Annotated in this window: 93 protein-coding genes and 2 riboswitches (1 of these 95 running past the window's edge); of the genes, 48 read left to right on the top strand and 45 right to left on the bottom strand. The window is 45.0% G+C overall.

Translation table 11 applies throughout. From position 1 onward, the window contains the following. Window positions 1-276 carry the 3' portion of a peptide chain release factor N(5)-glutamine methyltransferase gene (prmC, locus tag JMX92_RS03425; protein ID WP_201543907.1) on the top strand. It extends 660 nt beyond the left edge of the window, so the window shows 276 of its 936 coding nt (coding positions 661-936); its start codon lies off the left edge, out of view; the stop codon is at window positions 274-276. A gap of 120 nt (window positions 277-396) precedes the next feature. Here the strand turns inward: prmC and rlmKL are convergent, their stop codons facing one another. From rlmKL to trmB, 9 genes are all read right to left on the bottom strand, one after another. Further along, window positions 397-2,820 carry a bifunctional 23S rRNA (guanine(2069)-N(7))-methyltransferase RlmK/23S rRNA (guanine(2445)-N(2))-methyltransferase RlmL gene (gene rlmKL, locus JMX92_RS03420; protein ID WP_201543906.1) on the bottom strand — a complete coding sequence of 808 codons (2,424 nt, stop codon included), beginning with the start codon at window positions 2,818-2,820 and terminating at the stop codon, window positions 397-399. Between the two features lie 246 nt (window positions 2,821-3,066). Beyond that, complete coding sequence (locus tag JMX92_RS03415; RefSeq protein WP_201543904.1) at window positions 3,067-4,287, bottom strand: mechanosensitive ion channel family protein; 1,221 nt, start codon at window positions 4,285-4,287, stop codon at window positions 3,067-3,069. A gap of 210 nt (window positions 4,288-4,497) precedes the next feature. Then, entirely contained in the window at window positions 4,498-6,045 is a 1,548-nt protein-coding gene (locus JMX92_RS03410; RefSeq protein WP_201543902.1) for a dihydrolipoyl dehydrogenase, read from the bottom strand. A gap of 116 nt (window positions 6,046-6,161) precedes the next feature. Then, entirely contained in the window at window positions 6,162-6,656 is a 495-nt protein-coding gene (locus JMX92_RS03405; protein WP_011960985.1) for a peroxiredoxin, read from the bottom strand. A 264-nt stretch (window positions 6,657-6,920) separates the two neighbouring features. Continuing rightward, window positions 6,921-7,268 carry a hypothetical protein gene (locus JMX92_RS03400; protein WP_011960984.1) on the bottom strand — a complete coding sequence of 116 codons (348 nt, stop codon included), beginning with the start codon at window positions 7,266-7,268 and terminating at the stop codon, window positions 6,921-6,923. 270 nt (window positions 7,269-7,538) lie between these two features. After that, window positions 7,539-8,309, bottom strand: a complete 771-nt coding sequence (queC, locus tag JMX92_RS03395; RefSeq protein WP_011960983.1) for a 7-cyano-7-deazaguanine synthase QueC — start codon at window positions 8,307-8,309, stop codon at window positions 7,539-7,541. A 120-nt stretch (window positions 8,310-8,429) separates the two neighbouring features. Next, on the bottom strand, window positions 8,430-9,311 hold the full coding sequence (locus JMX92_RS03390; RefSeq protein WP_227675249.1) for a DODA-type extradiol aromatic ring-opening family dioxygenase: 882 nt from the start codon (window positions 9,309-9,311) through the stop codon (window positions 8,430-8,432). 84 nt (window positions 9,312-9,395) lie between these two features. Then, window positions 9,396-9,884, bottom strand: a complete 489-nt coding sequence (gene rlmH, locus JMX92_RS03385; protein ID WP_011960981.1) for a 23S rRNA (pseudouridine(1915)-N(3))-methyltransferase RlmH — start codon at window positions 9,882-9,884, stop codon at window positions 9,396-9,398. Between the two features lie 712 nt (window positions 9,885-10,596). Beyond that, on the bottom strand, window positions 10,597-11,397 hold the full coding sequence (gene trmB / locus JMX92_RS03380) for a tRNA (guanosine(46)-N7)-methyltransferase TrmB (protein WP_155587082.1): 801 nt from the start codon (window positions 11,395-11,397) through the stop codon (window positions 10,597-10,599). A gap of 176 nt (window positions 11,398-11,573) precedes the next feature. Here trmB and JMX92_RS03375 point away from each other — a divergent pair, with 176 nt between their 5' ends. Beyond that, window positions 11,574-12,539, top strand: coding sequence for a DUF2628 domain-containing protein (locus JMX92_RS03375; RefSeq protein WP_227675248.1), 966 nt, complete (start codon window positions 11,574-11,576; stop codon window positions 12,537-12,539). A 34-nt stretch (window positions 12,540-12,573) separates the two neighbouring features. Here JMX92_RS03375 and JMX92_RS03370 read toward each other — a convergent pair whose 3' ends face one another. Both JMX92_RS03370 and JMX92_RS03365 read right to left on the bottom strand, forming a co-directional pair. Continuing rightward, window positions 12,574-14,424 carry a monovalent cation:proton antiporter-2 (CPA2) family protein gene (locus JMX92_RS03370; RefSeq protein WP_011960978.1) on the bottom strand — a complete coding sequence of 617 codons (1,851 nt, stop codon included), beginning with the start codon at window positions 14,422-14,424 and terminating at the stop codon, window positions 12,574-12,576. A 160-nt stretch (window positions 14,425-14,584) separates the two neighbouring features. Beyond that, a complete protein-coding gene (locus JMX92_RS03365) occupies window positions 14,585-15,292 on the bottom strand; it encodes a hypothetical protein (RefSeq protein ID WP_011960977.1) in 708 nt (235 codons plus the stop codon). Window positions 15,293-15,762: 470 nt separating this feature from the next. Here JMX92_RS03365 and der point away from each other — a divergent pair, with 470 nt between their 5' ends. Next, window positions 15,763-17,184: a ribosome biogenesis GTPase Der gene (der, locus tag JMX92_RS03360; protein ID WP_011960976.1), complete on the top strand. Its 1,422-nt coding sequence runs from the start codon at window positions 15,763-15,765 to the stop codon at window positions 17,182-17,184. Window positions 17,185-17,261: 77 nt separating this feature from the next. Here der and JMX92_RS03355 read toward each other — a convergent pair whose 3' ends face one another. Both JMX92_RS03355 and JMX92_RS03350 read right to left on the bottom strand, forming a co-directional pair. After that, on the bottom strand, window positions 17,262-18,383 hold the full coding sequence (locus JMX92_RS03355) for a D-alanyl-D-alanine carboxypeptidase family protein (RefSeq protein WP_041773756.1): 1,122 nt from the start codon (window positions 18,381-18,383) through the stop codon (window positions 17,262-17,264). Between the two features lie 645 nt (window positions 18,384-19,028). Further along, window positions 19,029-19,448, bottom strand: coding sequence for an MCR_0457 family protein (locus JMX92_RS03350; protein ID WP_227675247.1), 420 nt, complete (start codon window positions 19,446-19,448; stop codon window positions 19,029-19,031). 778 nt (window positions 19,449-20,226) lie between these two features. Here JMX92_RS03350 and JMX92_RS03345 point away from each other — a divergent pair. Beyond that, complete coding sequence (locus JMX92_RS03345; protein ID WP_155587081.1) at window positions 20,227-21,045, top strand: M23 family metallopeptidase; 819 nt, start codon at window positions 20,227-20,229, stop codon at window positions 21,043-21,045. A gap of 175 nt (window positions 21,046-21,220) precedes the next feature. Here JMX92_RS03345 and JMX92_RS03340 read toward each other — a convergent pair whose 3' ends face one another. The 3 genes from JMX92_RS03340 to JMX92_RS03330 form a co-directional block, all read right to left on the bottom strand. Continuing rightward, window positions 21,221-22,705 carry a peptidylprolyl isomerase gene (locus tag JMX92_RS03340; protein ID WP_150097901.1) on the bottom strand — a complete coding sequence of 495 codons (1,485 nt, stop codon included), beginning with the start codon at window positions 22,703-22,705 and terminating at the stop codon, window positions 21,221-21,223. A 125-nt stretch (window positions 22,706-22,830) separates the two neighbouring features. After that, a complete protein-coding gene (locus tag JMX92_RS03335; protein ID WP_201543900.1) occupies window positions 22,831-26,229 on the bottom strand; it encodes an LPS-assembly protein LptD in 3,399 nt (1,132 codons plus the stop codon). Window positions 26,230-26,331: 102 nt separating this feature from the next. Then, on the bottom strand, window positions 26,332-26,475 hold the full coding sequence (locus JMX92_RS03330) for a hypothetical protein (protein WP_201543898.1): 144 nt from the start codon (window positions 26,473-26,475) through the stop codon (window positions 26,332-26,334). 142 nt (window positions 26,476-26,617) lie between these two features. Between JMX92_RS03330 and JMX92_RS03325 the strand changes: the two genes are divergently transcribed. Together JMX92_RS03325 and murU are read left to right on the top strand one after the other, a co-directional pair. Beyond that, window positions 26,618-27,772, top strand: a complete 1,155-nt coding sequence (locus tag JMX92_RS03325; RefSeq protein WP_201543896.1) for an aminoglycoside phosphotransferase family protein — start codon at window positions 26,618-26,620, stop codon at window positions 27,770-27,772. A gap of 74 nt (window positions 27,773-27,846) precedes the next feature. Then, the gene (murU, locus tag JMX92_RS03320; RefSeq protein ID WP_227675246.1) at window positions 27,847-28,587 is read left to right on the top strand and encodes an N-acetylmuramate alpha-1-phosphate uridylyltransferase MurU; all 741 of its coding nucleotides are present in this window, start codon (window positions 27,847-27,849) and stop codon (window positions 28,585-28,587) included. Here murU and JMX92_RS03315 read toward each other — a convergent pair. Further along, entirely contained in the window at window positions 28,562-29,353 is a 792-nt protein-coding gene (locus tag JMX92_RS03315; protein WP_201543892.1) for a hypothetical protein, read from the bottom strand. The genes murU and JMX92_RS03315 overlap by 26 nt on opposite strands. 368 nt (window positions 29,354-29,721) lie before the next feature. Here JMX92_RS03315 and ttcA point away from each other — a divergent pair, with 368 nt between their 5' ends. Next, entirely contained in the window at window positions 29,722-30,747 is a 1,026-nt protein-coding gene (gene ttcA / locus JMX92_RS03310) for a tRNA 2-thiocytidine(32) synthetase TtcA (protein ID WP_413786855.1), read from the top strand. A 115-nt stretch (window positions 30,748-30,862) separates the two neighbouring features. Here the strand turns inward: ttcA and JMX92_RS03305 are convergent, their stop codons facing one another. The 6 genes from JMX92_RS03305 to ccoN form a co-directional block, all read right to left on the bottom strand. Continuing rightward, window positions 30,863-31,450, bottom strand: a complete 588-nt coding sequence (locus tag JMX92_RS03305; protein ID WP_201543890.1) for a FixH family protein — start codon at window positions 31,448-31,450, stop codon at window positions 30,863-30,865. Between the two features lie 140 nt (window positions 31,451-31,590). Then, entirely contained in the window at window positions 31,591-32,997 is a 1,407-nt protein-coding gene (gene ccoG / locus JMX92_RS03300; protein ID WP_201543888.1) for a cytochrome c oxidase accessory protein CcoG, read from the bottom strand. A gap of 387 nt (window positions 32,998-33,384) precedes the next feature. Next, window positions 33,385-34,503: a cytochrome-c oxidase, cbb3-type subunit III gene (gene ccoP, locus JMX92_RS03295; protein WP_011960964.1), complete on the bottom strand. Its 1,119-nt coding sequence runs from the start codon at window positions 34,501-34,503 to the stop codon at window positions 33,385-33,387. Further along, entirely contained in the window at window positions 34,500-34,682 is a 183-nt protein-coding gene (locus tag JMX92_RS03290; protein ID WP_011960963.1) for a cbb3-type cytochrome oxidase subunit 3, read from the bottom strand. The genes ccoP and JMX92_RS03290 overlap by 4 nt, the downstream gene beginning before the upstream one ends. Continuing rightward, complete coding sequence (ccoO, locus tag JMX92_RS03285) at window positions 34,682-35,320, bottom strand: cytochrome-c oxidase, cbb3-type subunit II (RefSeq protein ID WP_011960962.1); 639 nt, start codon at window positions 35,318-35,320, stop codon at window positions 34,682-34,684. Before ccoO ends, JMX92_RS03290 begins: the two co-directional genes overlap by 1 nt. Window positions 35,321-35,345: 25 nt before the next feature. Continuing rightward, window positions 35,346-36,836: a cytochrome-c oxidase, cbb3-type subunit I gene (ccoN, locus tag JMX92_RS03280; protein WP_011960961.1), complete on the bottom strand. Its 1,491-nt coding sequence runs from the start codon at window positions 36,834-36,836 to the stop codon at window positions 35,346-35,348. A gap of 669 nt (window positions 36,837-37,505) precedes the next feature. Between ccoN and JMX92_RS03275 the strand changes: the two genes are divergently transcribed. Next, window positions 37,506-37,895 carry an SCP2 sterol-binding domain-containing protein gene (locus JMX92_RS03275; protein ID WP_011960960.1) on the top strand — a complete coding sequence of 130 codons (390 nt, stop codon included), beginning with the start codon at window positions 37,506-37,508 and terminating at the stop codon, window positions 37,893-37,895. A gap of 144 nt (window positions 37,896-38,039) precedes the next feature. Here JMX92_RS03275 and JMX92_RS03270 read toward each other — a convergent pair whose 3' ends face one another. Together JMX92_RS03270 and JMX92_RS03265 are read right to left on the bottom strand one after the other, a co-directional pair. Next, window positions 38,040-38,612: a hypothetical protein gene (locus JMX92_RS03270; RefSeq protein ID WP_201543886.1), complete on the bottom strand. Its 573-nt coding sequence runs from the start codon at window positions 38,610-38,612 to the stop codon at window positions 38,040-38,042. A 269-nt stretch (window positions 38,613-38,881) separates the two neighbouring features. Beyond that, on the bottom strand, window positions 38,882-39,850 hold the full coding sequence (locus tag JMX92_RS03265) for a hypothetical protein (protein WP_201543884.1): 969 nt from the start codon (window positions 39,848-39,850) through the stop codon (window positions 38,882-38,884). Window positions 39,851-40,258: 408 nt separating this feature from the next. Here JMX92_RS03265 and JMX92_RS03260 point away from each other — a divergent pair, with 408 nt between their 5' ends. The 7 genes from JMX92_RS03260 (at window position 40,259) to JMX92_RS03230 (ending at window position 48,560) form a co-directional block, all read left to right on the top strand. Next, the gene (locus tag JMX92_RS03260; RefSeq protein WP_011960957.1) at window positions 40,259-41,494 is read left to right on the top strand and encodes a lipoprotein-releasing ABC transporter permease subunit; all 1,236 of its coding nucleotides are present in this window, start codon (window positions 40,259-40,261) and stop codon (window positions 41,492-41,494) included. Window positions 41,495-41,567: 73 nt separating this feature from the next. Next, window positions 41,568-42,254, top strand: a complete 687-nt coding sequence (gene lolD, locus JMX92_RS03255; RefSeq protein ID WP_011960956.1) for a lipoprotein-releasing ABC transporter ATP-binding protein LolD — start codon at window positions 41,568-41,570, stop codon at window positions 42,252-42,254. Between the two features lie 78 nt (window positions 42,255-42,332). After that, window positions 42,333-43,382, top strand: coding sequence for a hypothetical protein (locus tag JMX92_RS03250; protein WP_201543882.1), 1,050 nt, complete (start codon window positions 42,333-42,335; stop codon window positions 43,380-43,382). Beyond that, window positions 43,363-45,471, top strand: coding sequence for a ComEC/Rec2 family competence protein (locus JMX92_RS03245; protein ID WP_201543880.1), 2,109 nt, complete (start codon window positions 43,363-43,365; stop codon window positions 45,469-45,471). The genes JMX92_RS03250 and JMX92_RS03245 overlap by 20 nt, the downstream gene beginning before the upstream one ends. Before the next feature lie 314 nt (window positions 45,472-45,785). Beyond that, window positions 45,786-46,850, top strand: a complete 1,065-nt coding sequence (sppA, locus tag JMX92_RS03240; protein ID WP_201543878.1) for a signal peptide peptidase SppA — start codon at window positions 45,786-45,788, stop codon at window positions 46,848-46,850. Then, the gene (locus JMX92_RS03235) at window positions 46,851-47,732 is read left to right on the top strand and encodes an alpha/beta fold hydrolase (protein WP_201543876.1); all 882 of its coding nucleotides are present in this window, start codon (window positions 46,851-46,853) and stop codon (window positions 47,730-47,732) included. 9 nt (window positions 47,733-47,741) lie between these two features. Then, window positions 47,742-48,560 carry a CPBP family intramembrane glutamic endopeptidase gene (locus JMX92_RS03230; protein WP_201543874.1) on the top strand — a complete coding sequence of 273 codons (819 nt, stop codon included), beginning with the start codon at window positions 47,742-47,744 and terminating at the stop codon, window positions 48,558-48,560. A 102-nt stretch (window positions 48,561-48,662) separates the two neighbouring features. On the opposite strand, the gene dusA is transcribed toward JMX92_RS03230, so the two are convergent. From dusA to JMX92_RS03210, 4 genes are all read right to left on the bottom strand, one after another. Then, complete coding sequence (gene dusA / locus JMX92_RS03225) at window positions 48,663-49,709, bottom strand: tRNA dihydrouridine(20/20a) synthase DusA (RefSeq protein WP_201543872.1); 1,047 nt, start codon at window positions 49,707-49,709, stop codon at window positions 48,663-48,665. 136 nt (window positions 49,710-49,845) lie between these two features. Beyond that, window positions 49,846-51,099 carry an MFS transporter gene (locus JMX92_RS03220; protein ID WP_227675250.1) on the bottom strand — a complete coding sequence of 418 codons (1,254 nt, stop codon included), beginning with the start codon at window positions 51,097-51,099 and terminating at the stop codon, window positions 49,846-49,848. A 143-nt stretch (window positions 51,100-51,242) separates the two neighbouring features. After that, window positions 51,243-52,874 (bottom strand): phospholipase D family protein, encoded by a 1,632-nt coding sequence (locus JMX92_RS03215; RefSeq protein WP_201543916.1) that lies wholly within the window; start codon window positions 52,872-52,874, stop codon window positions 51,243-51,245. 398 nt (window positions 52,875-53,272) lie between these two features. Beyond that, window positions 53,273-54,202, bottom strand: coding sequence for an NAD(P)-dependent oxidoreductase (locus tag JMX92_RS03210; RefSeq protein ID WP_201543870.1), 930 nt, complete (start codon window positions 54,200-54,202; stop codon window positions 53,273-53,275). 175 nt (window positions 54,203-54,377) lie between these two features. Here JMX92_RS03210 and JMX92_RS03205 point away from each other — a divergent pair, with 175 nt between their 5' ends. The 4 genes from JMX92_RS03205 to JMX92_RS03190 all read left to right on the top strand — a co-directional run bounded on the left by JMX92_RS03205 (window position 54,378) and on the right by JMX92_RS03190 (window position 58,362). Then, window positions 54,378-55,682 (top strand): O-succinylhomoserine sulfhydrylase, encoded by a 1,305-nt coding sequence (locus tag JMX92_RS03205; RefSeq protein ID WP_265089764.1) that lies wholly within the window; start codon window positions 54,378-54,380, stop codon window positions 55,680-55,682. 211 nt (window positions 55,683-55,893) lie between these two features. Next, window positions 55,894-56,226 (top strand): YbaB/EbfC family nucleoid-associated protein, encoded by a 333-nt coding sequence (locus JMX92_RS03200; RefSeq protein WP_011960946.1) that lies wholly within the window; start codon window positions 55,894-55,896, stop codon window positions 56,224-56,226. A gap of 193 nt (window positions 56,227-56,419) precedes the next feature. Then, complete coding sequence (gene recR / locus JMX92_RS03195; RefSeq protein ID WP_011960945.1) at window positions 56,420-57,007, top strand: recombination mediator RecR; 588 nt, start codon at window positions 56,420-56,422, stop codon at window positions 57,005-57,007. A gap of 59 nt (window positions 57,008-57,066) precedes the next feature. Next, the gene (locus JMX92_RS03190; protein ID WP_201543869.1) at window positions 57,067-58,362 is read left to right on the top strand and encodes a ribonuclease D; all 1,296 of its coding nucleotides are present in this window, start codon (window positions 57,067-57,069) and stop codon (window positions 58,360-58,362) included. On the opposite strand, the gene JMX92_RS03185 is transcribed toward JMX92_RS03190, so the two are convergent. From JMX92_RS03185 to gcvT, 5 genes are all read right to left on the bottom strand, one after another. After that, window positions 58,359-59,108, bottom strand: a complete 750-nt coding sequence (locus JMX92_RS03185; protein WP_227675245.1) for an alpha/beta hydrolase — start codon at window positions 59,106-59,108, stop codon at window positions 58,359-58,361. The genes JMX92_RS03190 and JMX92_RS03185 overlap by 4 nt on opposite strands. 186 nt (window positions 59,109-59,294) lie before the next feature. Beyond that, a complete protein-coding gene (gene gcvP, locus JMX92_RS03180) occupies window positions 59,295-62,198 on the bottom strand; it encodes an aminomethyl-transferring glycine dehydrogenase (protein ID WP_155587065.1) in 2,904 nt (967 codons plus the stop codon). A gap of 108 nt (window positions 62,199-62,306) precedes the next feature. Continuing rightward, window positions 62,307-63,104: a nitroreductase family protein gene (locus JMX92_RS03175; protein ID WP_110816807.1), complete on the bottom strand. Its 798-nt coding sequence runs from the start codon at window positions 63,102-63,104 to the stop codon at window positions 62,307-62,309. A gap of 189 nt (window positions 63,105-63,293) precedes the next feature. Continuing rightward, window positions 63,294-63,674 carry a glycine cleavage system protein GcvH gene (gene gcvH / locus JMX92_RS03170; protein ID WP_011960940.1) on the bottom strand — a complete coding sequence of 127 codons (381 nt, stop codon included), beginning with the start codon at window positions 63,672-63,674 and terminating at the stop codon, window positions 63,294-63,296. A 230-nt stretch (window positions 63,675-63,904) separates the two neighbouring features. Continuing rightward, window positions 63,905-65,050 (bottom strand): glycine cleavage system aminomethyltransferase GcvT, encoded by a 1,146-nt coding sequence (gcvT, locus tag JMX92_RS03165; protein ID WP_011960939.1) that lies wholly within the window; start codon window positions 65,048-65,050, stop codon window positions 63,905-63,907. Between the two features lie 226 nt (window positions 65,051-65,276). Continuing rightward, window positions 65,277-65,387: riboswitch (glycine riboswitch) on the bottom strand. A 123-nt stretch (window positions 65,388-65,510) separates the two neighbouring features. Then, a riboswitch (glycine riboswitch) is annotated at window positions 65,511-65,648 on the bottom strand. Window positions 65,649-66,039: 391 nt separating this feature from the next. Here gcvT and JMX92_RS03160 point away from each other — a divergent pair. The 7 genes from JMX92_RS03160 (at window position 66,040) to JMX92_RS03130 (ending at window position 73,364) form a co-directional block, all read left to right on the top strand. Further along, a complete protein-coding gene (locus tag JMX92_RS03160; protein WP_011960938.1) occupies window positions 66,040-66,360 on the top strand; it encodes a YcgL domain-containing protein in 321 nt (106 codons plus the stop codon). A gap of 262 nt (window positions 66,361-66,622) precedes the next feature. Then, entirely contained in the window at window positions 66,623-67,213 is a 591-nt protein-coding gene (locus JMX92_RS03155) for a hypothetical protein (RefSeq protein WP_201543866.1), read from the top strand. 448 nt (window positions 67,214-67,661) lie between these two features. After that, entirely contained in the window at window positions 67,662-68,534 is an 873-nt protein-coding gene (locus JMX92_RS03150; RefSeq protein ID WP_011960936.1) for an AAA family ATPase, read from the top strand. Between the two features lie 72 nt (window positions 68,535-68,606). Beyond that, window positions 68,607-69,851: a vWA domain-containing protein gene (locus JMX92_RS03145; RefSeq protein WP_110816803.1), complete on the top strand. Its 1,245-nt coding sequence runs from the start codon at window positions 68,607-68,609 to the stop codon at window positions 69,849-69,851. 132 nt (window positions 69,852-69,983) lie between these two features. Next, window positions 69,984-70,499 carry a septum formation family protein gene (locus tag JMX92_RS03140; protein WP_227675244.1) on the top strand — a complete coding sequence of 172 codons (516 nt, stop codon included), beginning with the start codon at window positions 69,984-69,986 and terminating at the stop codon, window positions 70,497-70,499. A 120-nt stretch (window positions 70,500-70,619) separates the two neighbouring features. Then, window positions 70,620-71,759 carry a carboxynorspermidine decarboxylase gene (nspC, locus tag JMX92_RS03135; protein ID WP_201543862.1) on the top strand — a complete coding sequence of 380 codons (1,140 nt, stop codon included), beginning with the start codon at window positions 70,620-70,622 and terminating at the stop codon, window positions 71,757-71,759. A 336-nt stretch (window positions 71,760-72,095) separates the two neighbouring features. Further along, window positions 72,096-73,364, top strand: coding sequence for a saccharopine dehydrogenase family protein (locus JMX92_RS03130; RefSeq protein WP_011960932.1), 1,269 nt, complete (start codon window positions 72,096-72,098; stop codon window positions 73,362-73,364). Window positions 73,365-73,469: 105 nt separating this feature from the next. On the opposite strand, the gene JMX92_RS03125 is transcribed toward JMX92_RS03130, so the two are convergent. The 5 genes from JMX92_RS03125 to metG all read right to left on the bottom strand — a co-directional run bounded on the left by JMX92_RS03125 (window position 73,470) and on the right by metG (window position 80,079). Continuing rightward, entirely contained in the window at window positions 73,470-74,264 is a 795-nt protein-coding gene (locus JMX92_RS03125; RefSeq protein WP_201543860.1) for an ABC transporter ATP-binding protein, read from the bottom strand. Window positions 74,265-74,316: 52 nt separating this feature from the next. Continuing rightward, window positions 74,317-75,216, bottom strand: coding sequence for an ABC transporter permease (locus tag JMX92_RS03120; protein WP_011960930.1), 900 nt, complete (start codon window positions 75,214-75,216; stop codon window positions 74,317-74,319). 351 nt (window positions 75,217-75,567) lie between these two features. Next, window positions 75,568-76,599 carry an ABC transporter substrate-binding protein gene (locus tag JMX92_RS03115; protein WP_011960929.1) on the bottom strand — a complete coding sequence of 344 codons (1,032 nt, stop codon included), beginning with the start codon at window positions 76,597-76,599 and terminating at the stop codon, window positions 75,568-75,570. A gap of 110 nt (window positions 76,600-76,709) precedes the next feature. Beyond that, a complete protein-coding gene (locus tag JMX92_RS03110; RefSeq protein ID WP_413786854.1) occupies window positions 76,710-77,717 on the bottom strand; it encodes an ABC transporter substrate-binding protein in 1,008 nt (335 codons plus the stop codon). A gap of 268 nt (window positions 77,718-77,985) precedes the next feature. Then, entirely contained in the window at window positions 77,986-80,079 is a 2,094-nt protein-coding gene (metG, locus tag JMX92_RS03105; protein ID WP_201543857.1) for a methionine--tRNA ligase, read from the bottom strand. 315 nt (window positions 80,080-80,394) lie between these two features. Between metG and JMX92_RS03100 the strand changes: the two genes are divergently transcribed. Then, the gene (locus tag JMX92_RS03100; RefSeq protein WP_201543852.1) at window positions 80,395-81,735 is read left to right on the top strand and encodes a short-chain fatty acid transporter; all 1,341 of its coding nucleotides are present in this window, start codon (window positions 80,395-80,397) and stop codon (window positions 81,733-81,735) included. 113 nt (window positions 81,736-81,848) lie between these two features. On the opposite strand, the gene JMX92_RS03095 is transcribed toward JMX92_RS03100, so the two are convergent. Beyond that, complete coding sequence (locus tag JMX92_RS03095; protein WP_011960924.1) at window positions 81,849-83,258, bottom strand: GntP family permease; 1,410 nt, start codon at window positions 83,256-83,258, stop codon at window positions 81,849-81,851. A gap of 457 nt (window positions 83,259-83,715) precedes the next feature. Here JMX92_RS03095 and JMX92_RS03090 point away from each other — a divergent pair, with 457 nt between their 5' ends. The 21 genes from JMX92_RS03090 to JMX92_RS02990 all read left to right on the top strand — a co-directional run bounded on the left by JMX92_RS03090 (window position 83,716) and on the right by JMX92_RS02990 (window position 109,120). After that, window positions 83,716-84,417, top strand: coding sequence for a CoA transferase subunit A (locus JMX92_RS03090; protein WP_011960923.1), 702 nt, complete (start codon window positions 83,716-83,718; stop codon window positions 84,415-84,417). A 36-nt stretch (window positions 84,418-84,453) separates the two neighbouring features. Next, on the top strand, window positions 84,454-85,083 hold the full coding sequence (locus JMX92_RS03085) for a CoA transferase subunit B (RefSeq protein ID WP_011960922.1): 630 nt from the start codon (window positions 84,454-84,456) through the stop codon (window positions 85,081-85,083). A gap of 71 nt (window positions 85,084-85,154) precedes the next feature. Further along, window positions 85,155-85,952, top strand: coding sequence for a 3-hydroxybutyrate dehydrogenase (locus JMX92_RS03080; protein ID WP_201543850.1), 798 nt, complete (start codon window positions 85,155-85,157; stop codon window positions 85,950-85,952). Between the two features lie 329 nt (window positions 85,953-86,281). Continuing rightward, window positions 86,282-87,619, top strand: a complete 1,338-nt coding sequence (gene mgtE, locus JMX92_RS03075; protein WP_201543848.1) for a magnesium transporter — start codon at window positions 86,282-86,284, stop codon at window positions 87,617-87,619. Between the two features lie 187 nt (window positions 87,620-87,806). Further along, a complete protein-coding gene (gene apbC, locus JMX92_RS03070) occupies window positions 87,807-89,093 on the top strand; it encodes an iron-sulfur cluster carrier protein ApbC (protein ID WP_155587060.1) in 1,287 nt (428 codons plus the stop codon). 6 nt (window positions 89,094-89,099) lie between these two features. Beyond that, window positions 89,100-90,386 carry a DUF2804 family protein gene (locus tag JMX92_RS03065; RefSeq protein ID WP_227675243.1) on the top strand — a complete coding sequence of 429 codons (1,287 nt, stop codon included), beginning with the start codon at window positions 89,100-89,102 and terminating at the stop codon, window positions 90,384-90,386. 314 nt (window positions 90,387-90,700) lie between these two features. Further along, window positions 90,701-91,276, top strand: a complete 576-nt coding sequence (dcd, locus tag JMX92_RS03060; protein ID WP_011960917.1) for a dCTP deaminase — start codon at window positions 90,701-90,703, stop codon at window positions 91,274-91,276. 379 nt (window positions 91,277-91,655) lie between these two features. Continuing rightward, window positions 91,656-92,291, top strand: coding sequence for an NADH-quinone oxidoreductase subunit A (gene ndhC, locus JMX92_RS03055; RefSeq protein ID WP_011960916.1), 636 nt, complete (start codon window positions 91,656-91,658; stop codon window positions 92,289-92,291). 10 nt (window positions 92,292-92,301) lie between these two features. Then, window positions 92,302-92,970 (top strand): NuoB/complex I 20 kDa subunit family protein, encoded by a 669-nt coding sequence (locus JMX92_RS03050; RefSeq protein ID WP_011960915.1) that lies wholly within the window; start codon window positions 92,302-92,304, stop codon window positions 92,968-92,970. A gap of 121 nt (window positions 92,971-93,091) precedes the next feature. Continuing rightward, complete coding sequence (gene nuoC, locus JMX92_RS03045; protein ID WP_201543846.1) at window positions 93,092-94,879, top strand: NADH-quinone oxidoreductase subunit C/D; 1,788 nt, start codon at window positions 93,092-93,094, stop codon at window positions 94,877-94,879. Window positions 94,880-94,971: 92 nt separating this feature from the next. Next, window positions 94,972-95,481: an NADH-quinone oxidoreductase subunit NuoE gene (gene nuoE / locus JMX92_RS03040; RefSeq protein ID WP_041773743.1), complete on the top strand. Its 510-nt coding sequence runs from the start codon at window positions 94,972-94,974 to the stop codon at window positions 95,479-95,481. Then, window positions 95,478-97,091 carry an NADH-quinone oxidoreductase subunit NuoF gene (gene nuoF, locus JMX92_RS03035; RefSeq protein ID WP_201543845.1) on the top strand — a complete coding sequence of 538 codons (1,614 nt, stop codon included), beginning with the start codon at window positions 95,478-95,480 and terminating at the stop codon, window positions 97,089-97,091. Before nuoE ends, nuoF begins: the two co-directional genes overlap by 4 nt. A gap of 16 nt (window positions 97,092-97,107) precedes the next feature. After that, a complete protein-coding gene (nuoG, locus tag JMX92_RS03030; protein WP_201543843.1) occupies window positions 97,108-100,140 on the top strand; it encodes an NADH-quinone oxidoreductase subunit NuoG in 3,033 nt (1,010 codons plus the stop codon). Between the two features lies 1 nt (window position 100,141). After that, window positions 100,142-101,188, top strand: a complete 1,047-nt coding sequence (gene nuoH / locus JMX92_RS03025) for an NADH-quinone oxidoreductase subunit NuoH (protein ID WP_011960910.1) — start codon at window positions 100,142-100,144, stop codon at window positions 101,186-101,188. A gap of 162 nt (window positions 101,189-101,350) precedes the next feature. Further along, on the top strand, window positions 101,351-101,899 hold the full coding sequence (gene nuoI / locus JMX92_RS03020; RefSeq protein WP_011960909.1) for an NADH-quinone oxidoreductase subunit NuoI: 549 nt from the start codon (window positions 101,351-101,353) through the stop codon (window positions 101,897-101,899). Next, a complete protein-coding gene (gene nuoJ, locus JMX92_RS03015) occupies window positions 101,896-102,600 on the top strand; it encodes an NADH-quinone oxidoreductase subunit J (protein WP_011960908.1) in 705 nt (234 codons plus the stop codon). The genes nuoI and nuoJ overlap by 4 nt, the downstream gene beginning before the upstream one ends. A gap of 149 nt (window positions 102,601-102,749) precedes the next feature. Further along, window positions 102,750-103,058 (top strand): NADH-quinone oxidoreductase subunit NuoK, encoded by a 309-nt coding sequence (gene nuoK, locus JMX92_RS03010; protein ID WP_041773740.1) that lies wholly within the window; start codon window positions 102,750-102,752, stop codon window positions 103,056-103,058. A 4-nt stretch (window positions 103,059-103,062) separates the two neighbouring features. Next, entirely contained in the window at window positions 103,063-104,937 is a 1,875-nt protein-coding gene (nuoL, locus tag JMX92_RS03005) for an NADH-quinone oxidoreductase subunit L (protein ID WP_201543842.1), read from the top strand. A 1-nt stretch (window position 104,938) separates the two neighbouring features. After that, window positions 104,939-106,672: an NADH-quinone oxidoreductase subunit M gene (nuoM, locus tag JMX92_RS03000; RefSeq protein WP_201543841.1), complete on the top strand. Its 1,734-nt coding sequence runs from the start codon at window positions 104,939-104,941 to the stop codon at window positions 106,670-106,672. Then, entirely contained in the window at window positions 106,672-108,147 is a 1,476-nt protein-coding gene (locus JMX92_RS02995) for an NADH-quinone oxidoreductase subunit N (RefSeq protein WP_201543839.1), read from the top strand. Before nuoM ends, JMX92_RS02995 begins: the two co-directional genes overlap by 1 nt. A 148-nt stretch (window positions 108,148-108,295) precedes the next feature. After that, a complete protein-coding gene (locus JMX92_RS02990; protein WP_011960903.1) occupies window positions 108,296-109,120 on the top strand; it encodes a ferredoxin--NADP reductase in 825 nt (274 codons plus the stop codon). 112 nt (window positions 109,121-109,232) lie between these two features. On the opposite strand, the gene JMX92_RS02985 is transcribed toward JMX92_RS02990, so the two are convergent. The 5 genes from JMX92_RS02985 to JMX92_RS02965 form a co-directional block, all read right to left on the bottom strand. Then, window positions 109,233-110,012: a hypothetical protein gene (locus tag JMX92_RS02985; RefSeq protein WP_041773340.1), complete on the bottom strand. Its 780-nt coding sequence runs from the start codon at window positions 110,010-110,012 to the stop codon at window positions 109,233-109,235. 81 nt (window positions 110,013-110,093) lie between these two features. Continuing rightward, complete coding sequence (locus tag JMX92_RS02980) at window positions 110,094-110,885, bottom strand: MipA/OmpV family protein (protein ID WP_201543837.1); 792 nt, start codon at window positions 110,883-110,885, stop codon at window positions 110,094-110,096. An 84-nt stretch (window positions 110,886-110,969) separates the two neighbouring features. Beyond that, the gene (locus JMX92_RS02975) at window positions 110,970-111,716 is read right to left on the bottom strand and encodes a rhomboid family intramembrane serine protease (RefSeq protein ID WP_011960900.1); all 747 of its coding nucleotides are present in this window, start codon (window positions 111,714-111,716) and stop codon (window positions 110,970-110,972) included. Window positions 111,717-111,908: 192 nt separating this feature from the next. Continuing rightward, window positions 111,909-113,120, bottom strand: coding sequence for an alpha-hydroxy acid oxidase (locus JMX92_RS02970; RefSeq protein WP_201543836.1), 1,212 nt, complete (start codon window positions 113,118-113,120; stop codon window positions 111,909-111,911). A gap of 71 nt (window positions 113,121-113,191) precedes the next feature. Continuing rightward, window positions 113,192-114,949 carry an L-lactate permease gene (locus tag JMX92_RS02965; protein ID WP_201543835.1) on the bottom strand — a complete coding sequence of 586 codons (1,758 nt, stop codon included), beginning with the start codon at window positions 114,947-114,949 and terminating at the stop codon, window positions 113,192-113,194. Between the last annotated feature and the right edge of the window lie 394 nt (window positions 114,950-115,343).

The following is a 115,343-nucleotide window of genomic DNA, read 5'->3' as shown; positions in this document are numbered from 1 at the left end:
TATATCGTTGATGATGATGAGCACCTAGACAAGCTTAAAGCTGAGCCGTTATCGGCTTTGGTTGCGCCAGACAATGGACTGGGAGATATCAAGCAGATAGCAGGGCAGGCTAGAGGCTATTTGGTAAGTGGCGGTCTGTTAGCGGTTGAGCATGGTTATGATCAAGGCGCGGCAGTTCGTCAAATTTTTACTGATTTTGGCTATACACAGGTTAAGACCATACAGGATTATGGAGGCAATGATAGAGTGACGATGGGGGTGTGGGCGAGTGCTTAACCAATTGGAGAAAGAAGCGCGCAAACCTACGTATACCTAATAAATAAAGACAATCCAAAACAAAGCCCCGCTAGTTAACTAACGGGGCTTTATTTATATGTAAAGTACTATCGCTAACTTTTAAAGCTTATGACGAATCTCAAAACTGTGGTGAATTGGCTTTTTGGGATTAAAATCAAAACCAATGGTTTCACTGGTAATCTCAGTCACTTCATAACGCTCATACAGCGTTTCATCTAACTCAAACTTAGTAAAGTTATTAGAGAAGTAAATCACACCACCATTAGCCAAACGGTTCATGGCACGGTTAATCAGTGCTGTGTGGTCACGCTGCACGTCAAACGTCCCTTGGAACTTCTTTGAGTTTGAAAAGGTCGGTGGATCGATAAATATCACATCAAACTGATCGGTATTGTCTTTAATCCAGTCAAAGATATCAGAGGCAATAAACTGATAACGGCTGGTGGTCACATCTAGACCATTTAGCGCAAAGTTTTGTTTGCCCCAGTCCAGATAGTTTTGCGATAAATCGACACTGGTCACTGATTTTGCCCCGCCAAGTGCGGCGTGAACACTGGCAGTACAGGTATAAGCGAATAGGTTTAATACATCCGCACCGCGGCTGGCAGAGCGAATCATACTACGCATATTGCGGTGATCAATAAACAGGCCGGTATCTAGGTAGTCAGTAAAGTTAACATAAAAGTAAGCGCCGTCTTCTTGTACCACGTGCATTTTACGTTTCTTTTGTGCCAGACGCTGAGCTTCTTGGCGCTTGGCCTCTTCACGGGCTTGCTGAAACTTATTGCCTTTATAGCGATTGCGGTTGTCCTTTTTAGGCTCTGGGGCATTTTTTGACTCTTTAGATTGAGCGCTGGCTTCAGGGTTGCCATATTGAGTGTTACCCACTTGTCGAGCACGGGTCTTGATAAAGATTTGCTCTCGGTTGATGCCAAACACTTCACGGATACCCATGAGCGCAAGATTAAAGCGTTTGCGAGCAGTTTCTGGTGGAATACTCTTCGGCGGAGCCCACTCTTGCACATGGACATAGTCGCCATAAACATCAATGGCCACTTTATAGTCGGGCAAATCTGCATCATAAACACGCAAGTTGGTCACATCTTCTTTGGCAGCCAGTTTTTTTAGATGGTTCACATTCTTTTGCAGACGGTTGACGAAATCTTGCGCTTCATCCACTTTAATTTCGGTTTTCTCAAAGCGGGTGATTAGGCTTTCGCCCTCTTTGCGGATCAGCTGACCATGACGGAAATACACGGTAATGGCACCATTATGACAGCGCAAAGTTTGCGGGTCTTCAATAGGCAGCACGTCAGCTTGCTCGACATGAGCGGCAAGCAGACCTAGCATGGGCTGGTATTTTTGTTTGGCGAAAATCTCTTGCAAGGTCAAACCTAGGCCTTGATACAAGGGCTTAATAAAGTCACTTTCGCCCAAACGCTCGCCATAAGGCGGGTTTGTAATAACCAAAGGACGTTTTAGCTTACGGTCTAATAGCGGTTTGGCCAAAGCTATCTTTAGCTGTGACAGCGGACGCTGCTCTAGCGTTAAATGCGGAATCAGTTCAATTAAACCTGCGGCGATTAAGTTTTTATGTACCGCTTTTATGGCGCCAGCATCAGCATCGAAGCCTAAAATAGTCGGTAATTTACCGGCTGCAGCTTTTTGTAGTCCATTATGGAAGCGCTCTTGGGCCTGTACCACACATTGCTGCCATAACTCGCTGTCATGCTCTTGCCAGTTATAAAAACCAAATTGAGATTCGGCTTTATCAATGCCCACCGGATAATCACAGTGCATTAATAGCGCTTCAATGATAAACGTACCGGAGCCACACATGGGGTCAATAAGCGCACTATAGCTGTTTTTGGTTTTGTGCCAGCCTACGGTATATAACAAGCCGGCCGCTAAGTTTTCTTTAAGCGGGGCATCGGTCATGGCCACACGGTAACCGCGGCGGTGTAGGCTGGTTCCGGATAAATCTAAGAAAATCTCGGCCTGTTTTTCATTGACGGTAGCATAGATAGGGAAGTCAGGATTATTGCTATCGACATCAGGGCGGGCATCGAGCTTTTCGCTAAAAGTATCAGCGATGGCATCTTTAATACGCAGCATGGCAAACTGCTGGCTAACTTGAACCCTTTTATCGACACTCATTCGGATAGCAAAGGTATTGTCTAATTCAAACCACTCAGTCCAGTCCACTGTACGCGCCAGACCATTTAGCTGTTCGGCGACGTCATACTCTTTATTGATATTGCGCTTTTTGATCGGCAATAACACGCGCGAGGCGACGCGTGACCACAAGCAGATTTTATAGATTTGCTCTAAGGTGGCATTGACCGCAATACGGCCGGTACTTTTTAGCTCATGGCTAATATCCATGTGGCTAAGCTCAGTCTGTAGCGGTGCCTCTAGGCCATCAGCGCAGGTTACGACAATATCATAGCGCTTGGCAGCGGAAGCCGTTGGTATGGTGTCTGATGTGTTAGGTGTTACAAGGGTGTTTTCGGGGGTGGACATAATTTGCCTTTACGTTGGTATGTTACTTATTCAATCATCACAGGTTTTAGACTGTTTTAGCGGTGGCAAGCAGATCGCTTGCCATAGTACGCGGTAAAAACAATATAATGTGTGACTTTAAGCTTAAGAAGGTCTAATAAGAGGGGGTGAGGATAAACCAGTTATCAATAGCGGTGATTTTAACACACTAACCTTGGACGGTAGGATATTTCACTGAGTTAAATACGTTTTGGCCCATTTAATGACTTACGCTTTCGGCGATTGGTTATCGCTTTTGACCTTCGGGGTAAAATTAGCTGCGCTTGCTTGGGTGTGCGGCGCCTCAATATGACGGGCAAGCTCAGCGTCTGTGCTGATGTCTTTGGCAATTAAGACGCGCATGTGCGGGTAGGGGATGCTAATCTGGGCTTGTTGCAAGCTGTTTGTTATCGCCTCATGCAGCGCCTCTTTCATTCTGGGCATACGTGCCACAGCGGCGGGCGTCACCCAAAAGCGCACGATAAAGACGATGCCAAAGTCACTGATATGATCGACAGTGGCTGAAGGCTCAGGGCGTTTTAAAATATTATCTGTGTCCTCAAGAACCTTTAAAATCACTTGACGGGCCTGCTCGGTATCGGACTCTAATGCCACCCGCACTTGAATATCAAAGCGAATAAAGTTCTTTGAAGTTAAGTTGGTGACCTCTGATGAGGCCACAGTGGCATTGGGAATAATAACGGTGATATTGTCTCGAGTTAAGATGTGGGTGGTGCGCAGTGAAATCAAAATAACCCGGCCCTCATTATTGCCAATGCTAATCCAGTCTCCAACTTTAAAAGACTGCTCAAGTAAAATGGTGATGCCGGAGATGAAGTTAGCTATGGTTGACTGCGCAGCAAAGCCCACTGCCAAACCCAAAATACCCAGACCGGCGACCAAGGACACAATATCAAAGCCAAATTGCGCCATGACACTGGCCAGACCGAAGACGATAATCAGTACTGAAAATACGTTTTTTAGCAGCTGTTCGATCGAGGCATTAAGCCCATAATGCTTCAGCACTCGGCTAATCACCTGCTCAGAGGTGGCCCAGAGTACATAATAGATACCTGCCCAGATACTGGCTTTGGCGGTGGCACTGACTGTGGAGGGATCTACGCTGACTTGGCTCATAATGGCAATGACGCAGCTGACTACCCAGATATAGCGCATCACCGAGCGGATAATGCTTAAACGCCGTTCGGAGATTTTAAAGCGGTCTTTATAACGGTTGGTTAAGTAAGTAAAAAACCAGTACAAGGCCCACAGTATCAGCAGCAATATGATGATCTTTATGGTAGTGCTGGCAAGCTCTACGCCGCGTGAGGCCCAGTCACGACTCTCTTCTTCTAAGTTACCACCAATGGCAAGATACAAGCTTGAGTATAAATCGTGCAGGATGTCTTGAAAAAAGGCACCTATCTTCGAGCCGGTCTCTTTTGCCATTGCACTTCCTATAAATCATGAGTATTTGGAGCAGTTAGGATTCTTGGTTTTAAAGTAGTAATATACAACAAAATGAGATAAGTTGAGACCATCTTGCGATGCGCTTATGCACTATCTATAAAAACATCCTGCTATACAAAATACCCTGCTATAAAAAAACACCCTATAGTTAGAGTGTCTTTATGAATAGCATAATACGTGTTTATTATACTAGGCTTGGTAGGCTCTTAGCTTAGCGGCGACATCACGCAGTGCAGTGCGTAGGCCTTCAAGTATCGTGGGGTGGTAGAAGGGGCTGTCTAGTAAGCCATCAATATCTACTTTATTAGTAATGGCGGTCGCCAAAATATGGGCAAGATATTCAGCATCAGGCCCTACCATACTTGCGCCTAATACAAGACCGGTGTTGGCAGCGCTATAAATACGTAATAATCCGCAGTTCACGCCCATCACACGGCTACGACCTTGATTGTCAAAGCTTACCTCACCCACCACATAAGCTTCGCCAGATTTTTCAATCTCATCTATAGTCTGTCCAACCGACATAATTTGAGGCGAGGTAAATATAACCGACATGGGGGTGGTGACAGTTTGTGATTTATCAGGGGCAATATCATTTAAAAGAGTGCTGTTTTTTGAACTGTCAGGGTCGTGTTCAATGGCATCACTCATACTAACTTTATCTGATAGCCCTGAGATCTTTAGCGCTACCTCTTTGCCGGATAAATAACCTTCATTACTTGAGACATGCAATAAGGGCATATAAGCATTGGCATCGCCAACGATATAAACATTGGTATCTTTGATCCTGCCGGTGATGGTGTCCATGTCTTGCGGACGATTTTTATCATCCAAACGCACCCCTAAGTGCTCGACGCCGAAAGTATCTAACGTATTGTGGCGGCCAGTAGCTACCAGAACTTTTTCACCTTGCCAAGTTTGGCTATTACCTTGGGCATCGGTGTAGTTAATGATGGCCTGAGCACTATTGGCGCTGTCATCACGCGATACGTTTTGGATGTTGGTGGCCAGACGCAAATCCAGCTGTTTTGAAAAGCAGTCTATTGCTTTTTGATTGACAATCTCATCTTTGATACCGCCGACATTTTCGCTGCGATTAAAAATAGCCACCTCAACGCCTAATCGGCTCATGGCTTGTGCCAACTCTAGGCCGATAGCACCGGCACCCACGACCGCCATCGACTTTGGCAAATCGGGTAGCTCAAAAATTGTATCTGAGGTGATAAGGGCATCGCCCAAAGTTAGCTTCCAACCTTCTGGTACAAAAGGTTTGGAGCCAGTGGCAATAATAATATGCTCCGCCTTTATGTATAGCGTCTCGCCGGTTGAGGTATGTGCTTCGATCAGGCCATCTTCTAAGAACACAGCTCGGCCATAGATTTTATTATTCTCATCCCAACTCTCGACATTTTTAAGCGCAAAGCTTGAGAAGCGATCTCTTTCTGACTGCACCCGTTTCATGACTTGTTTGCCATTGATGATGGCTTGGCCTTCAATACCAAATTCTTCTGAATGGTTGGCGTGATGCGCTCTATCTGCAGCTGCAATTAACAGCTTGCTGGGCATACAGCCCATGGTGGTACAAGTTGTTGACCAGATACCTTCGTTAATGATGACCACATTGTCTGTTACCTTGCTAATCTGACGATAAGCATTATGGCCTGCCGTACCTGCACCAATCACAGCAGCATCAACATAACGAATGGATTTTTGAGAGTCTATTGCAGGTTTTGTCATGATAATCCTTGTATTAGGTTATAAATAATTTATGGAGACTATGCCGCAAACACAGGTAATACCTTAGATTTTTATAAAGACTGCATTGTGCTTAAACAAGGTATTTAAGATAACCATTACGATAAGGTGTCAAGAAGTCTATCGGCATAGTCCTTGGCACGCAAATTACGCTGAGCGTGGGTCAGTGTGCCATTTTTATCAAACACAAAAGCAGAGCGCACTAGGCCGAGAGTTTTTTTGCCATACATATTTTTTTCTTTAATCACATCGAAGTGCTGGCAAAGCTTTTCATCTGTATCACTGATGAGCGCAATTTGAAGATGGTGTTTTTCGATAAATTTCTTATGCGATTCAATACTGTCTCTAGACACCCCGATAACCTCGTAGCCAAGCGCATCAAATTCACTAAGCTTGGCGGTAAAGTCAGTCGCCTGAGTGGTACATCCGGGCGTATTATCACGTGGATAGAAGTAAATAATTAAGCCTTTGTCCATATTCTCAACAAACTGATCAAGTACTATTTCGCTCTCTACCATGTCATCATCTATGCTTTGTACCATAGGCATTGGGAAGTTAGGTAGGGTAATCATTTCGTCAGTGGGTTTGGCCATTTTGTTTTCCTTATTTACTTAAATGAATTTATTCATCTACATTTATTAATCTAAAAGGCAGTTATTGTTTTTAGAGTAGTTTACCTAAGATTGAGTAATGACTCAAAGCGTCGCGTGTAAGCGTTAAGTAAACCTTTAAGGTATAAAAAAAGGCTGACATAGGTCAGCCTAATTAAAACAGGTCAATATTCAAAAAATGATCCACAGCTTAGCTGCGCATTAAAGCCCTAAAGGCTATGCCCATAAAGACTTAGCCTTTAAAGACTAGGCTTTTGGTTTTTGAGGGGGATTAAGCTTTAAGCCTTTGGTGCACTGTTGTAATTCATTTTGCATGTTTTTGGCATAAGACAACTTTGAGGGGTCTTTACCACTTTGTGCGTAGCTCTCAATTTCCCACATTTGACCCAAAGTCATTTTACTGCGCACATTGACGGTGCAGCTGCATAATTTTTTGGCTGTGGCATTGTCCGCTACTTTATAACTTACTGTGCCTTTGACGCACTGATCAATTTGATCTTGCTTGATATCTAAGGCTTGAGCTGGCGTGATAAACATAGCCGCAGAAGCGCCAAGCGCGAACAGAGGCAATACTTTTTTTGTGATAAACATCATAAACGAAAATCCTTTGAGGGCAACAGGTAGTATTAAAAGAAAGCGCAGTTTTAAGAAAGATTAGCCAGTACAACACCCTCTTTGCTTAAATTTTTATAACATAACTGCAGCATAAAGACCGCAATCCGCTTGGTCTTATGCCTAGCTAATCTAACAGCATACCTTACCAAGCTCATAGTGAGATTGATAATGAATTTTGCTATTCAGTTGCAAATAAATGTTACTAGGCCGTTACATAACGGCCAACGCCAATGCGATAAAGCCATTTTATTAGCCGGCATAACGGGTAGGGTCGGCCAATCCGGCATCACTAAAGCCTCTTTTGCGCAGAGTGCAGCTGTCACAGATACCGCAAGCTCGGCCTTCGCTGTCAGCTTTGTAACACGAAATGGTTTGCGAGTAGTCTACACCCAATGAGTTGCCGAGCTGAATGGTCTGTGCTTTGCTAAGCTTTTGTAGTGGTGTCTGGATGTGTAGTTTGTGGCCGGTCACTCCCGCTTTGGTGGCTAAGTTTGCCATCACTTCAAAGGCTTCGATATATTCAGGGCGACAATCTGGATAGCCTGAATAGTCGACTGAGCTTACGCCAATGACGATGTGGTTAGCATCGGTAACCTCTGCGACAGCTAGCGCGTAAGATAAAAATATGGTGTTGCGCGCAGGGACATAGGTATTCGGGATGGCTTGGTTGTCGATGTCATCGGTATGCGTTGGGAATTTGTCCGCATCGCCATCTGGAACGGTCATATCATGGTCAGTTAATGAAGAGCCGCCTAACTGCGCAATATCGATATCGATGATTTTATGATTGACGCCAGCTTGGCCAGCGATGCTTTTGGCTGCGACTAATTCACTGTTATGACGTTGACCATAGTTAAAACTCACAGCCGTGACTTTGGCATAGCGCGCTTTTGCCCAGTATAAGCAAGTGACAGAGTCTAGCCCACCTGAGAGAAGTACCACCGCGTTTTGCTGAGAAGTATCTTGGCTTGCGCCACTGTTAGAGGGTGAGGTTAAAGCATCTGCTGAGGCATCAGTCATAAGGGTGTCCTAAAAGGCTTAAAAAATTAAAAATGGCAGTTATTAAAATAACAATGGGGCAATAAAAACCGTCTATTTTAACAAAAATGACGCCACTGGGGGTGTCTTGTCCGGCAGGGTTTAATCAAAACGGTACATATCCATGCCTAAGCTATGATGTGACATGCTTTCATGAATGACCGAGACCCGTTGGCCGCAGCCCAGCGCAAAAAATAGGGGCAGTAAATGCTCAGCACTGGGGTGAACCTGCTCCACTTGAGCGAACTGCTGCCAATCTAAAGCCGCTGGAATGTCCGTCTTTAACTGGTGCAGTAGCCAGACTTTAAAGGCTTTGGCACTGGCATCTTCACTAGAAGCGTTCCAACTTAAGGCCGCCAGATTATGGGTGATACTGCCAGAACCAATCACTAAGATTTGCTCATGGCGAAGCTGCTCAAACAAGCTGCCCAATTGATAACAGGCATAAGCGTCGAAGTGCTTGGGTAATGACAGCTGCACAATGGGCACATCAGCTTCTGGATATAGATGAAGAAGTGGTACCCATACCCCGTGATCTAAAGGTCGCAGTGGATTAAGACTGTTGATGACGCCCATTTTATTAAGCTGATTTGATAGTGACTCGGCCAGCTCAGGATGGCCTAAAGCAGGGTATTCAATGCGATTAAGCTCATGACTAAACCCTGAGAAATCATGCCAGGTCTGCGGTGTAGGGTTACTGGCAATCTCAAGGGTTTGAGTGACCCAGTGTGCTGACATAATCACAATAGCTTTGGGTTTGGGTAGGTTTTGCCCAGTACGCGCCAGCGCATTGGTGGTGGCGCTTTTTTCAAGCGCAAAGGTAGGCGCCCCATGCGAAATAAATAGCGCCGGCAATGTGGCCAGCGCTTGCATAGAACGCACTTTTGGCTTGTGACTGTTAGTGACTGGCTCAAAGCTTGTGAGCCTTGTGATGGCAGTCACTGGGCTAAAGGTTGAGCTGTGGGTACGATTTGAATGTGTCATAAGCTAATTATGGGGGCGGGCAGCATTTTTTAAAGTTGAGGTGATGTTTGCCATACATTACCTTGATCGTGCGCTCTTTGAGTGCTAATTACCGCGGTGATAAGGGTGATTGTTATTGATACTCATTGCTCGATAAAGCTGCTCCATCAATACCACACGTACCAAGGGATGGGGCAGGGTTAATGGTGATAATGACCACTTAAAGTCCGCTGCGGCCAGTACCTCAGGTGATACCCCATCAGCGCCGCCAATCACCAATGCCACATCGTCACCAACTTGCATCGCTTCACTGAGCTTATCGGCTAACTGCTCGGTCGATAGCATCTTACCCTTAACGTCGAGCACCCAAAGCTTCTCACGTGAGTTACTTTGATGGGTGGCCAAAATGGCTTTTCCCTCCTGCTCACGATACTGTGCTAGATTGGCTTCTGAGGGGTTTTTGGCGCGTTTTGCAGCGGCCAAATCGACCATTTCGGTAGTCAACATCGGCTGAATACGTTTGTGATACTCATTAAACCCAGTATCAATCCATTTAGGCATTTTACTGCCGACACTTAGAATTCGTAATTTCATAAAAAAGCCTTAATTAAGCCTTGTGCTAACACTCAAGCTAACCGCGAGTACTAAACCCCAATGTCTGCCATACTGATCAAAACATAACAATGCATGCCAATGCATAGCAATACCTAAAGCCAATTAAAATAATAAAACCTACGGTTTTAAACATCAGTTAACTTGCTTTTAATAGCGAGTTAATCATCATTAGCCAATAACGCACAAAGCTGATACGCTGAAAAAAGTCAACCGGACAAACGCTAAAATAGCCAGTTATCCACAGAGAAAAAAAGACCCATGGGTCAAGCTGTGAAACATTAACTTATTTTATACATTTTGCGCCCAAAAAATTTGATTAGAACAGCATAAAAACAATTATCTACATAAGTGTTTGATTTTTATGGTAAAAATAACTGTATAAAAAATGAACAATTTTACCTAAAGCCCTAATGGCTCTAGGGTATCAGTTGTCAAACACCCAGTTATCCACAGAGTTATCCACAGCATATGGGGAAAAGTCCGCACGCCCTTGTCTGGCATAGCTTACAAGCAACTTATCAAAGTTTGGAAAAAATGGCATGGTGCTACAAAAAATTAATAAATCTGCCAAAAAATATAAAAAACCAGTATTTTCAAGGCTGTTAAGGACTATTTTTGGCAGATGTTTCACGATAATGACAATACTAAAAGTGAATTGTTTTTTTGTTTATGGGTTAAGAACGATGGCCTATTAGTCTTTAGTGTAGATCAAATCCCATACCCCATGACCTCTATCGATGCCACGTTTTTCAAATTTGGTCAAAGGACGAAAGTCAGGGCGCGGCGTAAAGTTACCTTCGCCTGCCGTATTGGTCAGCCCCTCAAAGTTATCGAGCACCTCTAACATCCAAAACGCATAATGCTCCCAATCTGTTGCCGTATGGAACCAGCCGCCGGTTTTAAGTACTCGGGTAACAATTTGCATGCGCTTGGGGCTCACAAAGCGGCGTTTATAATGGCGCTTTTTTTGCCATGGATCGGGGAAGTACAGCTGAATACGGTCAATATGATTCTCAGGCAGCTGCTGCATTAGGGCGATGGCATCACCGTTGATAATCTTAAGGTTACTCAGACCTTCCTCGTCAGCGGTAAAGGCACATTTACCGATACCCGGCTCATGCACTTCAATGCCCACGAAGTTACGCGTGGGATCAGCTTTGGCCATCTCAATCAGTGATCCCCCCATACCAAAACCAATCTCAAAGGTCAGCGGTGCATCTGGGCCGTTAGGGGTTTGTTCCGTATCAGCAAATAAAGCGCGCAAGTCTGTGATGTCCTCAATAAGGCCTTGGCCTCTGTCATCCATCGTATTGACGATATACTTGGCATAAACAGGATCAGTTAGCGCTTGCTCGGCATTTTTGTTAAGGTGGGTACGGCGCTTCATAAAGGTTTTGATGAGGCGCGGGTAGGCGGCGTCATTGGCTTCAGAGGTTTGTGAGTTGTCTATATTTGGGGTGTTTGGGGTGTTGGGGGTAGTCTCAGCGCTCATATTAAAAAAATCGTCCACTATTGGCGTTATAAGAGTAAAGATATTAGCAGCAGGTAAAGACGGTTGAAAAACCACAGCCTGGCTAAAAAAATCAGTCATTTTGGCGTATTATAGCGGTTATCTCCCTATAAAACGATGCGCAAACCTCGATAGTTTGCGTGTACTTAGCATGATAGATGTTTATACAAGGCTTAGCCGGTATGTTGTTTATTGAAGAGACCTCGCCACCGCCATTTTATCAGCCTAAGCTTAGTGCTGAGCAGCGTACTCAGCTGGATAAATGGTTCATTGGTAAGCGATCGCAAGCTTATTATTTAAAACGCTTTGCTCAGTTTGATGAGCAAGGCTATTTGTCGCCCAAATGGAACTGGGCGGCATTTATTGCCACCTTTGGATGGCTGCTGTATCGCAAGCGCTATTTGGATTGTATCGTATATACCGTAGCGGGCTGGTCTTTTATTCAGCTTAATGTGGTTATTGTGTTGGTTGCCTTTGAATATATGTTTATGCCGCTTGTGGCGCATGACTATCAGATGGGGGTGCGGGCTTTCATTGCGTTGGCGATTTGGATTTTTTGGTCAGTGATGGTCGCACGCTGGGCCGATGCTTATTATTATCGTATGGCGCGCCGAGAGATTGCGGATGTATTAGAGGATTATCCTCGAGCCCCTGAGCAGCAAAAAGCGCATTTAAAAAAGGAGGGCGGCGTTAGTGTGGTTGGTCTGGCGGCCTCTTTTGGGCTGTTTTTATTCCTAATAACCGTTATCCAGCAGCAGTTTTTGCCCTTATATGCCAAGCCTAAAGCCACAGGCATTATTCAAGAAAGCTTTGGGCTTACCCGAGTCGCCACTGCCCAAGTGGAAGCCGCTTATCAAGCCCAAGGCCAGTGCCCGGTCGGGATGTCTGTTGACAGCACGGCACAAAATATCCGTTTTGAAGTAGTCGCGCAGACCCCAGCCTTGGGTAATAAATCCAGTAGCTGCGTATTGATGGCCAGTCTCACTGGGGTGCCATTTCCCAATCGCAATCTTAATGGGCAGCGCTTTATTATGTATCGTCCCTCAGCCGATAAGCAGGGCAAATGGCAATGTATCAGTACTTTAAATGACAAGCAGCGCCCTGCGATATGTCAAAGCAGCTAAATAAACCCAGTTGAAAATCAGACAACCTGGCCTGCTAAGAGCTGGATTTATGAATGCCCACTGCGGTTTCTATTTCATTTAAGTCCAGCTTTTTGCCCTCTGAATGATCAGAGTCAAATAAGCTTTCAAGCTCCATCATAGAGGACTGTACCGAGGCAATCATCTTGGCCTCATCTTCATAAATGGCCTGCTGCTGTGCCAACAGTTTGTCATCATAATCACGAAAGGCGGTGATGGTCTCGCGCGCTTTTTGAGGAGAAATACCAAGCAGCTCAAGCGACTCACGTGACATATCTAGCGAGGATAAGTAGGTTTCGCGCCAAATGTGAGTAATACCAATCTCTCGCAAGCGGTAAAAATGGGCCCGGTTACGCGCACGTACTAGGATTTGAAGATGCGGATAATTGGTATGCAAGTAGCGGGCAGTGGCAATAGAGCGCTCGATATCATCAATGGCGATGATAAACAGGCGTGCCTTCTCAATACCGGCAGTACGCAAGATTTGCGGATTTTGCGGGTTACCATAATAAACCTGGTTACCAAACTTACGCACGAAATCCACTTGGTTGGCTGAGCTCTCAATGGCGGTAAATTCGATATTATGCATGCGCAGTACGCGGCCGATAATTTGTCCGACACGGCCAAAGCCTGCGATAATTACCGGATGCTCATGGTCAGGGATGCTGTCATATTCACGGTCTGGCTGACCTTTATCAAATCTGGGCTCACCGAATTTTTCAAGCAGCATAAATCCAATAGGGGTCAGTGCCATAGAGATGGTCACAATCAAAGTCAGTAGATTGGCATGCTCTGGACGCAGTACGTTTGAATTGGCCGCCGTGCTAAATAACACAAAAGCAAACTCACCGCCTTGAGCCAAAGTCACCCCCAGACGAATACTGGTTGGTAAGCGGTTGCCTAATAAGCGGGCAATAATGGTAATCACCCCAAATTTAATCACCATTAAGGCAATGGCCGCGCCAATGATAAAAGCGGGGTGCGCCAAGATAAGTTTGACGTCGGTGAGCATACCAACGGACATAAAAAATAGACCCAGCAGCAAGCCTTTAAAGGGCTCAATACTGGCTTCAAGCTCATGGCGGTATTCAGAGTCGGCCAGTAGTACACCGGTCAAAAAAGCACCCAATGCCATAGATAAGCCAATCTGCCCCATCAAAATAGACACGCCCATGACAATAAATAGCGCCACGGCGGTCAGCAGCTCATTGGCACCACTTAAGGCCACGAACTTGAAAAAAGGGCGTACAACATAACGGCTGACTAAGAATAAGCCGCCAAACACTGCCACCACTTTACCAAAATAAATTAAGTCATAAGTCTGCTCACGCACCCCAGATAAGAAGGGAATGGCAGCCAGCAGAGGAATAACCGCAATGTCTTGGAACAATAAGATGGTAAAGGCTTCGCGTCCATGGGTGCTCGACAGTTGCTCCTTTTCGGTCAATACTTGTAGCACAAAGGCAGTAGAAGACAACGCCAGACCAAAGCCGACAATAAAGGCGGTGTCTAATTTTAAGCTGCTAAATTCATACAGCAGCCCCATTAACAATAAGCCTGTCACCCCAACTTGCAAGCCCCCGAATACAAAAATCGAGTGACGCAGCGCCCAAAGCCGTGAGGGCTGCAGCTCAAGTCCGATGACGAACAACAGCATGACCACCCCAAACTCAGAAAAGTGCATTAAGCTTTCGGCATCACCGGCCACATCAAACACACTCGGACCCAGTAGCAAGCCAGTAATCAGATAACCCAGTACAGTTGAGATATGCAGCCGCTTGCCCAAAGGTACCAATAACAAGGCGGCACCTAAAAAGATGGTCGCTTGTAACATGAGACTGGGTTGAACAAGGGAGGCTGCAATCATGTAGGATCCTTATTTGTAGAGCAGTGGCGGTAAGCTTAGGGCAAGCAAGTGATAAAACAAGTGATAAAAGAGGTATGTCACAACAGTGATGGTTACTATTCAAAGCCTCTTAAAACGTAAGCGTGCTTCAAAAATTGAAATAATAGCCACAAACAGTGGGCTATTTTTTGCGATATACTTTCCAAACGCCGTTATCGGCTAGGGGATTACTGTAAGCATCATTGCGTTTTTTTCTAGGTTTTTGACGGCTATCGACAACCTTGAAGTCCGGCAGGGCATGGACAATAAGTCCAGTACGATAAAAACGAATACGCTCAGGATCAAGCAGCTCGCCCTTGTCATTGCGACAAAACACATAAGCACGCAGATCAATAAACTCTCGATGTGCAACCAGCCGCGCCGTTTCATCATTGGCCAAGACTTTTTCTAGACGTAGGTACTCATTTTCAGTAAACTCACCGCATTTTTCGATAAGTGCGCCCACCGAGCCAAAGTTTTTGGATTCTTTGGCACGGGTTTTGGTCAAATGTAGCCGCTGCACGTGATAGATAAATTGTGGAATCTCTAAACTTGCAGGCAAAGGCAGATTATCAGGCGGCAAATAGGCTGCCGGATAAAACTGCAATGCTCTTTGTATCAGCGGCTTCCATCGTGCATGATACGCGGCAACTTCGTCTTTATTGCCCTGATAAATGGGCATGTCGCGCACTTGAGTTATAATATCTGGCGGAAACTGGTCATGACGAAACGCGGCAATATCTGCCTGCAACCCTGAGAGTAATTCTTTAGCAAGTGATTTACCCTCCTTAGATAAAGGATCTGGGATAATATCTTCGGGAGCGACAAAAGGTGCAGAGCGTCTTGACATAATTGATATAGGTTCATTATTAAGAGGGTTAAAACCATGTTATCATAGCCGAGCAATCTAATTGCGTTTAGTCTGTTATATTATTTTGACGACATACGCTAGATAATAAGCTTTTACCCCGGTTATGGGTGGTGGTGATCTCACAGTAGCCTGTCAGTAGTGGCCAGAAAAACAGCACAATACAGACCAATCAATAAAATTCGACTTAAGCGCGAATGATAGGGTCCATATTATTGGCTTTTTTAACAAACTGGAAATTATTTTAAGAACTACGTTGAGATAACTCAACTTTAATTTTTATAAGAGATGATGCCGCTGTGCAGATTGGCGCTAAGGCGGTAGGTGTCATGATAGAAATTGGCATCGAATCAATTGCCCTAACCCCTAATCAACCCCAATTTAATAATCTATCAAGCACTCTGATTTAACCCTCAATCATTAAAGCCTTGTAAAACCAAGTGAGATAAAAGATGTCCATGAAACCTGTCGTTGCCTTAATAGGTCGCCCAAATGTGGGTAAATCGACAATATTTAACCAAATGACCAAAACCCGTCAAGCCTTAGTCGCTGATCTGTCCGGACTCACCCGTGACAGACAGTATGGTGATGCCACGTATAACAACAAGTCTTTTGTTGTGATTGATACCGGCGGTATTGGCGAGGCTGATGATGGCCGCGGTAGTATTGATGACTATATGTCCGCACAATCGCATACCGCCATCCATGAAGCAGATATTCTTGTGTTTGTGGTTGATGCTCGTGCCGGTATGATTGGCGCTGATGCTGAAATTGGTAAAATGCTGCATACCCTAGGCAAGCCGGTATACCTGGTGGCCAACAAAATTGATGGCGTTCATGATGCTGCGCCCGCTGAGTTTTATGCATTAGGATTGGGTGAGCCATACCCTATGACAGCCAGTCATGGCCGAGGTATTGCCAACTTACTTGATGATTTAACTGCCGATATGCCAGAGGATGTGGAAGAAGAAGATCAAGGGGGGCTGAAGCTTGCAATTATCGGTCGCCCGAACGTGGGTAAATCCACGCTGGTTAACCGCATGCTTGGTGAAGAGCGCGTTGTGGTGTATGACATGCCAGGCACCACCCGTGACAGTATTTATATCCCCTTTGAGCGCAATGGCAAAAACTACGTACTTATTGATACTGCCGGTGTACGTCGCCGTGGCCGTATTGATGAAAAAGTTGAAAAATTCTCAGTAATTAAAGCCCTACAAGCCATTAAAGATGCCAACGTGGTCGTCGCTGTCATTGATGCCCAAGAAGGTATTGTCGATCAAGATTTACATATGCTGGGTTATGCGCTAGATGCTGGCCGGGCTATGGTGGTGGCAATTAACAAATGGGATGGGCTATCAGAAGACAAAAAAGAGATGATACGCATCGAGCTTGATCGCCGATTTAACTTCATTCCGTATGTCAAAGTACACTTCATCTCAGCGCTACATGGTACCAACGTCGGTAACCTATATCCATCGATTCATAAAGCTTATGCCTCATCGATGTTCAAAGTATCGACCAATCGTTTGACTCAGATTCTAGAAGATGCTGTGGCCGCAAACCCGCCACCTATGTCAGGTGGGCGCCGTATTAAGCTACGTTATGCGCATTTGGGTGGTCATAATCCACCGATTATCGTTATCCATGGTAATCAGACAGGCTCCCTGCCTAAAAGCTATCAGCGTTATTTAGAAAATGAGTTTCGTAAGGTGTTTAACCTAGAGGGCACGCCATTAAAGGTTGAATTCAAGCTTAATACCAACCCTTATGCTGGCAAGAAGACCACTTCATCTAAGAAGCTAAGACCTGGGGTCTCTGAAGCCCGCCAAAAGCGCCGCAACATGAAGTACAAAAAAGGCTCGCATAAAAAGTAGCACCCTTGAGCTTTAAAGTATAAAAAAAGGGGCGGTCATAGACCGCCCCTTTTTTGTGCGTTACGCTCTATCTCGCGTTAGAATAAGTTGCTGAACCATTTTACCACATGCTGCCAAGCACGCTTAAAGATACCAGCTTGTTCCACATCTTCAGTGGCAACGATAGGCACAGAGGCCACAGACTTTCCATCTACTACTGCCATCATGCGGCCGATCTCTTGGCCTTTTTTGATGGGGGCCTCTACTTTATCTGAGATGTTTACCACAGTGCTGATTTTATCCGTCTGGGTCTTAGCGATTAATACTTTTAATGCTTCACCAGTGGCTGCTTTTACTGAGTCTTGCTTGCCAAAATAAACAGGCACTGAGTCTACAAACTGATTGGCAGGTGCAACGACTTTAGTGTCGAAGTGACCAAAGCCCCAGTTTAATAATTCACGTGACTGATCGGCACGTGCCTGCATGCTTTTGCTGCCCATAATGACAGAAATTAGACGCATGTCATTACGCTTACTTGACGCGGCTAAACAGTAGCCAGCAGCATCGGTATGCCCCGTTTTTAGGCCATCAACAGTGGGGTCGGTACGCAATAGGGCGTTACGGTTACCTTGAGTGATGTTGTTATAAGTGAACTCTTTTTCAGAGTAAAGCTTATAGTAATCACCACCTTGCTTGATAATAGCGCGTGATAATATGGCCAAGTCGCGTGCAGAAGCTCTGTGACCTTCATCTGGCATACCGGTGGCGTTGACAAAATGGGTGTTGGTCATGCCTAAGGCTTTGGCTTCTGCGTTCATGATTTGAGCGAACGCACTTTCGCTACCAGCAATATGCTCAGCCATAGCCTTTGAGGCATCGTTACCTGACTGGATAATAATACCGCGTAGCATATCAATAGCCGGAGCGCTTTTATTGACCGGCACATACATACAAGACTGATCGCTGGTACCGCGACACCAGGCGCTTTCTGTCATTAATACGGGGTCAGTCTCTTTCATTTCACCCGACATCAGCTTCTTTTCAATGATGTGACTGGTCATCATTTTGGTAAGTGACGCTGGAGGAAGTGGCTGGTCGGCATTTTTTTCTGCCAAAATGACTCCCGTATCATAGTCCATCAAGATATAGGCGGTGTTGTCCATTTCAGGTGGGGGTACCGGAGCCGTCGCTGCTAATGAGGCACTAGATAGCAGCAGCATACTAGAGCCTAAAAATAGAGATTTAGCCGTTGATAAACGGGTTACTGATTGAGCTTTATCTAATATAGGTAACAGCTGGGTTACAGGAGCAGTCATATCTAAGACACCATATTTGGTCATAGGTTATTCAGTGGTAGAGTAGGCCTGTCAATGAACCAATAGCAGACGCAGGCAAGATGTGTGGCTTATTTTTTAAAGCAGAGGCACAGTAGGCGAGCTAGCATAGTGGTATCAGAGGCTTTTGACTACATCTGAATGAATCTAAATTGGAGGTAAAGGTTTACTATGTTAAAAATACCACATAACAGAAGAATCAAAGCGTTAGGTTTGGCCACAGATGCTTTATTAATTAAGTGCCGTTGCAAAAACAGCGCCCATTACTAAAGCTTGGGGTCAAACGAGAGTGTATATTAACAAATTGCACAAATGGGTTAAACAAATAAATTAGCAAATAACCTTTAAATTAAAACCCTTAGGATAGCAGCAAGGTTGTTTTTATGATTTATTATCTTTAGAGCCTCTGTGCTCTAATTTTGGATTCATTATCTTATAAAGCGGATATAAAAATAAAAAAGGGCCGATAATTTATCGACCCCTTTTTATGTGCTATGTAGTGTTATGTGGCTATGTATTTTAGGTGATTGGCTAAAAGCGAGTATTGGCCAAGTCTTTACAAAGTGCTAAGTTCTCATCACGTGAATAACTCAATGTCCAGTCGCGCATACTTGATAAAATGGCTTTGTAATCTTGCTGCGTAGATAAATATTGGATTGCTGCTTTTGGATTTTTAATAGACGGCAGCATTTGTTTTAATTGATTGTTATAGGTTCTACGAAAGTTAGTTTGCTGCTGGCGATTTAACATAGGCGGGCACACCTCAGACAATACTTGTAAGACGGCAATTTCATGCTTAGTGGCATTAGCACCGGTTAAATCTACAGGGATAGTGGTTTGAGCCGCTTGAACAAGGGCTGAGGCAAAAAAAGTAGCACTGCCTATTAACGTGGTGAAAATCAGTTTGCGTGCACTATGGGTTAATGTCTTAGATAGAGTGGTAGCACTCAAACATTGGGTCATTAGGTTTTTCATAATCTTCATCATCATCTTATTAAGTGATAAGGCATATGTATCAACTTAAGTGTCAAAAATTGATTGTAGAATAAAGTAAACATTGAAAACAATTGGGTCAAATCTAGCGCGCCACTTAACGTTTATTTTGATAGGTCTATTTTATAGTTTTAGTTTTGATCACGTTATCGCTTTAATGACCAACGGGGCGTCAGCCATAAGACTATCATCTATAGCTATTATCACACGGTTTAAGGGGGGTGATGTTTAACAAGTGTGACCGTATTTTTTTAAAGCGTAATTTGTATTGCTGCACCGCCAGTGGCTGTAATAACTCAGCTGTGGCTGATGAGTTCGCCAACTATATTATGGGAGTTTCTAGTTACCCAAGGCTAACCAAGGCGATTTTATGAGTCGGTTTATGTTCCCCACCTTTTAGCTGACCTACTATAAGGCCTTACTTTATTGTAGCAGATTTAACAGCGCTAACCCTAACCTAGCCTTTACGCTATGTAAAGAATCGTTATATCCTTTGCCGGTATATTGACATAAGCAATCAAGTGATTAGGATACTCATTAGTTAGGTATATAATCAGTTGTTATGATAGGGTAATGCTCTATCTAAATCATCATCTGTGGGCTTAGTGTTTGTCACAATGAGCAGGCACTTGCTTGTATTGTACACCTTGTTCTAGTTGTCCGCAGCGATAAGCGTCGGCTAATTTATGGCTGTCGCTTGCTGCTGCTATTGTAAATATTTTATAGGGAGGCAGGCATGTCTAATACCACTTTTATAGACACACAAAAAACCACGCAATCACTAAGTGTTAAACCGGCAGTAAGCTCAGTTAAGTTTAAAGGGCTAACCGTGGCAGTGTTGGGCAGCGTATTGATGTTAGCAGGCTGCGCTACTAAGCCTACCTATCAAGCTTCAGGCCCCAGCGTTCAAGTTAATGCGCGCGGTGTACCCAACTACTATCAAGTGAAATCAGGGGATACGGTCAGTCATATTGCTGCGCGCTATGGTCTAAATTATCGTCAAATTGGGGCTTTAAACCGTTTAGACAGTAAATACACCATCTATGCTGGCCAGTGGTTAAAATTGTGGGAAGGTGGTGCTGCAGCACCTGTGGTGACCAATACTCGAAACAATACCCCAGTCTATAACACGCCTGCACCCGTGACTACACCAACTACTCCAAGCTACAATGCAACCGCTACCTCAACCAAAGGCTATGGCTACCCAAGTAGCAACCCAGTGGTTAAAAACTTCAATGCTACAGCAGGCGATATGGGGATGTGGTTTAGTGGCCGTATAGGAGACCCTGTGTTAGCCAGTAAGGGCGGTCAAGTACTCTATGCAGGTAATGGCTTGCCTGAGTATGGCAATCTTATTATGATTCGACATGATGATCGTTATATCACAGTGTATGCTCATAATAATGAGTTACTGGTAAAAGAGGGTGATCAAGTACAAGCCGGCCAGCGTATTGCTACCATGGGGAATTCTGGCCAGACCAATCAGGTCGGTTTGCAGTTCCAAGTTAGAGAAAATGGCACACCAATTGATCCAAGAGCAGTACTGGGGCTATAGTAGCTGTAGCTAGGCATTTTATATGTCATCAGCACCTAATTAATGTTATTTACGGATAATAAGCCCAAAAAAAACACCCCAAGAGTCAGTGGGGTGTTTTTTATTGTGCTATTTATTGGCCGATTACTTTGGATGTCATGGTAATTACATCCAAATTAGCTCACATCAATGCCCATTAGTCAAAGATCTGAATGTAGGCATTGGCACGCAGCTCTTGTAACCAGTCTTCTTGAGCCTGAGGTGCTAAACGTTGATATAAAGCTTCACGGGCAAGATTGCGTTTGACCGTATCGCTCACATCTTTTTCACGCGTATCCTCAACTTTTAGAATATGCCAGCCGAACTGCGACTTGAAAGGAATGGAGTAATCGCCTTTGGGGGTGCGCTTCATCATCTCTTCAAATTCAGGCACCATTTGACCTTCAGCTACCCAGTCTAAGTCCCCACCACGACCGGCTGAGCCAGGGTCATTTGAGTAAGTTGAGGCCAGCGCTGAGAAGTCGGCATCATGGCGCAGCTGCTCGTATAAGTCATTGATTTTTTGTTCTGCCAGCGCGTCACTGTTTTGTTCATCAGTTTTGATTAAGATATGACGTACTTTCCACTGCGGAATAATCATGTTGTCATTATTGCGCTTGTCGACCAGCTTCACCACATCAATACCTTCTGGGGTGATCTGTGGCTCAGTCACTTGACCGACATTTAATGGCGTGATTTGTTTGGCGATATCTGTGGGTAGGCCGGAGGCTTCATGATAGCCCATATCCCCGCCTTGTACTGGCGCTACGTAGTTTTTGGCAATCCCTGCTGATAGCTCATCTAAGACAGACTGAGCATCATCTGTATTCATTAATAAATTTTTGGCTTGTTGAGCGATTTGTAGTGCCGTTTGTTTTTCGCTTTCGGTAATGCGGTTGTAATCATCGCTAAAGGGAATTCGAATGTGGATGGTACGGTACTCTGCGCTTTGTAACCGCTGAGCTTCTGGGGAGGCCAAAAAGGCATCAATGTCTTGCTCAGTGATACGCACACGGTTGGCAACTTGGCTTTGTTGTAGGGCTTTTAAAGATTCCTCTTCAATGACTTGAGCGCGCAAGCTTGCATAGCTGCCAGGCTGTTTGGCATCTAGTGTTTGCTGTAATTGTGATAAGGAGGTTAGACCTTGAGACTGTGCAAAACGGGCCAAGCTTTGGTTAACCACATCGGCATCAGGACGGATACCTGCTCTTTTGACCATATCTAGCTGCAACTGGCGTAAAATCAAACTGTTTAATACATCATTTTGTAGACGCTGTGCACTGGGAGCAGGCTGTCCACTGGCTTGAATACGGGCTTGCGCTGTGGCCATCGCTGAAACCAGCTGGCTTTTTAAAATAGGGGTGTCGTTAACCAGGGCAATCATGCCATTGGTGCTTTCACGGACTGAGACAGGGGTGTTGGCTGAGGCAGTACTGGTAGCAATGGCAGCCGTATTTGACTCAGTTGTATCGGTTTTAGCATCGGCCGCCTGCGCAGATAAGCTTAAGGTGCCAAGCGTACCTAGTACGGTCGAAACCATTAACGTATGGGTAAGCTTTTTTAGAGCCACTGAATGCGCCGGAGTTGCTGTGATATTGCGAGCATTTTTAATTGCAAGTCGCGAAGTAGTGAGTACTGTCATAAGGAGCCTGTTTTTAGCCTGAGTATGGGTATTTTACTGTAAAAGATGGATTAACTATCAATAAGGGTTGCACTAGGATATCATTAATTTTAAGCACAAAAGTTTCGCTTTTGTCACCGATTAGATTACTTTTTCCAAAGTGTGTCTACCGGCTCATAACCAAGTATTTTATCGTTGAGGTGCTTACTTAATCGACTGCTTCTATCGCCAAAGCCATTGATTCTAAACTCAGCCATGATAGCGCGTGTCGGCTTGTCATCTAAGTTTAAATCATTATAGTAACTGCGGCCATAAATTGAAAATCCATAGCAGCAGTCCTCATAATCTAAGCCTAAAGTGGCATCGATAAACTTGTTGTTACGGCTGTCGTATTGACCTTGGCCGAGTACGCGCCAGCTGTCATTAATAGGCACAATAGCAGCGGCCGTTAAGGCAGAAAGCTCAGATTGGTTGGTGAGGCGATCTTCTTTGCGTTCTATCACCCCAAAATTCACCAAACTATTGGGTGTGGGGTTATAACGCACCTGACTGGCGATATAGTTTAGGTTGTTATTTGAGTCCAGTGCGCCGTTGAAGTCAAACCATAGGTTGCGATAAGGCTGTACACTTGAGCGCCATGCCACCCCAGTTGAGTGTGAGTCATAGCCAGCGTCCTCTGAATCTAGCAAGACTTTTGGCTTACTCAAAAAGAACTGATCACCAATACCACCGTCGAAGCGGGTAACCCCCATCGAGTCGATATAGCGATAATTTAGGCCCACAGCGACGTTATTGTTGTCTGAGATACGGTCATGACCTAAAAACCAACTGTCTGCAAATAATTGATCATAATCAATTGAGGCAAAACGAGTATCAAAGTTAGGAATAGCGCTTTGGTCTTCAAAAGGTGAGTAGCTGTATTTCACCCGAGGGGTTAGCAGCTGATAGCCGCCCATGGTGTTATCAAACCAACCAAAGGGGGAGCCTGCCTGATAAAAATTCAAACCTGAATCTATACTAAATTTAGGCACAAAAGCAGATTGATCGTTATCATCTTTAGACACGTTGTTCTCTAGGCGGCTTTCTTCATCAAAAGCGGCGTACAAGTGCTGCAAGCTTACCTTGGGTGTCACATAACCCCAAGTTTTTTCGATCGGGTAGCTGGCATTGATCTCGTTATAAACGCGCACACCACTTTTTTCATTCTCTGAGCCGTCATCAATCGATTTTTTGAAGTAGGCGGAGTCATGCACGCCAGTAATGACAAACTTATCTAAGGCATTATTCAAAGTAGGTAAGCGATAATCCACTGTCAATTGCGGCAGACGAGAATAGGGCTTGTCTTTGTCTTGAATGATATTACCGTTGACATCAGTGGCTTCTAAGCTTTGAAAAGTTTCTACCTTGAGCTGCGCATTAATATAGTCATCATAATAATTGACACGGCCACGTCTGGGCAGGTTAAGACGATTTTCTACCAAACCATAATCATCAAAGTCATTGAGATAATCGGGGTCAGATACATAGCTGTAGACGGCATCAGCAGTTAATCTAGGAATGGTTTTTGAAGCCCATTGATGCTGATAAAACACGCCAGTACGGTCTTCATCGTCATACTTTTTATCCTTGGGCATATAAGCGGTGGTCAGCTGACCCTGACCATAATCCTCGGTAAGATAACGAAATTCACCGGTTAACATGGGGTTACGGTTACTGTAAATGTCGGTGGTAACCGTCGCATCATAATTTGGCGCTAAGTTTAGGTAATAGGGCACACTAAGCTTTAGGCCGCTGTCGCTATCGATGCGGGCATTCGGGGTTAATACGCCGCTGCTGCGTCTGTCATCAACTGGGAAGTTAAAGTAAGGCAGATACAACACCGGTACTTTACCTAAGCGGAAAGTGGCGTTATAAGCTTCACCACGGCCGGTTTCGGTGTTGATATCAATGTTTTGTGCTTCAATCTGCCACTTACGGTTGGCAGGCGGGCAGGTTGAGAACATCACCTTTTCAAGCTCGTAATGCGTATTATCCGGCTTATTGAGTCGCTTGGCATAGCCGTGTGCTTGCATGGGTACGCTGGCAAAAGCCACATCATAGGCTGTGGCCGCACTGTTATTGGTGTTATAAGCCAGCTCATCTGCCACCACTATCATGCCTGAACCATCTGTGGCATTTGCATCTTGATTGGTGGCCAGTTTTTCAAGACTGGTGGGCTGATTTTTGGGGTTGCTTGGGCCTGATTCCGCTAATAACACCCCACCTTTGGCACCGGCGATACCGGTATTTAAGTCAAGCGCGAGTTGGTCGGCGCTGACCATCTTGCCATCTTGCATCACCTCAACGTTACCGGCCAGCTCCACATAAGTGGTGTTGTCATAGTAAGCATAATCGGACTGAGCATATAAGGGTAGGCCGTTGGCTAAAGACAGCCCATCTTGCTGCTGCGATCTTTGAATGGCCTGTTGGTAATTGGCATCGGCGCCAGCACTACTAGGTGTCACCCAGACGCCCTCACAGCGATACGCTGAAGCGCCGTCAGATTGGCTGTTGAAGATTTGCGGAGCAGCAACGGGTGCCATGGCCTGTGCTTCAATAACACTGCCACTTTGGCCTTGCTCGACGCGCTCACGTAGCTCTTCTGCTTGTAATTGATAAAACTGCGCCAAACGCTCTAAGCTTTTTTGTACGCTGTCGTCTTTGAAGCTTGCTGCCAGATTCTTTGATTCATCTACCCGCTTACCGATACTGGAGGCTTGCTTATTTTTATTGATGGCAGCTTGGCCACTGCTTTGCTTGGCACTATTGGGGATAGCGCCAGCAGGGGTGCTTGGGACAGTTGGTGCCCGTAGATCAGCGTTAGCTTGGGGCACAGGATTAGTTTTAGGCGCAGAATTATTTGTGGCAGTAGGGAGACCGTCATCAGCGCTTTTTACTTGAATGTAGTCATCTTCAGAGGAGTTGACCTTGGCGATACTGGCGCTGGCGCTTTGGGTCACCCTCGCTTGATTGGCCTTGGTTTGATTGGCCTTGGCTTGCTTGGCAACAAAGTCTTTATTGGTCAGTGGCGCTTTATTAAAAAAGGCAGGCTGCGGCTCACTCTCAAGCCCCACGGCTTGCAAAGCTTCAGTACTGGCACTGTTCGCTGCGGCAGTAAGCGGAGCTGCTGGCAAATCTACGCTAGCTTCTGTTACAGCTTTATTGACAGTGGTAGGGCGGACTGCTGCAGAGGTTTGCTTGGTAGCTGCAGTGCCTGTTGTCGTATCTGTTTTCGTATCTAGGCGTTTGTAAGTTTTGGTTGAGGCATCAGTTAAAGTCGCCACTTCTACAAAAGTTGACGCTTGAGATACGCTGGCAGTAGGCACCGCTTTAACCGATTGTACAGACGAGTCGGGCTGGGCCTGCGGGCTAATGATAGCACCGTAAGCACTGGGCACGCTAATCAACAGCGGTAAGCTGAAGGCTAAGCGGGTGGTCGTATGCGGACGGCGTGAAAAATCACGGCAAGCACGCAAAATACTGCTATAGAGTTGCGAGTACAGCAAGAGATTACCTTATTATATTGAGTTAAAAAATATATTTTAGCCTAACCGGTATTTACTAAGCTGCAAATAGGCCAGCAGAATCTATCTTACATCAATTTAGCATTAACCATGTTTATGGTGTAATGTACCAAAACCTGTCGCTATTATATAGGCTTGCGCTGCTATAGTGATGATATAAATTTGCAATATCTTATCATAGTCAAAAAAAGGCAAATCAGCTACACTATATGCTTTAAATTTTGCCATTGATTATCAGCACAGGCTCATTGACTGATTATTCTAGTCACAAGGTCCCAAAAAATACCAGTGAAGACGTGTTAGAAGGCAGCGTATTGTGCCGTCCTTCTGTTCCTTTATTATAGCTATATAGATAAAAGTCGCTTAAATTATGACAAATACCACCCCCCAGCCCGTTCAAGCTAACGCGGCAGAGATTTACCATACCCCCAAGCGCTACGAGCAGTTGAGTCAGTTTATTGCAGCGGCGTTTCCGCAGCACACCTTGCGCATCGAAAGCTTACCAGGGGATGCCAGCTTTCGCCGTTATCATAGAGTGTATTTGCAGCAAAAAGAGCAAGATTTTCAAAATGATGCGCAGCTTGATCCAAGTTATATCGTCATGGATGCACCGCCGCAATTAGAGTCTATCGAAAGCTTTGTACGTATCGATAAATTAATGGCGCCAAAAATCAACGTGCCCACCTTACTGGCTCAAGACATTGAGCAAGGCTTTTTGGTGCTACAAGATTTTGGCAGTACAGAATTTGCCCATTTGATTGCCGAGGCCAAAGTAAAGCAGGACACAGGCCGTATCGACGAGCTGTATCGCTGGGCTGTTGACAGCTTATTGCAGCTACAGACTTTGGATGTGGCCAAGGCCAAACAAGACTTTAACGTGGCTGATTATGATGCGGCAACTTTAGCGCGTGAAATGACTTTATTTAGTGACTGGTTCTTACCTTATATAGAGGTGACGTTAGATGAGCCTACACACGCTTTATGGCAGCAGTTTACAGATGGGCTGATTGAGCAGTTACTACAGCATCCTAATGTCGTGGTGCACAGAGACTATCACAGCCGCAACCTGATGCAAGATCAGTATCACAGCAAGAATCTTGGGGTGATTGACTTTCAAGATGCTTTAATTGGTAGCTATGCTTATGACTTGGTGTCTTTGGTACGTGATGCCTATGTGGATTGGAGCGAAGAGCAGGTAGCGGGCTGGATTGAATATTATTGGCAGCAGTGCCAGCAGATGGGATTGCCCTGTGCCGCTGAGCTTACCCACTTTACCGCACAAGTAAATTTGATGGGCTTACAGCGCCATCTAAAAGTGCTCGGTATCTTTATTCGTTTGGCTCAGCGTGATGGCAAAACGCGTTATTTGTCTGATATTCCTAAAGTTTGGCAAGATTTAGTCGTTGAGCTTGACTGGCTGTCTCAACATGCTGATGCTCAAATTCAAGAAATGGTTGCGCCGTTTGCCACGTGGCTACAGCAACATATCGCGCCTAAATTTAAGCAAAAGTTTGGTGAAAAATAAGTCAAGTTGCGGCAATAAAAAAGCCACTTTTAACACTACCCACAAGTATAAGGTTCACAATGAGTACTGTGCAGATGTCTCAAACTCCTCATATTACCCAAGCTATGATCTTGGCTGCAGGTAAAGGCACTCGGCTGCGTCCTTTAACCTTGACCACGCCTAAACCCTTGGTTGAGGTGGGTGGTCAGCCTTTGATTGTATGGCATATTAAGGCTCTAAAAGCGGCAGGTATCACTGATATTGCCATTAATACCTCTTGGTTGTCAGACAAGCTGATGTCAGCTTTGGGCAATGGTGAACAATATGGGGTCACCATTCACTGGTCGGTAGAAGAGGGTGAGCCTTTAGAAACAGCCGGCGGTATCGCCAAAGCGCTAAGAGAGGGAGCGTTACGATCTGAGCCTTTTATCTTGATTAATGGTGATGTGTGGAGCGATTATGACTTATCTGGCCTGACTGAGTATCAGTTGACAGCCGATCAACGCGCACACTTATTGATGATTGATAACCCTGTGCATAATCTTAAAGGTGATTTTGCTATTAATAATGGGTTGGCCGGCGAGCACGCGGTCGAAGGTGCTGATAAGTATACCTTTGCGGGTATCAGTGTGGTTTCTCCGACCTTGGTACAAGGTATCGCTGAAGGTCAGGTGGCAGCATTAGCACCTTTATTAAAAAAAGCCATGCTCGGATTTCAAGTGACTGCTGAGGTGATGCAGGCCAATTGGGTAGATGTGGGCACAGCGGAGCGCTTAGACGATATCAATCAAAATCTACAGATACAAGGCACTACTCATCACCCCGGTCGTCCTTAGTCGCGGCTGGATTTTGCTCAGTTGAACTGAGCTGAATATTTCTGGCTCTAAGATAGGCAGCTTTGCTTGCCTGTTGCTGCGCGTCAATCTCTTTTAGTTTTTGTTCTTTTACCTCATCGACCATCCGGCCTAATTTGTCATTGAGCGCCTCTACTTCTTGAGCGGTACTCTTAAATCCTTTTTCCTCAGCCAAGCCATGGGCTTCTGCTTGTGGCAAATCTCGAGACAATAACAGCTGATCGCTGGCGCTACTGGTATTTTTTTCTAGATAGGGTGGCTCAGAGCTTGCACTGCTATATGTCGTATTGGTATTGGTATTGGCGTTATCTATTTGAGAGGTTTTGTTGGCTTCAGCTTGAAGCGCAGGGCTGGTAGAGTCTGTGTTTGTATTGCTTGACGCCTTGTCAATATTAGAGGCGCTATTGCCTTGACTTGCGCCAGATTGCTGCGTAGCACTGTCCGTATCTTGGTCGGCTTGCTTATTCTGTGCTTGATCGCCTGCCTTATCAGTGCTCTGTGTGGTCTTTTCAATAATTTTTGTGTCACTTAAAGTGGTTAATACCTCAGCGTTATTTAATAGCTCATCGTCATTAACTAAAGCTGCCTCCACATTGGTTGTAGGCGTTGATACTAAGCTGTTATCTGCTGTAATGACAGTTTGTTTTTGGCTATTCATGACCACCGCAATGAGTATCAGATGAATGACAACGGCCAAGCTAATAGCCGGCAGCCATTTTTTAAACTTATCAAAATTTTTAGCGGACATGAATGGTAAATTCCTTGTTTATGCGAGGGTTTATTCTACCGCATCTTAATGATATTTGACTTAATTTGTCGTATGGAGCGCTTTGTCAGCCAATATTATTAGCCAAAAATAGTAGTCTTTTTGATGTGCTTTGCATAAGTTACTCATAAAAAGACATGTTTTATATTTAACCAGAACCTATGCCATATTAAAATGCAATGCCGCACTAAAATCCAATCAAACAAGCGCAAAAACCACCAATTTGATATAATCCCACCTTAAATACAGACAGCGAATAGCGATTGATTATGCAAACTAATTTTTCACAGCCACAAACCTTTAATCCTGCTGATATAACCCGTAATGTTATAGATAACAATCAAGATGACATGGTCGATAGCCTCGATAGTGACGAAGAAGACTTAGATTTAGATTTGGATCTTGAGTTATCCGATGAGCAAGAGATAGCCCATAAAGGCGTAAAGTCTGCACGCTTTAAAAAGCTACAAAAGAAGCTGCGTAAACAAGTCTCTCATGCCATCCGTGACTTCAATATGATCGAAGATGGCGATGTGGTGATGGTGTGTGTGTCAGGTGGTAAAGACAGCTATACACTGCTTGATATCTTGCTGTTTTTAAAGCGTATTGCTCCGATTAACTTCGATGTTGTCGCGGTAAACCTGGACCAAAAACAGCCGGGTTACCCCGAAGAGGTGCTACCAAATTATTTGCAGCAGCAGGGCATCCCGCACTATATTTTAGAAAAAGACACCTATAGCGTGGTAAAAAGTGTGGTGCCAGAGGGCAAGACCTATTGCTCAGCTTGCTCACGTCTGCGCCGCGGCTCTTTATACGGATTTGCCAAACAAATTGGCGCAACTAAAATTGCTTTAGGTCATCATCGTGATGATATTTTGGCTACTTTTTTCTTAAACTTATTCCATGGCGGGTCACTTAAGGCCATGCCACCGAAGCTATTAAGTGATGACAAGCAAAATGTATTGATCCGTCCTTTGGCTTATGTAGAAGAAAAAGACATTATTAAGTATGCGCGCTATAAAGAGTTTCCCATTATTCCATGCAACTTATGTGGTTCTCAGGAAAATCTGCAGCGAGCCATGATTAATGACATGCTGCGTCAATGGGATGACGCGCATCCTCAGCGTTTGGCCTCTATCTTTAAGGCGATGCAAAATGTGGCGCCATCACAGCTTGCAGATAGAGAGCTATTTGACTTTGAGAGCCTAACTCTACAAAGAGATGACTCAAAAAGAGACTTTGAGGGCCATAATATTCAAGTGGGTGTGGCCAATGAGTTGGCTGAAATTGGTCTACCCACTCAGCCTGACATCAAGCCTTTTGAGAGTGCAACAGCCGCCAAAAAAATCCCGACCATTAATCCTATTATCGATTAATAAGTGGCCTGTAGTGACAGAGTAAAGGTTTTGAGCGGGTATTCATGAATATGAAAAAAGAGAGCTTGGGCTCTCTTTTTTTTGGCTAAGATTTTTGTGAAAAAATAGGGCTTGGTTATTTTTCATCAAAAGAGTGCAGCGGCTGAAAGCTAATCTCAGCTTGGGGTAATTTGCCGACTTCTCTTAAGCGCCAGTTTAATTTGCCCTCGTTACTGACTTGGACATAGTACTTCGACTCTAGATCATCAAGATCAATGTGCGAGGTATATTTGTTGCCTTGAGTGTGGGTTAGTACACCATCTCTGTCTTTGCTAATGTCGGTAGCATGAGAGATGGATAGGTTGAGTTTTTTGGGATAATAAAGTGGGGTGCCATCATGCAGTTTTCCTGACTTTAGGCTATCACTTGGGTAGTGTAGGGTGAAGGTAACCGTACCATCTTTATCAAAAATCATATCACCACTTAAGTCTAAGTCATGAGCCAGCTTATCGCGAGAGACATCCTGATATAAGGTTTTACCATCCATATACCAGTCATCACGAACCACTGTGTCTTTGATTTGTACTGAGTAATACACAAACCACAAACAGGCCACTACGACAAACAATGGCAAGCCAATCACAAAAACGAGGACCATGTAGTTCTTATACCAAGGCTGAGTATCTTGATGCCCAAACTTGACAGGAGACGTGGATTTTTTCATAGCACAACCTTAATCCATATACATAAAAATAAAGTGCCAACCCATAAGCAAAAAGCCTATAAAGCTGGCGATTTTTAGCGACTAGCTCAGCTACTGATAGCTGAGCGGCGCTGTTTTAATTTAACAATGTTATTGGCTGTCTACTTTTGACCTTGAGAGGTAAAGACGTTAGTGCGCGAAGCATGATAGTTACCATCTTTACTATCTACATTAAATACCACAGGGATCTCTTTTTGGTCGAGTACTTTAGGATCGGCCACCACACTGACTGGCATATCATAACTTTCACCGGCATCAAGAGGTAAGCTTGCAAATCGGGTCACTAAGCTTAAGCCTTCAGGGGCATCGATAGAGAGCATGTATTCGTGAGACTGCTGGGTTTTGTTAGTCACTTTAATGATATAGCTATTAACAATTTGCCCTTCAGCATTCATTGAGGATAGCTGGTTACGGTCACCACGTACATCAATTTGTAGTGGAACACGGCCAATAAGTGCATAAGCCATAACACCAATGAGTACAGATAATAACAGTAAATAGGCAAATAGTCTTGGGCGTAAATAGCGACTAGGCTCTTTTTCAACCAATTGACGCTCAGTGGTGTAGCGAATAAGCCCACGAGGATAGCCCACTTTATCCATGACCTCATTACAAGCATCGACACAGGCAGCACATTGAATACATTCGACTTGCAGACCATCGCGGATATCAATACCTGTAGGACATACTTGTACACACATCGTACAGTCGATACAGTCACCTAAGTGCTCAGGATGGGTGCCTTTTTTACGGGTTCCACGCGGTTCGCCACGGTTATAATCATACGATACGATAAGCGTGTCTTTATCGAACATAACACTTTGGAAGCGGCCGTAAGGGCAGATGTGGATACACATAAACTCGCGCATATAGGCGGCATTAGCATAAGTGGCAAAGGTAAAGATAAACATCGATACCCAAACCCAACCTGGCCAATCAGGAAAAGGAATGCCCCCTAAAGACTGCCAACTGTTGTACATGACAGAAGTACCGGCCACATAACTGACAAAGGTCGTGGCGGTGAGTACTGACATCAAGAACCAAATCAGATAAATCAGCAGTTTTTTAGAGATTTTACTACCAGAGTTAGGCTCTTTATCGAACTTGATACGCTTGTTTCTATCCCCAATAACCCATTTTTCGACATGCTGAAAAAGGTGAACCCAAATGGTCTGAGGACAAGCATAACCACACCAAACGCGGCCAGCATACACAGTGACCATAAACAGGGTAAAGGCGGCAATAATGAAGAAGGCCGCCACAAAGAAGAAATCTTGTGGAAATAAGGTCAAGCCAAAAATATAGTAATGCTGGCTTGGCACGTCGAACCAGATGGCTTGGCGACCATCGTATTTTAGCCACGGTAAAATTAAAAACAATGCTAATAACGCATACATGCTAATAAGACGTATGCGCTGATAAAAACCATCAGTAAATCTGGGGTGGATGCGTTTTTTTGTGGCATCTACATCATGGACTGGGATTTTTTGGGGGGAGGGGGCTGACATAAATGTACCTCTAATATTTAGAATCATTATGCTGGCAAAAGGTAAGCAACGAGAAAGTGGATATCTCTAGAGCCTTAGATACTATTTTAACATTGATTCATAGGTTTCGCTTAAAAGCCAAATTAACTTGTTGATTGTTAATACATATGGATATAACTGATTGGGCTGGTGTGACCGACCTTTATTGTTCAGGTGACTATTATATAGTTACTCTGTTCTAAAAATACAATCAAAATGTATGTTTAAGTTGAAGGGGCAACCTATTATTTGTAGTGTCAAAGAGTGTATTAAGTTTTAAAGCGCATAAACCAATAAAGGGGGCTGTATTAACAGCCCCCTTTATGTGTTCGTCTCTGACACCAATTTAACAATTAATAAAATTGACAGCTATTTGCTAGTAGCAGCTGCAGGTGCGTTGGCTACCACGTTATTGTGAGACAGTGAATAAACATAAGCGGCCAATAGCATAATACGCTCGTTACCTAGCTTAGTTTCCCATTCAGGCATCACACCACCACGACCGTGACGGATGGTCTCTTGGATGGTCTCGCGATCACCGCCATACAACCAGATACCGTCGGTTAGGTTAGGAGCACCAGCTGCGATGGTACCTTTAGCATCTGCACCGTGACAGATAAAACATTTTTCATCAAAAATTGCTTTACCTTGAGCCACTTTAACCGGATCAAGCTCACCTTTTTCTTGGTTTTTCGAGATTGATAACACATATTCAGCAGCAGCACGAACCCCTTGTTCACCAAGATCAGCACGCTGAGCTGGCATAGGTAGAGGCTGAGCAGGGTCAAGGTTAACATGCCAACCATTATGTAGGGTTAATAGGATGTTTTCAGGTTTGCCACCATGTAACCAATCATTATCAGTTAAGTTTGGATATCCAGGAGCACCTTGCGCTGTAGAACCATGACATACTGCACAGTTCTGTAAGAACAAACGCTCACCTGCCATTAACGCTTTTTGGTTGCCTGAAAGCTCAGTAACATAAGGCGCTAAAGCCACAATACCTGCATCAATCTGATCGTTAAGCTCAGAGGGACGCTCAGACTTAACCGGAGCTTTTACTTGCAATGCTGCAAGGCTGGCTAATTGCTTTTGGGCAGTCGGGTTAGGCAAAAAGTTAGTGTTAAAGTTGTCGGTAAAGATTTTATTGTTGGCTTCTAAATCACTATAAAGCTCGTTATGTGAGCTCCAAGGCACAGTTTTGCCCTCAACTTCTACGGTTGATAAACCGTGGAAATGGCTTGGGAAAATCGCTGGGAATAGTAGCCAATAGGCTAGTGCCCAAACAATACTACCGAAGAAAATTACCAGCCACCACTTAGGTAGCGGCTTGTCGTATTCTTGAATAACATCATCATAAGTGTGACCGGTGGTGCCGTCTTCTGCAAGATCTGGCTTATTGCGCAGAACGAAAAGGAGCACACCAAGAATGAATAGCCAGCAGCCAAAACTTAAGATGGTAATCCATGAACTCCAAAATATGCTCATTTTTTATCCTTATTGCGTGAATTAGCGGCTAAAGAGCTGACCAGCTCATCATCCAACGCAAGCTGTGCATCTTCTTCAAAACGCTTCTTGTTATTAGGTGAATAGGCCCACCATGCAATACTGACGAAGGCAATAAATGCTGTCACAGTTGCAATAATTTGTAGGTCACTGATACTCATTAGCGTTGACCCTCCATTGCAGTACCAAGCTGCTGTAGATAAGCCACAAGAGCATCAAGCTCTGTTGCACCTAAAACTTGGTCAGGCGCATTCTCGATGTCCTTTTCAGTGTAAGGTACACCAAATCGGTCACGGAATAAGCGCATCTTATCTTGTACTTTGCTGCCATCCACTTCTTGCTTAGCAAGCCATGGGAAGCCAGGCATAACTGACTCAGGCACCAATGAACGTGGGTCGATTAAGTGTTTTTTCTGCCAATCGTCAGAGTAACGTTGACCCACACGTGCTAAGTCTGGACCTGTACGCTTAGAGCCCCATAAGAATGGATGGTCCCAAGCAGATTCAGCAGCGCGAGAGTAAGGTCCGTAACGTTCCACTTCTGCACGTAAAGGACGAATCATTTGTGTGTGACACACATGACAGCCTTCACGGATATAAATGTCACGCCCCTCAAGCTCCAACGCTGTCCAAGGTTGCATAGTGGGGAGGGGTTGGTTTACCCCACCTTCTTCACCAGACTTGGTATCAAAAATTAGTGGAACGATCTCTACTAGTGTTGCAAAGCTAATTGCAATAACAATAAAGATGACCAGCAAGCCTGTGTTTTTTTCAATTATTTCATGAGCTGTACCCGCCATGATATCTCCTTAAGCGATTGCTGGTTTACACGTTAACAGGCTGAGTGTCTTCGTCATCATTGACGATGGGGCTATGATTTGTTGGATCGGCTTCATCCACAGGACGAGCACTTGGCATTTTGATCGTCTTATAAGCATTATAAGCCATCACAAACATACCACTGACGTATAACAAACCACCGAAGGCACGACCGATGTACGGATAATGTGAGAACGTTACTGTTTCAATGAAGTTGTAAGCAAGCGTTCCATCTGGGTTTGTTTGACGCCACATCATGCCTTGACCAATACCTGAAATCCACATAGAAACGATGTAGAAAATCGTACCAGCAGTTGCAAGCCAGAAGTGAGTATTAATTAAACTAATAGAGTACATTTTAGGCTTATTAAATATGCGTGGGATTAACACATATAAAGAACCCATGGTAATTAAACCTACCCAACCTAGCGCACCTGAGTGTACGTGACCTACTGTCCAGTCAGTGTTATGCGATAAAGCATTCACAGTTTTGATAGACATCATTGGGCCTTCGAAAGTTGACATCGCGTAGAACGATAAAGCAACAATCAAGAAGCGAATGATAGGGTCAGTACGTAATTTGTCCCAGCTACCAGAAAGCGTTAGTACACCGTTAATCATACCACCCCATGACGGTGCGAATAAGATAACAGAGAAAACCATCGCCAAAGACTGAGTCCAGTCAGGAAGTGCTGAGTAGTGTAAATGGTGTCCACCGGCCCACATGTACGAGGCGATAAGCGCCCAGAAGTGTACAATAGATAGACGGTATGAATAAATAGGACGGCCAATCTGTACCGGTACGAAGTAGTACATCATACCCAAGAAGGCTGCCGTTAAGTAGAAGCCTACTGCGTTGTGACCATACCACCACTGAACCATAGCATCGGTAGCACCACCAAATAATGAGTACGACTTAAATAAGCCTACTGGAATGGCCATGCTGTTTACAATATGAAGTAAAGCAATAGTGATAATGAAAGCAGCAAAGAACCAGTTCGCCACATAGATATGTGAGGTCTTACGTTTAATAAGGGTACCGAAGAAAACGATAGCGTAAGAGATCCAAACAACAGCAATTAAGATGTCAATTGGCCACTCAAGTTCCGCATACTCTTTAGTAGAGGTGATACCTAAAGGTAGGGTGATAACCGCAGACACAATAACGGCTTGCCAACCCCAGAAGGTAAACCACGCTAAATAAGGCGCGAAAAGTCTGGTTTTACAAGTACGCTGTACGATGTAGTAGGAAGTTGCAAATAAAGCAGAACCACCAAACGCAAAAATAACCGCGTTAGTGTGCAGCGGTCTTAAACGGCTAAAAGTTAGCCAGGGGATATCAAAGTTAAGGGCAGGCCAAGCTAACTGTGAGGCGATAAACACCCCAAGACTCATGCCTATAATCCCCCAGACGATTGTCATGATAGTAAAATATCTGACAACAGTGATTTCGTAATCACGATCGACTGGAGAGACTGCTGTGTTATTTATACTCATTGGAATATTTCCTTTACAGCCTTAAGTATCAAAGGTTTCAACCAAAAAGAGCCTGAAAAAGAACTTAATTCTGAATAAGGAGGCAGGAGCAAAACCACGCCTGGTGTAGACACTATTGCAGCAATTAAAGTTAATAATGGCTCAACTTATGAGGGGTAAATGTGACAGTAACCCTCTCATTTGTTTGGCTGTTATACCTGATGTTATCTAAATATGAAGCTATTGTAACGCATAGGATACAAAATATCATCTGACGAAACAGTCAAATACAAAAAAACCCGTAAAATTTTTATGGGTAATCTTCAAGAATCTGTGCAGTAGCCAGGGCTTGATATAAAGATTTATCTAAGATTCGCTTAAGATTGGGTGATGCTATCGATATATTTGTAACAATAAAGTGAGCTGTGCATTCAAAAACACACCGTACCTTTTTTATTTTTTGCTACAATTTCGATGGCTACTTACTTAAGCTTATTTCTTCTATAGCTATTAATTGCTATAGTGATTAAAGCGAGCAATGACAAGTTTGCTCTTAAATAACGGGTATCAATGTTACTGTCCTGACTATATAACTTAATAGATAAATAGTTATATAAAAAGGTCCTATAAGTGATATTTTAACTTTATTTTTAGGTTAACTCTATTTTTTATTTGAAAAGGAAGAATTTTATGGCAGTTTTTTTAACAGATGAATGGTTTAACGAAGTTGATCGTCTGACCAAAGAAGCAGGAGAGTTAAATCTTCCGCCAGCTTTAGCAAACATGAAGCTTAATTTGAAGGTCACGAATACCGCCAATGGCGATGTAGATGCCTCTTTGGTGGACGGTGTCTTAAAAAAAGGTGCGTCAGATGCCAATACCACAATTAATATCGATGAAGAGACTTTAAAAGCAATCGCTTTAAAAGGCGATATGAATGAAGCGATGAATGCCTTCATGTCAGGTAAAATCCGTATTGATGGTGATATGGGCCAGGTCATGGCGCTACAGACTACCAAGCCTTCGGCTGAACAAAAAGAGCTGTTCAAAAAAATCTATTCAATGACCGAGCAAGGCTAATAGCTTTTAAATTAACAGCAAAAAAAAGAGCTTAGGATAATTTCTAAGCTCTTTTTTTGTCAGGATTTTTAATGAGCCACTGTGTCATAAAAATCTCAACAATCAGTGCAGCTGTTGAAACGGCTCAATTAAGCAATAACTAGGCTAAGCTAAATGCACTAAATAAAACATAAGTAGCATGCCTGAGAGTAAAAAGCTTACTGACATGATGTTAATAGAGTCAGCAACTTTGGCACCAAAGATTAGCTTAATGTGTTGATGAAGATTAGGCTGAGTGGCAAAAATACCATGGGCATGAGTAGGGGCTGATAAAGGCGCGTCAGGGTTAGAGATTGAGCCAACCTGAACCTCTTTACTAGAGAAAGCAGCTAACGTAGAGGCGGGCTGTTGAGGTGTTGAATCATTAGAAGCTGATTGGTTACTAGAGTATAAAGTTTGAGTGGCCAGCAAGTCTGTATCAGGCGTCTTGGCATACAGTTTGGAGGGTTTGATAGTAACGCAAGGCACTGCTTCTAGAGCTGATGTTTTTAAAGGTGAGGTGACATCTTCTTGAGCAGACATCTTATCTACCGCTTGCAAGGTGTGACTTTGAAGCACAAGGTTATGGCTCACAGTACTATTACCCATAATACTATGCTCCGCCTTAGCTGAATAAGCAGAAAAAGGTAGGGTTGCGGGCGCCGTAGTAAAGGTTTTGTTTGGCGTAGAGACTTTCATAGGCACACAATTATGAAAGGGATAAGACACGATGACTTATTTTCTTTCATTGTAGAGAAGTTGATTAATACTAACCTGAATTTATTAACATTGTAAACAGCGTCTTTGTTGCAATTATTACAAGGGCAATCTTTTTTGTATCAGAATGTGTTATGAGGCTTTTTTTGGCTAAAATTTTCACCTTATGTTTATCTTTTCATAAAAAAAGCCCAGTGTGTCTACTGAGCTATTTTTATGCAATATCTTAAAGCATTTAAGTTAATCAAACATTAAACAGCATTATTTTGATTTTCATAATAAATCGCCGCTTGCAGCCAAATATTGGCCTGAATGTAATCATTGACTTCAATAGCACTGACTTCAGCTGTAGTGGGTGTTGCCATACGTACCACAAAAGGATCGGCGTCTGGCTCACGCAAAATGGCCACATCAAAAACAGTCAGTGGACGATCATATAACGTCTCTTGCTGCTTGCCTAACACTTGGCCTTGGCACCAAGCCTCATCTTCTTGGCCTAAGGTTTCACCAAATAAGTAGGCACACATATTGCCTAGATTAATCTCAACCGGAGCCAAAGCTTCGTCACTATCAGGTTGCCACTGCTCTATTTGTTGGTCTAAATCTTGGGGAATCACACCATTATTGTTAGCGACAATATCATTATAGGCACGGTGGTAGCGGATGGCTTCTGGATCTTCTACCAAAATGCTCTCATCTTTGCTGCTTGGCTTAATCGAGTAAGCCCAAGCGCTAAAGTTCACGAAATACTGCTGATCTTGGCGGTATAAAGACTGGTTCACAGTATACATCTGGTCGAAGGCATAAATCACGCTGCCATCTTCGCTAACTAAGCGCAGTACGGCATCTTGAGTATCCTCATTAGCGATGATGCGCTCAATTTTGCAGGTGAGGCCGTAAGGACTATTAACACAAGGATAGGCGTTAATAAAGTTTTGCGGTTTGCCCTGTTTCATGGCCAGTACCTGATTGATATGGCACATGTGATTACACGACAGCAAAAGGTTTGATAAGCTGTCTTTGGTAAGCGAAGCATGTAAACCTGCAGCAATGGTGGCGTCATCAATAGAGCTTTTTAGCCAGTTGGGCACATCATCCTCTACCTTGTCAGTTAAAATGCGCCAGTGATCGCCATGACCGGCTGTCTGTTCAGCTGTTAAGGCAATAGTCACTGGGCGGGTGTCGGGATGTTGGCTATATTTATAAGTTTGAGTGGTCATAATATGTTTATACTTTTGATGGTTGGCTTTAAGGAGTGGCTACATCTTTGCTAAAGGTCTGTTATTACCTAAGGATATGTGATATCGCCTTAGTATATAAGTTAAATAAGCTAACTAAAAAATAAGATATATCGTGAGCCAAGCAACAGGCTCTTATATTAACTAAATAGGGGCAACTTATTTGAATACAAGATCATAGGGTTAATATAGCCAAGCTTAGATAAAAAAATAATATTTTTTTTGTGTCTAAAATTAAAAACACAGACAGTTATAATAAAGTAACTGCAGCAATCAAGCATAGCCAAGTTAGCGCTGTTTGTGTCAAACTATGGGTTTTTGTTGTGTCCTTCACTTCTCATTTTAGTCATCACCTATTATTTATTACCGAATAGGTTAAGAGCCTGTATTATGTTTCGTCCATTAGCCTTATTTTTAGGATTACGTTATACGCGCGCTGAGCGTAGTAACCGCTTTATCTCATTAATTTCATTAATTTCTATGGTGGGATTGACCCTTGGGGTCGCAGTATTGATTACGGTCTTGTCCGTCATGAACGGTTTTGATCGGGAGCTTAAGACCAGGATTTTGGGTATGGTGCCCCAAGCGACCGTCACTTCAGCGGAGATTATCCCTGATTGGAAAAACCTCGCCAATGAAATTAAAAAAGACCCCGAAGTACATGCAGTGGCGCCCTTTATTGAGCTACAAGGCATGTTAACTTCTAATGGTCAGGTGGCCGGCATTATGGTCACTGGGGTTGAGCCTGAGTATGAAAAAAATGTCTCTATCATCAATGAGCACATGGTTGAGGGCAGCATAGACACCCTAAAAGATGGCGACTTTAGTATTGTGCTTGGTGAGAGCATGGTGGAGGCCTTGGGCCTACAAGTGGGTGATAAGGTGACTTTGGTATTGCCAGAAGCGTCGCCATCGCCTGCAGGCGTTATTCCTCGTTTTAAGCGCTTTACCTTAACGGGCGTGTTTAATATTAGCCGTGAAGTAGATAACCTAGTGGCGTTTATTCCTATGGGTGATGCGGCGACGCTTTTGCGCTTACCTGAGGGCGCGCAAGGCATTCGAATGAAGCTTGATAATATTTTCTTAGCGCCTCAAGTGGCTCAGCGTGCTGCTAAAATCAATCCGCAGCAGCTGTTTCCCAATGACTGGACACGTACTCATGGCAATTTATTTGGTGCAATCCAAATGGAGAAGGCCATGGTGGGGTTATTGCTGTTTTTAATCATCATCGTCGCCGCTTTTAATATTGTCTCAAGTTTGGTGATGCTGGTAACTGATAAAAAAGCAGATATTGCAATTTTAAAGACCTTTGGCGCCTCTCCAAAACTCATTACCCAAGTATTTATGGTACAAGGACTGGTTATCGGTGTCATTGGTACGGTAGCGGGTACTATCTTGGGGGTGATTTTGGCACTGACCATTGGCGATTTGCTAGGCTGGGTCAACCAAGCATTTAACCTACATTTATTTGATGCGTACTTTATCAATTATCTGCCCACAGAGCTGCGCTGGCTAGATGTGCTGATCATTACCAGCACCTCATTCTTATTGAGCTTTTTGGCGACCATTTATCCCGCTCGCCGAGCAGCCAATATTCAGCCGGCCCAAACCTTACGCTACGAATAAATAAAAATAAGCCGCTTCATTGGGTTTATATAAACTCAGAGGTGGCCTTAGAAATAGGTATTGAGAAAACAGTATGTCAGAAATTTTAGTCGCAAAAGATATTAATAAAATCTACGATGAGGGCAATATCCGCACTCAGGTGTTGACCGGGCTTAATTTAACCGTTAAAGCCGGTGAGCGCATTGCCATTGTAGGTACCAGTGGCTCAGGCAAAAGTACGTTGCTGCATTTATTGGGCGGGCTTGATGTACCAAGCTCAGGTGAAGTATGGCTACATGGTCAGTGTTTAAATAATATGAACGAAACTGAGCGCGGTGAGATGCGCAATAAGCACTTAGGTTTTATTTATCAGTTTCACCATCTGTTGCCCGAATTTACCGCTATTGAGAACGTGGCCATGCCGCTATTGCTACGTAAAGAGGTGCCTATTAAAGAGGCGCGCCAGCAAGCCGTGGACTTGCTTGAGCGAGTGGGGCTTGGGCACAGATTAGAGCATCGCCCTGGTGAGTTGTCTGGCGGGGAGCGTCAGCGGGTAGCCATTGCTCGAGCCTTGGTCACCAAGCCCTCGCTCGTCTTAGCGGATGAGCCGACAGGTAACTTAGATTATGACAATGCCCAAAGTATCTTTGCGCTGTTGGCTGAGCTTCAAGACACCATGAAAACGGCGCTCCTTATGGTCACTCATGACAGAAATCTGGCGGCCATGGCCGATCGTCAAATGCTGCTAAAAAACGGTAAGTGGGAAGCGTTTTCGGATTAGGCCTTTATGTTAGCTGCCTTATGATTGTTGTACGCTTCTGCTAAGAAAGTCACGATAGACAATAATAAGGATAGGTAGTTGATTTGGCTAATGGCACTTGTGGCACTGGTTGTGATGTTGGCCATTTTGCAGATGACGCCTGATCAGCTGTTATTGATGGGGTATCAACTAGCCCCTGACGTCGGAGCAGAACGTTGGCAGTACGTCAGTTATGTGCAGCTTATCGGTTTAGCGCTGGTGTGGCTACTGCGCTATGGATATATGGCTTGGTATAGGCGCCGGTTGTCTCATTCAATCGGCGTGGCTGCCCAGCCGCAGCTTTTGCCGTTTGCGCCTTATACTCAAGTTGCGTCTTATACTAAAGCGCCCTCTTTGGTTATTAATCACTCAGTTTATCTGCTTGCGCCCACCACTACCACTAAGTTCTCAGCTTTTGCTAAACCCTCAATATCACCCTCATATTTTGCGCTGCCTAAGATTTTTAAAAAGCCAACTGTTTCAGGCATTATGCCCGCTTTATTAACCTTAATTGCTGTGGGTCTGTTTTGGTCAGCTACGTTATGTCATAGTGTGGCACAGCGTCTGAGCGCCATTGAGCAGGCGCCGACAAGGCCCCTCTATGTCAACGCCTTGGTTACGCCTATTGGCTTAAGTGACAAAAGGCTCACCTTTGAGGCTGCTAAAGCAGTGTCACTGTCCTCTGAGGGAGGTGTAAACCCAAAGTTAAACCCTCAAAAAAAGCAGGTGGCGCAAGGCTATCGCCAATTGGTACGCTTAACCAATATACGCCCGTATCACTCTATGGCTGCTACTGCCTCACAGCAAGGCATTATTCAATTAGACAATCCATTTTATCTGACCAATCCCAGTCAAAAAATACCGAACAAAAACTCTGTCAGTCAAAACAAACCGCAACCCATTAATCACAGCCAAAACACCTCAAAGACCCAAGTGTTATCCCTTAACGCACCTGCCCAAAGCCGCTTACCCAGTAGTATGACAGTGATGTTACAAAGTTATCGCGGTCAGCAGCAGTGGCTTAATGATCTGGCAGCCAATCAGCAGCTGACCATGTCTTTAGCGCTTACTCCTATTGAATTTAAAGCGCATGATGAGGTGGAGGAATGAGTATCGTTGGCTAAGTAGCCGCCATGCCACTGCACAGGCAAAGCTTATCCATGCTGATGTTAAAAAAGCATTCATCAACCCTAAGCTTAGTGTGCCCCAGACAATTAATCAGCAGCGTTTTTTATTGCGTGAGCACTTTTTGGTATTAAGGCAGCAGCGCACGGCACGCGATCCTCAGCAAATAAATCCACAGCAAGGGCTGGCGGTGACTTTAAGCCTGCTCACCGGTGACCGCAGTTTAATCAGTCAAGAGATGAGCGGCTTATATCGCTTTGCAGGGATATCCCATTTATTGGCAATCTCCGGTACCCATGTTTTATTCTTGGCCCTGCTGTGTGCAGGGATAGTTACCACGATAATTACTTGCTTTTGGCCTATCTGGTATGCTCGCATACCGCGGTGGCAGTGGGCGTTTGGTATCGCTGTGGTGGTCGCCTTTGGCTATGCATTATTTGCAGGCTTTGATGTCCCAGCAGTGCGTACGGCGTTTATGCTACTTATTGTGGGGGTGCTGCGTTATGTGTTGGCAGCGCCGGCTACGTTAAAAGTGCTGCTGTGGCTAGCAGTGGGCATGGCTTGGGTCGATATTTTTGTATTATGGCAAGCTGGGTTTTGGCTATCTTTTATAGCGGTCGCAGCTTTGGTGGCTTATGGTCAGCGCTGGCAGGTGAGCCCCTCTTCTAGACAGGAGGTGGGTCGTGCTACAAACACCGGCGTCTTGCAGCGTTTAAGGGTGACGCTTAAAGCGCACTTTGTGGCCTTATTTAAACTACAAATGTGGATGTCGGTGGCTTTATTACCGCTGAGTTTATGGCTGTTTGGCAAAGTATCTTTGTGGGGCTTTGTCATTAATTTATTTGCCATTGGTCTATTTGGCTGGGTGATTGTGCCGCTAAATTTGTTAGCAGGTGTGCTGTATGCGGCTTGGCCTAGCAGCTCAGTGTTGCCGGATAAAATCTGGTCCTTTTTATTTTGGCTGCTCGATGGTTTGCATCAGCTGCTTTTTCAGCTACAAACCCGTTTTGAGCAAGTAGGCTGGCTTTATACTGAGCTTGATATCTCACTGCTGTTGTTGCTGTTTATGGTGCTACTGCCATTTTTGTTGCCTAAAGGCGTGCTTAACAGATTGCTTGCGCTAGCACCATTGAGTCTGATCGCGGCCATGAGTGTTGCTTCAACGACGGCTCAACACTGCTTAGCTGAGTCTCAATCAAGTGCTACAAGCCTTGATACGCAAGCAGTAAACATAAAGGTGCTTAATCTAAATAATTTGCAGTATGCCGCCACCCTTATTTATAGTCATTCAGATGCTTGGCTGTTGTTATCGGGCTACCCTAAAGCCTATCTACAGTCGAGCCCGCAACTAAATGATGAGCAAACCAAGCAGATATCAACCGCTTTGTACGATCAGATACAGCGCCAAGATATAAAGCAGCTGACCGGAGTGGTGGTGCAAACAAATACCCCTGAGCTGGCGGCTGTGGTATCTAAATTAGATGAGTATATTCCACTGTCATATTATTGGCAGGCAGGTCTTAACGCTAATAAGACGATGATACAAGCTCAGATGCAGGGCAGTACACTACTGGCACAAAGCTGTGAGGCCAACCAAAGCTGGCAGACGCAGCACCGCTCTGAGGAGGGTGGCGGCTGGTCATTAACTGCTGTTACCGGCTGGCCACAACTTAATGACAGACAGCTTTTAGATTGCACGCTTAAGCTTAGCGGCACGCAGACATTTTGGCTGCATGACCAACAAGATCTGCGTGCGCTGACAGCCAAGCCTAAAAGGTATGCTCAGCATAAGGCGGGGGCAAGCTTAGCGCCAAGCGCACACAATGCAGTGATTTTTTATAGTAGCCGGCAGGCCAAGCTTGGCAAGTTGTGGCCGCTTATGTGTGAGCAAACAGATCAAGTCTTGGCTCAGCACTGGATTACCCCATCTCAAGCGTATCTGGCTCCGGCTTTAATTGACGTATTTCAGCCCTTAACCTGGCATATTGGTGGTCAAGTATTTAGTAGAACCACTGTGAAGTTAAAAGACAGTCATTTGTACTGGCAGCAGCACTATCTTATGAGTGATGAGTAATATTAAATGGCTTAAAATTGGTGAAACAATTGATCATAAATAGTATCAATATCTCATCGCTTAGTGAGAACGTAAGTAAACAATGAGTCAATGACAAAAAGCAAATGACGTCATCGACTACTTAAGCCTAACAATAAGATTTGAATTAATATTTTACAGAATTACCGCTGACAGACATAGGCGTTGTAAGGTATGGTGGCAACTGCTAAAAAAGCGGTATGGTGTCTTATTTACGCCATTAAGTGACGCAATAAAAATTACTGCTTTATCAGCAAAATAAACACATTAATCTAAAAGTAGGATTCACATTTTATATGTCAAACTGGCCGCCAGATCCAAATAAAACTCCCGATAACACCCCCACACCCAACAACTCAGACAATCCATCACCGCGAGTGATGCCGGTAAGCTCTGGGGGCCGAGAGTGGCACTTGCTTGAAAAAACCTTATTGGCAAGCATTGAAGAGCAGCGCCGTGCTCGACGCTGGCGCGTGATTTCTAAAGTATTAAGCTTGCTTACCTTACTGCTATTATTTTTTATGCTCAGCCGAAGTTGTAGTACTGCCGAGAGCATTAGCAGCGTTGATGTGACCAAGCCACATATTGCTGTGGTGGATTTGCAAGGGGTCATTAGTGCCGATAATACCGCTAATGCCTACGATGTTAGCGCTGCTTTATCTGAAGCATTCGAATCAAAAGGCGCCAAGGCTGTCGTGTTGAATATCAACTCGCCCGGTGGCTCTCCGGTGCAGTCAGATGAGATTTGGCAGACCATGATGTCGCTACGTAAAGAGCATCCCAATAAAAAGCTGTACGCGGTGATCGGTGATATGGGCGCTTCAGGGGCATATTATATTGCTTCTGCGGCTGATGAGATTTACGTGAATCCTTCAAGCTTGGTTGGCTCAATTGGTGTTATTATGCCAGGCTATAACCTAAAAGGCTTGATGGATAAGTACGGTGTAAAAGATGCCACACTGACGGCTGGTGAGTACAAAGATATCCTAAGCATGAGCCGTGATTTAACAGACTTTGAAAAGCAGCACATCAAAGGCGTGTTAGACAATACACATAAGCATTTTATTGATGCTGTGAAAAAAGGCCGCGGCGACAGACTAAAAAATCCAGAAGAAAATAAGCTATTTACTGGGCTGTTCTGGACAGGTGAGCAAGCCATTGCTTTGGGTCTGGCCGATAAAAAGGGCAGCTTAATGAGCTTGGAAAAAGAGCTGGATATTGATAATGTAGTAGATTACACCCCAGTTGATCCGATGCAGATGTTCTTAAATAACTTTGCTCTACAATTGGGCTCTGGTATTGGTTCTTCGGTAGAACTAAAGCTATTGCCAGAGGAACAAACTTCAGCTGAGATGAAATAAATGTCAACACTACCTCGTCCTCTTAACTTAGATTTTTCACGCTTACCTGTGTCAAAGCTGACCGGTAAGCCTGTCATTCATTTTGCCCATGCCAATGGTATGCCAAGCCAAGTCTACCAGCCACTCTTTGAGCAGCTACAGGAGCATTTTACGGTGGAGTATATCCCAGTTCTGGGCTTTGATGAGTTGGGCGAGGTCAGTTATCCCATTGATAATCACTGGAAGAGCTTAACAGATCAAGTGATTGATAGTATTCAAAGCGTGGTCAACAAGCACAAGGTGCCGGTGATAGGGCTTGGCCATTCATTAGGGGCTTTGTGTACCCTACAGGCGATGTACCGTAAGCCTAAGCTATTTATGCAATCGGTATTGATGGATCCACCGCTTATCTATGGCCGTGATAACTTGTTGTGGCATGCCGCTAAGCTATTGTCAGCAAAAACCGTGGATAAGATGTCACCTGCCGGTATCTCTAAGCATCGCCGTGATGTGTGGGACAGTCGTGAGCAGGCGCGTCAGCTTTTGCGACCTAAGACTTTTTTTAAAAACTTCGATCCACGCACCTTTGAGGGCTACATTCAGTATGGCTTGCGCAGTCTACCCGATGGTACAGTGACCCTAACCATTCCAAAAGATGCTGAAGTAGCCGTGTTTCGTACGAATCCCTCTTGGTATTGGTTAAAACCCAATAAACCACCCAAAAAGCCGGTGACTTTAATTATCGGTGATGACAGTCAGTTTTATAAACGCAGCTTTCCGCCCAAGATACGTAAGCGGCTGTCTATCCCCTTTAAGCTACATGCCGGCAGACACATGTTCCCGCTAGAGTATCCTGACTCTGTGGTGTCGCTAATTTTGGCAACCATTGCTGAACAAGGCTAAAAATAAACCATGAGCCATCGGCTATACAGATCTACGGATAAAGCTATTTTAGATGCGCCCCCACCCAAGCTATTTTCTAAAGCTGGCGTGGGGGCGTTGTATATTGGCATTGTGGGTCTGTTTTTGGCACTGCAGCTGCTTGGGGTGTATCTGTTCGCCCCTTATGTGTTTAATGAACAGACGCTGACCGCTGCGCAGCGCTTTGGTATGGGCAGTTATAACGGCACAGTGACCAGCTATGCGATGATATTTACTTTGGTGGTATTGCTGTTGGCAATAGCGGCGCTGATTAAAGTACGGCTGCGTCAGGTTACCCTAAACAGTAGCACCTTACCCGGTTTGTCTCATAACCACAGTGTGGCGGATTATTTGGCAATTAAGCCTTTTGCACTGCGCATAGCTCTGGGTATCTTTGGGCTGTGGCTGCTGTTTATGTTTGCGACTGAGGCGGTGACTTATTGGCTTGAAAAAGACCCCACCGCTTTTGTCGATGAGCTGTATGCCAGTGCAGACCCAAAATGGTTGTTGATAGCAGTCATGGTGGTGGCGGCGCCTATTTATGAAGAGGCGATGTTCCGCGGCATTTTATGGACGGCAACAAAAGAGCAGTTTGAGGGCGAGACTGGGGTATGGGTGGCAAGTTTGGTGACCAGTATTTTGTTTGCCATTATCCACTTGCAATATGCGTTTTATGAGATGAGCGTGATATTTTTGCTGGCTTTACTGCTCAGTTACGCCCGTGCCAAATCTGGGTCTTTGATGCTGCCGATACTTATTCATATGATGAATAATGGGTTGGCCATGTGGATGTATCTTAGTACCCAGTAATATTAGTACCCAGTAATACAGACAAAAAAAGCTCAGTGCTGATGGCACTGAGCTTTTTTTGTCTGTATTATTGGGCGCCATCACCAACAGCCATGATAGGGCTTAATTGAGCGAATTATCAAGCAAATCATCAGTAGCCGCACGCTCAATGATGGCTAGGGTCGCATCAGCTGCTCGGCGAATATCATCGACACTCATTTGCTGCTTACCGCTTAATGCTTGTCGCCATTTGCGGGCACCGGGCAGACCTTGGAACAACCCCAAGAAGTGACGGGCCAAAGAAGGTAGCGGCTCGCCCTTGGCCACTTGCTGCTCTAAGTAGGGGTACAATTTGGTTAATATCTGTGCGCGACTAGGCGCAGCCTCGCCCCAAAGCGACATCGCTTCGGCCAAGATATAGGGATTGTGGTAGGCAGCACGGCCAATCATGACCCCGTCGACTTGCTGAAGATGGGCTTTGATCTGCTCAATGCTATCAATACCGCCATTAATTTCAATATGTAGCTCAGGAAACGCTTGCTTTAAGCGGTAGACATCCTCATAGCGCAGTGGCGGAATCTCACGGTTTTCTTTAGGGCTTAGTCCGTTTAGCCAAGCGATACGGGCATGAACGATAAAACGCTGACAACCGGCTTCAGCACTGGCACTCACGAAGTCTTGCATAAACTCATAACTGTCATGCTCATCTATGCCAATGCGATGCTTGACAGTCACTGGAATATCAACATGCGCTTGCATATTACGCACCAAGGCGGCTACGGTCTCAGGCTCAGCCATCAAGCAGGCACCTATTTTGTTGTGCTGGACTCTATCAGAGGGACAGCCCACATTAATATTAACCTCATTAAAGCCGCGCTTTTGGGCTTCAACAGCACACTGGGTCATCTCGCTAATATCGGCACCGCCTAGCTGTAATACCAGTGGATGCTCAAGTGTGTCATAGCGCAGTAAGCGATCGGTTTTGCCTTGTAAAATGGCACTGGTCGAAATCATCTCAGTATATAAGTAAGTGTGCGGATTAAACAGACGCGCAAAAAAACGATAATCTGTCGTAGTCCAGTCGATCATAGGGGCAACTGAGAGTCGCTTATTGTGCATGAGATCGGCAGAATGAGGCGCTGCGGTGACAGCTGAGGCAGTATCAGTCATAACAGGATAAGTACTCTTAGAATAAAAAGGGGAAGACGATAGGGTTTGTAGCAGACAGCTTGAGCAGCAAAAGGCTCAAGTGATCATTATATCATGACCTGCTTGAGCCGATTTTTGGCTTTTGTGTTTATATTAGCTATAGCTTAATAGATGCATCGAGCGACTTAAACTTAGGCAAACGGTAAATATATAGCCCGATAATAAAGGTGACGATACTCACAAAGATAATGTATAACGCCGGCGAGATGCTGACCAAGTTGGTGGCATAGACCAAACCAAAGGGTAGGGATACCCCCACTATCGCATACATAAAGTTATAAGTGAGCGAAACGGCGGCGACTCGAACCTCAGTAGGAAATAACTGTACTAAGATGACGGAGCCTAGGCTAATAATACCCGTACAGAACCCTAAAATGGCGTACATAAATAAGATAAACGCACCACCGCCGTTTTCTAAGTGGTAATAAAAGGCTAAAGCCTGCAAGGTCAAGGCGATTGAGCCAATCATCAAAGCCTTACCGGTGCTGCTTTTATCTGCGACTAACCCAAAAAATATACAACCAATCATTAAAAACAGTAAGCCCAAATTATTTGAGAAGCTAAGCATAGACTCATCAATACTAAACTTCATAGAAATTAGCTGCGGTAATAGCAAGGCCACAACCATTGTCAAGCTACTGATAATAAAGGTCAGTACTAAGGCTAAGAAAATGGCATTAAAGCGCTTAAATGACGGCCCAATCTCAGATATTTTGGGCATAAACTTCTGTTTGCATTTTTGAGCGGTAAAGATAGGCGTCTCAGGTAAAGTGTGCCACAACATCAAAGACACAAAGCTGAGCGTAGCGCCCCAAACAAAAGGAATACGCCAACCACTTTCGATAAGCTCAGTGGGCGTATGGGTGTTGGTAATTACTTCAAATAATAAGTTTGAGCCCAGCTCACCAAGCATAAAGCTTGCGGTAACAAAGCTTAAGTAAGTGGCCAGATTACGCTTGTCTACATGCTCAGCAATATACACCCAGCCTAAGGGGGTGTGCGCACCAAAGGCCATGCCCTGAAACATACGTGCGATAAAGAATAAGATGGGTGCCAAAATGCCTACTTGGGAGTATGTCGGCAGGCAAGCGGTAATAAGTGCCGTCGCAGCAATAAATGAGGTGCTGATTAAAAGCGCAGGTTTGCGGCCTTTGACATCGGCATAACGGCCCAGCAGCAGCGCCCCAATGGGCCGAGTTAAATAACCGGCGATAAATATGGTAAGTGCTTGTAGCTTGGCGAGTAACGGATCATCATTGGCCGGAAAAAAAGTGGCGCTAATGATATCTGCCATAAAAAGATAGATTAGAAAATCAAAATAGGCGACCGCATTACCAAAGCAAATAACCATTAATTGCTTTGGGGACACCGAGCTTTGGGAATCTGATAAGGCAACAAAAGGCATAGTAAAGGTATCGAGTGATTAAAAGTAAAATGAGCATCCTAAGCGTAACGGATAGGACGCGTCTGCTAATCAAATAAGGGGTATAAAACTTACAACAGCCAGTCAATGGGCATCGAGGACATGACATTAATCCATAATGAATCTATTAAGTCTATGTGCGGCTCTTGCTCATAAATAACCAGCTCAGTATTTTCCAAAGTTTGCCACTGCAGTTGACCGGTTGGGGTCAAGATGACCTTGTAAGCTTGCGATAATAACTGGTCACTAATAGCAGCATGCAATTTTTTGGCCAACGCATCATCTTCAATGACCACGCCCATCTCAGTATTAATATTGGCTGATCTGGGGTCGACGTTATAGGAGCCGATGAACACATTGTGATCATCGACAGCAAAAGCTTTGGCATGTAGGCTCGTAGATGACTGAGAGCGAGCCCGCCACAGCTTATTTTCTCTATCTTCTTCAGACGCTGTGGCCTTTAATTCATAGATTTCAATACCCGCTCTTAATAGGGCCACACGCCACTGAGCATAACCGGCATGAACTGCCGAAACGTCAGTGGCATTAAAAGAGTTGGTGAGTATTCTAACCTTAACGCCCTGTTTAGCAAGCTCAATTAAAGTATTTACCCCATCTTTGGTGGGCACAAAGTACGAAGAAACGATAGACAGCTGCTTAGTGGGCGTGCCCAGCAGATCTCTAAGCTGTACTACTAAATGGCTTTCAGGATCTGCTTTTTGAACCAGTTTTTCAACATCATCACTCAAAAAAGTCATGGGAGCCCAGCGAAAAGGCACTCTTTTATTTATTAAGTCAGTATCAATGGTAGAGTTGGCCAAGGCACGATTATAAGCATTGAGCGCCTCTTCGGCTGTCTCTGGGTTCTGTGGGTTTATTTTCTCCAAACTGCTGAAAAACTGCTCGGAACTGGTTTGTTTATCATAGTTTATCGGTTTGTTAGCTTTGCCTTTTACTAAGGTCTCAATATCATAAGACAAACCTGAGTCCCAATACTGATCGAAGCTGTGTGTCACATCGTCGACCACATTGCCTATTAACAGCACATCAAGATCCGCAAACTGAGTATTTTTATCATTACTTAAGTACTCATTGCCCACATTGCGGCCACCAATGATACTGAGTTTGCGATCAAAGGTCATGCTTTTATTGTGCATGCGGTGGTTAATTCGCTTTAGACTGACTAAATAATTGAGGGTCTGAAACTTACGATGGGTGAGCGGATTGATTAAGCGGACTGCGATATTAGGGTGGCTGGCAAAGCGCAGTAAGTGCTTATCTAGCGCAGCATTGTTATTAAAATCATCTAATAAAAAGCGCACGATGACGCCGCGATCTGCCGCTTGCCATAATTTTTTTAATAATAATTGGCCAGCTTGATCGTTGTGCCAGATATAGTACTGCACATCGATACTTTTGCTGGCTCTATCGGTCAAAATACTGCGGGCAGCAAAGGCGTTGGCACCTGTGATGATGGTGTGGTAACCCGATAAATGCGGATGGGCTTCGCTTTGCTGGTCAATTGCGCGTGACAATTGTGCTTTTTTGTCCAGCTCTATTTCGGCAGCGGTCGCATTACTGGGCAAGGCTGGCTGTAAGTGTGTATTGTAATTAGCCTGTAAGCGCTGGGTTAATTGAATGCTTTGATTTAAATGTGGCTGTTTTGGTAAGGTATTACAAGCGCTGAGCAATACCGCTAACATCGCCACGCACAGCAGCTTAGCTAGCCCATAGATACTCAAGTTGGGTAGAGGGATGGTTAACATTCGTGAGTCGGCCAGTAATAAGGACTCAAAAGAGTGGATCACAGGCTGGCTGGATGTCTTGGCTAGCGGACGCTGAGTATTCAAATAATCGCTCAAAATAAGGATACCTTTACCTAAAACTGACCTCAAAGCACTCTGCAATAAGAAGCCAAAGCTGACAGCAGATTAAGCGGCATAAAATTAAACTATTTTACACCCAATTAGGAAGGTTTAAAGTATGTTAAATGTTTACTAAAACAAGACAGGAATAAAACAGCAATAGGACGAATGTAATGCCAATCCATCCTATTGAGGTGACGGTCAACAAAGCGCAGCTTAGTGCATTGCAGAAGATTTTAATGGTTATCTTTTAAAGTAATGCCGCTCATCAGCTGATAAAACTTAGCAAACTCTGAAAAGTCAGCAGAGCCAGGCTCATATTGATTGCTGGCGGCACGCACTAGGCTTGCTACTTGCGCCATAACCGGAGTAGGCACTTGTTTTTCGGTTTGTAAATCAATGGCAATACCGCAGTCTTTGGCCATTAAGTCGATGGTAAAGGTCTTAGGATAGGTTTGATTAACAATGCGGTCTGGCAAAGTGACGAGAGTGGCAAAACTTTGACCACTGGCTTTATTGATGCAGGCTAAGGCATCACTTGGGTTGACGCCATGCGCCTTTAACACCGATAACCCTTCTACAGCCGCCCAAGCATTAATGGCAAATAAGGTATTATTGACCGCTTTGACCGCAAAACCCGCCCCCGAGTCACCGACATGGACAATCAGACCGGCAAAGCAGTCGATGGCGCTCTTAGCATAAGCCAACGCTTTGGCTGAGCCGCCGATCATCACCGTCAACGTACCGCTGTCAGCCCCTGAGGTTTGGCCAGAGACAGGCGCATCCAAAAACTCACAGCCCGCAGCACTAAGCTTGGCCTGACTGGCCTTGGCGTTCTCAGGTACACCGCTGGTACAGTCTACCCACACACTGCCAGCGTTAAGGTGTGGCAAGGCTTGTTTAATAAGGTCATCGACTACTTGACTGGTGGGCAGGCAGGAGAAAATGACATCGGCGCTCACCGCTTGCTCTAGGCTGACGGCTTGGGTGCCAAACTCTGCGGCGTGCGCAGTGGCCTTGTCAAAATTTCGATTATAGACCATCACCGTATCAAACGAACCGACTAAGTGCTTGGCCATGTGGTGCCCCATAGCACCTAGGCCGATGAAGCTTACTGAGGTAGGGGCAGCACTGCGAGGCGCAAACGTATCAGGGGTAGAGCTCATGTCAAAATCCTTTATATCCAAAATAAGAATAGCGTTACACTACATTAGAACACTAAAGTTACTAAAAAATCATCCATATATTGCTAGAATAGCTTATTTAATAAGCCCTTATTTTAATTAATTTCTTTTAAGTTTACTGGCCAATTTAGCTGATAATACTAGGACTGACAACACCATGACTGATAATAATCTAAGCCTTGATCCCTCAAAAACTGCGCCTACCCCTAGTAAGTCAGGCCCTCATTTAGATAGTAATTGGAACAACGATGCGCTTGATTTGAGCCAAGACTATGGCATGCAGACCATAGCAGTCAGAGCCGGTCAACATCGTACCGATGAAGGTGAGCACAATGAGCCAATTTTCACCACCAGCTCTTATGTATATGAGTCAGCGGCTGATGCTGCCGCCCACTTTAATGGTAGCAAAAGCGGTAATGTCTATTCACGCCACACCAATCCTACAGTACGTACCTTTGAGCGTCGATTGGCTGCACTAGAGGGTGGTGAGCGTGCGGTGGCCACAGCCTCTGGTATGGGCGCAATCTTGACCATGTGCCTAGCTTATCTTAAGCAAGGGGATCACATTGTAGCAGCCAAGCAGCTGTTTGGCTCAACGGTCGGTCTGTTTAATAACTTTATGGGTAAGTTTGGTGTCAGCGTCACCTATGTGGACTGCTTTGACAATCAAGCTTGGGCTGATGCCATTGAGCCCAATACCCGCCTGCTATTTTGTGAAACCCCAAGCAATCCTTTGGGTCAAATCGCCGACTTACAGGCCATTAGTGAGATCGCTCACGCTCAAGGCGCACTGTTTGTGGTTGATAACTGTTTTGCGACTCCAGCCATTCAAAAGCCCTTGGATTTTGGTGCCGATGTGGTGATTCATTCAGCCACCAAGTATATCGATGGGCAAGGCCGCGTATTGGGTGGTGCTTTAGTGGGTAGCGATGAGCTAATGCAGCAGGCTTTCGTTGTGGTACGATCAGGTGGGATTAGCATGAGCCCGTTTAATGCTTGGGTATTTATCAAAGGTCTTGAAACCTTGAATTTGCGCATGCAGGCACATTGTGACAATGCCAATAAGGTTGCCGCCTTCTTGCAGTCGCATCCCCATGTAGAAAAAGTGCATTTTTCAGGATTAACCAGTCATCCTATGCATGAATTAGCGGTCAAGCAGCATCACCGCGCCAATTGCTTTGGTGCCATTATGGGCTTTGAGGTGAAGGCGGTAGGGGCACATACCGCTCAATCTGCCGCGTGGCATGTTATTGATAGCACGCGCATGGTGTCTATTACCAACAACTTGGGCGATGCCAAAACCACAGTGACCCATCCGGCCACTACCACCCACTTTAGGATTTCGGCTGAGGCAAGAGCTGAGGCGGGCGTCACTGACTCATTAATTCGACTGTCTGTGGGCCTTGAAGATGTCGATGATATTATCAAAGACTTAGCACGCGGATTGGACAGTCTGAGCTAAGTTTGACGGTGTTTGTCCTATAAAGACATCTGCAGCCTAAAAACAAGGTAAATAAGCCAAGTCACAAGCTTAAAACATAACCCCTTAGACAGTCTGTTCAGTTATCAGTATAATGAGACTAATGGTGACTTAGGGCTGTTAAAAACAATAAAACAGTGACTGATACCTAGCACAAAATTCGATACATTGTGATTACTTATTAGAGGTAAATATGAATATTCAAGCACTTATGCAGCAAGCGCAAGCCATGCAAAAGCAAGTGGAAGCCAACGTAGAAAAAGCAAAAAAAGAGCTGGCGGATAAAGAAGTTCAAGCTGAAGCCGGCAATGGCTTGGTAAAAGTGACCATGACCGGTCGCCATGTGGTAAAACGTCTTTCTATTGATCCAAGCTTATTAGAAGATGAGCCAGATTTAATCGAAGATTTAATCGCTGCTGCCATTAATGCTGCTGTCACCAAAGCTGACGAATTGTCAGAGACGACTTTAGCCAAGGCCACCAGTGGCATGGGGCTACCTCCAGGCATGCAAGGCCTATTTGGTTAATGGCGTTTTAATTGACTGATTAAAAGCTAAAATGGGGTGGTAATGAGTCAATTACCCCCCATTTTTGTTTTAACGCTATTTTTTAACGCTATTGTTGAGCGACCCTAAAATAGGGTGCTTAATCTAGGGCGCTGAATTTAAGGTGCTTGGCTGATTTTATAGATTCATTGACACAAGTAAAAAAGGTGATTGATTGTTAACCGAAAAATTTGATAATTTGGTTAAGCAGCTGCGTGTGCTGCCAGGTGTGGGTCAAAAGACCGCCCAACGTATGGCGCTGCATCTGCTAAATGGTAGAAGAGGGCAAGGCTCAGCTTTGGCGCAGGCGCTAGATATCGCCATGCACGAAATCATTGAATGTCGTCAATGCCATTCTTTTAGTGATGATGACATCTGTCCTATCTGCGTTGATCCTAGACGTGATGATAGCGTGCTGTGTGTGGTGGAGACCGCCGCTGATGTCATGGCCATCGAGCAAGCAGCAGGCTATAGAGGTCGCTATTTTGTGCTAGGGGGGCATTTATCGCCATTAGATGGTATTAATGCCGATGACCTCAATATAGATCAGCTGGTTAACCGAGTCAAAACCGCACCGGTTGATGAGATTATCCTAGCCACCAGTACCACCGTAGAGGGGCAGACCACCGCGCATTTTATCGCTGAAGCTGTGCGTCGCCATGTGGGTAAGGTCACGCGTATAGCACAAGGTATTCCTATGGGCGGTGAGCTTGAGTATTTAGACAGTATGACCTTATCGCAAGCGCTACAAAACCGCTCTTAGCCTTTATATTTTGTGATTTTATTTGTTTAACTTTTTCGCCAATTTTTAAGAAGACCCCAATGACACAGGTAGCATCCGAGACAACCGCAGCAAAAGCGCAATCTACAGACAAAAAAATTGCCTCTATTTATGACAGCAGCAAGCTACTAGATCCTGAGGCTATTGCACGTGAGAGACAAGCGTCAGCAGATTTGCCTGTGCACTGGGTGGCAGATTTTGATGCCCTAGAGGCCTGTTTAGATGATTTAGAGACCTGCGATCGGGTGGCACTAGATACCGAATTCATTAAGCGCAATACTTACTTTCCTATTCTAGCGCTGGTGCAGATTAATACCGGTAAAGCCATCTATTTGATTGATGCACCGAAGCTTGATTTGACGGAGTTTTGGGTGGTATTAGAAGAGATGCCATTGATGATTTGGCATGCTTGCGGTGAGGATCTGGGTATTTTTTATCTGCTATCAGAAAGCCCTGCGCTCACCAATGTGTTTGATACTCAAATTGCTTTGTCTTATCTAACCGGACAGCTACAGATGGGGTATCAGCAAGCACTGAGCCAAGAGCTTGATGTGCATGTCGAAAAAGCAGAGAGCCAATCAGATTGGCTGGCACGTCCATTGAGCCATGAGCAAGAAAATTATGCCATTGATGATGTGCGTTATTTGCTCAATTTATACGATATATTGCAGCAGCAACTGAGCAAGCAGGGCTTAACTGATAAAGTGGTTGAGGACTGTCAGTTGTATGCCAAAGAGTTGTATGAATCGGCCAATATCGAAGATGACGCCACTTATCTGGCTATGGCAGATTTTCGCTATACCCCAGAGCAGTTGGCGGTATTACAAGCAGTATCTAGCTGGCGCGAGGCATTGGCTCGAGCGACCAATCAGCCCAAGACTTTTGTGCTAAAAAAACAAGCCGTACGTGATTTGGTGGTAGAGATGCCAACCAGTATTAAGCAGCTGACTCAAAAGACCACCATGCACCGCAGTATCGTACGCTTATATGGTGATGAGCTGATCCAAGTGATTAATCAAGCCAAGGCGCTAAGCCCAGAGGAGCAGCCACCACGGATTTTTCCACCCTACCGCTCTAAAGATAAGAGTGTCTCAAAAGCGGTCGATCAGGTGATTAAGCAATATGAGGAACAGACTGGCGTGCCTGCCAATGTGCTGATGCGCAAAAAATGGCTGTCAAGCTTATATGAAATTGTGGCCTATGACTTACCACTTGAGCAGCTGCCTGAGGGTCTAAAAGGTTGGCGCAATGAATGGGTGATGAGCACCTTAATTCCACTTATCACGTCGCACAAAGAAGCACTAAAAGCGGGTATGAGCATGCAAGAGGATGACTAGCGGCGTTTAAAATAACCATGGTCTAAGAAGTAGGCCGTTTGCTCAGCTACTTTTGGGTTAATGAGCATACCGGTGTGTGAGACGGGCATAATAATATGATCTGTTGCCTCATTAAGCTGGGTCTCAAACACATAAACGGTGCCATCGTGGGCAGATTGCGGCTGTGATAAGTTAACCTTTTGGTTGTGATAATTTAGCACCAGTTGCCCTAAGCCATAAGGGGCATCGCCGGCTATCACGCCTAAGCTTATGCTTTTAGGCCAAGGGGCACTTTGGCCATCTAATGCATTTTTAAATGAGTGTCCCACCAAAGGCACCGCCAATGTACTCATGTATTTGGCGGTGGTACTGCCATTATGTGGTGTGCCTAAGGTAACGCAGCGGCCAATTTTCCAGTGTGGATAACGCGCCACAAAATCTCGAATGACCAAGCCGCCTAAGCTGTGTCCGACCAAATGGATGGCGATGGCAGGATTGTGATGCTCAGTGAGCCACTGATTTAAGCGTTTACTGTGCTGATCAATACGCTCACGCAGGCTGTGATAATTATGCTGATGGGTGGCAAAACTACGGTTTTGTAACTGCTTGGCCAATGGCGTCATAATCCAGTCTTTTTGATGCAGTCCATGGATTAACACCACAAAAGGACGATCTGAGTCGCCATGGGTCATCAGTTTATGGGATGGTTTATGAGGTTTATCAGGTTTTTTTAGAGGCACAATATTAGGCAGGGGTAGCTTTAACATAAGGTAAGCTCGTTAATATAATCTCATGAGTGAGTCTTATCATAATACACTGCATACAAAAAAACCTTCAAGTCTTGGACCTGAAGGTTTTTTTGTTGTTACTCATTAAGTAATAGCAGCGTGATCAATAGCAGCTTAGCTTATTAAAGGCTTACATGCCCATCTAAGCTGTCTGCTACATCCTACCTACATATAATTTTCGATACTTGGGCAGCTACACATTAGGTTTTTATCGCCATACACATCATCAATACGGCCCACAGATGGCCAGAATTTGTGCTCACGGATATAGTCTAATGGGAAGGCTGCGGTATCACGGCTGTATGGGTGTGACCACTCAGCACCAGTAATCACAAAGGCAGTGTGCGGTGCATTGACCAGAGGGTTGTCCTCTAACGTCCAGCCGTCTGTGCCCGCTTTTACTTTCATGGCTTCTTGCTTGATAGATTTTAGCGCAGCAATAAAGCGGTCAAGCTCATGCTTAGCTTCAGACTCAGTAGGCTCAATCATCAAGGTGCCAGCCACAGGGAAGCTCATGGTAGGCGCATGGAAGCCGTAGTCCATAAGACGCTTGGCAATGTCTGCTTCAGTGATGCCGGTTTCTTCTTTGAGCGGGCGAATATCAATAATACACTCGTGCGCCACACGGCCGTTTTTGCCAGTATATAACACAGGGTAATCGTCTTTTAACTGACTGGCCACGTAGTTGGCGTTAAGCAGCGCAGTCTTAGTGGCTGACAGTAGACCATCACGGCCCATCATGGTGATATACATCCATGAGATAGGTAAGATACTTGCTGATCCATAAGGGGCTGCAGAGACCGCCGTGGTGTCTTTTGGTGCATTAAACACAGGGGTTACGCTGTGGTTGGCTTTAAAAGGTGCAAGATGCGACTTCATGCCAATAGGACCCATGCCTGGACCGCCGCCGCCATGAGGGATACAGAAGGTTTTGTGTAGGTTCATGTGTAGCACATCCGCGCCCACTTCAGCTGGCTGCATAATGCCCACCTGAGCGTTCATGTTGGCGCCGTCCATATACACTTGACCGCCATGGCTGTGAATTAAGCTACAGATATCACGGATACCCGCTTCAAACACCCCATGCGTTGAGGGATAAGTGATCATCAAGGCACCCAAGTTTGCACTGTGCGCTTCACACTTCGCCTTTAGGTCATCCACATCGACGTTACCGTTTTCGTCGGTATCTACTACCACAACTTTCATGCCCATCATTTGAGCAGTCGCAGGGTTGGTGCCATGGGCAGATTTAGGGATTAAACACACATCACGCTCAGTTTGACCCAATGATTCATGGTAACGGCGGATGGCCAATAGACCTGCGTACTCACCAGAGGCGCCTGAGTTTGGCTGCATAGAGATATCATCAAAGCCGGTGATGGCTTTTAACTGCTCTTGCAGGCTTTCAATCATAGCGATGTAACCGGTAACTTGGTCACGAGGGGCGAAAGGATGCACATTGGCAAACTCATTCCAAGTGATGGGTAACATTTCGCTGGTGGCATTGAGCTTCATGGTACAGCTGCCAAGCGAAATCATGCTACGGTTCATGGCCAAGTCTTTGTCTTCAAGTTTTTTTAAGTAGCGTAGCATTTCATGTTCGGTGTGATGCGAATTAAACACAGGGTGAGTCAAAATAGCATCGGTACGCAATACCGCTGAATCTAAAGAGACACGAGCATCGCTAGGTAAGGCTTCTGCTTTGTTGGTGAACAGCTGAGTTAAAGTTTCAAAGTCTGCTGCATTACTGGTTTCAGAGAAAGACACCGACAATTTGCTGTCGCCTTCACGCCATAAGTTATAACCTAGGTTTTCAGCGTTCTCATAGATTTGAGTGGCCAGTTTTTCTGAGCCGCAATCGATCAATACCGTATCAAAGATTTGATCATGAACCACTTTTAGCTCATCGCCAGCCGCTTTAATGGCATCGCTAAAGGCAGTTGCCATAGCATGGATGCGAGTGGCAATGCGCTTTAGGCCTTCAGGGCCATGATAAACGGCATACATACCAGCCAAGTTGGCCAATAGCACCTGAGAGGTACAGATGTTTGAGTTGGCTTTTTCGCGGCGAATGTGCTGCTCACGAGTTTGTAGCGCCATACGTAGCGCTGTATTGCCTTGGGCATCTTTTGATACCCCGATAATACGGCCTGGCGCTGATCGTTTGGCTTTATCTGTGAAGGCAAAGTAGGCCGCATGTGGACCACCAAAGCCCATAGGAATACCAAAACGCTGCGTACTACCCAAAGCCACATCGGCGCCCATAGCAGCGGGTGATTTTAGCAGTACCAAGCTCATGATATCGCTGACCACAAGCGCATACGTTTTGTTCTGTTTAACCGCAGCAATAACCTCAGTTAAATCTACCACGTCGCCTTCTTTACCCACATACTGGAATAGGGCACCGAAGAAGTCGCCAGATTTGGCAGTTTCAAAATCACCGACCACAACGTCCCAGCCGAAGTACTTAGCACGGGTTTTGATAACATCTAGGGTCTGCGGATATACGCGCTCATCAACGAAGAATTGGTTTGATTTGCTTTTGCTGACTCGCTTGGCCATGGCCATACCTTCAGCGGCAGCTGTTGCTTCATCTAATAAAGAGGCGCCGGCCATCTCAAGACCTGTCAAATCGATACAGACTTGTTGGAAGTTTAGCAGTGCTTCTAGACGACCTTGTGAGATTTCAGCTTGATAAGGGGTGTAAGCTGTGTACCAGCCTGGATTTTCTAGTACGTTGCGCTGAATGACCGCAGGCATACGCACAGGAGAATAGCCTTGGCCGATATAGCTTTTGTTGACGGTGATATCGTCTGCCATAGCACGCAATTTGGCTAAGGCATTGTGCTCGCTCATGGCCTTAGGTAGGTCTAATTCGCGGTTCATACGCACAGCTTCTGGCACGGTATCAGCGATAAAACTGTCCATATCCTCATAACCGACTGCTTTTAGCATTTCGGCTTGGTCGTTGGCGCCTGAACCTAAGTGTCTAGCGACAAAACGGGCTTCATCAAACAGCCCATCAAAAGATAAGCCATTACTGGTAGTGGTTGAATTTGCTGAAGTCATGGTTGTCCTTTGTATCAAGTTGAAGGTCAAAATTGAGCTTGATTAAATCACCAATCCGCTAACGTAGGGAGTGATGAGGCGGTAATAAAAGTAGGATAAAAAAATAGGTTAAACTTCTTTGACGAATTGATCGTAATCGAAACGGAACTGACTGTGGTATATACCATTATCAGCACGCTCTCCGGCACCAATCATCATAACCACATGATGGTGATTGCCAAGTTTGAGCAGTTTTTTTAGGGCAGGCTCATCAAAGCCACCCATAGCACAGCTGTCAAAGCCGTGAGCACGTAAGGCTAAAATCAAGTTTTCTGCAGCAAGAGCCGTGTTATACATCGCCCAGTTTTTGATGTCTTCATAGGTATAATAAGGCGATTTAACAGGTCCTTTAAATTGACGAACGGCCTTTGTCATGCCCCACTTGGCAATCGAAATAATGCCAGCTGGTCCACGCAAAAAATCTAATGGAACAATTCTTTCGTAATAATCACGCACCTTTTTTGGCGCAGCGCCATCTGGGAACTTGCGAATATTTTGTTTGGCGTTGTCGCGCCAAGTGTCGGTTCTTGCCACCACAGCAATAAGTCGATTTGCGGTTCTGGCACCGTTTTGGTTCATACAAATTTTATTGGCCTTAGCACGCTTCTTTGGCGTGTTAATGACATAAAACTCCCAAGGCTGTAAGTTGCTTGAGTTCGGGGCGAGCATGGCCAATCGCAAGCAGTCACGTAGCACGTCATCTGAAATGGGCGTGTCAGTAAATCTTCTTACCGAGCGACGCGACTCCACCACGTTTTTAAAAGCTTCCAGATAAGGGGCTTTTGGGCTGAGCACCTGCTCATTATTCGCCGTCTCAAGGTTAGCAGCGTTCGCATTACTGTCTTGGTGACTGTTGTCGTTGTTCATACCAGCATATCCTTTGCAAATCATAAGGGGGGACAACTGATAAGGTTTCCCCAGTTTCATCTCTTTAAATTTAGAGACTTAGCTTAAGACTCTATATTTTAAGCACTATAAAATAAGTCTTAAAACTCAGCATTACCTCATGTCAGAGGCAATGCTGATCTAACACACTGATGGACAATAAAGCGTTACTTATAGTTCAGCTTGGTACTCTTCAGCCGATAATAATGACTCAAAGTCATCAGCATTGTCAGGCTTGATACGATACATCCAACCTTCACCGTATGGGTCGGTATTGATAACTTCAGGATCATCTTCAAGCGCTTCGTTAATCGCCACAACTTCACCAGTAAGCGGGGCATAAACGTCAGAGGCGGCTTTTACAGACTCAACGACAGCCACTTCGTCGTCAACGGCCACAGTGTCACCGACGTCTGGTAGCTCAACATAAACGATATCGCCAAGGGCTTCTTGAGCGTGGTCAGTGATACCAACGGTCACGGTACCGTCGTCTTCCAAACGTAGCCACTCATGGCTGGCAACGTACTTTAGCTCTGATGGAACATTACTCATGTTTTTCTCCTGGGGTTAAAAAATCAAACAATAATAAAATATTAAGTAGTTGAATTAAAAGGTTAAATAAATCCGCTACTGGGGCAAATTCGCTCTTACTATAGCAAACAATTGCAGGGTTTATTAGCGCCTATTTTCGATTACCAAAAAAATAAAAATGCGATAGAAATTTGGTCGAAAATAGGCCTTAAATCAGTGCACAGCTTGGCTAGCAGAGCAATAAATGGCTATTAGTCAAATTGCTTAGCGCCATTACGCACAAAGGGCAGCTTTAACACACGGACATCGACAAATTTACCCTTGCCGCGTAAATCGACTTGTACCGTGTCTTCATCGGTGACTGACTCTGGAACACGTGCGATGGCGATAGATTGTTTTAGGGTAGGCGAGAAAGTACCGCTGGTGATAATACCGCTACTTTCTTTATCTGTGCCTTGATTGATGGTAACGCTCATGCCTTCACGCAGTACGCCGCGGGTCTCAAGCAATAAGCCCACCTGCTTCATGGCGCTACCTTCTTCTTGTGACTGCTTGCGCTTGGCAACTAAAGCTTCACGGCCCACAAAATCACGGTCATCTTTTAATGCCAAGGTCCAGCCCATGTTGCACTCATAAGGGCTCACTGTATCGTCCATGTCATGGCCGTATAAGTTCATGCCAGCTTCCATACGCAAGGTATCTCGTGCGCCCAGACCAGCTGGCTTGATTTCATGCTCTAATAATAACTTGTAAAAGTCAGAGGCGTGATCACCATGCAAAATAACCTCAACACCATCTTCACCGGTATAGCCGGTACGCGCCACAAACCAGTCATTGCCCTCGATATCGGTTAAATCTGCACCAACAAAAGGTTTAAGAGCATCTAAAGTATCCGCCCAAGCAGGTTTGGCTCGTTTTAATTTGGCCACAGCTTTTGGACCTTGAACGGCTAAGATGGCCAATTCAGGACGTTCTGTTAGACGCACATCGAAATCTTCGGCCACTTTATTAAACTGAGCCAAGTCTTTATCACGGGTAGCGGCGTTTGAGATAATACGGTATTGGGTCTCATCTTCGTTGATCAAATAGACAATCAAATCGTCAATAACACCGCCGTCTGCGTTTAGCATGCCAGAGTACAGCGCTTTGCCGACAGTCTTTAGTTTGGCCACGTCATTTGCCAACAGCTTTTGTAGCCAAGCTTTTGCCTGAGCGCCTTCAACATCAGTAATCACCATATGTGACACATCAAACATACCGGCATCGGTACGGACTGCTTCATGCTCATCAATTTGAGATCCGTAATGGATGGGCAGCTCCCAGCCAGAAAAATCAACAATCTTACCGTTATTGTCTAAATGCGACTGATAAAAAGGGGTACGTTGTAAGGTGGTCATGACAAATCCTTATGGTTAGTAATAAAAGCAGTTAATAAAACTTAAGTGAATAACTACTGTATCGTAAATGATGCGGATAGCAAATCATCAAAAAAATCATTAATAAAAATGAAAGCCAAAAATAAAAGGCCTAAAAATGGCATAAAAATGGCATAAAAAAAGGCAAATAAGTCGCCGAGTCATTAGCCTTATCAGCAATCACTGATAAAGTCTCTCGAAATACTTATTTGCCCCATCTGTCCTGTGACCTGAGATTTTCGATAGTGGCCTATCACCGCTATCTTTTCCCCTTCGGTGGGTACTTATGCTTGAAGTACCACTCTCCAGATTTGTCATTGTTGTCTCAAAACGCAGGTTATGGCTGTGCTTTGAAGCCCACCTCATTGTCAGCATTTTATAACTATTGCCGTAATGAGTCGTCTGGCCATAAGCTTAATAGGTCAGCTGTGGCGGTGGGCTAATGAGTCATTCAGTCCGGTTACCTGAGCGATTGGCAGGGTGCTTACGCCTTCGGTGGCAGTCTTATTTATTAATGCGGTTCACTCACATGAAGTTAACTTGCCTTAAAAAGCTTACTGCGCTCTCCTGAAAAACGCCCTTATTATGAAAGGTGTGCGCCAAATTTACAAGTGACAAATTCTCAGCGAATTATACAGCACCTTGGATGAGTAAACATTTAGCGAAAATCTACGCCGCAACTTAATAAAAGCCTTGGTAAAATCTTAAACTGGCTTATGCGCTTAGCAGGCCTTGTCCGCCTATATGAGACGGCAAGGCTATGCTTGTGTTGCGTTTGTTAGCATATTCGTTATTATAGCCACCCAAAAGGCGCACGTGTTGTATTATGGTAGCGTAACAAAATTTTGATTATGACAATAAGCTTGGTCTGCCAAAGCTAGCTTTTTTGATTGTATGGCACCCTAAATTTGATTGTATGGCGCCCTAAATGTATCACTCCTTAATTTTTTTAACTGTAAAGGTAGTATGTAATGCATTGTGATATTTATAAATTTCCCAAACGCAGCGAGATGTATGTCTATATTGCACGCCCTGACTATCCCAATGATACCGATGAAATTAAAGATTGGCTGGGCGTGTTACCCAAGGACTTACGTCAAAGCTTGGGCGAGCCAAAATTCTTAATGCATTTGGACTTAGCAGAAACCAAAAAACTGGCCAGAGTCAATAAAGATGACGTGATTGAAAAATTACAATCACAAGGCTATTTTGTACAAACCCCACCCTCAGATGTGCTATTGGCGCAGGCACAGGCGCGTATGAAAGAGGGTCAAGATAAGCGTTATGATTGATAAATGGATTTAATTTTTCATTTGGTGTAGAAAACATTTAAAATAGGGGTTTATTGGCCAAAAGGCACACTTTTTGGCCAAATTTGCCGCTTAATAACGACTTAAAAGTTTGTTAATAGCTGCCGATTAGCTATCAGCCATGGATTTATTATTAGTTAACTCATGGTAGAATATGGCAAATGAAAGACAAGATTTGCTTTGGTCTGACTGGCCTTGGCAGTAAGTTTAATTTAACGTTAATTACTTGAAGACTGAGCATTGCATGGAATGGTTACGCAATATTGTTATTAATTTACCGCTGGATGACATCAGCGATGCGGCGAGCCGACTGACGATCTGGTGGAGCCATTTTGTGGCCAATGTGCCGCCTGATATGCTGCCCATGTATGCCTATGTTGGGTTTTCAGTGATGGTGCTATTGTTGTGGCTTTTGGTGGTTAGAGTGATGCCCAGTCCCTTTGGTGGTATGAGCTGGCTAGCTGTGTTCGCTATTTTGCTGGCACCTGGATCTGCCGCTGGCGAGACCGGCGATATTGCTCCGGCCAGTATCGGGGTGATTTATGGTATCTTAATGAAAGAACCGGGTGCAGCCATGCGCAGCTTGCTACCTATCTTGGTGGTATTTGCGGTTGGGTTGGTTTTAGGCTTTATTTGGCAAATGATTAAAAATGCCGTTGAGTCCAGTGCTGAACAGGCGCGTCAACAAGCCATCGCTGATGAAAAAGCCAATATGCAATTGGCCTCCGCCAACTATGTTGACTTGGTACAGGGGGATACTGAAGCAAGTCAGGCTGAACTGGTAAAAACCCAAAAGTCTGTGCCTATCGCCAAAGACAGCAATAAAGATAACTGATAATAAGTCATACACGTATTAGGCACACGCTATTAAACCCTTAAAAGTAAAGCCGGCCTTAATAACAACAGACAATGAGCAAGGCGGGTGGGTAAACAAGGCATTGTTTGCCTATTACCGGTCTTAGCCCCTCACAATTTAGATTGCGCTAATCTCGCTTAGCCATGATACATGACAGACACATGACAATTGCCGCAATCTTCCTCTTATTCGCTATGGTTAGTGAGCAACTATTTATCAGCAAAATCAGTCAATAAAACACGCAGCCTAATTGAGCTTAGTTAAACCTCATTAAATCCAATTAAGCTTGGTTAACATTAGCGACTGATATGATGTTTAAAATGTGCATAAACATGCGCTAAGCTCTAAAAATAGTGCTCAAACCTAATGGCTACCCCTTGTTATTTATTACAACATCCACCTTATCTTTAGTGAGAAGAGACTTATTATGACCCAATCTAATCTTAATCAAACAAAAAATACTCAGTTTACCGGTACCCAAAGCTATATCGCCACTGACGACCTACAGTTGGCCGTGAATGCAGCCATTACTTTGCAAAAGCCACTGCTGATTAAAGGCGAGCCGGGCACAGGTAAGACTTTATTGGCAGAAGAGGTGGCCGCAAGCTTGGGCATGCCGCTTATTACTTGGCATATCAAGTCGACCACCAAGGCTGAGCAGGGTCTGTATGAGTACGATGCGGTATCGCGTCTGCGTGATTCGCAATTGGGCGATGATAGAGTGTATGACATCAATAACTACATTAAACCTGGTAAATTATGGGAAGCCTTTACCTCAGATGAGCGCAGTGTGTTATTAATCGATGAGATTGACAAGGCCGATATTGAGTTCCCAAACGACTTGCTGCATGAGCTAGATAAGATGTCTTTTTATGTCTATGAGACAGGAGAAACCATCACCGCTGATAAACGCCCTGTTGTGATTATCACCTCAAACAACGAAAAAGAACTGCCAGATGCTTTTTTACGTCGCTGCTTTTTCCATTATATTGACTTTCCAGAAGAGCAAACCATGCGTCAAATCATCGATGTGCATTTTCCCAATATTCAAGAAAAGCTGGTCAATGATGCATTAGATATCTTCTATAAGCTGCGCAATCTTCAAGGTCTTAAAAAGCCGCCCTCAACGTCTGAGCTGGTGGACTGGTTGACCTTGTTATTGGCTGATGACATGGCACAAGAAGAGCTTGAGGAAAACTTACGCGGCGAAAAATCAATTCCACCTCTGTATGGCGCCTTGTTAAAAAATGAAGCGGACATTACCTTATTACAGCGCTTCGCCAATATGATGCGCCGCTAATGACGGAAGATGGCGGCTTATGTATAAGCTTAAAAGTATCGAATTGGTGTCATAAAAAAAGGTTAGGCTGATATGTTTGTAAAACTGTTTTATACCTTGCGCACTTATGGGGTGCCGGTCAGTACCCGTGAGCTGCTTGACTTAAATGCGGCGCTTGATAAGGGATTAATGCGTCAGCCGCATCCTGAACTATCTAAACAGTTTCCTGAGGATAAAGACCTGTGGTACTTTGCTAGTCGTGAGGATATGTACCGGCTTATTAAGCTGTGTATGGTCAAAGATGAGCGTCATTTTGATAAATTTGACCGTGCCATGGCCGATTATTTCGAGGGCGTTGATAGTCTGGACATCGATGAGCTGATGGCAAAATTGACCGACATTCCTCAAGAGTGGCTTGATCTTAAGCTTGATCCAAAAAACTTGACCGAAGAGCAGCGACGCCTGCTCAAAAAATACGGCTCGCTTGAGGAGCTGATGAAGGCGTTAGAGGAGCGCTTAAAAGAGCAAAAAGAGCGTCATCAAGGTGGCAGCAAATGGGTCGGCACTGGAGGCAGCTCTCCTTTTGGTGCTTATGGCGACCACCCTGAAGGGGTACGGGTTGGCGGTGAGTCTCGTAAGCGTAGCGCTGTTAAAGTATGGGAGCAGCGCAAATACCGCGACCTTGACGATGATAAGCTGCTGGGTACCCGTCAGTTGCAGATGGCGCTGCGCAATCTGCGTCAATTCGCTCGTACCGGCAGTGCCGATGAGCTAGATATCAAAGAGACCATTAAGCGGACGGCCAAAAAAGGAGTGCTTGATATCCATATGCAGCCGGAGCGCCGTAATAGGGTCAAAGTGCTGATGCTATTCGATGTGGGGGGTAGCATGGACATACACATTGAAGCGCTTGAGAAGCTGTTCTCAGCGGCCAAAAACGAGTTTAAAACCTTAGAGTTTTTCTACTTCCACAACTGTCTTTATGACTATGTATGGAAAAACAATCAGCGCCGGCATGCAGAGCGTACCCCAACCATGGAGCTGCTGCAAAAATATGGCCGCGAATACCGAGTTATCTTCGTTGGCGATGCCTCTATGTCGCCTTATGAGCTGTTTTCTGTTGGCGGTAGTGTGGAGTATATGAATGCTGAGCCGGGTGCAGTTTGGCTCAAAAGAGTGACCGATCACTTTGATAAGGTGGCGTGGCTCAATCCTGAAGATGCTGCCTATTGGGACTACACCCACACCATAGGTGAAATTAAAAAGCTGATGCAAGGTCATATGTACCCCATGAGCCTACACGGGGTAGAGGAGATGACCGAGTATTTGGCGCGGTAATTTTTTAGTCTAAGCAACTGGCGTTTATAAGCGAGCTATTTATTTTTTTAAGCTAAATAAACACTAAAACCATTATTCATCTGACAGCGTATGCAGCGGTGTCATGACTTATTGATATTTGAAGGAGATAAATTGATCAAGTTGTCTATAGACCCGCGTAGGCTGTCTATTAAATCTGTTGCGCTGAGTTTAGTGATGATGGCTTTGGCCACAGGATGTACCAAGGCTAAAGACAGTAAACCGGTTGAACACGGTGCTGATGAGATATTCGTAGGGATGTGCTTTAATGATGCCAGCCCTGAGGATACTGAGGTTAATGAGGACGCTGGCTCGTCGATTACCAATCTGGCGATTGAGTCATTAGCCTGTGACGCCGCCCATGACAATGAGGTGTATTATATCCATGCTTTGCCCGCCACTGCTCAGGACCGCTTAGAGACGCCTGAGTTCTTTGAGGACATGCTAGATATCTGTGAAGATGAGTTTAAACACTATATCGGTAAAGAGTACCAAAAGTCATTTTATGAGATGTCGGTATTATTTCCCACATCTGAGAGCTGGGAGCAGGGTCACAAACAGGCGATATGCTATGCGTTTCATCCTGAGGCTGATAAATTAGATTATCCGCTAAAAGGCATCAAAAAATAATTAACCGTTTAAGTTTGAATTTGCAAACTTTGACGGCATATAGTCAGCTTAAGTTATTACTGAGGGGCTTCTCCTCATAGGTCTACTTTTTAACTATTTTTACTTTATTTGGGAAAAAATATGCTTAAAACCCCTTACTATCAAATTGATATTGCTGCCTTGAAGCAAAATCTACAAATTGTACAGCGTCTGTGTGATCTGTCGGGTGCTAAGGCGTTATTGGCTTTAAAATGCTTTGCCACTTGGGGGGTGTTTGATGAGATGACGCCTTATCTACATGGCACCACCTCATCATCTTTAAATGAGGTGCGCTTGGGCAAAGAAGAGTTTGGTGAGGATAAAGAGACGCATGCTTATAGTGTCGCTTATAGTGCAGATGAGATTGATGAGGTGTTAACCTATGCCGACAAAATCATCTTTAACTCATTCAATCAGTTGCATGCCTTTAAAGACAAAGCCAAAGCTCAAGGCATTCCTGTGGGTTTGCGTATTAACCCAAAAACCAGCAATTCTTCATTTATTATTGCCGATCCAGCACGTCCTTTTAGCCGTCTGGGTGAGCATGATATCGAAAAAATCAAGCCGGTTATTGACGACATCACTGGGGTTATGATCCATAATAATTGTGAAAATAACAGCTTTGAGGCGTTTAGTGACAGTCTGGCTGATATTGAAGCTAAGTTTGGGGAGCTGTTTTATCAGCTTGAATGGGTCAGTCTAGGCGGTGGTATTCATTTTATTGCCCCAGACTACCCGCTAGAGAAGTTGGCGCAGCGCTTGAAGAGCTTTAGTGAAAAATACGGCGTACGAGTGTATTTAGAGCCAGGCGAGGCCTGTATTCATAATGCTGCTAAATTGGTCACCACCGTGCTAGATACGCTGCATAATGGTAAGCCACTGGCCGTGGTGGATGCATCTATTGAAGCACATATGCTCGACTTATTGATTTATCGTGAGACTGCGCCTTTGGTACAGATTAACGACGAAGCGTGCCAAATTACCTCGCAGCAAAGCGATGACAGCACCATTATTTATGGTAAATCTTGCTTAGCCGGTGATATCTTTGGTGAATATGCGCTAGATAAGCCGTTAACTATTGGCGATAAGGTATCTTTTGGCAATGCAGCGGGCTACACTATGGTTAAGAAAAACTGGTTTAATGGTGTGGCGATGCCAGCCATTGTTATTTGTGATGAGCAAGGTGAGCTTACAGTCCAAAAAACCTTTGGTTATGAAGACTTTAAAGCCAGTCTATCTTAATCTATCAGCTTATCCATTACCCCAAAACTGCGATGGTCATTTTCGTTAAGACAAGCCTAGTAAGTGAGCTTACTTATTTGTCTAAAAATGACGTAAATGACTGTCGCAAATTTAGACATTTGACATTATAATGCTCGGTTTTTAGTACCAGAACTTTTTGGACTGATTATCGCGCTGGGTGTCATTGTAGTAAAGCGTGCTAAGCGCACCAAAAAGTTTGACTAAAGTAATTTCGGGTGCGTGGGTTTTCCCAATTCTTCCTTTTTAATTCACGCACAACACTCACGGCGTCAACACATTAATCATTAAGTTGACCCACTAAGGAGGATTTCCAGATTGACTACTAACACTCAAACCCCCAAACGCAACGTTCTAATCATCGGCGCAGGCGGCGTAGCCCAAGTTGTGGCTCACAAATGTGCCATGCATAATGATGTGCTTGGGGAGTTACATATCGCTTCACGCACCAAACAAAAATGTGATGACATCGCAGCCAGCGTGGTAGAAAAGAACAGCTTTAATCAGCCAGCGACACTGCATACACATGCTGTAGATGCCATGGATTCTGAAGCGGTTGCTGAGTTAATTAACCAAACAGGTGCTCAGATTGTGATTAACGTGGGCTCAGCCTTTGTTAACATGACGGTACTTGAAGCTTGTATTAACACCGGTGCAGCTTATATTGACACGGCCATTCATGAAGACCCTCGCAAGATTTGTGAGACCCCGCCATGGTATGGCAACTACGAGTGGAAGCGCAAAGAGCGCTGTGCAGCCAATAACATTACTGCCATCTTAGGGGCAGGCTTCGATCCAGGTGTGGTCAATGCTTATGCCCGTGCCGGCTACGATATGATGGACAAAGGCTCAGTGACTGATATCGATATCATTGATATCAACGCCGGTAGCCATGGCAAATACTTCGCCACCAACTTTGATCCAGAGATTAACTTCCGTGAGTTTACCGGTACGGTGTATTCTTGGCAAAACAGCCAGTGGCAATCAAATAAAATGTTTGAGGTAAAACGCACCGATGACTTGCCTGTGGTGGGTGAGCAAAACAGTTATTTAAGTGGCCATGACGAAATCCACTCTTTATCTGCCAACCTAGATGTGCCAAACATTCGCTTTTGGATGGGCTTTGGTGACCATTACATCAATGTATTCACCGTACTACAAAACCTAGGTTTGTTATCAGAGCAGCCAGTAGTAACGGCTGAGGGTCAAGAAGTGGTGCCACTTAAAGTGGTAAAAGCTGTTCTGCCTGACCCAAGTTCACTGGCACCAAACTATACAGGCAAAACCTGTATTGGTGATAAAGTGAAGGGTAAAATCAATGGTGTAGACACTGAGATCTTTATCTACAACGTCTCTGATCACAAAGAAGCCTACAACGAAGTGGGTAGCCAAGGTATCTCTTACACCGCAGGCGTACCACCTGTCGCAGCTGCCATGCTAGTGGCCACTGGTGAGTGGGATGTGGGGCACATGGCAAACGTTGAAGAGCTTGATGTTAAACCCTTTATTAATCTATTGAACAATATTGGTCTGCCAACACGCATTCAAGATGATAAAGGCGACCGTGCTTTAGAGTTTGATATTTAAGCTTTAGTCGCTATCTATACCGTGCTATTAACTAAAAACCCGCCTCAACTTGAGGCGGGTTTTTTAGGTTTGTAACGGCATGAGCTGCTCGTCAGTCGTGAGAAATTAGCTTAAAATCAGGCTGTCATCCTCTACCTTTTCACCCCGAGTTTGCTCAAACATATCTAATAGATCATGCACAGTCATACCTTGTCGTACATCACCGGAGACATCTAATACCACTTGGCCTTGGTGCAGCATCACGGTGCGATCGCCGTGGGTTAAGGCTTGCTGCATGGAGTGGGTGACCATCATGGTGGTCAGATTGTTGTCTGTGACAATCTTATCGGTCAGCTCCAAGACAAAAGCGGCAGTTTTGGGGTCTAAAGCTGCGGTATGTTCATCAAGTAATAAGATTTTTGAGGGCTGTAGTGAGGCCATAAGCAGACTGACTGCTTGACGTTGACCCCCTGATAATAACCCCATTCTATCGGTTAAGCGGTTTTCAAGTCCTAGCTTTAGGATAGACAGCTTTTCACGGAACAAATCACGGTTTTTATTATTAAGCGCAAAGCTTAAACCACGTTTACCACCGCGTTTATAGGCTAACGCAAGGTTTTCTTCAATGGTTAGTGCTTCACAAGTACCGGCCATAGGGTCTTGGAATACCCGAGCCACCCAGTGCGCTCTTTGGTGCGCACTTTTTTTGGTAACATCAACACCGTTTAATAAGATTGAGCCGCTATCAACACGGGTGGTGCCGCTTACTGCGTTCAAAAAAGTAGATTTGCCTGCGCCGTTGGTGCCAATTACGGTCATAAACTCGCCTTCAGCGATGTTTAAGCTAATGCCACGCAGCGCAGGGTTTTCTATCGGAGTACCTCGGTTAAAGGTCAGTCGTAGGTCATTGGCTTGCATCATAAGGCGATATCCTTCTTATTTCAGAGGGTCTGAATTAAATGGTTAATAAAGGTTAGCTACTACGGCGACCGGACAACAGTTTTGACTTAATGGATGGCAGTTGTAGAGCAATGACCACCAATAACGCTGTGATTAAGTTCAAGTCTTGCGAGCCAAAGCCAATACTGCGTAAGGTACTGCTCGATAAAGCCACCTGAATAAATAGCTTATAGATAACCGCACCTAAAATAACCGCAAGGGTAATTAGCCAAATACGCTTAGCGGGGATAATGGTCTCACCAATAATAACCGCAGCCAGACCAATAACAATAGTACCAATACCAATAGAGATATCAGCGCCGCCTTGGGTCTGCACAAATAGTGCGCCGCCCAAAGCAATCAAGGCGTTGGAGATGGCCATACCAATGACCGTCATCCATGAGGTATTAATACCTTGAGCCTGTGCCATACGTAGGTTTGATCCAGTAGCGCGCATCGAAAGACCGGCTTCTGTACTAAAGAACCAGTCCAGAATTAGCTTGGCCACCAATACCACCGCCCCGATAATCAAGCAGCGCATCCAGTATCCATTTTCATTGGTCACCAACGTGCTAAATACCGTTTGCTCACCCAGCAAAGGTAAGTTAGGGGCACCCATAATACGTAGGTTGACTGAGTACAAAGCGACCATGACCAAAATACTGGCCAAAAGCTGCAAAATTCCCAACTTCACGTGTAAAAAAGCAGTGACCACACCAGCGGCTGCACCAGCGAGCATACCCAAACCACAAGCAATCCAGGGGTCTATACCAGACACAATAGAGATACCAGCAATCGCGCCACCCAGCGGGAAGCTACCATCTGCTGTCAAATCTGGGAAATCTAGGGTTCGAAAAGAAAGCAGGACACCTAAAGCCACTAAGGCATAGATGAGGCCACTTTCAAGAGCACCAAAAAAAGCAATGAGAGACATAAGAGATTAAGCCACCGCTTAGTGTTCAGCTTGCTACTATTGATTGTGTGAGCTGGCAACACTTAAATAAAATAATATACCAGCACAGTCAATAGACAGTTAGCCAAAGTGGATTTAACAGATTAAATAATCTGCAATTAGGGTAAACCGATGAGTCTTACGGCTGCGCAATTTTTGAATTGTCAGCAAAACACTCACCAGTAATATAAGACCACTACCTAGGCAATAAATAGTCATCTGGCCAAAAAAGATTTATTCTAGCAAATAACGCCAAATTTAAACAATCTAAAAAGCACATGAAGATCATGTGCCTTTTATTTGACTGACTCAATATTTTTGCCCTAAAACGGTCTATTTAACCACTTCTTTGGCTTGGTCCATCACTTCTTTTGACAGCTCAATGCCTTGCTCTTTAGCGTGAGTGGGGCTGACATATAAGTCTAAAGAAGTTGGGGTATACACAGGAATATCACCTGGTTTTTCACCCTTTAAGATACGGCCGACGATTTTACCAGTTTCACGACCTAAGTCATGATAGTTCACGCCTAAAGCGGCAATGGCGCCACGCTCAACCGAGCTGGTATCAGAGGCGATTAATGGTACTTTGCTTTCTTTGGCCACTTGATATAGCGACTCGTAAGCGGACACAACGTTGTTGTCAGTTGAGGTATAGATAACGTCTACTTTGTCAGCAATACTGCGAGCTGCCATAGCGATGTCATTACTTTTTTGTGCTGGTGCTGAGTGCACAGTGATGCCCATAGGCTGTAGCTGTTCTTGTAGATTCTTTAAGATGACTGTAGAGTTGACTTCACCAGGGCTGTATACGTAGCCGACATTTTTTAGGCTAGGAATAATCTGCTTCATCAAGTCAATTTGCGGCGCGTAGGGTAGGGCATCAGAGGCACCCGTTACGTTGGTGCCAGAGCCATCCATGCTTTTTAATAGCTTGGCTTCTACAGGATCGGTCACCGCTGAGAATACCAAAGGAATGGTATTGGTTGCTGCGGCCACAGACTGGGCAGATGGGGTTGCAATGGCCACGATAACATCGGGGTTGTCGCCGACAAATTGTTTGGCAATCTGACCGGCGGTGGCGGTGTTGCCTTGGGCACTTTGGAAGTTAATCTCAAGATTTTTGCCTTCCACAAATCCTTCTTCGGCAAGCTCCTCAACAACCCCTTGACGCACAGCATCTAGTGCAGGATGCTCAACAATGGCGGTAATGGCCACGTGCTTGACTTCGCTTGAGGTGCCAGCTTTAGTGTCATCGCTGCTTTGCGCGGCGGTATCTGTACTCGGCTGCTGGTTACAACCCGCTAAAATGGCGGTAGCAACACCGCCCCACATAAGGGTCTTAACAAAACGATTGGGGTTGAACATGGGTGTATCTCCTAGAATAAAATGCTCTTATAAAGGTCCATTTATAAGACGTGTTTGCTGGTAAATCTGCTGTTTGCTTCAGCATTGCCTAAATAGTTAAGGGCAATTGTTTATTTATTGGGCTCAGTACTGGGTTTGGTCTCATCCACGTTAACTGCCCCTTTTAAGATAGAGGGATCTAAGCTAACCCCTTGCTGTTGGGCATGTTTTGGGCTGACATACAAAGTTAGCTTGTTCATTACCTCAGGTTTGATATCGGTAATCGCTTCACCGTTTAGCACGCGGTATACCATCTTGCCGGTCACGCGGCCAAAATCATAGTCATTAACACCTAAAGCTGCTGTGGCACCGCGGCGCACACTGAACTCATCTGAGGTAATGACTGGGATTTTCATCTCATTAGCAGCGCCAGCCATGGCTTCAAAAGCACTAATGACATTGTTATCAAGTGAGGTATAAATCACATCGACACGGCCTTGTAAGCTACGGGTTGCCATAGCCACATCATTAGGACGGTTGGCAGTCACCTCTAATATTTTTAGACCCCGAGCCGGTGCGGCAGCTTGTAGCTGCTTTAATACCGTGACTGAGTTGGCCTCCCCAGGGCTGTATACATAACCAATGGTCTTAGCCTGTGGCACAATCTTCTGGATTAAATCCAGTGGCGGCTCGATAGGCAGCTGACTGGATAAACCGGTGACATTCGGCTGGATCGGTACGTTATTTTCATTAATTAGTTTGGCGGCCAAAGGATCAGAGATGGCGGTATAAATAACCGGAATATTCTTAGTAGAGGCCACCACAGTTTGTGCCGATGGGGTAGAAATGGCCACAATGGCATCTGGCATATCACCGGCGAACTGCTTGGCAATCTGACCGGCGGTGGCGGTATTGCCTTGTGCGCTTTGGAAATTCACCGTTAAGTTTTTACCTTCCACATAATCATTGGCGGCCAACTCTTCGGTAATGCCGCGGCGAATCTCATCAAGTGAGGGATGCTCAACGATTTGAGTAATGGCTATGGTCTTGGCTTCTTTGGCAGGCGCATCAGCGACAGGCTCTTGCTGCGCTTGATCGGCATCCGAGCAGCCACTTAGTGCAGCTAAGCTTAAGCCCATACCCAAAGCCAATAAGCCTTGCCAAACTTTGTTACTTTTTGGTTGAGTATTAAGAGTGGCAGCAGCGCTGCGATAAGGCAAAGAGGAGGAATAATTTGACTGCATAAGTATTTACGAATCCATTGGGGTTTAACAGTGTAAGGCTATATTACAATAATGTAACATAAGTGGGAAATAAAAAAACTAGCTAAATAAAATATAAATAATATAAAAGCCGATGTTAACAACATCGGCTTTTATGATAAAGAGGCACTTATCTTAAAAAGGCTTAAGCCAATTTATCGCCCACTTTACACTCGTCAGGTAGCGTGATGACCACCAGTCCTGTTTTTGGATCGCCTGATGATAAGATCATACCTTCTGACACCCCAAATTTCATTTTGCGCGGGGCAAGATTAGTGACACAGATCACTTTTTTGTTGGCCAGTTGCTCAGGTTCATAGAATTTACGAATGCCACTAAAGACATTAATGGGCTGCTCTTTGCCGATGTCTAATGTGAACTGCAGTAGCTTGTCTGCACCCTCAACATGATTACATTCAAGTACTTGAGCCACCGTCATTTCAACTTTCATAAAGTCATCAAACTCTATGTAGTCGCTGTCTTGCTGATCATTAGTTTCTGACGCTTGAGCTGCTTTAGCTACGTTATCGGCCTGAGCAGTTGGTGTTGCCAACAAGTCTTGTTTGGAGTCTGCCACCATAGCATCAATTTGAGCCTGTTCAATACGCTGCATTAACGGCTTAAACTTATTGATTTTATGACCTAGCAATAACTCATGGCGGCTGGCAAAGCTTAAGTCATCAATATTTAAGAAGGCTTTGGCATTGTCAGTAAGCTCTGGTAACACAGGCGCCAAATACACCATCAATTGACGGAAAATATTGATAGCAACCGTACATACATCCTGAACCTCTTGTTCACGGCCTTCTTCTTTGGCCATTGCCCAAGGCTTTTTGCTGTCGATATATTCGTTAGCCTTATCTGCGCACTGCATGATCAGGCGCATGGCACGGCTAAACTCACGATTTTCATAAGCCGTAGCAATCTCTTCACCAGCGCGCACAATCTCATTTAATAACTCAGGCTCAGCACAGCTGTCTGAGAGCATGCCATCATATTTTTTGGCAATAAAACCGGCGCTACGGCTGGCAATATTCACCACTTTACCGACCATGTCTGAGTTCACCTTTTGCATAAAATCTGCAAAGTCTAGATTAATGTCTTCAACTTTCTCAGACAGTTTGCTGGCGAAATAGTAACGTAGATACTCAGGGTCTAAATGTTTGGCAAAGGTTTCGGCTTGGATAAAGGTGCCGCGAGATTTGCTCATTTTATCGCCATTGACCATTAAGAAGCCGTGAGCGAACACCCCCGTTGGGGTACGGTATTCACTGCCGGCCAGCATGGCGGGCCAAAATAAAGCGTGGAAATAAACAATGTCTTTGCCGATGAAGTGATACAGCTCAGTTTTATGCTGATTTTCTTGTAACCAATAATCATCGAAGCTCAATTCTGGTTGTTGTGGATCAGTGGAGCCTTGACGCTGTTTGCATAGGTTTTTAAAACTGGCCATATAGCCCACAGGGGCATCTAGCCACACATAAAAGTATTTATCCGGCTCACCCTCTGGCGTGTCTGGGATTTTGAAGCCGAAATAGGGCGCATCACGCGAGATGTCCCAGCTGGCAAGGCCGGCTTCAAACCACTCCTGAAGCTTGTTAGAAACTGAGGGCTGTAAACGTCCCTCATCTTTGGTCCACTGTTTTAAGAAGCTCTCAAATTCAGGCAGGTTAAAGAAGTAGTGTTTTGAGGTTCTTAATACAGGGGTTGCACCCGATAAGGTCGAATACGGGTTTTTAAGTTCAGTGGCATTGTAAGTGGTGCCGCACACTTCACAGTTATCACCATATTGGTCTTGAGCCCCACATTCTGGGCATTCGCCTTTCACGAAACGGTCGGCTAAAAATAAGCCTTTTTCTGGATCAAATAATTGCTCAACATCTTTGGTTGAGATATGACCTTCACCATTTAGACGGCGATAAATTAACTCAGATAGCTCACGGTTTTCTTCAGAGTGAGTAGAGTGGTAGTTATCAAAACCAATTAAGAATTTACTAAAATCTGCTTCGTGAGAGGCTTTTACAGTGGCGATTTGCTGCTCTGGCGTGACCCCATTGGCTTCAGCTTTTAGCATAATGGCGGTGCCGTGAGCGTCATCGGCACAAACGTAGGTGACTTGATGGCCTTGAGCCTTCATCGCTCGTACCCAAATATCAGTTTGAATGTATTCCACCAAATGTCCTAAGTGAATAGGGCCATTGGCATAGGGCAGGGCACTGGTTACGAGTATTTGACGCACAAAATCACCTATTTAAGTTTGTTGATTTTAAGAGGATTATCAGAATATAAAATGTGCGCCTATGATACCGCAAATGGCATAAAAATGGGAATTTACCTCGGGATGAATTTTATATTCACTGGTTTTATCACATACGCTGATGCCTCTATAGCGTTTGTGATTCAAGGGCTGGGCAAAAAACAGCCCCAGTTTTAATAAAAATTATTCTCAATATCTAAAATTTGCGCTACCATACGCCGCCTATTTCTCATAACATTAAGTAGGGATGGACCCCACTATAAGTTCTTATCTTTACTTAGCACAAGGAAGTTAGTCATGTTTCAGATGCTTACCAATGCCAGCGTTCAGCTGGTTAATCGCTATTTACCCTCTCCTTTTGTTTTCTCAATTGTATTAACCCTGATTGCCTTTTTGGGTGGTGTCTTATTGACCGGACAAGATGTGCTGACCATGGCGGGACACTGGGGCGGTGGACTGTGGTCGTTACACAGCTTTGCTATGCAGATGGCACTGGTGTTGGTTACCGGTTACGCTTTTGCCAATGCGCCCATCATTCAACGCTTTTTAGACAGTCTGGCCTCAAAGGTTACCTCACCGACCACAGCCATTGTCATCTCAACGTTGGTGGGACTGGCAGGCTCATGGATTAACTGGGGTTTTGGTCTGGTGGTCGGGGCTATTTTTGCCAAGTCTTTGGCCAGAAAGGTGCCTAATGTGGATTATCCCTTATTGGTGGCAGCGGCTTATTCTGGTTTTGTGATTTGGCATGGCGGCTTCTCAGGATCTATTCCCTTAACCTTAAGTACGGGCGGCGATAACTTGCAGACGCTCTCAGGTGGGGTATTAACCGAAGCAATTCCTTTATCACAGACGATTTTTGCTTCATATAATCTTATTATTTTGGCCGCTTTAATTGTGGTATTGCCAATAGTCAACCGCATGATGCACCCAAAAAATCCGACCACAGTAGATCCGGCGCTCATTAAAATAGAGGCTTATGTGGCCCCTGAAACTAATACACCGGCTCAAAAATTAGATGACAGCCGCATGGTGGCCATCATCTTACTGCTGCTAGCGCTGATGTATTACATCAATTACTTTTCGACCAATGGTTTTAACTTAGGATTAGATATCGTTATCGGTCTGTTTTTATTTATTGGACTGATGGCGCATGGTACCCTTGAGCGTTATTACCGTGCAGTGAAATCAGGTATTGGGGGTATTGCCGGTATCGTTTTGTTGTTCCCATTTTATGGCGGTATTATGGGGATTATGACGGGTGCCAATGCCGATGGGGTGTCTATTAGTAGTGAAGTGACTGAGTTTTTTGTGAATAATGCCACGGCCGATAGCTTTCCTGTCTTTGCCTTTTTAAGTGCAAGCTTGGTAAACATCTTTGTACCCTCAGGCGGCGGTCAGTTTGCGGTACAAGGGCCAGTGATGATGCCAGCAGGCTTGGCGTTGAATGTCAGTCCAAGTGTGACCGCCATGGCGATTGCTTGGGGCGATGCTTGGACCAACATGATTCAGCCCTTTTGGGCACTGCCACTGCTGGGTATCGCAGGATTAGATGCCAGAGCCATTATGGGCTACTGCCTGATTATCCTAGCGGTCTCAGGCGCTATTATTACGGGGGGGTTTTGGTTATTGGTATAAACGGCTTTAGCCATAACAACCCTCACATAACAAAATCCCCACATAGTCGCTATGTGGGGATTTTTTAGTTTGATAGTTTTGTTCATTCATTAAGAGGGCTTAAGCAGATTATCTTAAAAAGAGCCAAACAAAGTACCTAATACAATCACCACTGTGGTAGCGATCAAAGGAATGCCCATGGTTACCATAGCGATATTGAGATAAGACTGTTTGTGAGTCAATCCACAGATGGCCAATAGGGTGATTACCGCACCACTGTGTGGCAAGGTGTCTAGACCGCCGGCGGCCATAACTGCAACGCGGTGCATCAGCTCGGGGTCAATGCCTGTGGCCAAAGCCATTTTGTAGTAACTCTCACCCAAGGTCGACAGTGCAATACTTAGACCGCCTGAAGAAGAGCCCGTAATACCTGCAAGGGTCGTCATTGCCACTGCTTCAGAGATAAGTGGATTGTCAGGCGTTAGGTTCAAAATACTATCGCGAATGATAATAAAGCCTGCCAAAGAAGCAATCACTGCCCCATAGCCGACTTCCGAGGCGGTATTAAAAATAGGCAGCATCGAGTCATAAGTGCCACGGTTGATGGATTTTTTTAGGTTGTGCCAATGTCCTATGCGCAGTATCACTAACGCGGTACAAGCCACAAGCAAAGCAATAATAATAGACCACAGTCCCAGAGATCCTTGGATATTTAAATCCGGATACTGAGCTTGTAGGGCGCTAAAATCTAAGCTTGGAAAGACCACATAAGTTAATAACGCATTTAAAGCGATAACCAATATGAGCGGAATAATTGCTGTTGTAAAAGAAATTTGATGATCTAGGCTGGTTTGGCTGTGATCAATATCGCCTTTTTGTTCCAAATCATCATCGTGTGACCCGTACCCTTCACCAGCAAGCTTGGCTTTATTAGCACGTAACTGTAGCCAATACCAACCCGCAAAAAACATAATGGCGGCGCCTATAGTACCTAAGATAGGTGCAGCAAAGACGTTGGTATTGTAGTAGGGAATGGGGATTGCGTTTTGAATGGCAGGGGTACCAGGCAATGCGGTCATAGTAAAAGTAAATGACCCTAAAGCAATGGCCGCTGGAATCAAGCGCTTAGGAATGTCTGCCGCTTTAAACAAGTTTTTGGCGATGGGGTAAATGGCGAAGGCCACCACGAATAAAGAGACGCCCCCATAAGTCAAAATAGCACAGACCATAATGACCGACAAAATGGCTTTGTCGCTACCCATTTTGTTCACCACGGTATTGGCGATGGCAGTAGCAGCGCCAGAGTCTGCAATAAGCCGACCAAATAAAGCGCCTAATAAAAATATTGGGAAAAATTTTAATAAAAATCCACTAAGGGCTGACATAAATACGTCAGTGTAAGCAGGGATACTGCTTAAGAAGTCACCGGATAATAAAACCGCCAAGACGGCCATGATGGGTGCTAAGATTAAAACTGAGTAGCCACGATAGGCAAAAAACATCAGTAATAATAAAGTGACGATAATCGCAAGTGTGCTAAACATAGGCGCCTTCTCCTTGGCTTAAATATGAATAAAAAAACACCAAGCCCATTAAGCTGCTAAATTAAGCAGACGTAATCGGCTGTGCTACTGATAAGTCCCTATATCAAGTAGGTTGCTATATATAAATGGGGCAGTGATGACACATCAAGATGGGTTATCAGTTGTACACTATATACCAAATGCAGTAAACTAACGGGCTTATTAGCGCTTAATGATACAGCGGGCCTTTTGGCAAACAGGCTTGCTATGCAATGGCGCAAATCAGCATCAGTCTACGAGCAAAAAAATATTATATTCGATTTTGCGAATATATACTATAATTAATGTCTATACTATTAATGTCTATACCATTTATATATGCCACAATGTGTGCAAGCTTCTGTGGGTATTAAAGTCTTTTATAGGCACAAATATAGGTACACATCATCATTTACGTTGATTCAACAGGGAGAGAATAATGAGTCAATCAAAGGTATACGCCAGTGCTGAAGCGGCGTTAGAAGACATCATCCAAGACGGACAAACGTTAGCCATTGGCGGCTTTGGATTGTGCGGTATTCCAGAAAATCTTATTTTGGCATTAAGAGACAGTGGGGCCACAGCGCTCACCTGTATTAGTAATAATGCTGGCGTGGATGACTTTGGGTTGGGCCTGTTATTAAAGACCCGTCAAATCAAAAAAATGATCGCCTCTTATGTGGGTGAAAATAAAGAATTTGAACGTCAGTTCTTAGGCGGTGAGCTCGAAGTTGAATTAACCCCTCAAGGCACTTTGGCTGAAAAGCTACGTGCAGGCGGCGCGGGTATTCCTGCTTTTTATACCGCCACAGGCGTGGGCACACAGGTAGCCGAAGGCAAGGAGTCTCGCGACTTTGATGGCCGTACCTATATTCTAGAGCATTCGCTGACGGCTGATGTGGCACTTATTAAAGCCCAAAAAGCCGACAAAGCAGGCAATCTTATCTTTAATAAAACCGCACGCAACTTTAATCCAGATTGTGCCATGGCGGGCAAAATTACAGTGGCTGAAGTGGAAGAGATCGTTGAAATTGGTGAGCTAGATGCCGATCAGATTCATCTGCCTGGTATTTTTGTACAGCGTCTGGTATTAAATAGTACGCCAGAAAAACGCATCGAAAAAATTACCGTAAAAAAATAGCCACTTAAGTATTAACGAATAATAAGGAGTATCACCATGGCATGGACAAGAGAGCAGATGGCGCAGCGTGCGGCCAAAGAACTACAAGATGGTTTTTATGTTAACTTAGGCATCGGCTTGCCGACTATGGTTGCCAACTATATCCCTGAGGGTATGCATGTTTGGCTACAATCTGAGAACGGCCTACTGGGTATTGGCGAGTTTCCCACAGAAGAGAACGTGGATCCTGACTTGATCAATGCCGGTAAGCAAACCGTTACGGCTAAGCCAGGTGCCAGCTTCTTTGGCAGCTCAGAGTCTTTTGCTATGATCCGTGGCGGCCATGTGAACCTAGCTATTTTAGGCGCGATGGAAGTCTCTGAGCAGGGCGATTTGGCCAACTGGATGATTCCAGGAAAAATGGTCAAAGGTATGGGCGGCGCTATGGACTTGGTGGCAGGCGTGCAACGAGTGATTGTGCTTATGGAGCAGATCAATAAGCATGGCGAACCCAAAATCTTAGCTGAGTGTCAGCTGCCACTAACCGGCAAAAAAGTAGTCGATCGTATTATCACAGAGTTGGCAGTACTGGATGTCACTGACACCGGCCTTAAGCTAGTTGAGCTGGCTGATGGGGTAAGTTTCGATGAGCTACAAAAAAATACCCCAGTGAAGATTAGCCAATAACCCACTGTTTTATACACAATTTAATGGCGCCAGCTGATGGTGCTGTTCTAAGCACTCAGGAGTAGACAAGGATGACTCAACTCAATCAGGACTTAACCGGCAAAGTGGCTTTAGTAACCGGTGCCGCCAGTGGTATCGGCCGAGACATCGCCGAAACTTATGCTAAGGCAGGCGCAGCGGTCGGTGTAGCAGATATTAATCTTGAAGTTGCACAAAATGTCGTCAAAGATATTGAGGCTGCCGGCGGTAAGGCATTGACCATTGCCATGGATGTCTCGTCTGAATCTGCGGTCAATGATGGGGTGAAGGCGTTGGTGGATCACTTTGGTGGTATCGATATTTTAGTATCTAATGCCGGCATTCAAATTATTGACCCGATTCATAAGCTAAGCTTTAGTGATTGGAAAAAGATGCAGTCTATTCATTTAGATGGGGCATTTTTGACCACCAAAGCAGCGCTACAATACATGTATAGCAATGATAAAGTAGGAACAGTGATTTATACCGGCTCGGTACACTCACATGAAGCTTCCTTATTTAAAGCCCCTTATGTGACGGCCAAGCATGGGCTGTTAGGATTGTGCCGGGTGCTGGCAAAAGAGGGTGCTCAGTACAATGTGCGCTCGCACGTGATTTGCCCAGGCTTTGTCAAGACGCCTTTGGTTGAAAAACAAATTCCTGAGCAGGCGCGTGAAAAGGGCATTAGCGAAGAAGAAGTGGTCAATGACATTATGCTGGTGAATACCGTGGATAAGGAGTTTACCAGTACTGAAGATATCGCTCAGTTAGCATTGTTCTTGGCTGCATTCCCGACCAATGTATTTACCGGTCAGTCTATTGTGGCAAGCCATGGCTGGTTTATGAATTAAGCGTTTGCTTAACTTAACAGTCAAGGCCTTGCTAATCCTAGCCCAATCGCTTAGCATCACCGGTAACATACTTACCGGTGATGCTAAGCTTTTTTGATTGATACTCATACCGCCGCCGAACTGATATTCCTATTTTTAGCACAGACCTATACCAGCGCTTGAGTTTTATCCTGCTTACGCTTGAGTAATATTTCTAGCCTGAATCATAAGCCAATATGTTTTTATTGGCTTTTTTGTTTATCTAATTTGTCATCGATCTTCTTATTGACGTTGTTATCTATCCTATACCGTTACTTGCGGCATCCAATGAGCTGCAAGGAGTAAAAACCATGACTCATAAAGACATTGCACAGCTGCTGACCACAGCCATTGAACAACAAAAATTCGATACAGCCATTGGCCAAGTGCATGATTTACGCCCCATTGATACGGCTGATATCTTGGCATTAATCCCCCCTAAATTGTCTTGGCAACTGTTAGACCGCCTACCCAATAGGGCGACTGTTTTTTCTTATTTAGAGGCAGAAGACCAAGTGGCTTTGGCCTATCAATTCCCTAGGGCAAATCTGGCCCGACTGGTGGGCGATATGCCCTCTGATGAGCGTACCGACTTATATAAGCGCTTAGATCAAAGCCAGCGTGATGCGTTATTGCCCGCTTTGGCTCAGGCAGAACGTGAGGATATTCGCCTTTTGTCTGCTTATGCTGAGGGCACAGCTGGGGCTTTAATGACCTCTGACTATGCCACGTTAAAAGCGCAGATGACGGTGGCACAAGCTTTAGCCGCACTGCGTTTAGAGGCGCCAGATGCTGAGACCATCTATCATGCTTATGTGATTGATTCTGAGCGCCAATTAATTGGGGTCATTTCACTGCGCAGTCTAATTTTGGCCTCACCTGAGCAGAGCATTGGCGATATTATGCTCACCTCAGTGGTGGCTTCAAATGTCAATGAAGACCAAGAAGATGTGGCAAAAAAGGTCGCCCGTTATGATTTAATTGCGCTGCCTATTATTGATGACAGTGGGGCACTGGTTGGTATTGTGACCCATGATGATGCGATGGATGTGGCAAGTGATGAAGCCACCGATGACTTCCACAAGTCAGGGGGCGTCTCAAGCTTGGTAGGTAGCTTTAAAGACACCAGTATTCGTATTTTGTACCGTAAACGGGTATTTTGGTTGGTATTTTTGGTGTTTGGTAACCTAATATCAGGGGTCGGTATTGCTCACTTTGAAGAGGTGATTGCGGCCAATTTAGTGTTGGTATTCTTCTTACCTTTATTGGTGGACAGTGGCGGTAACGCCGGCTCTCAATCAGCAACACTGATGGTGCGGGCCTTGGCCACAGGAGAAGTGGTGATGCGAGATTGGTTCTCACTGCTTGGGCGTGAAGCTTTAGTGGCCTTATTGCTGGGGATAACTATGGCTGCTGCAATTTCAGTGATTGGCTATGTACGTGGTGATGCAGTGGTGTCCTTAGTGCTGGCGCTAAGTATGGTGTCTGTGGTGATGATTGGTTGTGTGATTGGTATGAGTCTACCTTTTGTGCTTAATAAGCTCGGCTTTGATCCGGCCAGCGCCAGTGCACCATTAATTACCTCGGTGTGTGATGCTTCAGGTGTGGCCATTTATTTGTTTATTGCTTCTAAGTTTTTACCGCTTTAAGTCACCGCGCAAAACAAATGATGTAAGGCCATGTGCCGGGCTGTTTGATAAAAATGCGGCGTTGTCAGTGTGGTTTTTTTATCCATCAAAGTCAGCTAAACTAGCTAAAATACTTATAATGTGTGTCATACGTGTCATGCCAAAGCGTGCAATATTAAATTTATAGCCGTAAGGCTTAGGGGCAATCATGTTTAATTTTATAAAAAAATCGATGGCTAAAAACGACAAAAACAGTGAAAAAAGCCTGCAAAGCGAACAGCTGTTTGCGGTAGCCAATCAAGTATTACAAGACCATAGTGCCGGTGGTCAAGATAATAAAGTGACAGCTATTAAACAATACGGCGATTCAGTAACGCTAGATTTGCGCTTAAATGCCGATGCTGATCCTGAAGAGGTACATCGCCAGTTAGGACTTGCCCTACAAAATTATGGTATTAATGAAGTAAACTTAAATGTCAGCTTGCCGGCCAAACCTAAGACAAGCCCATCCTCTCATTCCCATGCAACCTCTACTCAGGCCCCCTCTATGACAAGTGATGATATGCCTGCCTTTGCGTCTACCAAAGGCGGTGCGAAGACGTTACCAAAAACAGTCAACGCCGCTGCGCCCAAGTCTCAGACAGATGAGCCGCCTATTACCAAGCGTGCGCCCTTACAGTCAAGCTTACAGCCGCATCCACGTATCAAGCATATTTTAGTGGTGGCCTCAGGCAAAGGCGGCGTCGGTAAATCAACCACGACGGTCAATATCGCCTTAGCCCTACAAAAGCTTGGCAATAAAGTAGGCATATTGGATGCTGATATTTATGGGCCTTCTATGCCCAGTATGCTAGGCGTGGAAGGCGTGAAGCCGCAGTTAGAAAATGAGCAGTTTGTGCCGGTAGAGGCGCATGGTCTGGCTATGCTCTCCATAGGCAGCTTACTAGATGGTGATAATACCCCTGTGGCTTGGCGTGGTCCAAAAGCAACGGGTGCGTTAATGCAGTTGTTCAATCAGACCAACTGGCCAATGCTGGATTACTTAGTGATTGATATGCCGCCAGGTACCGGTGATATTCAGCTTACTTTGGCGCAGCGTATTCCAGTGACAGGGGCGGTCATTGTCACCACGCCGCAGCACATTGCCTTAATGGATGCCCAAAAAGGTATTGAAATGTTTAACAAAACCAGCATTCCAGTGATTGGGGTGGTGGAGAACATGGCGCTACACACCTGCTCGAACTGTGGTCATACCGAAGCCATCTTTGGTGCCGGCGGTGGTGAAACCATATCTGAAGCGTATCAGGTGCCGTTACTAGGACAACTGCCTTTGGCCTCTACTATCCGTGCTCAAGCTGATAAAGGTGAGCCGAGTGTGATTGCCAATCAGGGTGACGGCGATGATTACGCACATTTTTATGTGGAAATTGCTCAAAAAATTGAAGCCAATATCGCCAAATTTGCTAAGCAGCGCAATGATGGACGTATCTTTTAGGCTTTAATGAGCCAGTTGCGGCGCACCACTCAAATCACTCAAAAGGATATTGGGGAATATAAGATGGATAGGCAAAACAATACTATTAAAGCCCCGACAAAGACTCGGCTGCCGAAACTGGCACATATTGACCAGCTTATCGTAGACGGTCAGCCGCGCTTTGGCGTCTTTGCTGAGGTAGAGCAGATTAATTATCTTGATTATCACAGTCACCTGATTTCCCAAAAGGCAGTATCTCAGCGGCGCAAACAGTTTAAAGCCAATCAGTTTGCCTTTGTTCAGATAGTGCAGCCGCCGTATCGTATTTGTATGGCAATTGCGACCATTAAGCTTGCTAGCACTGTGTTTGCTTATATTTATAATGAACATACTGGCGAGTTTGAGGTGGTTGAAGCCTTGCAGCCTCTCACCCATAACAGCGAGTTTAGTGGTGATCATCGGCAAGGGCGTATGAGCCTTAAGCAAGGCAAGCTGTCGCTGGTGCTACAGTTTTCTGAGTCAGGGGTGCAGCTTGACTTGGTCAGTAAGCAGTTTGCAGTATCAGCTCAGTTGGGGCGCAGTGATCAGCCGCTGGCAGTGTGCTCACCTTCAGGCAGAAGGGGCTGGAGCTTCACCCAAAAAGAGCCGCTGACTGTAATAGGGGGTACGCTCACATTTTTTGCCGACTCTAAACATTACCCTAAGCTGGCGGATACCGACTCAGACAATAAGGCAGACAATAGGGTAGACAATAAGCTAAGTGGTGACAAAGTACAAACGGGCCTAAGCCATAGCCTGCCACTTAAGCCACATGCTTTGGTTAATTTGGATTGGACGCTTGGCTTTATGCGTCATGAGACCAATTGGTTTTGGAGCTGCATCACCACCGAGTTGCCAGATGGACGGACATTTATGCTGAACCTGTCTATGGGTGTCAATGAGACTGGGGTCAGTGAGAATGCATGCTGGATTGATGGGCAGATTTATTATCTGCCGCCGGTATTATTTAGCCGACAGTCAGATTTAACTGGTGGCAAGCAGCCTAAGTGCGGCACAAGTCCAGATGAGCCGCGTGCCTGTGCTTGGCAGGTTAGTCATCTTAATTTAGGCTGGAGTGATGTGGAGATTGAGTTAAGCTTTACACCAATAAGTGTCTATAAAAAGATGGATAACTATGGGGTAATAGCCAGCGTGTTTGAGCAGTGGATTGGCACATACTGCGGCCATATAAAACTTAGCGCAGCGCAGGGTGGTCATGTGGTGGCACTTGATAACGTCATGGGGCTTGCAGAAGACCATTTTGCAAAGTGGTAGGGGCGGCGGGCATGTGGCGTGGGCGTTGGGTTAATAGCGATTAAAGAGGGCCAAATAATATTTTAGCCTCTTACACTTTGTCACAGCTGTTACCACAAGATGTTGACATAGGGGATGGCGTAAAGCCATCAATAAGCGTAAAATAGCGCCGTTAATGACTCTAATAGAGCAAAAAAAAGCCAATTGGGGCTAAATATTGGGGCGCTTAACTACCGGTTGTATTTAATTATAATCGACCTGTTTTTGAAAAAATTGTGATAAATTAACAGTTTATAATCAAAAAACTATTTAGAACCAAAAAATAAGGGTGTGAAATGTCAATTAAGTCTGACCGCTGGATTCGTAAAATGGCTGAAGAACATGGCATGATTGAGCCATATGAACCAGGTCAAGTACGGTTTAATGAAGCGGGCGATAAGTTGGTCAGTTATGGCACATCAAGCTATGGTTATGATGTACGCTGTGCTCGTGAATTCAAAGTATTCACTAATGTCCACTCTGCCATAGTAGACCCAAAAAACTTTGATGAAAATAGCTTTATCGATATCGTCGGTGATGAGTGTATTATTCCACCCAACTCGTTTGCCCTAGCGCGCACTGTAGAATACTTTAGAATTCCTCGTGATGTATTGACCATTTGTTTGGGCAAGTCAACTTACGCCCGCTGTGGTATAATTGTCAACGTTACCCCACTTGAGCCTGAGTGGGAAGGTCATGTTACTTTAGAGTTTAGCAACACCACCACGTTGCCTGCGCGTATTTATGCGGGTGAAGGGGTAGCGCAAATGCTATTTTTCCAAAGCGATGCCGATGATATTTGCGAAACCAGCTACAAAGATCGTGGTGGTAAATATCAAGGTCAACGAGGGGTAACACTACCTCGTACTTAGTCTGTACGTACTTCGTCTGTCACTGTATAGACACCAAGCGCTTTAAAACACCAAGTGCTCATGTTCAGATATCCAGATTGGCCAACATGGCCAAATGATACAAATCAGTGCTTATCAGTGCTTAATGGGATAAGCTGCTGATTTTAAAGTAAATTAATAGAAGGTGTTGCCTTAAAAAGTAACAAATGTCAAGAAGTAGAGCGCGACAGTTCATACCGAACTATGACCCTCTAATTCAGTATTAAATTGGCATTTAGTGCTTAAAAAAAGTATAGTAGCACCTCAATTTTGCCAGCCGATGTATCCTATTTCACCGCTGATTTATCCTATTTATTGAAAATCAGTGTCATCGGGTACTTGCCAGTGAGGAGATTTATAGATGACTTCCGCCTTTAATTGGTCAGCATTAGCCTTTATTTTGGCTGCCATTGGTTTGGTTATATTCATGCTGGTAGTACCACGTTTATTAGGTGGACGCTCGCAAGGTACAGAAAAAGAGGAAGTATTTGAATCGGGCGTTGTCGGAGCAGGCAATGCCCGAATTCGTTTGTCTGCAAAATTCTATTTAGTGGCCATCTTCTTCGTGATCTTCGATTTAGAAGCCCTGTATTTATATGCCTATTCGGTATCGGTGCGGGAAGTGGGCTGGATCGGCTATGCGACAGCCCTTATTTTTGTGGTTGATTTATTAATTGGCCTCATCTACGCGCTAAGTTTAGGGGCGCTCAACTGGGCACCTGCTGACAAACGCCGCAAAAAAGAGCGTTTGAGCGCTGCCCCAGCTGGCTTCAACTTAGCCAGTATCACCAAATTTAATGGCATCGATGAGCTACACACTGACCCTACAGGTAAAGTACCAGCTCAATCATCAGGCCAAGTAAACGTCTCAAACGATATCGAAGCCAACAAGCGCCATCTTGCCAATATCGATCGTATCAACGTCACTGGTAATGTTACCAGTGTAGATTTCTCTACCCAATCTACTAATTCTTTATCCAATAAATCGTCTTCTTAAGGGTTATATCATGAAATATACGCTAACCCGTGCAAATCCTGACGCCGATACTTATCCTGCGCAGACACGCCAAACCGTTAATAATCCCATTGAGGATGAGGTAAATCGTAATGTATTTATGGGTAAGCTTGAGGATATGGTGCATGCCTCAGCTAACTGGGGACGTAAAAACTCACTTTGGCCATTTAACTTTGGTACCTCTTGCTGCTATGTGGAGTATGCCACCACGCTAACAGCAGTACATGACTTGTCACGCTTCGGGGCAGAGGTTATTCGTGCTTCCCCCCGTCAAGCGGATGTGATGATTGTGGCGGGTACTTGCTTTGTGAAGATGGCCCCGGTTATCCAGCGTCTTTATGAACAAATGCTTGAGCCAAAATGGGTCATCTCTATGGGCTCTTGTGCCAACTCAGGCGGCATGTACGACATCTACTCGGTGGTACAAGGCGTGGACAAAATCATTCCAGTGGATGTTTATGTGCCCGGTTGCCCGCCACGTCCCGAAGCGCTTATTCAAGGCTTGATGCTGTTGCAAGAATCCATTACCAAAGAGCGCCGTCCATTAGGGGCCTATGTTAATGATAAAGGCATCTATCAGCCACAAATGCTGCCTGAGCGTGACCGCAAACAGGCCGATCGTATCGCCGTAAAAAATCTGCGTAGTCCGGACAGCATTTAATAAGCTCAGATATTTTAAGGGCTGAATCGCCTAGCCAGCTTGGCAATAAGCCCAGACAAAACAAAGTATTCATCCTTGCGTATTCGCAACAATTGCAATGACTCTGAGGTAAGCGGTAACCATGGTAACGGATAATAGCAAAGCGACTGACAATAGCGCCAATCCTAATATGACACAGCATGCTGTGCTGCGTGAGCTTGGACATAAGTTTGCAGGTAAATTTACTGAGCAGTTCACCTTTGATGGTATCCCTACCATTTGGGTATCGCGCCAGGATTTACTTGACGTATTGATGTACCTACGCACCCTGCCCAAACCTTATGTAATGTTGCTTGACTTATCAGCAATGGATGAGCGTTTGCGTCAGCACCGTGACGGCTTACCTGCCAGTGATTTTACTGTCTTTTATCACTTGATGTCGCTTGAGCGTAACAGTGATATTCGCGTAAAAGTGGCCTTGTCAGAAGACGATCTAAAGGTTCCGACAGCGACCAAGATTTGGCCAAATGCTAACTGGTACGAGCGTGAAGTGTGGGACATGTTCGGTATCGTCTTTGATGGCCATCCCCATTTAACCCGTATTTTATTACCCCAATACTGGGAGGGTCATCCGCTTCGCAAAGAGTACCATGCGCGCGCTACTGAATTTACCCCGTATTTCCTAAACAATGCCAAGCAGCAGTTTGAGCAAGAAAACCTACGCTTTGTTCCTGAAGAGTGGGGGATGAAGCGCAGTGGCCGAGATGAGGACTTTATGTTCTTAAACTTAGGCCCGAACCACCCCTCAGCGCACGGTGCATTCAGATTGGTACTACAGTTAGACGGTGAAGAAGTCATCGACTGTATCCCAGACATCGGCTACCACCACCGCGGTGCAGAGAAGATGGCTGAGCGTCAAACTTGGCACTCTTATATCCCCTATACCGACCGTATTGACTATCTTGGCGGCGTCATGAATGAGCTGCCTTATGTCATGGCAGTTGAGCAGTTGGCGGGCATCACAGTCCCTGAACGTGCTCAGACCATTCGCGTCATGATGAGTGAATTCTTCCGTATTACCAATAATTTATTGTATTTCGGTACCTTTATTCAGGATGCTGGGGGTATGACGCCAGTATTTTATATGTTTACCGACCGTCAAAAAGCCTATGATGTGATTGAAGCGGTTACCGGCTACCGCATGCACCCAGCTTGGTTCCGTATCGGCGGTACTGCAGCGGATCTACCACGTGGCTGGCAGCGTTTGGTACGTGAGTTCTTAGACTGGATGCCACAACGTTTAGATGAGTACGTCAAAGCCGCAATGGAGAACTCGGTACTTAAAGGACGTACCCAAAACGTGGCGCAATACGATGCCAAACAAGCTTTAGCATGGGGGGTTACTGGGGCAGGTCTACGTGCCACAGGTGTTGAGTTTGACCTACGTAAAGCCCGTCCTTACATGGGTTATGAGAACTATGACTTTGAAATCCCAGTAGGTTATAACGGTGACGCTTATGACCGCTGTATGGTGAAGATTGAAGAGATTCGTCAGTCACTACGCATCATAAGACAGTGTATGGACAACATGCCATCTGGTCCTTATAAAGCGGATCACCCACTGGCTGTACCGCCACCAAAAAACCGTACATTGAACGATATTGAGACCTTGATTAATCACTTTATCTCCGTATCATGGGGACCGGTGATGCCAGCGGGCGAAGCGTCTATGATGGTAGAGGCGACCAAAGGTATTAACAGCTACTACATTACCTCAGATCGCTCGACCATGAGTTATCGTACCCGTATTCGTACCCCAACATTTGCACATTTGCAGCAGATGCCTTCTGTAATTAACGGAAGCTTGGTATCGGATTTGATTATCTATTTAGCCTCAATTGATATTGTGATGGCCGATACGGACAGATAAAAGATAGCGGATAGTTTTCAATTTTCTAGGGTATCAAGCCAGCAGGCCAAAACATCGACCTGGCTAGCAGTTAAAGAGAAAATAATACAATGATTAAGATTGTGACCGACAAAGCCCCAACCGTAGATGTTGCCAGTATTTTGACGGCTCAAGAGATTGAGGGGATACACGAGTATATCCATCATTATCCTCACGCCCGTGCGGCGTCTCTTGATGCGTTAAAATTGGTTCAAAAGCGTAACGGCTGGGTAAATGATGCGCAAGTTAATGCCATTGCAAACCTATTGGATGTTCCTGTAACTGATATCGAAGGGGTTGCTACTTTCTTTAACCGTATCTATCGTTCCCCAGTAGGTCGCCACGTAATTTTGGTGTGTGATTCTATTGCTTGTTATTTGACCGGCTACGAAGAGCTTGCCGCTGAATTAAAGACAACCTTGGGTATTGAGTTTGGACAGACCACAGCAGATGGTCGTTTTACCTTATTACCTATCTGTTGTTTAGGTAACTGTGACAAAGGGCCTTCGGTACTAATTGACGAAGACACCTTTGGTCCGGTATCTCCTTCTGAGGTTGCCGAATTGTTGGAGTATTATCCATGAGTCACAACGAAGACGTGCTAACGGCACAATCTGATCAACCCAAAAAACTAAGCATTGCCGAGCAGTTTGCTCGCCGCAAGCAAGGTCAAGCCCCCAGTCAATTAAATAGCCAACGTGTACCTATCTATGGCGATAAAGCCACAGCGACTATTGAGACCAAGCCGTTAACTTGGCGTTTGGCGCACCATGACGCGATTTTGGATTTGGCCACTTATCAGTCGCTGCGCGGCTTTGAGGGCTTAAAGACTGCTTTAGAAAAGGCCCCAAAAGAAGTGGGCGATATGATCAAAGCGGCTAACGTTCGTGGCCGTGGTGGTGCAGGGTTTAACGCCGGTCTAAAATGGACCTTTATGACCCCACCAGATGGCGGGCCTCGTTACTTAATTTGTAACGCTGATGAAATGGAGCCAGGTACTTTCAAAGACCGCTTGCTTATGGAGCGTCTGCCTTTTCAGCTGATTGAAGGTATGTTAATTACCGCGCATGCTATTGGCGCAACGGATGGTTATATCTTTATCCGTGGCGAGTACATTTTAGCAGCAGAGCGCCTAATGGCAGCCATCGATGAGTGTTTGGCCAATAATCTGATGGGCGATAATATTCTAGGCTCAGAGTTTAGTTTTAACTTACACGTGCACACCGGCGCTGGTCGTTATATCTGCGGTGAAGAGACCGCTTTGATTAACTGTTTAGAGGGTCGTCGTGCCAATCCCCGTACTAAACCGCCATTCCCTCAGGTATCAGGGGCTTGGGGCCGACCCACTGTTGTCAACAACGTGGAAACGCTAAGCAACATGCCAGCCATTATGATTAATGGCGTTGATTGGTATCAGTCTTTACCAAATGAAAAAGGCAACAGCACCACACCAGGTACAAAAATATTTGGTTGCTCAGGTCTGGTCAATGATCCTGGTCTTTGGGAGCTGCCTTTTGGATATACGGCTCGAGAGATCATTGAAGACTTCGCAGGCGGTATGAAAGACGGTAAACGTCTTAAAGCATGGCTACCTGGCGGGGCATCAACTGACTTTTTGACCACAGAGCATTTAGATGTGGCCATGGATTTTGACAGTATTCAAAAAGCGGGCAGCCGTATGGGTACAGGTCTGATTATGGTAGTGGACGAAAGCCAAGATATGGTGCCTTTGCTTAAAAACTTGGAGATTTTCTTCCAGCGTGAATCTTGCGGCTTTTGTACCCCTTGCCGTGACGGCTTGCCTTGGGGCGTGAAGCTGTTAACGGCCATTGATGATGGCCAAGGTCAGCAAGGTGATGTTGAAAAGCTTGAGGGCTTAACCCGCGACTTATGGTTGGGTAAAACTTTTTGTGCGCATGCACCGGGTGCTATGGAGCCGCTTATGAGTGCGCTTAAGTATTTCCGCCATGAGTTTGACAGCAAAATTGTGGTTCCTGCTATTGAGGTAGACGCTGAGACGTCACAGTGGGCGGAGTCAGAAATCAAAAAAGTAATGTCATCTATGGGAAGCGGCAGTCCTGCGGCATCGTCTAATTCAAGCGCAGATACCGGTAGTAACGTTAATTCGGATACAACAGCAGGCGCAGAAGCCGGGCATAAAACCCTAACTTCTAACCCTAGTGATGTGAAGTAGAGGAGTAGAAACAGGCATGGCGGTCATACATATTGACGGTAAGCAGGTCGAGGTAAACGGCGCAGACAACCTATTAGAGGCGTGTTTGTCACTGGGTATCGATGTGCCTTATTTCTGCTATCACCCTGCACTTGGTTCAGTCGGCTCATGTCGTCAGTGCGCGGTAAAGCAGTTTAACAACGCAGAAGACGCAGCAGCAGGTAAAGGTCGATTGGTCATGTCGTGTATGGTAGCACCTACCGATGACATGTACATCTCTGTCGATGATGCTGAGGCCAAAGCATTTCGAAAATCTATTGTTGAATTCTTAATGACCAACCACCCTCACGATTGTCCAACGTGTGAAGAGGGTGGACATTGTCACCTGCAAGACATGACTTATATGTCAGGTCACAATAAGCGTCGTTATCGTTTTACTAAGCGTACTCACCACAACCAAGAGTTAGGGCCTTTTATTGCCCATGAGATGAACCGCTGTATCGCGTGTTATCGCTGTGTGCGTTATTACAAAGATTATGCTGGCGGTGAAGATTTGGGCGTTTATGCCTCAAATAACCGAGTTTATTTTGGCCGTGATAAAGATGGTCAGTTCGAAAGCGAATTCTCAGGTAACCTAACTGAAGTATGCCCAACGGGCGTATTTACAGACAAGACCCACTCAGATCGTTACAACCGTAAATGGGACATGCAGTATGCTCCAAGCATCTGTCACGGTTGTTCAGCGGGCTGTAACATCTCAGCCGGTGAGCGTTATGGCGAGCTACGCCGTATCGAAAACCGTTATAACGGTGAAGTAAACCGCTATTTCTTGTGTGACTTAGGCCGCTTTAGTTATGGCTATGTCAATCGTGAAGACCGTCCGGTACAAGCCATTGAGTATATCAATGATAAGCATGTCAAAATTAATATCGACTATGCTTTAGACGAAACGGTTAAACGCCTAAAAGGCAAAAAGGTCATCGGTATTGGCTCACCTAGAGCCAGCTTAGAGACCAACTTTGCCCTAAAAAAACTAGTGGGCTTTGATAACTTCTCAACCGGTCTTAATAATCATCAGCAAGCCTTAGTCGAAAAATGCATTGAAGTGCTAAATACCCAAGGTATTTATAACCCCACCATGGCCGAAATCGAAGACCATGATGCGGTATTTATCCTAGGCGAAGACATCACTCAGACCAGTGCCCGTGTTGCTTTGGCAGTACGTCAAGCAGCCAAGAATGAACAGCTTAAAATGGCGGCGGCATTAAAAACTGAGTCTTGGCTGGCAGAGCCAGTACAACGTATTGGTCAAAAAGCACTAAGTCCTGTGTATATCGCAGATACCGTTCAGACCAAGCTTGATGACATCAGTAAAGTCAGCTGCGTGGCGACACCAGAGGACATTGCAAGCCTAGGCTTTGCGGTAGCTGATGCCATTAAACAGTTCGGTAACGATTTGCAGCAAATACTGGCGAGTGCACCAAGTGAAGAGGGCGATGAGCAAGCCGATGCCATGCAAGCTTTGGCGAAGCAAATTGCTTTTGACTTGGTCACTGCCGATCAGCCTTTGGTTATCTCAGGTACTGGTCAATTTAGTGTGGCCATCATTGAAGCTTCGGCACAGATTGCACAGAACTTAACTGATAAGCGTGCCGATATTAAAGCTCATGAGCGTGAGCAAGTAGATGCACACAATGCCAAAGTACAGGCTCAGCAAGCACTTAGTCAGCCTGCTGAGGACAAAGAGTTAGATGCCAAGCCAGATCAAGCGGGTCAATCTAAACAAGCTGACAACCTAGAACGTGATCCCAATGCGCCTGTTTTAGAATTAAAACAGATCAATAATCGCTATCGTCAGCAAGCTGGTTTGTACCTTACTGTACCCAATGCCAACAGCGTGGGTGTGTGCTTATTAGGCGGTAAGCCGGTTGAGCAAATTTTAGCGACAGATTTTGATGCGGTGATTGTGGCCGAAAACCAATTAACCGATGCCTTAGATATCGAAAAATTGGCTCAGCTATTAAGCAACAAAACCGTGATCACCTTGGATCATCAAAACTTGCATTGGCATAAATTTGTGGACATTGTATTGCCTGCTGCAAGCTTCGCTGAAGCAGATGGTACCTTAGTATCTGCTGAAGGCCGTGCTCAGCGTTTCTTCCAAGTATATGACCCAAGCTACTATAGCAACAAAAACTGTATTAAAGAGGGCTGGCGCTGGTTGCATGCGGTTGAAACCAGTCTAAATGAATTGCCATTAGATTGGACTCAGCTCGATGATGTCATCAATGAGCTGATTAAAACGCATCCTAATTTAGCCGGTATCAAACAAGCGGCGCCTGCAGCAGATTTCCGTATTTCAGGACTAAAAATTGCACGTGAGCCAAGACGTTACTCAGGCCGTACTGCGATGCGTGCCAATGTCTCAGTGCATGAGCCGATGCAGCCAAAAGACTTAGACACAGGTTTGACCTTTTCAATGGAAGGCTATAGCGGTACTCAGACCCCAGGCTCTATGATTCCCTTTGCACAAGCGCCTGGCTGGAACTCACCTCAAGCTTGGAATAAGTACCAAGATGAAATCGGCGGTAGCCTAAAACAAGGTGACCCTGGTGTGCGCTTATTTGACTTAGTAGATGCCGATCGCAAACTAGCCAAACGTGAGTACGTGCGTCCTGAGCCCGCTCAGCCTATTAAGACCAGTATTTTCCAAGGTCAAGCCAAGCTGGTACCGGTACACAATATATATGGTAGCTCACCTATGGCCCATCGTAGCCCTGTGGTGGCAGAGCAGATGCAGGCGCCAGCGTTCCAGATCGGTGTAGAGGATGCTGAGCATTGGCAGGTGAAAACCAATGATTGGCTAGCCATCACAGTAGACGGTCAGCGTGTTGAGTTGCCAGTATTGGTAGTGCCTTACTTAGCTGAAGGCTGCATTGGCTATCCGGTCGGTCAAGTACCTATCTTGCATGGTCATCTGCCAGCATCGGTTGTGAAAATTGATCCCCCAAAATCAGACAAAACTATCGTGACTACCACTAAACCACACCTAGAGGGTCAGGGAGGCTAATATGGAATCTATTCGAATCATCCCTGAGGTGCCCAGCTTTTTAAATCAAGTCTTGTCCGTTGACGCTTGGAATATTTTATTTTTAGTGGGCCAGGCTTTAGTCATCTTCTTAGTGGTCGTGATTGTAGCGGCATTGATGATTATCTATGAGCGCCGTATGTTGGCCTTGTGGCAAGACCGCTACGGTCCAAACCGTGTGGGTCCTTGGGGCTCATTGCAGCTGGTTGCGGATATGCTAAAAATCTTCTTTAAAGAAGATTGGACGCCTAAGTTTGCTGATAAGTTCATGTTTATTCTAGCGCCTGCTGTGGCGATGTTCACGGCTTTGGCGTCATTTGCCATTATTCCAGTCTCGCCCATGCTTGGGGTCGCTGACTGGAACATCGGTATTTTGTTTTTCTTTGCTATGGCGGGTATGGCGGTATATGCCGTTATGTTCGGTGGCTGGGCCTCACAAAACAAATACTCTTTATTGGGTGGCCTACGTTCAGCAGCGCAAACCATCAGTTACGAAGTGTTTTTGGGCTTATCCTTAATGGGTGTGGTCGCCATGACCGGCTCGTTTAATCTTCGTGATATTGTGGTGGCCCAACAAGGCGGCTTTTGGCACTGGAACATCTTTCCACAATTTTTAGGCTTTTTAACCTTCGTGGTGGCTGGTGTGGCAGTCACTCACCGTCATCCTTTTGATCAGCCAGAAGCTGAGCAAGAATTGGCCGAAGGCTATCATGTCGAATATTCGGGCATGAAATTTGGTATGTTCTTTATTGGCGAATATGTCAACGTGGTACTCATCTCTGCCTTGATGACTTGTTTGTTTTTTGGGGGCTGGGATGCACCGCTGAATTTAGGCTTTACCATTTTGCCACCTGCTTTTTGGTTTATGATTAAAACCTTATTTTTCATGACTATGTTCGTCTTAGCGCGCGGCTCATTAATGCGTCCAAGATATGACCAAGTTATGAACTTTGGCTGGAAAGTATGCTTGCCAGTGACTTTGATTAACTTGATGATTACCGCAGCACTTATTTTAATTTCAGCCGCGTAGTGTGGGCTAAAAGTAGTCCATCAAACTGGCAACAACATAAGCTGACTGCAGGTAAAAAAATTACTGGGTTTTTAAATCTTCTATTTATCGTGAGATATCCAAGCCGCTTTAGATTGTAAAGTTAGCAAGGTCGCTCACCGATAAGCAATAAGAGAAGTTAACATGTTTAAAACGTTGAAAAATACAGTCGTGGGCATGTTTACCATTGTACGCTCCATGTGGATGGTTAACAGTCATGCGTTTAGACCTCGCGATACCATATTGTATCCAGAACAGCCTGTTCCTGTGCCGCCGCGCTTTCGTGGCCGTATTGTGTTGACCCGCGATCCGGACGGTGATGAGCGCTGTGTGGCCTGTAACTTGTGTGCCGTGGCTTGTCCTGTAGCCTGTATCTCATTACAAAAAGCAGAACGTGAAGATGGGCGCTGGTATCCTGAGTTTTTCCGTATTAACTTCTCGCGCTGTATTTTTTGCGGCATGTGTGAAGAGGCTTGTCCCACCACAGCGATTCAGTTGACACCAGACTTTGAGCTTGGTGAATACGTACGTCAAAACTTAGTGTACGAAAAAGAGCACCTATTAATCTCAGGCCCAGGTAAATACCCTGATTATAACTACTACCGTGTTAGTGGTATGGCGATTAAAGACAAACCAAAAGGTGCTGCCCAAAATGAGGCCCAGCCTGTCGATTTAAGGAGTCTATTGCCATGAGTTGGCTACACTGGTTTGATAATACCCCATTGGTAGGATTTTATGCTTTAGGCTTGGTGGCCATTATTGCTAGCCTTCGTGTGATTATGCTGGCAAATCCTGTCCATGCCATTTTGTCGATGATTGTCTCTTTACTTGCTTTGGCAGGTATATTTTTTATCATTGGCGCGCCTTTCGCTGGCGCATTACAAGTTATTGTTTATGCGGGCGCAATTTTAGTACTGTTCGTATTCGTCATTATGATGTTGAACTTGGGTGTCAAAAATGATGCCCGCGAGAGCCTGTGGTTGTCCTCAGATGTGTGGGCCGTGCCGGCAGCATTAAGCTTCGTTATTGCGGTGGTATTGGGCTATATCCTGTCACTAGGCAATGGTGTTCACAATGCTGATGGTACTGTGGCTCAAGCCATGATAGGCGCCCAAACTATTTCTGCTAAGCAAGTAGGTATCGCCTTATTTACCGAGTATCTGTTGTTGGTAGAAGTCGCTGCAATGCTATTGTTGGCTGCTTTGGTTGCCGCTTATCATTTGGGCAAAAAAGCCTTGGATGATGAGAATGAGAGCCATAATAGCCGCATTTCAAGAGAGTATGCTGAGTCGAATGATGCTTATCAATATCAGCAGATTGATGGCGAAAGCTTTAAACAGACTCATGCGCAACAGGGCGTAAGCTCAAAGCTGCACAATAAGGAGGATCGTTAATGGCAACTGCAACCTCTGAATCAGTAACCGCTGTTGATGGCGCTACTGTAGGCACTGCAAACCAAGAGGTATCTGTGCAATCGATGCACCTAAAGCCTGTTGAAACGGTACAAGACACGCCCACATTTGCGACAGCAGATCCCACCATATTGGGCCCAATTCCTATGGAACATGGCCTGATACTGGCCGCCATTATTTTTGCTATTGGCCTATGTGGTGTTATGGTGCGCCGTAACTTCTTATTTATGCTGATGAGCTTAGAGATTATGATGAGCGCCGCAGGTTTGGCGTTTATAGTCGCAGGCAGTCATTGGTTAAGTGCAGACGGTCAAATTATGTTTATCTTTATCTTAACATTAGCGGCTGCTGAGGCGTCATTGGGTCTGGCAATCTTATTGCAGTTCTACCATCGCCGCGGTCATTTAGATGTTGATTCGGCCAACGAGATGAGAGGTTAAAACTATGAGCTTACTCCCTTTAACCTTTATCTTTCCAGCGATCAGCTTTTTGATTTTGGCATTTATGCGTGATCGTTTGCCTGAAGTTTCAGCCAAATGGTTGGGCGTAGGCAGCATGGGGCTATCTGCCTTATGTGCACTGATTGCCTCATACACCTATTTATCACAAAACGATCCAAGCACAGTCATTAATATTCCGCTATGGACTTGGCTACAGGTGGGTGATTTTGCGCCAAACTTTGGCTTAAGCTTTGATGGCTTAGCCTTAACCATGACTGGCGTCATTACCGGTGTGGGCTTTTTGATTCATCTATTTGCCTCTTGGTACATGAAAGGTGATCAAGGCTTCGCCCGCTTTTTTAGCTACATGAACCTATTCGTTGCCAGCATGCTGTTATTGGTCTTAGCAGATAACTTATTGCTATTGTATCTAGGCTGGGAAGGCGTGGGTATTTGTTCTTACCTATTAATTGGCTTTTATTTTGACAATAGAGCCAATGGCCGTGCCGCAATGAAAGCCTTTACGGTAACTCGTGTGGGTGACGTGTTCTTGGCCTTTGGTCTGTTTTTATTGTTCCGTGAGTTTGGCACTTTAAACATTCAAGACATTATTACTCAAGCGCCGCAAATGTTCGCCGCCAACAACTCAACTTTAGTACTGGCAACCATGATGTTGGTGGGCGGTGCTATGGGTAAGTCAGCTCAGATTCCACTACACACGTGGCTTGCTGATGCGATGGCTGGTCCGACGCCAGTTTCTGCACTGATCCACGCAGCGACCATGGTAACAGCAGGGGTTTATCTGATTGCCCGTCTACATCCGCTATTTATCTTAACGCCAGGCGTGCTGCTATATTGGGTAGGCGCTGTGGGCGCAATCACCTTAGTAGTCGCAGGTTTTTGTGCTTTGGCACAGACTGATATCAAGCGTATCTTGGCTTACTCAACCATGAGTCAGATCGGTTATATGTTCTTAGCGTTGGGCGTAGGTGCTTGGCAAGGGGCTATTTTTCACCTGATGACGCACGCTTTTTTCAAAGCCTTATTGTTCTTGTCAGCCGGTGCGGTAATTACTGCCGTTCACCACGAGCAAAATATCTTTAAGATGGGCGGTCTGCGTAAGAAGATTCCACTGGTATTTTGGTGCTTCATTATTGGTGGCGGCGCTTTGGCAGCTATTCCTTGGGTTACGGTGGGCTTTTATTCAAAAGAGGCCATTTTGTGGGAAAGCTATGCCACAGGTAACCAAGTCTTGTTCTACATGGGAGTATTTGGTGCGCTATTAACCTCACTTTATACTTTCCGTATGATCTGGTTTACCTTCTTTGGTGAAGAAAAGACTCATGCGCACAAGCTATCCGGTCTGTCTTATCAGATTCCACTTATTGTATTACTGGTACTGTCGACCGCAGTGGGTGCGTTAATTACGCCGCCGCTACAAGGCGTATTGCCTGAAAGCGTGGGTCATGTGTTAGAGATGAATGGTGACGCGCATGCCAAGCACACGGCAGAGTTTATTGCCATGGCAGCGATGGCATCAGGCCTTATTCTTGCCGTGCTACTTTATGTGGTTAATGGTGGTAAGCTTCTCGCTAAATTCAAAGCTTCAAGCTTAGGCGGCGCTATTTATTACTGGTGCTACCATGGTTTAGGCTTCGATGCTTTATATGACTTAATATTTGTAAAACCATTTTTATTCATCGGTAAATTACTTAAAGCGGATCCTGTTGATAAAACATGGAACATCCTACCAGCAATTGCTTCTGCAGGTAATAAAGTGATGGCCATGACACAGACAGGGTCACTTCGAGGATATGCCACAAGCTTTGGACTGGGGATGGCAGTGTTATTGATACTAGTCATGACGACGGTGATTTAAGATGACAGAATTTCAATTAGCTTGGATGTTGCCAGCATTGATTGCAACCCCGTTCATTGCGGGTACGCTGTGCTGGTTAGTAGAGAAAATTAATAATCGTCTGCCACGCTGGATTGCTTTGATCGGCATGATCATCACCTTTGGCTTAAGCTTGGTTTTATGGCGTGAAGGCGCCTTTGCCGGTATGAGCCAGCAAGTGTTGGCACCGACTGCTCAATTGCCTTGGTTTGCAGAGTTTAGTGTGCCTTGGATTGAGTCATTTGGTATCAGCTTCCACTTAGCGCTTGATGGTATGTCACTGCTTATGGTCTCACTGACTGCCTTCCTAGGTATCATGGCCGTGGGCTGTTCATGGGGTGAGATTCAACGCCGCGTGGGCTTTTTTCATCTAAACCTGTTATGGAGCTTGGGCGGGGTAATCGGGGTGTTTTTGGCCATCGATTTATTCTTGTTCTTCTTCTTCTGGGAGATGATGTTAGTTCCTATCTATTTCCTAATTGCCATCTGGGGCCACAATGCCACCAATGGTAAGACTAAAGAATACGCAGCCACCAAGTTCTTTATTTACACCCAAGCTTCTGGTCTCATTATGTTGATTGGTATCTTATTATTGGTACTGATGAACTACCGCAGCTCCGGCGTATTTAGCTTTAACTACAATGACTTGTTGGGGACACCGCTGGGTGGTTGGGAATATCCCATCATGCTGTGCTTCTTTATCGGTTTTGCAGTTAAGCTGCCTGTTATGCCCTTTCATGGCTGGTTGCCCGATGCGCATGCTCAGGCACCGACAGCAGGTTCTGTTGACTTAGCCGGTATCTTAATTAAGACAGCCGCTTATGGTCTGATCCGCTTTGTTTTGCCATTATTCCCAGAAGCCTCACAGCAATTTGCACCTATCGCTATGACCTTAGGGGCCATCGGTATCTTCTATGGCGCTTGGCTTGCCTTTATGCAAACTGATATTAAGCGTCTATTGGCTTATACCAGTGTCTCGCACATGGGCTTTGTTATTTTAGCTATTTATGCCGGTACCTTAATCAGCTTACAAGGCTTGATGGTACAGATGTTGGCGCATGGCTTGTCTTCTGCTGCGCTATTTATCATGGCCGGTCAGTTATACGAGCGTTTACATACCCGCGAGCTGCCTTTAATGGGCGGTATGTGGGGACAGTTCCGCTACTACGCGCCGCTGCTGATGTTCTTTTGTGCCTCACTGCTGGGTATTCCAGGTACAGGCAACTTCATCGGTGAGATCCTAATTTTGTTAGGTGCCTTTGAGCAGTATCCTGTATTTGTTGTCTTAGCGACATTTAGTTTGGTGTGGGCAGGTTTATATTCACTACTTATCATTTACCGTGCTTTATTTGGTGAAAAAACCGTACCTGAAACCGCTGTAGCAAAAACCGCTCAGTCTGTTGCTGCTAAGGCGCAACTTGCTAAGGCGACTTATGCGACAGCCACGCCTGCAGGCCATAAGATTAATCACAGTTATGAAGAGGAAGTGCCTGCTGACAAATCAGTTAAGCTACATGATTTAAACAAGCGCGAGCTGACTTTGCTGTTGGTACTGGCAATCGGTCTAGTGTGGTTGGGCTTATACCCACAACCTGTTTTGGACACCTCCAGCCATGCCATGCAGTGGATTAATAATGCCTACACTTATCATGAAGTTGTGAATTTTGATGTCATAGATTCAGTCCAATCAGCAGTTGCCACAGGGGAGGTACGTTAATGAATAATCTTGTAGCAGATGCTTGGCCTGTTTTATTGCCCTTTGCCCCTGTAGGTATCGTTGCCACCACCTTATTGGTGGTAATGATCGCCATTGCGGTAAAGCGTTCACACTTTTTGACAGGCACATTAACCGTCCTTGGCCTAAATGCAGGTCTGCTGGTGTTAGTGGGTCAAATGATGGGCTGGTTTGGGGTACCTGAGCAAGTTGTGATCAGCGGTATGTTTATGGTTGATCCTTTTGCTCAGTTCAACATGGTGTTTATTTTCCTAGCCTCACTGGCCTGTTGTACCTTAGCTTATCCGTACTTTAGAACCTTTAAAGATCATAAAGAAGAGCTGTACTTATTATTGTTACTATCGACCATCGGTGCCTTATTGATGGTATCTGCGCATAACTTAGCTTCTTTCTTCATGAGTTTGGAGCTATTATCAGTACCTTTATACGGTATGTTGGCTTATGCCTTCATGCGCAGCCGTTCATTAGAGTCGGGCTTGAAGTATTTGGTCTTATCTGCCACGGCTTCAGCCACGCTACTTATGGGTATGGCCTTTATTTATGCCTCAACCGGCACTTTAAACTTCAAAGAGATTGCTCACTCACTAACTTATGTATTTGAGTCACCTTTGATGATTTTAGGTGCGGCAATGATGACCTTTGGTATTGCCTTTAAACTATCAGCCGCACCTTTTCATATCTGGACCTCAGATGTGTATCAAGGCGCACCTGCACCGGTAGCCACTTACTTAGCTTCAGTGACCAAAGTGGCTATGATGGCTTTGGCCATTCGCTTCTTACTAGATGGCGCTATCTTAGCATTGCCAACAGTAAATACGCTGCTGATGGTTATCGCTACGTTGTCTATTTTAATTGGTAACTTATTGGCGGTACGCCAGACCAATCTTAAGCGCTTATTGGGTTATTCCTCTATTGCGCACATGGGTTATGTGTTGGTTGTTGCGGTCAGTATTGGTCCAGGGGCTTACTCGATCACCAATATGTATATGGCCATATATGCGTTGACTTCACTGGGTCTGTTTGGCGTAATTACCCTAATGTCGAGTACTTATAAGGATGCAGGGGAAGCCTCTGAGCTGTATCATTATCAAGGTCTATTCTGGCGTCGTCCGGTACTGACTGGGGTAATGACCGTTATGCTATTATCTATGGCCGGTATTCCATTGACTGCAGGCTTTATCACTAAGTTCTTCGCGATTGTTTCTGCTGTCGATGGTGATCAGTGGTTCTTAGCGGCTATGATTATCTTAGGTAGTGCCATTGGTTTGTTCTACTACTTACGCGTTATGCTTACCTTGTTCAAGCGTCCTAACAAAACTATCGAATTTGATGCGCTGGGCGACTGGGGTATTCAAGTGGGTGGTATTATGGTGATTTTAGTGACCCTAATTGTGTTATATGTGGGTGTTCTACCGAATGACTTTATTGTTTGGGCCACCAAATCTATTATCTGGTAATGGCGCTAGGCTATAATGAAGCAGATAGCCGCTTGCATCAGATGAGTTAATGGCTGTGATATGATATGCTTGTAGGGCAAATTTGCTCTACAAGCATTTTTTTTGTTCCCATAAAAGGGGCATAACGTCTTAATAATAAGAAGATATTATGAGTGATTCTGATAACATTCAAACCGTAACGGTTCTCTCAAAAACCACTTGGACGCCGACTTTATTTAGCTTCACAGTCACCCGTCCTAACAGCTTTAAATTCACGGCCGGTCAATTTGTGCGCTTAGGGGTCAACCCAAGCCGCTTAACCTATCATTTGCAAAATAACAGCAGTGAGAGCGAGGCACCCAATGAAGATATTTACCGTGCCTATTCTATTGTTTCCTCACCTTATGATGAGGTGTTGGAGTTTTTCTCAATTGTCATTCCAGAAGGAGCTTTTACATCGCAGCTTCAGCATTTGCAAGTAGGCGATGAGCTGTTGTTGAACACCACACCTTTTGGTTTTTTAACGTTAGCACGCTATCAAGAACCTTTACCAAAAGACTTATGGCTACTGGCTACCGGTACTGGGTTGGCGCCGTTTTTATCTATGCTACAAGATTTAAAAACGTGGGAAGATTATGAGTATATTATCTTAGCCTACAGTGCCCGTAATGAACAAGAATTGGCATACATTGAGCGCATTAAGCAGCTAGAAGAGGACTTCGGAGGATTGGTCAATAATCCTGCCAAGCTGACCTTTGTGCCAATTGTGACTCGTGAAGAGGTAGCAGGGGCTTTGAGCAAACGCCTGCCTGAGCTGCTATTAAACGGTGAGCTTGAAAGCTTTGTGGGGCATAAGCTTAGCGTGGCGCACTCGCATGTTATGCTATGCGGTAACCCTGAGATGGTGGAAGATACCAAAGAGACCTTAAAGCAGATGGGTCTGGTGATGAACCGCCGCGGGGTGGGTAACATTGCAGTAGAGAATTATTGGTAGCGATATCAGCTTAGCACTCACCTTAATCAGCAAAGCCCCTTAATTAGGGGCTTTGTTTTGTCTTTATGGCGTATCTGGCACTATCACGGCCACAGTAATGCAAGGGTTAAGCTTACTGTTCTTGACTTGGGCTAATGGCATCACTGATAGGGTTGGTGGGGCCTTTGAGCAGCTCAGGCTCATCATCTGGGGTGATAATGTCCTCAGAGCTGGTGTTAGACAATAAGTCGCGAACGTTAACTTTGGTTTTTAGTACTAACTGTTCTTCTTCTACCAGACCGTAATTGACTTGAACCTTGTGCAAGGTGCTGATGATTTTTTTATTGCGTTTTAGCCAGCGGTTAATATCTAGGTAGATGATATTATCTTTTGGGCGAGCAATATTAATCTTACTTAAAATAAAGCCAAGTGGGTCTTTTTTTAGCACACTGTGATAAAACCAAATCACAAACTTAATGCCTGTACGCTTTAAAAATGACTCGCAGTTTAACTTGATCACATCGGTATTGGTCTGCTGGGCGAACACAAAGCGCTGCACATCGCGGTCGATTTGAACATGTACTAAGCCAAAGTTACTGGCAATCTCCGCATACACACCAGCCACATCAATGGTACAAAACAGACGAAACCAATCATCATGTAGCTCCACCCGTAGCTCAAGAATTTGACTCACATTATCGGTGACGAACTTTTTTAGTGCCGCATTGACCTGATCTTGGCTAACCGGCAAGGAGAACTCATCATCGACAGAGTTTGCCGCCTTGCCATACACAGCCTTAACTTTGCCAGTAAAGGATGACCACATATCGGAGATACTAAACTTTAAACTCTCATCATAATCTGAATAAAGCTCATCGGTCGTATCACTAATAGGTTGCTGAGTATGTTGCACGTAAAATTCTCTTTGTGTGGGCATGGGGTAAGCGAAAATCTACTAAACGCTGAGCGTTAAACCTGCTGTCAAGATTGACTATTAAAACTCGTACATCACCCCGACGGTGGTGGTGAAGTTAAAACGGTCATCTACCATAGGGCTATCACGCTGCTCATCTGCCAGATAGTTGATGCTTTGACCGACAAAAATATCCCAGTCTTTATTTAAATCATAAGTACCGTTAATGCTTACATAAGGACTAATGCTTGAGTCTGGCTTGTAGGGGTTTAGCCCTGATTTAGCAGACTCTTTTTCGCTAATACCGTAGTAGTATTCATTGTAGTTTTTATCTACCCACTCAAGACCTGCGCTGGGGTAAATGGTCCATTTGCCAGGATTTAAGCGGGCAAGGTACGTTAGACGAGCGACTGTGCCTTCGCTGCGGCCAGTAACGTCTGTTGCAATTTGACCACGAAAACCGCCGACTGGTGTTTTACGCATATAGCTGGCACCTACCATGCCTGACCATTTTCTCTCATCTAATTGTGCCATTGCACCATCAGCATCATCGGGATCAAACTGACTGCCACCTGGCTGAATAAAACCGGCCACCTCATTGACATCATCATTAATCAAATAACCACCCAACTGACTGCCACGGGCATAGACTTGACCATTGTCATAAAATAAGCTGGGTAGCACAGAGGTGGTGTTGTCCATATCATAGGCGCTTTTTTCGGCTCGAAGGTTAATACCCACACTCAAGCCCATTTTTTCGCTGGAAGCTGTGGACGTAGTGGTAGGTGCAGCTTGAGCGGCAGTAGTGGCCAGCATCATGATACCGGCACTTAGCACAGCAGTATTCAGGGCGGTTTGTGTCATCTTTGTCATAACAAGGCTCTTTATATAAAGGAAAGTCGTCTAGGAGTACAGAGGGCTATTCAAAAAATTGGCGCGATTGCCATAATAAATTAACTATAGCCCTATCTGTAGATGTAAGTCTAGCCATAACTGATAAAAAATAATGGTAATAATAGCAAAAATCAGCCAAGGTAACGCCTTAAATAACGGTTTATCTCCCAGTATCGAGTAGCGATACCCCACCATGATTCCCACTGCTAATACAGCACCAGTGAGTGCGCCACCAATATGTCCTGCGTTATCAATACCAGGTACCGCAAAACCATACATCAGGTTAATGCCCATAATCAGCGCCAGGCTTCTTAGCTGAGGATTTTTGCCATGGCTTGGGAATTTGAGTAGGCTTTTTTTGAGCAGCTCAACCATTAGCAGTGCCATGCCTATGCCCATAATGCCGCCTGAAGCACCTGCTGATATACCGGGTGCGCCGTTATTGTAAAATATCTGCCACCAAGTAACATAGCTATTAAGTAAGTTACCACCCACGGCCGATAGTAAAAACAGTAATAAAAATTTTATCGAGCCGAAGCTGACTTCTGCAGCTTGGCCAAAGTAGTACATGGCAAAGCAGTTAAATAACAAATGCATCAAGCCGATGTGCAAAAAGGCGCTGCTAATTAACCGCCAAGGTTCATAGCCTACGGTATAGGGTAGGGCATTAGCGCCCCACTTCAGCAAAGACGGTAAGCTTGGCTCATTAATATCGACGCCGGAGGCCACCTGAATGACAAATAAGCCAACGAAGCTTATTAACAATAAGGCAGTGACTGGGGCTCGGCTAAATAAGGTTTTTATAGTCATAATCAAGGCTAGTGGTGCATGGTGCGGCTATTTTAGCATAGGTACATATTCAAGGTAGATATGGTTCAGCGCCGCAGGTGCCACCAAGATTTATGGGCAAAAAAATACCAGTCACTGCATTCGATATGCTCGACGCTTTGACTGGTATGTAATTAATGGCGCTTATTTAACGAAGCTAATGACCGCCGCCATTTAGCCCCAAGGAATGGGTGCCACTTGCGGAATAGAGGTCTTAAGATACTCATACGTGCCTTTGACCAAGATGTCATCTGTGACGTCGCTGATGTTGGTTCTACCACAAAATGCCATAGTGATATCGCACTCTTTGTATAAAATCTCTAATGCGCGGCGCACACCATCTTCACCATAAGCACCCAAGCCATACAAAAAAGCGCGTCCAACCATGGTGCCCTTAGCGCCTAAAGCAATGGCTTTTAGTACGTCTTGACCTGAGCGGATACCGCTGTCTAGCCACACTTCAATATCGCTTTTCTCAGCTTGTATCGCTTGCACCACTTCAGACAAGCAGGCAATAGAGGAGGGCGCACCATCTAATTGGCGGCCACCGTGGTTTGAGATAACCATAGCATCTGCGCCACTGCGGGCAGCCAAAATGGCATCTTCAGGCTCCATGATGCCCTTGATGATCAGCTTGTCGCCCCACATGTCTTTAATACGGGCAACATCATCCCAGCTTAGGCTAGGATCGAACTGCTCAGCGGTCCAAGAAGACAATGACGACAAGTCGCCGACGCCCTTAGCATGGCCCACGATGTTGCCGAATGTACGGCGCTTGGCGCCCAGCATATTAAAGCACCATTCAGGCTTGGTCATTAGGTTTAAGATATTGGCCAAAGTGGGTTTTGGTGGTGCAGATAGACCATTTTTGATGTCTTTGTGACGCTGACCAAGTACCTGTAAGTCCGCAGTCAAGATCAAGGCTGAACAGTTGGCCTCCTTAGCGCGGCGAATCAGATTGGCCATGAAGTCTTTATCACGCATCACATACAGCTGAAACCAAAAAGGATGGTTGGTGTACTCGGCCACATCTTCAATAGAGTTGATACTCATGGTGGACAGTGAAAAAGGTACCCCAAAGTCTTTGGCGGCTTTAGCGGCATGCATCTCACCATTGGCCCACATCATACCGGTAAAGCCGGTAGGGGCAATGGCAATAGGCATTTTTACGTCTTCACCGATCATCTGAGTTGCTAAGCTGCGGTTGTCCATATCGACCAACACGCGCTGGCGTAATTTGATACGGTCAAAGTCGGTTTCGTTGTTACGATAAGTGGTCTGCGTCCATGATCCTGAGTCGACATAATCATAAAACATGCGCGGTACTTTGCGCTCAGCTACTCGGCGCAAGTCTTCAATCTCGGTCATTTTGGTTAAGTCTTTCATATCAGCCCTCTTATTAATGACGGTTTTAAAATACAGTAAATTTTAGTGCTTTTTTATTATTAATGAGGCATTTAGGCCTTTGCACCTTTTGTCGTTAACGACATAATGACCAAGAAGCCTATCGGCCAAGCCACTGCCATCATCCACCACATAACGTTGCCAAAAATTAACGCCATCCCTAAGAAGCCAGCTTGAACCACATAATAAGTCATGGCTACTAAGGTTTTACGGATAACATAGCCCTCTTTATTGACCAAGCCCACGACAGCACAAGCAGCCACCACGTTATGTACCGATACCATGTTGCCTGCTGCGCCCCCAATGGCTTGTAATGCGACGATCTGCGCAGCTAAGTCAGGACCCAGACCAATTTGACTTGCTGTGGACCACTGAAAGTATGAGAACATCATATTACTAATGGTATTAGAGCCGGCAATAAAAGCGCCCATAGCCCCAATCCAAGGTGAGATTAGTGGCCAAGTATCATGGAACGCATCTGCAGCACTTTGTGCCAATAAAATAGGCATGGCAGGCAAGCTGGTGGCCAAGTCTGCTGTGGAGCCTGAGTTGATGAATACTTGCACCATAGGCACCGAGAATAAAAGCGCTGGTGCTGCTGCCATCATGGTTTTAGCTGAGCCACTCCAACTGCGCTTAATCGAAGCGCCATCCATTTTATATAGCCACACACATAGTAGTGAGGTGATAATTAATATGCTACCTGGAGAATAGAGTAGCTGTATTTTACTGGATATTTCGGTACCGAATAAGTTGGAGAAAGTTAAAGTCGCACTGTCTCCCACTAAAAATGCTTTTAACGGGGCAATCACTCGGGTCAAAATTAATAGAGCGATGACGATAATATAAGGAGAAAAAGCACGACCGATAGAAAATCTAGGTGCGACAGTATCATCATACTTCTCTTCAGCCAATGTGCCTACCCAATCTTTATCCCAAGCAGCTCTAGGACCGAAGTCAAAGGTTTCTTTTGGCATCAAAAAGCCACGTTTGGCTGCAGGTACCACAATCATAAGACCAATAAAACCGCCGACCAAAGAGGGGAATTCGGGACCTAGGTATTTGGCGACTAAATAATAAGGGAGCGTAAAACAGATACCGGCGAATAAAGCAAATGGCCAGACTTTTAAACCTTCAATAAATGATCTTTTTTCACCGAAGAAGCGGGTCAAAAAAGCACTGAGGATAAGAGGAATGAGTACACCGATGAGTGCATGCAATAAGCCTACGTTAGCGGTGATTTGTAATAGGTAGTTTTCAGGGCTCATTGGCGCGATAGACTGAGTTAAGTCTTGCTTACCTTCAATACCTGACCACACACCTACTAATAAAGGCGTGCCTACTGCACCAAAAGAGACGGGTGTGGATTGAATGATAAGCATCACCATGACAGACGCCATAGCAGGGAAGCCCAGTGCCAATAACAGAGGTGCACCTACCGCAGAGGGCGTGCCAAATCCTGAAGAGCCTTCTACCAATGAGCAAAACAACCAACCCACGATGATGGCTTGCACACGGCGGTCGGGTGAAATATCCATGAAGCCTCTACGAATGGCAATAATAGCGCCACTCTCTTTTAAGGTATTTAGCAGCAAAATTGCGGCAAAAACAATAAATAAAATAGTCAGTGCCACAATCACGCCATTTAAAGAGGCAGCTGCGACTTGGGCACCTGAAGTATGCCAAACCAGTAAGGACAGTAGTGCAGTTATCACAAAAGTGAGACTCATGGCAATTTTAGCTGGAAGCCGTAGCACCACCAACAGTAAGAAAACCGCCAAGATGGGAGTTAAAGCCAAAAAAGTATACATAAAACATCCTTGTATAGTGCGAATGGATTTAGCGGGTATTTTTAAGACATAACCAATAAGTCAATCAATCAGATCATTAATAATAAAGGGAGTTGGCAGCACTATATCAAGGCATCTGCTTTTTAATCTCTGACGTAAGGCATAACAATTAGGGAATAAAGCTCCCAAAGTAGAGCGCAACTGTACTCTCTACTTAGTATTTTTGAATTATAAAATAGGCTGACTTACAGATCTTATTGGCACGTAATGGTTCCCAAAGCCATAAAGCATAGGTATCTACACAAATTTACTAGCCGCATCAGCGAATTGACGTAGTTTGTCAGGGGAATAATGATTTACCAGTTCGTTAAAATTAAGCCACTGGAACAATCCTGCCATCACAGCAGGTGCGGTT

The sequence above is a fragment of the Psychrobacter sp. H7-1 genome (genome assembly GCF_904846585.1).
Taxonomy (GTDB): domain Bacteria; phylum Pseudomonadota; class Gammaproteobacteria; order Pseudomonadales; family Moraxellaceae; genus Psychrobacter; species Psychrobacter raelei.
This window is presented reverse-complemented; position numbering and strand designations above follow the sequence as displayed.

Coding starts and splice junctions, on each gene's coding strand:
- JMX92_RS03145 (WP_110816803.1), top strand. CDS start 68,607: ATGTTTGTAAAACTGTTTTATACCTTGCGCACTTATGGGGTGCCGGTC.
- rlmKL (WP_201543906.1), bottom strand. CDS start 2,820: ATGTCCACCCCCGAAAACACCCTTGTAACACCTAACACATCAGACACC.
- sppA (WP_201543878.1), top strand. CDS start 45,786: ATGTCAAACTGGCCGCCAGATCCAAATAAAACTCCCGATAACACCCCC.
- apbC (WP_155587060.1), top strand. CDS start 87,807: ATGTTTAATTTTATAAAAAAATCGATGGCTAAAAACGACAAAAACAGT.
- der (WP_011960976.1), top strand. CDS start 15,763: ATGTCCATGAAACCTGTCGTTGCCTTAATAGGTCGCCCAAATGTGGGT.
- JMX92_RS03370 (WP_011960978.1), bottom strand. CDS start 14,424: ATGATTGCAGCCTCCCTTGTTCAACCCAGTCTCATGTTACAAGCGACC.
- JMX92_RS03115 (WP_011960929.1), bottom strand. CDS start 76,599: ATGTTCAACCCCAATCGTTTTGTTAAGACCCTTATGTGGGGCGGTGTT.
- lolD (WP_011960956.1), top strand. CDS start 41,568: ATGTCAGAAATTTTAGTCGCAAAAGATATTAATAAAATCTACGATGAG.
- nuoM (WP_201543841.1), top strand. CDS start 104,939: ATGACAGAATTTCAATTAGCTTGGATGTTGCCAGCATTGATTGCAACC.
- JMX92_RS03050 (WP_011960915.1), top strand. CDS start 92,302: ATGAAATATACGCTAACCCGTGCAAATCCTGACGCCGATACTTATCCT.
- nuoI (WP_011960909.1), top strand. CDS start 101,351: ATGTTTAAAACGTTGAAAAATACAGTCGTGGGCATGTTTACCATTGTA.
- JMX92_RS03085 (WP_011960922.1), top strand. CDS start 84,454: ATGGCATGGACAAGAGAGCAGATGGCGCAGCGTGCGGCCAAAGAACTA.
- JMX92_RS03095 (WP_011960924.1), bottom strand. CDS start 83,258: ATGTTTAGCACACTTGCGATTATCGTCACTTTATTATTACTGATGTTT.
- JMX92_RS03215 (WP_201543916.1), bottom strand. CDS start 52,874: ATGTTAGCGGTATTGCTCAGCGCTTGTAATACCTTACCAAAACAGCCA.
- JMX92_RS02965 (WP_201543835.1), bottom strand. CDS start 114,949: ATGTATACTTTTTTGGCTTTAACTCCCATCTTGGCGGTTTTCTTACTG.
- dcd (WP_011960917.1), top strand. CDS start 90,701: ATGTCAATTAAGTCTGACCGCTGGATTCGTAAAATGGCTGAAGAACAT.
- mgtE (WP_201543848.1), top strand. CDS start 86,282: ATGACTCATAAAGACATTGCACAGCTGCTGACCACAGCCATTGAACAA.
- JMX92_RS03330 (WP_201543898.1), bottom strand. CDS start 26,475: ATGGCAAAATTTAAAGCATATAGTGTAGCTGATTTGCCTTTTTTTGAC.
- JMX92_RS02990 (WP_011960903.1), top strand. CDS start 108,296: ATGAGTGATTCTGATAACATTCAAACCGTAACGGTTCTCTCAAAAACC.
- nuoJ (WP_011960908.1), top strand. CDS start 101,896: ATGAGTTGGCTACACTGGTTTGATAATACCCCATTGGTAGGATTTTAT.
- JMX92_RS03400 (WP_011960984.1), bottom strand. CDS start 7,268: ATGATGTTTATCACAAAAAAAGTATTGCCTCTGTTCGCGCTTGGCGCT.
- queC (WP_011960983.1), bottom strand. CDS start 8,309: ATGACTGATGCCTCAGCAGATGCTTTAACCTCACCCTCTAACAGTGGC.
- nuoF (WP_201543845.1), top strand. CDS start 95,478: ATGAGTCACAACGAAGACGTGCTAACGGCACAATCTGATCAACCCAAA.
- JMX92_RS03150 (WP_011960936.1), top strand. CDS start 67,662: ATGACCCAATCTAATCTTAATCAAACAAAAAATACTCAGTTTACCGGT.
- JMX92_RS03265 (WP_201543884.1), bottom strand. CDS start 39,850: ATGACCACTCAAACTTATAAATATAGCCAACATCCCGACACCCGCCCA.
- JMX92_RS03185 (WP_227675245.1), bottom strand. CDS start 59,108: ATGTTAAAGCTACCCCTGCCTAATATTGTGCCTCTAAAAAAACCTGAT.
- JMX92_RS03065 (WP_227675243.1), top strand. CDS start 89,100: ATGAGCCAGTTGCGGCGCACCACTCAAATCACTCAAAAGGATATTGGG.
- ttcA (WP_413786855.1), top strand. CDS start 29,722: ATGGTCGATAGCCTCGATAGTGACGAAGAAGACTTAGATTTAGATTTG.
- JMX92_RS03245 (WP_201543880.1), top strand. CDS start 43,363: ATGATGAGGTGGAGGAATGAGTATCGTTGGCTAAGTAGCCGCCATGCC.
- gcvT (WP_011960939.1), bottom strand. CDS start 65,050: ATGACCACCTTACAACGTACCCCTTTTTATCAGTCGCATTTAGACAAT.
- JMX92_RS03340 (WP_150097901.1), bottom strand. CDS start 22,705: ATGACAGTACTCACTACTTCGCGACTTGCAATTAAAAATGCTCGCAAT.
- JMX92_RS03220 (WP_227675250.1), bottom strand. CDS start 51,099: ATGGTTATTTGCTTTGGTAATGCGGTCGCCTATTTTGATTTTCTAATC.
- JMX92_RS03345 (WP_155587081.1), top strand. CDS start 20,227: ATGTCTAATACCACTTTTATAGACACACAAAAAACCACGCAATCACTA.
- JMX92_RS03230 (WP_201543874.1), top strand. CDS start 47,742: ATGAGCCATCGGCTATACAGATCTACGGATAAAGCTATTTTAGATGCG.
- gcvP (WP_155587065.1), bottom strand. CDS start 62,198: ATGACTTCAGCAAATTCAACCACTACCAGTAATGGCTTATCTTTTGAT.
- JMX92_RS03390 (WP_227675249.1), bottom strand. CDS start 9,311: ATGACACATTCAAATCGTACCCACAGCTCAACCTTTAGCCCAGTGACT.
- JMX92_RS03205 (WP_265089764.1), top strand. CDS start 54,378: ATGACTGATAATAATCTAAGCCTTGATCCCTCAAAAACTGCGCCTACC.
- JMX92_RS03305 (WP_201543890.1), bottom strand. CDS start 31,450: ATGAAAAAATCCACGTCTCCTGTCAAGTTTGGGCATCAAGATACTCAG.
- nuoL (WP_201543842.1), top strand. CDS start 103,063: ATGAGCTTACTCCCTTTAACCTTTATCTTTCCAGCGATCAGCTTTTTG.
- JMX92_RS03405 (WP_011960985.1), bottom strand. CDS start 6,656: ATGGCCAAACCCACTGACGAAATGATTACCCTACCTAACTTCCCAATG.
- ndhC (WP_011960916.1), top strand. CDS start 91,656: ATGACTTCCGCCTTTAATTGGTCAGCATTAGCCTTTATTTTGGCTGCC.
- JMX92_RS03290 (WP_011960963.1), bottom strand. CDS start 34,682: ATGAGTATCAGTGACCTACAAATTATTGCAACTGTGACAGCATTTATT.
- JMX92_RS03125 (WP_201543860.1), bottom strand. CDS start 74,264: ATGATGCAAGCCAATGACCTACGACTGACCTTTAACCGAGGTACTCCG.
- JMX92_RS03355 (WP_041773756.1), bottom strand. CDS start 18,383: ATGCTGCTGCTATCTAGTGCCTCATTAGCAGCGACGGCTCCGGTACCC.
- trmB (WP_155587082.1), bottom strand. CDS start 11,397: ATGAGCGCTGAGACTACCCCCAACACCCCAAACACCCCAAATATAGAC.
- rlmH (WP_011960981.1), bottom strand. CDS start 9,884: ATGAAATTACGAATTCTAAGTGTCGGCAGTAAAATGCCTAAATGGATT.
- JMX92_RS03155 (WP_201543866.1), top strand. CDS start 66,623: ATGGAATGGTTACGCAATATTGTTATTAATTTACCGCTGGATGACATC.
- JMX92_RS02980 (WP_201543837.1), bottom strand. CDS start 110,885: ATGACAAAGATGACACAAACCGCCCTGAATACTGCTGTGCTAAGTGCC.
- JMX92_RS03325 (WP_201543896.1), top strand. CDS start 26,618: ATGACAAATACCACCCCCCAGCCCGTTCAAGCTAACGCGGCAGAGATT.
- JMX92_RS02970 (WP_201543836.1), bottom strand. CDS start 113,120: ATGAAAGACTTAACCAAAATGACCGAGATTGAAGACTTGCGCCGAGTA.
- JMX92_RS02995 (WP_201543839.1), top strand. CDS start 106,672: ATGAATAATCTTGTAGCAGATGCTTGGCCTGTTTTATTGCCCTTTGCC.
- JMX92_RS03110 (WP_413786854.1), bottom strand. CDS start 77,717: ATGGGCTTAAGCTTAGCTGCACTAAGTGGCTGCTCGGATGCCGATCAA.
- ccoO (WP_011960962.1), bottom strand. CDS start 35,320: ATGGCGGGTACAGCTCATGAAATAATTGAAAAAAACACAGGCTTGCTG.
- JMX92_RS03120 (WP_011960930.1), bottom strand. CDS start 75,216: ATGTCTCTCATTGCTTTTTTTGGTGCTCTTGAAAGTGGCCTCATCTAT.
- ccoP (WP_011960964.1), bottom strand. CDS start 34,503: ATGAGCATATTTTGGAGTTCATGGATTACCATCTTAAGTTTTGGCTGC.
- JMX92_RS03375 (WP_227675248.1), top strand. CDS start 11,574: ATGTTTATACAAGGCTTAGCCGGTATGTTGTTTATTGAAGAGACCTCG.
- JMX92_RS03365 (WP_011960977.1), bottom strand. CDS start 15,292: ATGTCAAGACGCTCTGCACCTTTTGTCGCTCCCGAAGATATTATCCCA.
- JMX92_RS03415 (WP_201543904.1), bottom strand. CDS start 4,287: ATGGCAAAAGAGACCGGCTCGAAGATAGGTGCCTTTTTTCAAGACATC.
- dusA (WP_201543872.1), bottom strand. CDS start 49,709: ATGACTGATACTGCCTCAGCTGTCACCGCAGCGCCTCATTCTGCCGAT.
- JMX92_RS03410 (WP_201543902.1), bottom strand. CDS start 6,045: ATGACAAAACCTGCAATAGACTCTCAAAAATCCATTCGTTATGTTGAT.
- JMX92_RS03175 (WP_110816807.1), bottom strand. CDS start 63,104: ATGAACAACGACAACAGTCACCAAGACAGTAATGCGAACGCTGCTAAC.
- JMX92_RS03100 (WP_201543852.1), top strand. CDS start 80,395: ATGTTTCAGATGCTTACCAATGCCAGCGTTCAGCTGGTTAATCGCTAT.
- gcvH (WP_011960940.1), bottom strand. CDS start 63,674: ATGAGTAATGTTCCATCAGAGCTAAAGTACGTTGCCAGCCATGAGTGG.
- JMX92_RS02975 (WP_011960900.1), bottom strand. CDS start 111,716: ATGACTATAAAAACCTTATTTAGCCGAGCCCCAGTCACTGCCTTATTG.
- JMX92_RS03315 (WP_201543892.1), bottom strand. CDS start 29,353: ATGTCCGCTAAAAATTTTGATAAGTTTAAAAAATGGCTGCCGGCTATT.
- JMX92_RS03235 (WP_201543876.1), top strand. CDS start 46,851: ATGTCAACACTACCTCGTCCTCTTAACTTAGATTTTTCACGCTTACCT.
- JMX92_RS03270 (WP_201543886.1), bottom strand. CDS start 38,612: ATGAAAGTCTCTACGCCAAACAAAACCTTTACTACGGCGCCCGCAACC.
- JMX92_RS03080 (WP_201543850.1), top strand. CDS start 85,155: ATGACTCAACTCAATCAGGACTTAACCGGCAAAGTGGCTTTAGTAACC.
- murU (WP_227675246.1), top strand. CDS start 27,847: ATGTCTCAAACTCCTCATATTACCCAAGCTATGATCTTGGCTGCAGGT.
- JMX92_RS03275 (WP_011960960.1), top strand. CDS start 37,506: ATGGCAGTTTTTTTAACAGATGAATGGTTTAACGAAGTTGATCGTCTG.
- JMX92_RS03190 (WP_201543869.1), top strand. CDS start 57,067: ATGACACAGGTAGCATCCGAGACAACCGCAGCAAAAGCGCAATCTACA.
- nuoC (WP_201543846.1), top strand. CDS start 93,092: ATGGTAACGGATAATAGCAAAGCGACTGACAATAGCGCCAATCCTAAT.
- JMX92_RS03160 (WP_011960938.1), top strand. CDS start 66,040: ATGCATTGTGATATTTATAAATTTCCCAAACGCAGCGAGATGTATGTC.
- JMX92_RS03090 (WP_011960923.1), top strand. CDS start 83,716: ATGAGTCAATCAAAGGTATACGCCAGTGCTGAAGCGGCGTTAGAAGAC.
- ccoG (WP_201543888.1), bottom strand. CDS start 32,997: ATGTCAGCCCCCTCCCCCCAAAAAATCCCAGTCCATGATGTAGATGCC.
- nspC (WP_201543862.1), top strand. CDS start 70,620: ATGCTTAAAACCCCTTACTATCAAATTGATATTGCTGCCTTGAAGCAA.
- nuoG (WP_201543843.1), top strand. CDS start 97,108: ATGGCGGTCATACATATTGACGGTAAGCAGGTCGAGGTAAACGGCGCA.
- ccoN (WP_011960961.1), bottom strand. CDS start 36,836: ATGAGTATAAATAACACAGCAGTCTCTCCAGTCGATCGTGATTACGAA.
- nuoH (WP_011960910.1), top strand. CDS start 100,142: ATGGAATCTATTCGAATCATCCCTGAGGTGCCCAGCTTTTTAAATCAA.
- JMX92_RS03260 (WP_011960957.1), top strand. CDS start 40,259: ATGTTTCGTCCATTAGCCTTATTTTTAGGATTACGTTATACGCGCGCT.
- JMX92_RS03200 (WP_011960946.1), top strand. CDS start 55,894: ATGAATATTCAAGCACTTATGCAGCAAGCGCAAGCCATGCAAAAGCAA.
- JMX92_RS03210 (WP_201543870.1), bottom strand. CDS start 54,202: ATGAGCTCTACCCCTGATACGTTTGCGCCTCGCAGTGCTGCCCCTACC.